The sequence below is a fragment of the Paraliobacillus sp. PM-2 genome, assembly GCF_001368815.1.
GTDB lineage: Bacteria > Bacillota > Bacilli > Bacillales > Amphibacillaceae > Paraliobacillus.
The window spans coordinates 1,787,688-1,896,334 of record NZ_CTEI01000001.1; the positions used below are offsets into that span (position 1 = coordinate 1,787,688).

At 35.7% G+C, this 108,647-nt stretch carries 99 protein-coding genes, 5 tRNA genes, 5 rRNA genes and 1 pseudogene (1 of these 110 only partly in view); 11 read left to right on the forward strand and 99 right to left on the reverse strand.

What is annotated here, in order from left to right; translation table 11 throughout:
• The 15 genes from BN1058_RS08270 to BN1058_RS08345 all read right to left on the reverse strand — a co-directional run.
• A protein-coding gene (locus BN1058_RS08270; RefSeq protein ID WP_090855531.1) for a triose-phosphate isomerase family protein crosses the window boundary here: on the reverse strand, nt 1-359 show its 5' end (the start). 478 nt of this gene lie to the left of the window's left edge; 359 of the gene's 837 nt are visible here — the first part of the coding sequence; it begins with the start codon at nt 357-359; its stop codon lies off the left edge, out of view.
• Between the two features lie 32 nt (nt 360-391).
• Nucleotides 392-1,558, reverse strand: a complete 1,167-nt coding sequence (locus BN1058_RS08275) for a diphosphate--fructose-6-phosphate 1-phosphotransferase (protein ID WP_090855534.1) — start codon at nt 1,556-1,558, stop codon at nt 392-394.
• 41 nt (nt 1,559-1,599) lie between these two features.
• Nucleotides 1,600-2,895 carry a glucose-6-phosphate isomerase gene (locus BN1058_RS08280; protein WP_090855537.1) on the reverse strand — a complete coding sequence of 432 codons (1,296 nt, stop codon included), beginning with the start codon at nt 2,893-2,895 and terminating at the stop codon, nt 1,600-1,602.
• 21 nt (nt 2,896-2,916) lie between these two features.
• Nucleotides 2,917-4,059, reverse strand: a complete 1,143-nt coding sequence (locus BN1058_RS08285; protein WP_090855540.1) for a class II fructose-bisphosphate aldolase — start codon at nt 4,057-4,059, stop codon at nt 2,917-2,919.
• A 28-nt stretch (nt 4,060-4,087) separates the two neighbouring features.
• The gene (nagA, locus tag BN1058_RS08290; protein WP_090855543.1) at nt 4,088-5,236 is read right to left on the reverse strand and encodes an N-acetylglucosamine-6-phosphate deacetylase; all 1,149 of its coding nucleotides are present in this window, start codon (nt 5,234-5,236) and stop codon (nt 4,088-4,090) included.
• Between the two features lie 23 nt (nt 5,237-5,259).
• Nucleotides 5,260-6,078: a sugar phosphate isomerase family gene (locus tag BN1058_RS08295; RefSeq protein ID WP_090855545.1), complete on the reverse strand. Its 819-nt coding sequence runs from the start codon at nt 6,076-6,078 to the stop codon at nt 5,260-5,262.
• A 25-nt stretch (nt 6,079-6,103) separates the two neighbouring features.
• A complete protein-coding gene (locus BN1058_RS08300) occupies nt 6,104-6,781 on the reverse strand; it encodes a response regulator transcription factor (protein ID WP_090855548.1) in 678 nt (225 codons plus the stop codon).
• A 21-nt stretch (nt 6,782-6,802) separates the two neighbouring features.
• Entirely contained in the window at nt 6,803-8,296 is a 1,494-nt protein-coding gene (locus BN1058_RS08305; RefSeq protein WP_090855551.1) for a sensor histidine kinase, read from the reverse strand.
• 92 nt (nt 8,297-8,388) lie between these two features.
• Nucleotides 8,389-9,462, reverse strand: a complete 1,074-nt coding sequence (locus BN1058_RS08310) for an ABC transporter substrate-binding protein (protein ID WP_255307024.1) — start codon at nt 9,460-9,462, stop codon at nt 8,389-8,391.
• A gap of 65 nt (nt 9,463-9,527) precedes the next feature.
• Nucleotides 9,528-10,316 (reverse strand): ABC transporter ATP-binding protein, encoded by a 789-nt coding sequence (locus tag BN1058_RS08315; protein ID WP_090855552.1) that lies wholly within the window; start codon nt 10,314-10,316, stop codon nt 9,528-9,530.
• Nucleotides 10,295-11,134 (reverse strand): ABC transporter permease, encoded by an 840-nt coding sequence (locus BN1058_RS08320; protein ID WP_090855554.1) that lies wholly within the window; start codon nt 11,132-11,134, stop codon nt 10,295-10,297. The genes BN1058_RS08315 and BN1058_RS08320 overlap by 22 nt, the downstream gene beginning before the upstream one ends.
• Before the next feature lie 239 nt (nt 11,135-11,373).
• Complete coding sequence (locus BN1058_RS08325) at nt 11,374-12,237, reverse strand: aldose epimerase family protein (RefSeq protein WP_090855557.1); 864 nt, start codon at nt 12,235-12,237, stop codon at nt 11,374-11,376.
• 232 nt (nt 12,238-12,469) lie between these two features.
• A complete protein-coding gene (locus tag BN1058_RS08330) occupies nt 12,470-14,401 on the reverse strand; it encodes a fructose-1,6-bisphosphatase (protein WP_090855560.1) in 1,932 nt (643 codons plus the stop codon).
• Between the two features lie 632 nt (nt 14,402-15,033).
• Nucleotides 15,034-15,792: a ThiF family adenylyltransferase gene (locus tag BN1058_RS08340; protein ID WP_090855565.1), complete on the reverse strand. Its 759-nt coding sequence runs from the start codon at nt 15,790-15,792 to the stop codon at nt 15,034-15,036.
• Nucleotides 15,789-16,388: an N-acyl amino acid synthase FeeM domain-containing protein gene (locus BN1058_RS08345; RefSeq protein WP_255307025.1), complete on the reverse strand. Its 600-nt coding sequence runs from the start codon at nt 16,386-16,388 to the stop codon at nt 15,789-15,791. Before BN1058_RS08345 ends, BN1058_RS08340 begins: the two co-directional genes overlap by 4 nt.
• Before the next feature lie 182 nt (nt 16,389-16,570).
• On the opposite strand from BN1058_RS08345, the gene BN1058_RS08350 reads away from it, so the two are divergent.
• Nucleotides 16,571-17,782 (forward strand): HD-GYP domain-containing protein, encoded by a 1,212-nt coding sequence (locus BN1058_RS08350; RefSeq protein ID WP_255307026.1) that lies wholly within the window; start codon nt 16,571-16,573, stop codon nt 17,780-17,782.
• A 102-nt stretch (nt 17,783-17,884) separates the two neighbouring features.
• Here the strand turns inward: BN1058_RS08350 and BN1058_RS08355 are convergent, their stop codons facing one another.
• From BN1058_RS08355 to BN1058_RS08365, 3 genes are all read right to left on the reverse strand, one after another.
• On the reverse strand, nt 17,885-18,403 hold the full coding sequence (locus tag BN1058_RS08355) for an RNA polymerase sigma factor (RefSeq protein WP_090855571.1): 519 nt from the start codon (nt 18,401-18,403) through the stop codon (nt 17,885-17,887).
• Nucleotides 18,404-18,491: 88 nt separating this feature from the next.
• Complete coding sequence (locus BN1058_RS08360) at nt 18,492-20,699, reverse strand: sensor histidine kinase (protein ID WP_090855574.1); 2,208 nt, start codon at nt 20,697-20,699, stop codon at nt 18,492-18,494.
• The gene (locus BN1058_RS08365) at nt 20,677-21,369 is read right to left on the reverse strand and encodes a response regulator transcription factor (RefSeq protein ID WP_090855577.1); all 693 of its coding nucleotides are present in this window, start codon (nt 21,367-21,369) and stop codon (nt 20,677-20,679) included. Before BN1058_RS08365 ends, BN1058_RS08360 begins: the two co-directional genes overlap by 23 nt.
• 260 nt (nt 21,370-21,629) lie before the next feature.
• Between BN1058_RS08365 and BN1058_RS08370 the strand changes: the two genes are divergently transcribed.
• The gene (locus BN1058_RS08370) at nt 21,630-22,619 is read left to right on the forward strand and encodes an arsenic resistance protein (RefSeq protein WP_369688246.1); all 990 of its coding nucleotides are present in this window, start codon (nt 21,630-21,632) and stop codon (nt 22,617-22,619) included.
• A gap of 17 nt (nt 22,620-22,636) precedes the next feature.
• Complete coding sequence (locus BN1058_RS08375) at nt 22,637-23,080, forward strand: OsmC family protein (RefSeq protein WP_090855580.1); 444 nt, start codon at nt 22,637-22,639, stop codon at nt 23,078-23,080.
• A 162-nt stretch (nt 23,081-23,242) separates the two neighbouring features.
• Here BN1058_RS08375 and BN1058_RS08380 read toward each other — a convergent pair whose 3' ends face one another.
• The 5 genes from BN1058_RS08380 to groES all read right to left on the reverse strand — a co-directional run bounded on the left by BN1058_RS08380 (nt 23,243) and on the right by groES (nt 30,336).
• Nucleotides 23,243-23,677 (reverse strand): nucleoside 2-deoxyribosyltransferase, encoded by a 435-nt coding sequence (locus tag BN1058_RS08380; RefSeq protein ID WP_090855583.1) that lies wholly within the window; start codon nt 23,675-23,677, stop codon nt 23,243-23,245.
• Nucleotides 23,678-24,101: 424 nt separating this feature from the next.
• On the reverse strand, nt 24,102-26,006 hold the full coding sequence (locus tag BN1058_RS08385; protein ID WP_090855586.1) for a Xaa-Pro dipeptidyl-peptidase: 1,905 nt from the start codon (nt 26,004-26,006) through the stop codon (nt 24,102-24,104).
• A 994-nt stretch (nt 26,007-27,000) separates the two neighbouring features.
• Nucleotides 27,001-28,035 carry an alpha/beta hydrolase gene (locus BN1058_RS08390; RefSeq protein ID WP_090855589.1) on the reverse strand — a complete coding sequence of 345 codons (1,035 nt, stop codon included), beginning with the start codon at nt 28,033-28,035 and terminating at the stop codon, nt 27,001-27,003.
• A 324-nt stretch (nt 28,036-28,359) separates the two neighbouring features.
• Nucleotides 28,360-30,000: a chaperonin GroEL gene (groL, locus tag BN1058_RS08395; protein ID WP_090855591.1), complete on the reverse strand. Its 1,641-nt coding sequence runs from the start codon at nt 29,998-30,000 to the stop codon at nt 28,360-28,362.
• A 51-nt stretch (nt 30,001-30,051) separates the two neighbouring features.
• Nucleotides 30,052-30,336, reverse strand: coding sequence for a co-chaperone GroES (groES, locus tag BN1058_RS08400; protein ID WP_090855594.1), 285 nt, complete (start codon nt 30,334-30,336; stop codon nt 30,052-30,054).
• 246 nt (nt 30,337-30,582) lie between these two features.
• On the opposite strand from groES, the gene BN1058_RS08405 reads away from it, so the two are divergent.
• Entirely contained in the window at nt 30,583-31,302 is a 720-nt protein-coding gene (locus BN1058_RS08405) for a CPBP family intramembrane glutamic endopeptidase (RefSeq protein WP_090855597.1), read from the forward strand.
• A 7-nt stretch (nt 31,303-31,309) separates the two neighbouring features.
• Nucleotides 31,310-31,510 carry a YdiK family protein gene (locus tag BN1058_RS08410; RefSeq protein ID WP_090855600.1) on the forward strand — a complete coding sequence of 67 codons (201 nt, stop codon included), beginning with the start codon at nt 31,310-31,312 and terminating at the stop codon, nt 31,508-31,510.
• 59 nt (nt 31,511-31,569) lie between these two features.
• On the opposite strand, the gene BN1058_RS08415 is transcribed toward BN1058_RS08410, so the two are convergent.
• Nucleotides 31,570-32,211, reverse strand: a complete 642-nt coding sequence (locus BN1058_RS08415) for a redox-sensing transcriptional repressor Rex (RefSeq protein WP_090855603.1) — start codon at nt 32,209-32,211, stop codon at nt 31,570-31,572.
• Nucleotides 32,212-32,446: 235 nt separating this feature from the next.
• Here BN1058_RS08415 and abc-f point away from each other — a divergent pair, with 235 nt between their 5' ends.
• Nucleotides 32,447-34,372: a ribosomal protection-like ABC-F family protein gene (gene abc-f, locus BN1058_RS08420; protein ID WP_090855606.1), complete on the forward strand. Its 1,926-nt coding sequence runs from the start codon at nt 32,447-32,449 to the stop codon at nt 34,370-34,372.
• A 280-nt stretch (nt 34,373-34,652) separates the two neighbouring features.
• Here abc-f and tsaD read toward each other — a convergent pair whose 3' ends face one another.
• The 26 genes from tsaD to spoIIE form a co-directional block, all read right to left on the reverse strand.
• Nucleotides 34,653-35,687, reverse strand: a complete 1,035-nt coding sequence (gene tsaD, locus BN1058_RS08425; protein ID WP_090855609.1) for a tRNA (adenosine(37)-N6)-threonylcarbamoyltransferase complex transferase subunit TsaD — start codon at nt 35,685-35,687, stop codon at nt 34,653-34,655.
• On the reverse strand, nt 35,684-36,133 hold the full coding sequence (gene rimI / locus BN1058_RS08430) for a ribosomal protein S18-alanine N-acetyltransferase (RefSeq protein ID WP_090855612.1): 450 nt from the start codon (nt 36,131-36,133) through the stop codon (nt 35,684-35,686). The genes tsaD and rimI overlap by 4 nt, the downstream gene beginning before the upstream one ends.
• A complete protein-coding gene (tsaB, locus tag BN1058_RS08435; RefSeq protein WP_090855616.1) occupies nt 36,126-36,839 on the reverse strand; it encodes a tRNA (adenosine(37)-N6)-threonylcarbamoyltransferase complex dimerization subunit type 1 TsaB in 714 nt (237 codons plus the stop codon). The genes rimI and tsaB overlap by 8 nt, the downstream gene beginning before the upstream one ends.
• Nucleotides 36,836-37,291, reverse strand: coding sequence for a tRNA (adenosine(37)-N6)-threonylcarbamoyltransferase complex ATPase subunit type 1 TsaE (tsaE, locus tag BN1058_RS08440; protein WP_090855619.1), 456 nt, complete (start codon nt 37,289-37,291; stop codon nt 36,836-36,838). The genes tsaB and tsaE overlap by 4 nt, the downstream gene beginning before the upstream one ends.
• A gap of 6 nt (nt 37,292-37,297) precedes the next feature.
• Nucleotides 37,298-38,272, reverse strand: coding sequence for a thiamine-phosphate kinase (gene thiL, locus BN1058_RS08445; protein WP_090855622.1), 975 nt, complete (start codon nt 38,270-38,272; stop codon nt 37,298-37,300).
• Nucleotides 38,273-38,552: 280 nt separating this feature from the next.
• A tRNA-Asp gene (locus BN1058_RS08450) sits at nt 38,553-38,629 on the reverse strand.
• 7 nt (nt 38,630-38,636) lie between these two features.
• A tRNA-Met gene (locus BN1058_RS08455) sits at nt 38,637-38,713 on the reverse strand.
• A 47-nt stretch (nt 38,714-38,760) separates the two neighbouring features.
• A 5S ribosomal RNA gene (gene rrf / locus BN1058_RS08460) occupies nt 38,761-38,876 on the reverse strand.
• Nucleotides 38,877-39,167: 291 nt separating this feature from the next.
• Nucleotides 39,168-42,082, reverse strand: a 23S ribosomal RNA gene (locus BN1058_RS08465).
• Nucleotides 42,083-42,222: 140 nt separating this feature from the next.
• Nucleotides 42,223-42,298: transfer RNA gene (locus BN1058_RS08470), tRNA-Ala, on the reverse strand.
• Between the two features lie 15 nt (nt 42,299-42,313).
• A tRNA-Ile gene (locus BN1058_RS08475) sits at nt 42,314-42,390 on the reverse strand.
• A gap of 97 nt (nt 42,391-42,487) precedes the next feature.
• Nucleotides 42,488-44,055: ribosomal RNA gene (locus BN1058_RS08480) — 16S ribosomal RNA — on the reverse strand.
• 363 nt (nt 44,056-44,418) lie between these two features.
• The gene (gene lysS / locus BN1058_RS08485) at nt 44,419-45,903 is read right to left on the reverse strand and encodes a lysine--tRNA ligase (RefSeq protein WP_090855624.1); all 1,485 of its coding nucleotides are present in this window, start codon (nt 45,901-45,903) and stop codon (nt 44,419-44,421) included.
• 150 nt (nt 45,904-46,053) lie between these two features.
• Nucleotides 46,054-46,575, reverse strand: coding sequence for a 2-amino-4-hydroxy-6-hydroxymethyldihydropteridine diphosphokinase (gene folK / locus BN1058_RS08490; protein ID WP_090855626.1), 522 nt, complete (start codon nt 46,573-46,575; stop codon nt 46,054-46,056).
• Nucleotides 46,572-46,937 carry a dihydroneopterin aldolase gene (folB, locus tag BN1058_RS08495; protein WP_090855629.1) on the reverse strand — a complete coding sequence of 122 codons (366 nt, stop codon included), beginning with the start codon at nt 46,935-46,937 and terminating at the stop codon, nt 46,572-46,574. The genes folK and folB overlap by 4 nt, the downstream gene beginning before the upstream one ends.
• Nucleotides 46,930-47,766: a dihydropteroate synthase gene (gene folP, locus BN1058_RS08500; RefSeq protein WP_090855632.1), complete on the reverse strand. Its 837-nt coding sequence runs from the start codon at nt 47,764-47,766 to the stop codon at nt 46,930-46,932. The genes folB and folP overlap by 8 nt, the downstream gene beginning before the upstream one ends.
• 120 nt (nt 47,767-47,886) lie before the next feature.
• Nucleotides 47,887-48,813, reverse strand: a complete 927-nt coding sequence (gene cysK / locus BN1058_RS08505; protein WP_090855635.1) for a cysteine synthase A — start codon at nt 48,811-48,813, stop codon at nt 47,887-47,889.
• 98 nt (nt 48,814-48,911) lie between these two features.
• Nucleotides 48,912-49,808 carry a peptidylprolyl isomerase gene (locus tag BN1058_RS08510; RefSeq protein WP_090855638.1) on the reverse strand — a complete coding sequence of 299 codons (897 nt, stop codon included), beginning with the start codon at nt 49,806-49,808 and terminating at the stop codon, nt 48,912-48,914.
• Nucleotides 49,809-49,819: 11 nt separating this feature from the next.
• Nucleotides 49,820-50,692: an Hsp33 family molecular chaperone HslO gene (hslO, locus tag BN1058_RS08515; protein ID WP_090855640.1), complete on the reverse strand. Its 873-nt coding sequence runs from the start codon at nt 50,690-50,692 to the stop codon at nt 49,820-49,822.
• A 1-nt stretch (nt 50,693) separates the two neighbouring features.
• Nucleotides 50,694-51,476 carry a type III pantothenate kinase gene (locus BN1058_RS08520; RefSeq protein ID WP_090855643.1) on the reverse strand — a complete coding sequence of 261 codons (783 nt, stop codon included), beginning with the start codon at nt 51,474-51,476 and terminating at the stop codon, nt 50,694-50,696.
• A 168-nt stretch (nt 51,477-51,644) separates the two neighbouring features.
• On the reverse strand, nt 51,645-53,633 hold the full coding sequence (ftsH, locus tag BN1058_RS08525; RefSeq protein WP_090855646.1) for an ATP-dependent zinc metalloprotease FtsH: 1,989 nt from the start codon (nt 53,631-53,633) through the stop codon (nt 51,645-51,647).
• A gap of 151 nt (nt 53,634-53,784) precedes the next feature.
• The gene (gene hpt / locus BN1058_RS08530; protein ID WP_090855649.1) at nt 53,785-54,327 is read right to left on the reverse strand and encodes a hypoxanthine phosphoribosyltransferase; all 543 of its coding nucleotides are present in this window, start codon (nt 54,325-54,327) and stop codon (nt 53,785-53,787) included.
• A 10-nt stretch (nt 54,328-54,337) separates the two neighbouring features.
• A complete protein-coding gene (tilS, locus tag BN1058_RS08535; protein WP_090855652.1) occupies nt 54,338-55,744 on the reverse strand; it encodes a tRNA lysidine(34) synthetase TilS in 1,407 nt (468 codons plus the stop codon).
• A gap of 119 nt (nt 55,745-55,863) precedes the next feature.
• Nucleotides 55,864-56,811, reverse strand: a complete 948-nt coding sequence (locus BN1058_RS08540) for a protein kinase domain-containing protein (protein WP_090855655.1) — start codon at nt 56,809-56,811, stop codon at nt 55,864-55,866.
• The gene (locus BN1058_RS08545; RefSeq protein WP_090855658.1) at nt 56,780-57,520 is read right to left on the reverse strand and encodes a VWA domain-containing protein; all 741 of its coding nucleotides are present in this window, start codon (nt 57,518-57,520) and stop codon (nt 56,780-56,782) included. The genes BN1058_RS08540 and BN1058_RS08545 overlap by 32 nt, the downstream gene beginning before the upstream one ends.
• A gap of 97 nt (nt 57,521-57,617) precedes the next feature.
• On the reverse strand, nt 57,618-60,068 hold the full coding sequence (gene spoIIE / locus BN1058_RS08550) for a stage II sporulation protein E (protein ID WP_090855661.1): 2,451 nt from the start codon (nt 60,066-60,068) through the stop codon (nt 57,618-57,620).
• Nucleotides 60,069-60,309: 241 nt separating this feature from the next.
• Between spoIIE and BN1058_RS08555 the strand changes: the two genes are divergently transcribed.
• A tRNA-Met gene (locus tag BN1058_RS08555) sits at nt 60,310-60,386 on the forward strand.
• Between the two features lie 81 nt (nt 60,387-60,467).
• On the opposite strand, the gene BN1058_RS08560 is transcribed toward BN1058_RS08555, so the two are convergent.
• The 5 genes from BN1058_RS08560 to BN1058_RS08580 form a co-directional block, all read right to left on the reverse strand.
• A complete protein-coding gene (locus tag BN1058_RS08560) occupies nt 60,468-61,283 on the reverse strand; it encodes an energy-coupling factor transporter transmembrane component T family protein (protein WP_090855665.1) in 816 nt (271 codons plus the stop codon).
• Nucleotides 61,280-62,140: an energy-coupling factor transporter ATPase gene (locus tag BN1058_RS08565; RefSeq protein ID WP_090855668.1), complete on the reverse strand. Its 861-nt coding sequence runs from the start codon at nt 62,138-62,140 to the stop codon at nt 61,280-61,282. The genes BN1058_RS08560 and BN1058_RS08565 overlap by 4 nt, the downstream gene beginning before the upstream one ends.
• Entirely contained in the window at nt 62,131-62,949 is an 819-nt protein-coding gene (locus BN1058_RS08570; RefSeq protein WP_090855671.1) for an energy-coupling factor transporter ATPase, read from the reverse strand. Before BN1058_RS08570 ends, BN1058_RS08565 begins: the two co-directional genes overlap by 10 nt.
• 82 nt (nt 62,950-63,031) lie before the next feature.
• Nucleotides 63,032-63,973, reverse strand: a complete 942-nt coding sequence (gene menA, locus BN1058_RS08575) for a 1,4-dihydroxy-2-naphthoate polyprenyltransferase (RefSeq protein ID WP_090855674.1) — start codon at nt 63,971-63,973, stop codon at nt 63,032-63,034.
• Between the two features lie 11 nt (nt 63,974-63,984).
• The gene (locus BN1058_RS08580; RefSeq protein ID WP_255307050.1) at nt 63,985-64,998 is read right to left on the reverse strand and encodes an FAD:protein FMN transferase; all 1,014 of its coding nucleotides are present in this window, start codon (nt 64,996-64,998) and stop codon (nt 63,985-63,987) included.
• Nucleotides 64,999-65,426: 428 nt separating this feature from the next.
• Here BN1058_RS08580 and BN1058_RS08585 point away from each other — a divergent pair, with 428 nt between their 5' ends.
• The 3 genes from BN1058_RS08585 to BN1058_RS08595 all read left to right on the forward strand — a co-directional run bounded on the left by BN1058_RS08585 (nt 65,427) and on the right by BN1058_RS08595 (nt 69,027).
• Nucleotides 65,427-67,298 carry an FAD-dependent oxidoreductase gene (locus tag BN1058_RS08585; RefSeq protein ID WP_090855679.1) on the forward strand — a complete coding sequence of 624 codons (1,872 nt, stop codon included), beginning with the start codon at nt 65,427-65,429 and terminating at the stop codon, nt 67,296-67,298.
• Nucleotides 67,299-67,474: 176 nt separating this feature from the next.
• On the forward strand, nt 67,475-68,011 hold the full coding sequence (locus tag BN1058_RS08590) for a Gx transporter family protein (RefSeq protein WP_090855682.1): 537 nt from the start codon (nt 67,475-67,477) through the stop codon (nt 68,009-68,011).
• 35 nt (nt 68,012-68,046) lie between these two features.
• Nucleotides 68,047-69,027: a polyprenyl synthetase family protein gene (locus tag BN1058_RS08595; RefSeq protein ID WP_090855685.1), complete on the forward strand. Its 981-nt coding sequence runs from the start codon at nt 68,047-68,049 to the stop codon at nt 69,025-69,027.
• A 36-nt stretch (nt 69,028-69,063) separates the two neighbouring features.
• On the opposite strand, the gene BN1058_RS08600 is transcribed toward BN1058_RS08595, so the two are convergent.
• From BN1058_RS08600 to metG, 29 genes are all read right to left on the reverse strand, one after another.
• Entirely contained in the window at nt 69,064-69,387 is a 324-nt protein-coding gene (locus tag BN1058_RS08600) for a HesB/YadR/YfhF family protein (protein ID WP_090855687.1), read from the reverse strand.
• A 125-nt stretch (nt 69,388-69,512) separates the two neighbouring features.
• Nucleotides 69,513-70,082, reverse strand: coding sequence for a hypothetical protein (locus tag BN1058_RS08605; RefSeq protein WP_090855689.1), 570 nt, complete (start codon nt 70,080-70,082; stop codon nt 69,513-69,515).
• Between the two features lie 349 nt (nt 70,083-70,431).
• On the reverse strand, nt 70,432-70,842 hold the full coding sequence (locus BN1058_RS08610; protein WP_090855691.1) for a S1 domain-containing RNA-binding protein: 411 nt from the start codon (nt 70,840-70,842) through the stop codon (nt 70,432-70,434).
• Nucleotides 70,843-70,917: 75 nt separating this feature from the next.
• Complete coding sequence (locus BN1058_RS08615) at nt 70,918-71,301, reverse strand: FtsB family cell division protein (RefSeq protein WP_255307027.1); 384 nt, start codon at nt 71,299-71,301, stop codon at nt 70,918-70,920.
• Complete coding sequence (gene yabQ / locus BN1058_RS08620; RefSeq protein ID WP_090855694.1) at nt 71,301-71,906, reverse strand: spore cortex biosynthesis protein YabQ; 606 nt, start codon at nt 71,904-71,906, stop codon at nt 71,301-71,303. The genes BN1058_RS08615 and yabQ overlap by 1 nt, the downstream gene beginning before the upstream one ends.
• The gene (yabP, locus tag BN1058_RS08625) at nt 71,903-72,205 is read right to left on the reverse strand and encodes a sporulation protein YabP (RefSeq protein ID WP_090855697.1); all 303 of its coding nucleotides are present in this window, start codon (nt 72,203-72,205) and stop codon (nt 71,903-71,905) included. Before yabP ends, yabQ begins: the two co-directional genes overlap by 4 nt.
• A 63-nt stretch (nt 72,206-72,268) precedes the next feature.
• Nucleotides 72,269-72,526, reverse strand: coding sequence for an RNA-binding S4 domain-containing protein (locus BN1058_RS08630; RefSeq protein WP_090855700.1), 258 nt, complete (start codon nt 72,524-72,526; stop codon nt 72,269-72,271).
• A gap of 19 nt (nt 72,527-72,545) precedes the next feature.
• Nucleotides 72,546-74,003, reverse strand: a complete 1,458-nt coding sequence (mazG, locus tag BN1058_RS08635; protein ID WP_090855704.1) for a bifunctional methyltransferase/pyrophosphohydrolase YabN — start codon at nt 74,001-74,003, stop codon at nt 72,546-72,548.
• Nucleotides 73,987-75,582, reverse strand: a complete 1,596-nt coding sequence (locus BN1058_RS08640; protein WP_090855707.1) for a putative polysaccharide biosynthesis protein — start codon at nt 75,580-75,582, stop codon at nt 73,987-73,989. Before BN1058_RS08640 ends, mazG begins: the two co-directional genes overlap by 17 nt.
• A 243-nt stretch (nt 75,583-75,825) precedes the next feature.
• Nucleotides 75,826-76,266 carry a DUF2383 domain-containing protein gene (locus BN1058_RS08645; RefSeq protein ID WP_090855709.1) on the reverse strand — a complete coding sequence of 147 codons (441 nt, stop codon included), beginning with the start codon at nt 76,264-76,266 and terminating at the stop codon, nt 75,826-75,828.
• A 141-nt stretch (nt 76,267-76,407) separates the two neighbouring features.
• Nucleotides 76,408-78,444, reverse strand: coding sequence for a glucose-specific PTS transporter subunit IIBC (gene ptsG, locus BN1058_RS08650; protein WP_090855712.1), 2,037 nt, complete (start codon nt 78,442-78,444; stop codon nt 76,408-76,410).
• Between the two features lie 215 nt (nt 78,445-78,659).
• Complete coding sequence (gene glcT / locus BN1058_RS08655; protein ID WP_090855715.1) at nt 78,660-79,499, reverse strand: glucose PTS transporter transcription antiterminator GlcT; 840 nt, start codon at nt 79,497-79,499, stop codon at nt 78,660-78,662.
• A 133-nt stretch (nt 79,500-79,632) separates the two neighbouring features.
• Nucleotides 79,633-80,166 (reverse strand): stage V sporulation protein T, encoded by a 534-nt coding sequence (gene spoVT, locus BN1058_RS08660; RefSeq protein ID WP_090855717.1) that lies wholly within the window; start codon nt 80,164-80,166, stop codon nt 79,633-79,635.
• Between the two features lie 121 nt (nt 80,167-80,287).
• Nucleotides 80,288-83,827 carry a transcription-repair coupling factor gene (gene mfd, locus BN1058_RS08665; protein ID WP_090855720.1) on the reverse strand — a complete coding sequence of 1,180 codons (3,540 nt, stop codon included), beginning with the start codon at nt 83,825-83,827 and terminating at the stop codon, nt 80,288-80,290.
• Nucleotides 83,828-83,955: 128 nt separating this feature from the next.
• Entirely contained in the window at nt 83,956-84,186 is a 231-nt protein-coding gene (locus BN1058_RS08670) for an anti-sigma-F factor Fin family protein (protein WP_090855723.1), read from the reverse strand.
• Between the two features lie 73 nt (nt 84,187-84,259).
• Entirely contained in the window at nt 84,260-84,820 is a 561-nt protein-coding gene (gene pth, locus BN1058_RS08675; RefSeq protein WP_090855726.1) for an aminoacyl-tRNA hydrolase, read from the reverse strand.
• 236 nt (nt 84,821-85,056) lie between these two features.
• Nucleotides 85,057-85,677, reverse strand: a complete 621-nt coding sequence (locus BN1058_RS08680) for a 50S ribosomal protein L25/general stress protein Ctc (RefSeq protein WP_090855729.1) — start codon at nt 85,675-85,677, stop codon at nt 85,057-85,059.
• A gap of 84 nt (nt 85,678-85,761) precedes the next feature.
• Nucleotides 85,762-86,715, reverse strand: a complete 954-nt coding sequence (locus BN1058_RS08685) for a ribose-phosphate diphosphokinase (RefSeq protein ID WP_090855732.1) — start codon at nt 86,713-86,715, stop codon at nt 85,762-85,764.
• A 22-nt stretch (nt 86,716-86,737) separates the two neighbouring features.
• Nucleotides 86,738-88,111: a bifunctional UDP-N-acetylglucosamine diphosphorylase/glucosamine-1-phosphate N-acetyltransferase GlmU gene (glmU, locus tag BN1058_RS08690; RefSeq protein WP_090855738.1), complete on the reverse strand. Its 1,374-nt coding sequence runs from the start codon at nt 88,109-88,111 to the stop codon at nt 86,738-86,740.
• A 329-nt stretch (nt 88,112-88,440) separates the two neighbouring features.
• Entirely contained in the window at nt 88,441-88,731 is a 291-nt protein-coding gene (gene spoVG / locus BN1058_RS08695; protein WP_090855741.1) for a septation regulator SpoVG, read from the reverse strand.
• 221 nt (nt 88,732-88,952) lie between these two features.
• Nucleotides 88,953-89,774, reverse strand: a complete 822-nt coding sequence (gene purR, locus BN1058_RS08700; protein WP_090855744.1) for a pur operon repressor — start codon at nt 89,772-89,774, stop codon at nt 88,953-88,955.
• Nucleotides 89,775-90,055: 281 nt separating this feature from the next.
• Nucleotides 90,056-90,238: a small, acid-soluble spore protein, alpha/beta type gene (locus BN1058_RS08705; RefSeq protein ID WP_090855747.1), complete on the reverse strand. Its 183-nt coding sequence runs from the start codon at nt 90,236-90,238 to the stop codon at nt 90,056-90,058.
• A 178-nt stretch (nt 90,239-90,416) separates the two neighbouring features.
• Nucleotides 90,417-90,683: a biofilm formation stimulator Veg gene (gene veg / locus BN1058_RS08710; protein WP_090855750.1), complete on the reverse strand. Its 267-nt coding sequence runs from the start codon at nt 90,681-90,683 to the stop codon at nt 90,417-90,419.
• Between the two features lie 180 nt (nt 90,684-90,863).
• A complete protein-coding gene (gene yabG / locus BN1058_RS08715) occupies nt 90,864-91,730 on the reverse strand; it encodes a sporulation peptidase YabG (RefSeq protein ID WP_090855753.1) in 867 nt (288 codons plus the stop codon).
• A 70-nt stretch (nt 91,731-91,800) separates the two neighbouring features.
• Nucleotides 91,801-92,673 (reverse strand): 16S rRNA (adenine(1518)-N(6)/adenine(1519)-N(6))-dimethyltransferase RsmA, encoded by an 873-nt coding sequence (gene rsmA, locus BN1058_RS08720; RefSeq protein ID WP_090855756.1) that lies wholly within the window; start codon nt 92,671-92,673, stop codon nt 91,801-91,803.
• Entirely contained in the window at nt 92,663-93,226 is a 564-nt protein-coding gene (gene rnmV, locus BN1058_RS08725) for a ribonuclease M5 (protein WP_090855759.1), read from the reverse strand. The genes rsmA and rnmV overlap by 11 nt, the downstream gene beginning before the upstream one ends.
• 221 nt (nt 93,227-93,447) lie before the next feature.
• The gene (locus BN1058_RS14565; RefSeq protein WP_090855762.1) at nt 93,448-94,647 is read right to left on the reverse strand and encodes a ubiquitin-like domain-containing protein; all 1,200 of its coding nucleotides are present in this window, start codon (nt 94,645-94,647) and stop codon (nt 93,448-93,450) included.
• A 214-nt stretch (nt 94,648-94,861) separates the two neighbouring features.
• A complete protein-coding gene (locus tag BN1058_RS08735) occupies nt 94,862-95,626 on the reverse strand; it encodes a TatD family hydrolase (protein WP_090855765.1) in 765 nt (254 codons plus the stop codon).
• Nucleotides 95,627-95,696: 70 nt separating this feature from the next.
• Nucleotides 95,697-97,724: a methionine--tRNA ligase gene (gene metG, locus BN1058_RS08740; protein WP_090855767.1), complete on the reverse strand. Its 2,028-nt coding sequence runs from the start codon at nt 97,722-97,724 to the stop codon at nt 95,697-95,699.
• A gap of 424 nt (nt 97,725-98,148) precedes the next feature.
• On the opposite strand from metG, the gene BN1058_RS08745 reads away from it, so the two are divergent.
• A complete protein-coding gene (locus tag BN1058_RS08745; RefSeq protein ID WP_090855770.1) occupies nt 98,149-98,427 on the forward strand; it encodes an AbrB/MazE/SpoVT family DNA-binding domain-containing protein in 279 nt (92 codons plus the stop codon).
• A gap of 72 nt (nt 98,428-98,499) precedes the next feature.
• Here BN1058_RS08745 and rsmI read toward each other — a convergent pair whose 3' ends face one another.
• The 15 genes and pseudogenes from rsmI to BN1058_RS08820 form a co-directional block, all read right to left on the reverse strand.
• Entirely contained in the window at nt 98,500-99,378 is an 879-nt protein-coding gene (gene rsmI / locus BN1058_RS08750) for a 16S rRNA (cytidine(1402)-2'-O)-methyltransferase (RefSeq protein WP_090855773.1), read from the reverse strand.
• Nucleotides 99,356-99,652 (reverse strand): GIY-YIG nuclease family protein, encoded by a 297-nt coding sequence (locus tag BN1058_RS08755; RefSeq protein ID WP_090855776.1) that lies wholly within the window; start codon nt 99,650-99,652, stop codon nt 99,356-99,358. Before BN1058_RS08755 ends, rsmI begins: the two co-directional genes overlap by 23 nt.
• The gene (locus tag BN1058_RS08760; protein ID WP_090855778.1) at nt 99,636-100,385 is read right to left on the reverse strand and encodes a tRNA1(Val) (adenine(37)-N6)-methyltransferase; all 750 of its coding nucleotides are present in this window, start codon (nt 100,383-100,385) and stop codon (nt 99,636-99,638) included. The genes BN1058_RS08755 and BN1058_RS08760 overlap by 17 nt, the downstream gene beginning before the upstream one ends.
• Before the next feature lie 92 nt (nt 100,386-100,477).
• Nucleotides 100,478-100,825: a DNA replication initiation control protein YabA gene (gene yabA, locus BN1058_RS08765; protein ID WP_090855781.1), complete on the reverse strand. Its 348-nt coding sequence runs from the start codon at nt 100,823-100,825 to the stop codon at nt 100,478-100,480.
• A gap of 15 nt (nt 100,826-100,840) precedes the next feature.
• On the reverse strand, nt 100,841-101,668 hold the full coding sequence (locus tag BN1058_RS08770; RefSeq protein ID WP_090855784.1) for a PSP1 domain-containing protein: 828 nt from the start codon (nt 101,666-101,668) through the stop codon (nt 100,841-100,843).
• A gap of 5 nt (nt 101,669-101,673) precedes the next feature.
• Entirely contained in the window at nt 101,674-102,660 is a 987-nt protein-coding gene (gene holB, locus BN1058_RS08775; protein ID WP_090855787.1) for a DNA polymerase III subunit delta', read from the reverse strand.
• A 153-nt stretch (nt 102,661-102,813) separates the two neighbouring features.
• Entirely contained in the window at nt 102,814-103,254 is a 441-nt protein-coding gene (locus BN1058_RS08780; protein ID WP_090855793.1) for a YaaR family protein, read from the reverse strand.
• Nucleotides 103,255-103,316: 62 nt separating this feature from the next.
• Nucleotides 103,317-103,646, reverse strand: a complete 330-nt coding sequence (locus BN1058_RS08785) for a cyclic-di-AMP receptor (protein WP_090855797.1) — start codon at nt 103,644-103,646, stop codon at nt 103,317-103,319.
• Nucleotides 103,647-103,662: 16 nt separating this feature from the next.
• Nucleotides 103,663-104,310: a dTMP kinase gene (tmk, locus tag BN1058_RS08790; RefSeq protein ID WP_090855800.1), complete on the reverse strand. Its 648-nt coding sequence runs from the start codon at nt 104,308-104,310 to the stop codon at nt 103,663-103,665.
• An 84-nt stretch (nt 104,311-104,394) separates the two neighbouring features.
• Nucleotides 104,395-105,822, reverse strand: a complete 1,428-nt coding sequence (locus BN1058_RS08795) for an aminotransferase class I/II-fold pyridoxal phosphate-dependent enzyme (RefSeq protein ID WP_090855803.1) — start codon at nt 105,820-105,822, stop codon at nt 104,395-104,397.
• 125 nt (nt 105,823-105,947) lie between these two features.
• Nucleotides 105,948-106,180 (reverse strand): annotated as a pseudogene (locus tag BN1058_RS08800) (transposase); the annotation flags it as partial.
• A gap of 121 nt (nt 106,181-106,301) precedes the next feature.
• The gene (locus BN1058_RS08805) at nt 106,302-106,493 is read right to left on the reverse strand and encodes a sigma factor G inhibitor Gin (RefSeq protein ID WP_255307028.1); all 192 of its coding nucleotides are present in this window, start codon (nt 106,491-106,493) and stop codon (nt 106,302-106,304) included.
• A gap of 253 nt (nt 106,494-106,746) precedes the next feature.
• Nucleotides 106,747-107,841: a PRK06851 family protein gene (locus BN1058_RS08810; protein ID WP_090855809.1), complete on the reverse strand. Its 1,095-nt coding sequence runs from the start codon at nt 107,839-107,841 to the stop codon at nt 106,747-106,749.
• A 293-nt stretch (nt 107,842-108,134) separates the two neighbouring features.
• Nucleotides 108,135-108,250, reverse strand: a 5S ribosomal RNA gene (gene rrf, locus BN1058_RS08815).
• A 273-nt stretch (nt 108,251-108,523) separates the two neighbouring features.
• Nucleotides 108,524-108,647 (reverse strand): 23S ribosomal RNA (locus BN1058_RS08820); the annotation flags it as partial.

Sequence of the window (108,647 nt, forward strand, 5' to 3'; positions counted from 1 at the left end):
TTTCGTTCCTCACAGTGACCAATAATTGTACTTGTTGTTCCCAAAGACTTCATCGCATTTGCTGTTCGATTGGTTGTAAATGCTCCAAAATTTCCGCCAACAGCTGTATCCTCACGATATACGCTTTGACTACCAATTTGTAAATTTGCATTGTCTTTTAATACACTTACAGCCGGTAATATGTGCGCCTCTGGCAGATACATAATGAACTCTACTTGATCATTCTTATATTTTTGTAGAGCGTCTTGCGTTTCCTTTACAATAAATTCCCCCCATTGTGCTGGGTTGGCAATACGATTCACACCTCCAAATGTGCTAGGAATATCAAACCGTTTTAGGTTTACATAAATTTTCTTCATCGTATAACCCTTTCCTTCTTATATTGTTAGAACTATATTTTTTCTTTGAAATTAATAAAGTCAGGAATGCTTTTTCCAATTAATGGACTGCACCAATCAATAAACGATTGTGTGACATGATTTCCCCGCTCATTGATAAAATGGCTAGGTAATTTCTTCTCATGCAGCATGACTTCACTAATTGGCACGAATGATGTCTCCATGCTGTACGGATCGTTGGATATTCTATGAATACCAACCATCACACCTGAATGACCAGCTAATGCCGCTTGAACTGCCTCTCTGCCAACCTGAATTGCCTCTTGTCGATCTACTTCTGATTGATGTGCCATCGATGTTCTTCCTATTAATCCTGGTTTTTCACTTCTTGCCTTGATTCCTAGTTTTTTAATTACTAGATTAGCCAAATGTGCACTGACATCTCCATAATAAACCGCTCGATCTGTTTTAAAGATTGGTGGAACAATGGAGACCCCATTCTTATCTTTTAACCCTTCACTTACGACCACAACAACGCCACCTAGTTGATCATAAAGTTTCTTCACATCTACTAAGAATTCCTCCTCATCAAATGGTCTTTCTGGTAAATAAACTAAATGAGGAGCATCTTGTTTCGTTTTCTTCGCCAAAGCAGATGCCGCTGTAATCCATCCTGCATTTCGCCCCATTGCCTCAATAATTGTGACATGGATTGGTAAAGCCTTAACATCACTACCGATTTCAGCTGTTGTATTTGCAATAAAAGTTGCCGCACTACCATAACCGGGCGCATGATCAATAATAGCTATATCATTGTCTATCGTTTTTGGTATTCCAACCGTATAGATGTCCTCTTTTTTACATACTTCATATACTTTTCCGCACGTGTCCATCGTGCCATTCCCGCCATTGAACAATACATATTTAATATTGTTTCGTTTAAAAATGTCTTTCATTTGCTCATAATGTATTTGTTCAACTGCAAATCGGGATGATCCAATGGCTGTACCAGGTGTTTGAAGCAAAAGCTTTAATTCCTCTTCAGGGGTCTCAGCTAAATCAAGAAAGTTTTCATTTAGGATTGCCTCTGTTCCCCCAATTGCTCCATACACTTTATCAATTTGATCACTTTTTTTTGCTTCCGTAATTACGCCATATAAAGATGCATTTAAAACAGCCGTCGGTCCGCCACCATGTACAATTAATAGATTACGCTTCAACGTGCTACACCTCCTGCTTCTTTAATAATCTAACAAATGACTTATGATGATGATTTCCCTAAATTGTCAAACATCTGTTTTTTGTAATCCTCCACGCCTGGTTGATTAAACGGATTTATATCTAAAATTTGCCCTGACAAATAACAAGAGAACATGAAAAAATAAAATAATTGTCCAAAGTAGTATGCATTTAGCTCAGGTAAAGTAATGATCAAACATGGAATTCCACCAGCTTGATGTGCATCCACAGTTGCGTTAAAAACACTTTGATTAATATCCCATAAATCCTTTCCATTTAAGTAATCAAATCGGTCCTTTACATGATCTGATTGCAATATATAACTACTATTCTGCTTTTCTACATGAAGGAAAGTTTCAAATATGAATTTCTTCCCGTCCTGAACATATTGACCAACAGAATGTAAATCCTCTGAATAACTTACCGAGACAGGAAAAATTCCTTTGTCCTGTTTTCCTTCACTTTCTGCAAATAGTTGAATCCACCACTTTGCAAAATAATCAAACTGTGGTTCAAAAGTTGCTAACATCTCTATGTCATAACCCTTTTGGAATAGAAAATTACGGCATGTTGCATACAATAAAGCTATATTCGATTCAGTTGTGTCTTTGATCAATAGTTGTTGCATATCTTTAGCGCCTTCAATAATTCGTTCTATTTCTATACCAGCAACAGCTATCGGAAATAACCCTACATTTGATAGAACTGAAAATCTTCCGCCAATATTCTCTGGAAATGCAAGAAACGTATAACCGTGTTGTTTACTTAATTGATGTAGCCACGTTCCCTCTGTACCAGTCACAATAATTCGTTTGTTGGCCTCTTGACCATAATTTTGATATAAAAAATCTCTTAAAATACGAAAACCAATACCCGGTTCTATCGTTTCAAAATTTTTTGCAATTACATTAACATACACAGACTTTCCCTTTAGCTTTTGTACCATTTTATTTACATAATGAGGTGACATATTATTGCCTAGATATAAAATTTGCGGTGACCCATCTTGTTGAAGTGATTTAATTACAGCTCGTGCTGCTTGATTCGATCCACCTACACCTATTAACACAAATACATCTGCATCGTCTCTAATCTCGGCAGATAATCTCTCCATATGTTGAATGGCACACTTTCCTGCCCATTCTTCAACAGATAGCCAACCCAGATTATCTTCATGATGTAAAAGAGATTGGTTATCTTTTTTTCTCTTCAAATTTTGAATCGCTTTATCTAAGTATATTTTGTTCTGGCATAACTTCTCTGCTAGTTCTTGTTTATCGATTAATGGATCCTTGTAATGAAAAGTAAAATTAGTCATTTTTAATAACTCAAATCCTTTTTAATAGAATCGTTTCATCCCTTCCAAAGTTACCTTCTCTACCAAAGGGGCTTTTCCAACAGAATTAAAATGAACAATTAACGTACCGACTATTTCTTTTACACCATTCTCTATAGCAGCTATAATGGCTTCTACATCATCATTTGGTATGTCACCCGTTGTAACGGTTTTCATAATTGGTGTGATAAATGCTCTTGGATCTACTTGTGAAGGATTCTCTTGCAATAATTTATAAATCGATCCAATTGTGTCACTGTTCTTCTTGTCTTCATGATTAGCAAAAAACTCTCGCAAGTTTCTCGTCACAGCTAAACGTATATCAGAATCAACATTAATTTTATTTATCCCAGCATGTATAGCTTGTTGAATTTGAGGAATAGAAATCCCTCCTGTATTACTCACACTTCCACCTAATTCATTAATCTCATCTACGATATATTTAGGGATAGACGATGATCCATGTGATACAATTCCACAAAAGATACGTTCATAATTTAGAATTTCACGAATGGCAGTTACAATCTCTTTTCTTAGCTTTACATCTTTCCCTTTATTCGGTCCATGCATTGTGCCATATGAGATTGCCAAACAATCTACTTCTGTTTTCCGAATAAAATCAATGGCTTGCAATGGATTTGTATATGTGGAAGTTTCCGAGAAGACATGGTCTTCTACTCCTGCTAAAACACCCAATTCTCCTTCAACCGTTACACCCTTAGGGTGTGCATACTTAACAACTTCTCTCGTTAATTCCACATTATCCTCATAAGGTAAATGCGAACCGTCAATCATGACCGAAGTAAAACCACCATCAATGGCTGCTTTTACAGAATCAAGATCTTTCCCATGATCCAAATGTAGGGCAATTGGGATTGGTGAGTTTTCTCCATACTTACGAACGGCATCACCAAGTCGTTTAGCACCTATTCGCTTATCTTCTAATGTAGAGTGCAAGAAATCTCCTCGCCCTCCCATAAAACCGTTAGCAAGATCTGCACCTTGCAATAATGCTGGTGAACGCAGCATTTCATGTACTTCAATGGCTGCTTTTACTTGGGCTACAGCATTCACGTTAAAGGCTCCTTGTGCATAGCCGTGTGTATGTGCTGCCTGTAATAATGGTCGTAATGGTACTACTGGCATTTAAATCCCTCCGTTTTTAATCACTTTCTTATTTATTCAATTGTTTTCCAGTTACAAACGTATCTATTACATCATAATCCTCATTTAATATGACAAAATCAGCAAGTTTGTTGACCTCAATTGATCCTTTATCTTCAAATATCCCAAGCATTTTGGCAGGGTTCTCTGTCCAAAGTCTAATGACCTCCTCCAATGGTCTACCGGTAAATTTCATAAGATTTTTTAATGATTGATTACTAGTTAATGTACTACCAGCACGGACATTCTGATCAGCAAGCCTTGCGTCACCATCTTCAACCACAATATCGTTCACACCTAGTTTGTATTTCCCATCTGGTAAACCTGTTGCCATAATAGAATCAGTAATAGCCACCACTTTATCTAAACCTTTTGCTTTTAGTAATAAACGAACAATTCCTGGATGCAAATGTCTGCCATCACAAATCGCTTCACAATAAGCATCTGATTCAAGCGCCGCACCTGCAATTGCAGGATAATGTTGATGTAATAGTTGCATGGCATTAAATGTATGTGTAATGGATGTCGCTCCATTTTCAATCGATTGCATAGATGTTTCATAATCAGCACCGGAATGTCCTAGTGATACAGTAATTCCTAACGCTTTCATCCTTGCAATATTATCTACAGCACCTTCTACTTCAGGAGCAATGGTAATGTACCTCACATCTCCATTAGCTGCCTTTTGATACTCTTCTAGTAAATCCATATTAACCGCTGTTAATAAGTGCTCTGGCATAGAGCCTTTGTAAGCAGGTGCTAAAAAAGGGCCTTCCAAATGGATCCCAATTAAATTTGTATGATGACCATGACGCGCTTTAAATAAATTATATTGTTCAATTGCCCATAATGTTTGTTCTCTCGTATCTGTTAGAATAGAACATAACCATGAAGTAGTTCCTTGACTAGCATGAAACGCACTTAATTTCTCTAAATCATCTACACTAGCAGCATTCACGTCTACATTCACCGCTCCATGTGTATGCACATCTATACATCCTGGTAGTACATAATTTCCCTTCGCATCATACACGGTTACCTCTTTAGGATCTAACGCTTCATTGGTAATCTGTGCTATTTTTCCGTTTTCCACTACTATATTTGCTGTTCTGAAAGCATGATCAACATAAACCTTTCCATTTCTAATATATAAATCCATCATTATATCTCCCATCTATAAAGTTATTTAAGTTTTGCTACAAACTTAGTTAATTTGATATTAATATCATGATGTTTTTGTAATAAACTTACAGGAAATGTTGTCGCTTTTTCTCCATATGCAGCTCGACGCACAACAGCTCGATGCCAATCTCGAAAACATCCTAAACGTATCTTTCTTGCATGAAAGATTTCATACATACCAACAGTCACACAAAACGTTGGCATTTCCTCTATTGCGCCATGCAAATCCCCAATTGAGTTAACCGCTCTCGTTTCCTGTGATATTTTTTGAATCCTTGTTTTTAGTTGTAAAAATTCATCCCCACTAAGCGCTGACTGGGGTTCATTAAAAGCTACATGCCCATTTATACCAATTCCTCCAAATGCAATATCAACACCACCTAATGATTCGATTAAATCAGGTATTCTCTCAATCGTTGAAGGATTGGGAAAAATTCGTTGTTCTTCTGGCATAATTAATTCGTGCTTTAACTTCGCATATACTTCTTGTTCCATAAATCGACGAAAACTTAGTCGATCTTCCGTATTAATCAGCTGCATGTCTTCTGTTAAATATTCATCCATATTAATAAACCAAACATTCTTCAAACTTACATTTCTTTGATTTACGATGTCTACAAAATATGGATATTGCCCAACTGGACCAACAGGAACAATAAAAACGGTATGATCATTTTGTTCGTTTTTTCTCTCAATTTCTTCTACCATTTCCTCTGCAATAGATTGAAATACTTCCTCGTTATCTTCCATTACAATCAATGGGATTTTCGGATTTGAAACAAGCTCATCTTCTGAATAGTTGTAAAAATCATTATTCATCCTTTATTCTCCCTCCACTGAATATCTAGAATAAATGAGTTAAATTTAACTCTTTAATTTGTTTTACAATTTCCTTTGTTCGAGAAACTTCAAATTTCTTTAATAATCTATTTATCTGTGATTTGATGGTAACAATTTCGACGCCTCTTTCTTTAGCAATTTCACGCACAGTCATTTTTTGGAGTAAGTAACTAATTAATTCTCGTTCCGTTCTTGTTAAATTAGGAATTCTATTCACAAAATATAAAAAGCTTTTTTCTGACTGTTGTAACCTTTTATATTCTTGCATGACTAACGCTTGAATTTTGGCTTCCATTAATGGTTTTCCTTCGTAGGCACTTCGTATATGTTTTAAAACCGTCTCGTTTGGACTACCCTTTACGATATAATCAATCGCACCAGTTCCCATTGCTGTCAAAATCATTTCCTTTGTTTCATGAACACTTAAAAAAATAATTTTTGCTTCTCTATTAAAAGCTCTTATCCGTTCTGTTGCTTGAATACCTGCTGTTGTATTTTCCATTTCAATATCCATCAAAATAAAATCAAAATCGATATGTTTTGCCAACTCGACGATCTCTTTTCCACTATTAGCCGTTGCGACAATTTCCATATCTGACTCATTGTTAATCACGTGCTCCATTTCTTCTACAAGTAATTGAAAATCATCAGCAATCATTAATTTTATTTGTTTACTACTCATAACCAATCACTCATATTCCTTTTATTTTGGGAGAAGGATATAAAATGTACTTCCCTTCCCTTTCTCACTTTCATAACGCAAGCTTCCAAAATGTTTTTTTGCAACCATCCGAACATACTGTAGTCCCATTCCCCAGTTATAATTGGAATTTTTATTTGAATAAAATGGTTCAGCTATTTTTTTTATTTCTGATTTGCTAATCCCAACTCCATTATCTTTTACTTCCACAATGGAATAAGAACTCACTTCATAGCAACTCACTTTCAATTCGCCCTGCTTATTCTCATCTAGCGTGTTTTCATTTATCGCCTCTTGTGCATTAATCAATAAATTATAGATTGCCTCACTCAGATGAGTTTTATCTGCAAACACGGTGATATCCTTTTTAATAGCTAGCTCTATCGTTTTATCAGGAAATTTATGATGAAATGCATCTAGTGACATATTTATCACATCTTTTATTTTTACTGGACTAAGACGAACGACATTCGTTTTAATAGAGTTATAAAGCGTGTCCATACGTTTCAATATATTCTCATTCTGTTTTGATAATGTGTCATGATATTCTTTTATTTGCTGCATATTCACTGACTCACTATCATATATTCGATTAATTCGATTCAGTATGACTTTATTAGCAAGTAATTGATTCTTTATCCCATGAACAAACATAGACGCCCCAGAACTAATTGCCTCAAACTTTCGTTGTATCGTTATCTCTTCCCGATTTGATTCTAAAATTTCAAAGGTATACCTCCCTAAACTTGTAAAACCTATAATCGCAAATACAATATTAAAAAGAACAATCGTAATATAAGCAGGAATAGACAATACTGCATTCATATAGTAAATCCCATTGCCCCATGTACGTTCTGCATAATAAAATTGATATACTTGAGCAGGATCTTGTCCGAAATACAAAAGGTATAATAGACTTAGCGAGCATACAAAAGCAATTACGGAAATAAACCTCTTCTGTAAGAATTTAATTTTGGTTGCTTTAAATTCTATGGCTAGCAGGATAAAGGAAATGATAATGTAAATAACAATCCACACCATCATACTTGTAACAAGAATTTGTTGCATAATAAGACTTTCACTAGTGATAAAACGAAATACTGCGGGGTAGTACAAAATGAGTGAAATGATAGGCATAATAAATAGTAACTTTTTTATGAATCGACTCTTCCGTATATATTTGATTCTGGAATAGTGTATCGCTAACAATAATAAAAACAGTGGAAATAAATAGCGTCCAATTGCAACAATCATTCCTAAATTATCTAATGTAATAAAGAAAAATTGTATATTTGTTTTTATTTCATGTGTAAAAAAGAAAAAATTTTGTAGATCTCTACTAATTCCGCCTTTTTTCGCAATATAAATAAGAATACCTGTTAACATCGTTGCAAGACTTACACATAAACCAAATAAATAAAATGTTTCTTTATTCCTCTTCATTATTAAGAGAGTAATAGAAGAAAAAATTAAAAATATCATTAAAATAATTAGCATAAAGAATCACCTTTTATCAGAGAATGGGCGGTCACAGAATTGTGACCAACCCATTTGTTATGCATACACGGAATTCTTATTTACCATAAAGGTTATTCAGTAGCAGCGTTTAACATGTTATCAAATAGCACATAATCTTCTACAGGTAATACTTGATCTTCTGTTAATCTGCCAGCTTCAACAAAGTTCTCTGCTTGCTTTTCATATAATGCTTTCATTTCACCACTTTCAACCATTTCAATTAATTCATCCTCTGTAAGCCAGATACCATCACTAGTTTGTGCTAATACAGAATCGGCACTAACAGCAATTTCTTCTGCTACCCATTCAGCTACCTGATCTAAGTTATCCACTCGATAATCAGATGCTTTGTATAGTCCGCTCGTATAACGCTCCAGAAGATCAGATTTTTCTTCAGCAAAGCTAGCATCCACTATCCAAGAAGCGATAGATGGAAATTCATCTTTAAATCGCTCGTTATTTGCAAGCATAATAGCGTCGTCACCTAACTCTTGTTTGATGGTATTGGTATTTGGTGACCAAGTAGCAACTGCATCAACACTTCCAGAAATCATAGCTGTAACAATTGCAGATGCATCCATATCCATAAGGGTTACATCATCTTTAGTTAATCCAGCTTCTTGTAAAGTTAAATCAAGGATCGCCTCGCTCGATGTACCAGTTGCTACACCAATTGTTTTCCCTTCTAGATCTTCAATTTCGTTTACACCTTTTTCTTTACTACCAATTACTTCATCCGCATTACCCAATTGAGACCATGCAAAAATAACTGATTTACCTTGGATTGGTAGTACATGTGCGCCTGGTCCAATATAACCAATATCAATACTTCCAGATTCTAAAGCAGCAATAATTGTTGGACCATCAGCAAATTCAACTAATTCTACCTCAATACCTTCCTCTTCAAAAGCACCCGTGCGCATACCTGCTACCACCGTGTTAACGCTTGCAAAATTAGGCATATAACCTACTTTTACTTCTGTTAACTCTTGCTCTTCTTCATCCGCACCTTCATCTGAGCTAGTGTCATTATTTTCTGTGTTTGTGTCTTCACCTGAAGAGCTAGTAGTATCATCCCCTGAACAACCAACGACTAAAAATGCAGCAAACAGTAAAACAAACAACATGAGAAGCTTCTTCTTCATTTGTTTTCCCCCTTAATAGGTTTATTCATTTTAAACAATGTATAATTTTACATTGATTTAAAAACTTATTTTTTCACTGCTAAGTACTCTTTATAAACCTGACTCCAAATGTAATTTTTTACATCCAAAAATTCGGTAGTCATTTTGGTTTCCTGATTTCGTGGATACGGAATGTTGATATCTACAATTTCTTTAATACGACCTGGTCTAGCACTCATAATAACTACTTTTTGTCCTAAAATAATTGCTTCATCTACATCATGGGTAATAAAGAAACATGTTTTTTGTTCCTTTTCCCATGTTTGCAACAGCTCTTCTTGCAATTGTGTCCTTGTTTGAGCATCTAAAGCTCCAAATGGTTCATCCATTAATAAAACAGATGGATTAGCTGCATATGCACGCGCGATAGCTACTCGTTGTTTCATCCCACCAGATAATTCCTTTGGATAAGAATCTACAAAGTCTTCTAACTCAACCATTTTTATATATTTCATTGCAATTTCGTACGCTTTCTCTTTTTTTACACCTTGCATATTTAAACCAAACTCTACATTGCCCCTTACGGTTAACCAAGGAAAAAGCGCATACTGTTGAAACACAACGCCTCGTTCTGTACCAACACCAGTCACTTCTTCACCGTCACAGTAAACAGCCCCGGAGGTAGGTTCTGTTAAACCACCAATAATATTAAGGAGTGTTGATTTTCCACATCCAGATGGACCAACAACTGATACAAATTCGTTTTCCATAATATCCATACTTACACCATTTAGGGCAACAACCTCGCCTTTACGTGATTGAAAGGTCTTTTCGACATGATCTATCTTCAGCTTTACTCTACCTTGTCCTGCCATCCGGTAAGTCTCCTTTCTAACACCTTAGCTAATTTTTCAAAAATCAGGCCAATAATACCGATGATAATAATATATAAAAGCATTGGTGATGATTCGAATGTATTACTTAATGCCCGTATTCGCATTCCTAAACCAGCTGATGCCCCAGTTGATTCTGCAGCAATCAAAGAAGTTAACGCTACTGCAGTCCCAAGACGAATTGCTGTCATAATAAAAGGTAAAGAAGCAGGTGCAATGACTCGTAGAAAAATATCTTTATCTTTTGCTCCTAATACTCTTGCGGCCTTAATTAACGTTTGATCAATGTTTCTTACCCCTTGATAGATCGTAATTGTCATTGTTAAGAATGTAGCAATTGTAATAACAATGATTTGTGGTGTACGTCCAACGCCCGCCGAAATAACTACTAATGGAACATATGCTAATGGTGGGATATTACGAATAAACTGAATCCATGGTTCAATAATAAATCGGACAGGTCTGTACCAAGCCATTAAAATTGCAATTGGTAAAGATAAAACAAAGCCAAGTCCAAAACCAGATAAAATAGATATTAAACTACTTGCAAAGTCTTTGGTGAACACGCCACGTTCAATCATTGTTCCAATAGATTCTGCAACAAGAAATACATTTGGAAAACTTCTAGAAGTAGAAGGTAAGACCGATAATATTGTCCAAAACATAATTGCTACAAGCAATGATATACCTAACCATGCTTTATTAGGTATTCGATCAATAAAATTCCTATTACTCCTTCGTTTTGGTTTGTCTATCTTGTTCCCAATCTGTACTTCTTCCCCTTTAGTAACCGTTTTCATTTTTAGCATCACCTTCTTTTTCTTGGTTATTAAAATAGTATCACGTATAAATAGAGCCCATAAGTTTGAACTTTTTTCATACCAGTAAAAAATGGTTGAGTACAAACTATTTATACGTATACAAAGCTTAATTATTCATAACACGTTCGTTCAATTATTAAATAATTAATTTTCTAACCAATAGAAAGCAAGGTTTTTATAACACATATCGGTCATGTATAATATGCGACTGATTGTTATTACTTAAGCATGAATGAAGTAAAGGTATCTAAACTACTATTTGATTCTATCCATACCAAATCTTTTTTATCATTTAATGCATTAGGGAGTGCCATCCACGGCTCCATACACACATGATTTTTGCCTTCCTCTGTCCAAAAAACGGTATATTGAAACTCCGGACCATATTCCATGATCAATTGTTGTTGTCCTGGTGTACGAATAGAAAGGCTTCCGTCTTTCCTGTTTGTGAAAATAATAGAAGGCTCTAAGTCTTGCTTTTTAATAGAACCATTAAATTCCTTTTCTTGATTATCTTTTAAATCTAGATAAGTAGAGGAATCTGTCTGTATATAAATCATTTCATCTTTTGTTAGAAAATAGGGATGAAAACCTGCATACATTGGCATGGATTCATTTGTATTATTTTGATAAGACTGCTTGATTGACAGCCCTTCATTAGACAACGTATAGGTGAATAACAATTTAAAATGGAAAGGGAATATTTTGAGCATCTCTTCTGTACTCTCTAAGCTCAAGGTAATGGAGGCTTGTTTATTTTCTAGATTGGTAGCGTCGATCTCCCATGGATAATCACGAGCAAAACCATGTATTGGCATATGATATTCTTTTTCATTGTATATGTATGTTTCATTTTCTGTTTTACCAGCTACCGGAAATAAAATAGGGATACCCCCTCGAATCGGACGTTGTTCGTCAAACAATGTTGCTTTATTTAAATAAAGCAATTCCTCTCCATTTACACCTAACTCTGTCACCATCCCTCCTCGTGTTAAACAAAGGCTTAACCAACAAGTCGCATTGTCATTTTTAATTGTGACAAATTCACAGTTTTGCTCTATGTAATTATCTACTATGAACATAATAAAACTCCTTCACTAAATTATTTTTAAAATCTTATAATCGGTATGTTTGTGTTAGAAACTTATTTACTCATGATTTATTCGACTAAAATATATAGATATCCTTCTCACTTTTTCACTTCACTAATATGTCACATAGAAAAGAGCAGTGCCCTAACCAAAATTTTTGGTTGGACACCACTCTTTTTTGTCACAAATCATCTTAAACATATAGATCCGTCTGAATTCTAAGTTATTTCGAAAACCGGTGCTCTAGTAACATGGTTAGAAGGGAGACTTGTTGTAATAATTCCTCCCCAACATTCGTTTCTGATACTTTCTTTCGTTCCAACTCTTTATCTACAAGTCTTTTTACATATAAGACATCTGTTCCATCACGAAGCACTTCTTCTTTTGAATTAAAATGTTCATGTGCTACAAGCTGCATACCATATGAATTATATAATAACGTGTAACCAGCAATTCCTGTTGTCGATTGGTAAGCTTTAGAAAATCCCCCATCAATAACAATCATCTTTCCATTTGCTTTAATTGGATTTTCTCCTTCAACCTCTTTCACTGGTGTATGACCATTGATAATGTGGCCTTTATCAGGATTTAGACCAAATTCTGCTAGTATGTTACGGCAAACTTGTTCATTTTCACGTAAATAGTAATAAGGGTTTTTTCTCTCTTTGTGTGTTTTTTTATCCTTAATGAAGTACCTCTCAAATGTCGTCATTTCTCTTTTTCCAAAAAGAGAAGAATATTCTCCAGTCCATAAATACCATACCATATCTGTTGCAAAATCATCTGTCATTTCAGGCTGTGAAAAGGATTGGCGTAAATATGTTTCAAAAATATCGAGTAAATCACGACCTCCATAGGTCTTACCCTCAATAGCCATTTTTTCCATATTCCCTTTTTCATCTAAAGGGATACAACCATGGATTAATAAGTTCCCATTATATTTCAAATAGAGGCTACCTTTTTTCATAAGAAAATTCATATGCCTTGCCAACTTTTCTGAATGCTGAACAGAAAATAACAGACGATCCATTACTTCCGCTTCCTCTTCCAACAGTTGATCCGGTTGTTCGGGGTTAACCGTAGCAAAACAAGTATTTTGTAAAGGGTATTTTTCTCCATGCATCGTCACTTTATTATTCTCATAATCTACTTTCTCAAGTAAAAGTCGTTCCGACATATTAAAGTATGGCCGTCTTTTAATAATTGGCATTTCAAGTTTAAATTGAATCATTGCAATCGCTTGATGTATTTTGGTAATTTGTAACTGTTCTGATTCAGAAGTTTTTTTACTGGAATGTATCTTTGGTCGAAAAGCTGGATTATCATGATAGTATTTCTCCGCAAGGTTTAGTAATGGACGAAGATTTATACCATAGGCATCTTCAATAATTTCTAAATTGTCATATCTTGCACAGATACGAATAATATTAGCAAGACAAACCTTTGAACCAGCATAAGCACCTAACCAAAGCACATCATGGTTACCCCATTGAATATCTACAGAATGATAATTAATTAACGTGTCCATAATTTTATCAGGTTCAGGCCCACGATCATATATGTCTCCAACCACATGAAGATGATCAACAACCAATCGTTGAACCGAATAAGCAAGACCAATAATGAGCTGATCAGCTTGATTAAGTTTGATAATTTGCTGAAAAATTTGATTGTAGTATTGCTTCTTATTAGTTGAATCGTCGGTTTTATAGAGTAGTTCTTCCGTAATATAAACAAATTGTTCTGGCAATGCTTTACGTAATTTTGATCGTGTATACTTAGAAGAAGCGTAAGAAAGGAGCTTTATCAACCGTTCAATTACTTCTGTGTACCAATGATTAAGCTCTTTTTTGTTATCAAATCTATTCTTTATTAAGCGTAACTTTTCTTCAGGATAATATACTAACGTAGCAAATTCACTGATATTTTCTTCAGTTAATTGATCTTCAAAGAGCTCAGTTAGCTTTTCTTTCACCCTTCCAGATCCATTTCTCAATACATGTTGAAAGGCTTGGTACTCGCCATGTAAATCACTGACAAAGTGCTCTGTTCCTTTTGGTAGATTGAGAATGGCTTCAAGGTTAATAATCTCAGTAACTATTTTTTCCTCACTATCAAATTGTTGAGCTATTAAGTCTAATAATTTTTTATTCAAGAATAATGCAACCCTTTCAATTAAAATAAAGTTTTATACTATTCTTATAGAGATTTTCGTTAAGAGAATCATATAACCAATCATTTAAAAAAATTAAAGCAAAACCACCCGATCATACGGATGGTTTATGATAAGACTAAAAACTTTAGATATAACTGACTGATCATTGAAGTCATTTCATGCTTGAGATATATGTATAACTTATCTAAAAGTTATTATTATAGTTCCATTTTTTCATAATCAATTCACTAACACTCAAACTTATAATAACTATTATACCAAACATTACCTTTTCCATGACATCATTTAAATCAGGTAAAAGGAAACTAGTTATCATTGTCAGTATAAGATAAATCGAAATAAAAATAAGTAATTTCACAAAAAATTTTTTCAAAGCATCCACCTCCTTATTATGTTGAGAAGCTTACTGAGATCATTCACGAAATGAAAAATTTATAAGAATACAATAATTATAACAAAAGCCTATATGTTTGAATATATACAGATCAATTCAGTATACACAGTTTTTTTATAATTCTGTTTATTAAGTGGTAAGTAGGCGAAATGTTCTAAAAAGACAGAATCTAACACCTACTTACCTTTACTATTAATTGTGCAAAGAATAAGCTTACTTATTCAAATTGTAATTGAAACCGTTCTGGAACAATTGGTGGATTTTTTCGATCTAGCAAATGGAGCACAAGTTGAGAAACAAGGGCACCCGGTCCTAATGCTTGACCAACACTAATCGTTGGTATCGTTTGATTTTCAATCCATGCAGTTATTTTTTCCTCTGTAGCATAACTAGGCAGGCTTTGACTATAACCATTTGGAGGAAATGTTTGACCTTGCAAGTCAGCTATTGATGTTTCTTCTGAAATCCCAACATATTCTTCCAGATTCATCCCAAGTGGAGAAAAAGTTAAAACAGAAGTACCAAATCCCAAAGCTACAGCAGTCGTCACAAATAAGTCTTTCTTTCGAGCAGCTCGATGGAGAACGACTGATTCAGGAAACGCAAAATAATCGATTGCATCTATTACATAATCTGCGCCCTCTACAAAAGAATGTACATTTGATTCATTAACCCCTTTTGAATAACATTGAACTTCAAGTTCGGGATTAATAGAAAGTAAATGGTTTTTTAGTGCTTCTACTTTTTGTTGTCCAATCGTTTCATGTGTTGCTGCACATTGTCTATTTATATTTGAAACATCGAACACATCAGGGTCTGCTAAAATTAATGTACCGATTCCCATTCGAGTAAGTAATTCAGCTGAAAAACCGCCAATGCAACCACAGCCTGCGATAGCAATTGTTGTACGATGAAGCTTTTCTACTTCTTTTTCTGTCATAATTCCTATATTTCTAACAAATTGTTCTTTAATCATTTTACTACCCCCACTACATTATCTTCGTTTTCTACGAAATAATCATATAACACTCGACGTTTTTCTTTTAATATGGCTAAGCATTCTGCTAAATTCAGTAAACACGGAATGGTCTTTGATCCTAAATAAACATTAGGTTCTCCGATAACTTCAAAAGGAAACTTAAACATACGATGCATATAATTATATACTCTTTCATCAATACAGCATACCCAATGTGTAATATCTTTGTTGAATGAATACTTCAATACTGTTTTTATTAAACCTAATCCCACATCATGTTTTGGCATCTTAGTAAATGCACTAATCTCAGCATATTTATTATCATCCATGCGAGATAACTTTAACATTTCAATATCAAAAATATCGAAATGTTTTATTGTTGGAAGTTCATTTACGTTTAAGAATACAAGTCTAGTCACACCAACAATCTGTTTTAAATCGGTGGTTTGAGCTACAAAATAAGTTGAACACCCTTCATAAGGGTCTTGCTCATTTCTTTTAAAAAACCCCACTTCTTGGTAACGTTGATGATGCAAGGCAATCGCATCTTTACGCAGCACTCCTTCTGCACTTCCAAAGCAATAATCTTTCATTTGAAACACTCCTTTTGAACTGTAAAAATTTTTCTTACATCTCTATTAACGGGAAATTTTAAAAGGATTGCAAGCGATGCATACAACATTTTATAAAACTCTAGTTATATCGACATAAAAATGATAAAATTTTGTATAAGTTTAGTTGTTTACTAATATAAAAAATATAGGATGATAGCAACATGAATAAGATTACACAGGAAAAGGAACAGTTATTAAAACAAACCTTTAAAAAACACAACCAAAAATTAAATCATCAAATTTTTAAAATATCTTTTATTTACATTATGCTTAGTATTATCTGGAATACTATTTTCGGATGGTTAAATCTACCATTCTCACGAGCAAGCGTTACCATATTATTGGTTTGTATTTCTGTATGGCTAATTTTATTCTTTCTCTTTCGCTTCATGACATTTTCTCCGCACATAATCAAACATATCGTTTTATTGTTTGTGATGTTTGTAATTGTTTGTTTGTATTTTGGTTCGGGCTATACAGAGTCATGGAGTTATTTTCTCCTTGTACCCATTATTAATAGTTTATACAGTGATCGCACCCTTTCTATTATCTACTCCGTATTTGGAATGCTTTGTTTAGCTGCTGTTAGCATTTATTTTCCAATAAATTCATTTTATATAGATTCTATTGACATTTCAAATCGTATATTACTATATATTATTGTGGCTACATTTAGTTATTTGCTATTAACCAAACTGTACACACTACACAATAAACAAGTTAATACAATTATTCATTCAATGGAGATGACTATTGAACAGGTTGTTCAAAGTTTTATTGTAGCTGTTGAAGCAAAAGATCAATACACATTCGGGCATAGTGAAAGAGTTAGTCAATATGCTGTTGCACTTGCTAAACAACTACCTGCATTCCAAGAAGAACAAAAGCTCAAATATATACGCTTAAGTGGACTTATTCATGATATTGGTAAAATTAACATTCCTGAACAAATTCTAACAAAACCTACAAGATTAACTGATAAGGAATATGAAATTATTAAAACTCATACAACGTTTGGAGCACAAATGGTTGAAAAAGTAGAAGGATTAGAAGAATTAAAAAGTAGTGTATTGTATCATCATGAAAAATGGGATGGAACAGGATATCCTACAGGGGCTAAGGGAAAAGAAACGCCAATCGTCGCCCGAATATTAGCTGTTGCTGATGCTTTTGATGCAATGACATCCACAAGAGCATATCGAGATGAACTTCCTATTGAAGAAGCATTTGAAAGGTTAGAAGCTGGGATAGGAACACAATTTGATCCTAATCTGGCTAAAGCAATTGAACATGCTAAACCGGCATTTAGGGAGATATATTATGATTCTCATGACCCATTAGACGAATTCGAAGAGTTAACAGATTTATTGTAATTCGGTAGATTAGATGGAGGTAATACGTAACTTCAACCACCATGTTAGGAAACATAAAAAAAGATAGTAGAATAAGTTTTCTACTATCTTTTTTTCTTTTAATTAACTACTTAATCGATCTGATAGTGTGATTTTTAGTTTTTTGCGTGCTCGATGCATTCTGTTTTTCACTGTACTCGCATTGACATCAAGAACAGCGGCAATTTCTTTTTCTTTTAATCCTTGATCCACTTTTAGCATTATCACATGTTGATAATCACTTTTAAGTGTTCCAAATGCTTGTTTTATGTCTCTTCGTAACATTTGAAACGCTACTTCATCTTCTACATTTGGCTGCACCTCATCTGCGATAAGAGCTAATATTTCCTGTTCTGTGGCAACGCCATTTTTATTTCTTTCTTTACGCATAACGTCAATTGCTGTTCTTGTTGTAATTACTGCTAACCAAGCACCTAACTTATTTTCTTCATTTAATTGCTCCAGGTTGTTCCATACTTTTATAAATACCTCTTGAACAACATCTTCAGCTAAATAATAATCTTTCGTTATAGAATGGGCTATGTGCTTTAGCCGTATACAATGACTTTGATATACTGCATTAAAATCCAGTATTAGGTTCATCTCTATCCTACTTTCCCCATATATAATCGTTCACTGGTCAACGGAAGTCCTTATCATAGTTCTGCTTTAGTATTCTATAAAATGGATACTATGCTTGCTGCAAAACTATTGATACCTTAAATAAATCACCGTCCGTATTAATATCTAAACGACCATCATGAAGATCAATAATAGATTTTGCGATTGCAAGTCCTAAACCAGATCCTTCTGTATGTCTGGAAGCATCCGCTCGTTTAAATCGTTCAAACAGCTCATCACTGCTATCATTAAGCTCGAATTTTGATATATTCTTAAAGGTAATCACTGCTTTTTCATCAACCGTTGATATGTCAATATATACACGAGTGCTATCCATTCCATATTTAAGAATATTACTAATCAAATTCTCAAACACACGCCATAATTTTTGACCATCTACATATGCATAGATTGGTTTCTCCTCGTTCGTTATTCTAAACTGTAAGCTAGATGCATCAATCATTTCGTTATATTCACCCAGTGATTGTTTTAATAACTGAACAAGATCTACTTTTTCTTTTGTGATTTCCATATTCCCACTTGCCATTTTCGAAACTTCAAATAAATCATCTATTAACAGTTTTAACCGTTTTGACTTACGATCAATGACTTCTACGTATGCACGTTTTTCATCACCTGATACATCGTCTGATTTCAACAATTCGGTATAAGTAATAATCGATGTGAGTGGTGTGCGTAAATCATGACTAACATTCGTGATTAATTCAGTCTTTAATCGTTCACTTTTTGCCTGTTCGTTTTGTGATGTTTTTACACCGTGCTTTAACACATTGATATTTTTCGCAAGCTGTGCCATTGGTGACTTACCTTTTACCTTTAGATCACTACCTAACTTACCTGAAGCGATTTCGTCTGTTTTATTTACAATCCTGTTAAAGTATCCAATTTTTTTAATTAAATTAAGAAAAACAGGGAGACCAATAACAATTAGAAAGATGAGATATGCAACAGATAATCCAGGAGCCCTGAAAGTAAAAACGGCACCTAGACCAGAACCGAATACAACTGCTAAGAGTAAAAAGAACTGTGTACCTGTTTTTAAATGAATAAACACATCCTGCACACTTCGAATTATTTTTCGAACATAAGCATTTTTCCATTCTGCTTTGACATACTCCACATTTTTCATATCCTCTATCAGATACTTACACTGAATGATTGTTATCAAAAAAAGGGTTGATGTGATAAGTATCCAGCTTACAACATCCATTACATATGCAGTAAAATAATCAAAAACATAAAAAATTTGCTGGTTGATCATATTGATTGCAAAGAAACTAAATAATATCGAGAGAAGAACTAATGCTATTCGAATATCAAGTGGTATCTTTCGGTAATAAGGCTTCCATTTATCAAGTTCCACTGTTATATGCTTTGATTTTTTATAATAGATAGCACAAAAGACGAGTGAAGCCAACGCGGTAATTACATATATCCAAAACAGTAATTGTTTTTGCTGATAATTGTCGTAAGCAATTTTTATTGGATTATCTGCTGATAAATCTGATGGAATTCCTATTTTACCTTTAAAGTTATTATTCGGTTCAAATTCAATCATAGAAGTAATAGCTGCAAATGGGTAATGCGAATTCCAGTAGTAATCACCCTCGATTTGATAATCAGTTACATATAATAAATCCTTTTCCTTTAATAAACTAGCTTGCGATTCAATTTTTGTTTCATTTACATTTGTTTTTATTTTTCCTGTTTCTCTGTTCTTTAAATAATATACAAATGCGTCCGTATAGGTTTGGTATTCCGAACGATAATGAGCTAGCTCTTGGTAATAGCCTTCTAATTGTTGTTCCTTTTCTTTCATTATTTTCTTTTCGACATGCGTATCATCTTTAAAATTCTTTACAATATCATTAATTAATGCATCTCTCTCCGCTCGAAATACATCAGCAGCTTCTTGATTATCCGCATCTAGCGCACCCTGAATGCTACTCTTATATTGTTGTTTTATATTTTCAACTTGGTCTGTTAAAGCACCGTAGCGGGTTCGATGCTCTTCAATCTCTGTCTGTGTGACATGGATTGATTTTTTTGCTTCTTCTAAGGAAATCTTATTCAATTCAAAAAAGTTTAAATAACCTGCAAATTCATCCAACTTACTCTGAAATGCCGGTGTATGAAAGTAATCCTTGTGTATATAGTTTCCACTGAAGTTAACTAACGACACAACACCACTAACACCTATCGTTAACAAAACAATCAACCCAAATATCATTATTTTATTTTTCCATTTTGTATCCAATGCCCCACACCACCTTTAAATACCTAGGATTTTTAGGATCAATTTCTATTTTTTCGCGAATTTTTCTTATATGTACAGCAACCGTGTTTTCAGCGTTATAATTAGGCTCATTCCAAACTCGTTCATAAATCTCATCAATGGAAAACACACGACCAGCATTGGTCATAAGCAATTCGACAATTTTATATTCTATTGGCGTAAGCTTTACGATCTCACCATGAACCGTCACTTGTTTTGCATCTTGATCAATAACCAACCCATTCAAATCGATGACTTTTTTCCCACCGTTAAACGTACCAAAGGTGACATACCTTCTTAATTGAGATTTCACACGTGCAACAAGCTCCATCGGATTAAATGGCTTTGTGATATAATCATCCGCACCAACTTGAAGTCCTAGTATCTTATCTGTATCTTCACTTTTGGCACTTAACATAATGATAGGAATATTTTTCTTTTCCCTAATTTTATAGGTTGCGGCTATTCCGTCTAACCTTGGCATCATTATATCTAAAAGAATCAAATGAATTTCATTCTCATGAACGATCTCTAATGCTTCGATTCCATCTTTCGCTTTTAATACTGTCACGCCTTCACTTTTTAAATATATCTCAATGGCTTCAAGAATCTCCTTTTCATCATCAACAACTAATACATTATAATTCTGCAACTTTCACCCCTTCTTTCTACCTGCCATTATTTCATTATCACTATCTTACAAATAAAATCTTAATATTTCATCATAAAAATTCTTAAGAATTTCTTAAGATGTGATGGAAAAGATAATAATTCCATTCACCTTTCTTGGATAGTGTTACCCACCACTAAAAAATATTTGTAGAACAGATTGACAAAATTAATTATACCCTATATAGTATACATTATACCTCACGGGGTATAATTATAAAATTGGGAAAGAGGAATAATGGAATGATAAAAAAGATTTATGTTTTTCCTCAGAAGCATTTATTACTAAGTATTCCAACTATACTACTACTCGGATTTATCACTGGGGCATTTGTGGATACAAGTGTATTAAAATCTACTATTTTATTTGCAACCGTACTTATGATTTATTCTACGATGGTCGGCTTTAAACTGAAAGAACTAACTTCCTTAAGTGAAACAAAAGTGCTATTTGTTGCACTTGCTATCAATTTTATTGCAATCCCTTTGATTGCATACGTTTTAGGAATAACTGTGCTAAAAGAATACCCTCTTATGTTTGCCGGGTTAGCATTAGCAGCCGTTTTACCAACAAGCGGGATGACCATTTCTTGGACAGCAATTTATAAAGGAAATATGTCCGCAGCGATTAAGCTAACAGTATTTGGCCTTATCATCGGCTCATTAGTAGCTCCGTGGTATTTATTATTAATGGTTGGTGAATACGTTGAAGTAAATGTTTGGGGAACATTTAAAACAATTGCACTTGTTGTATTTCTTCCGTTAATTTTAGGAAAAATAACGCATATGTTGTTGCTAAAAAAATATACACCTCAAGCGTTTCAAAACAAGGTGAAGCCAAATTTTCCACCGCTAAGTATCTGGGCAATGCTTTACGTTGTTTTTGTAAGTATTAGCATGAAGGCGGAAATGATTTTAGCAAACTTACAATTAATTGTAATTGCAGTTGTAGTATTAGTACTTTTTTACGCTGTAAGCTTCTTATTGAGTACCATTTTAGCGAGATTATTTTTTAATAGAGAAGATGGAATTGCATTAGTAAACGGAACGGTATTAAGAAACCTTTCAATAGCAATCGGGTTAGCTGCGACATCATTTGGCGGTGAGGCTGCATTATTGGTTACCATAGGTTTTGTTATTCAACAGCAGAGTATTGTTTTATATGGAAAGTTAGCTAAAAATAGATGGTTTAAAGAGAAAAATACAATAGAAAAAACTACTACTTTAAAATAAAAAGGAGATGTATTAACATGACAAACAAAATTAACTTTTTAGTAAACGCAGAAGGCAATGGTATAAAAACAGAAGCTAAAACAGGAAAGCACACTATCATTATGGATGAAGCAGCACAAATGGGTGGAACAGACGCAGGTCCAAACCCGTTACAATCACTTCTTGCAGCATTAACAGGCTGTGAAAATGTAACGGCACAAATGGCAGCTAAACAAATGGGCTTCGACTTACAAGGTATTTCTTTTCGAGTTAAAGGCATATTGGACCCGCGAGGATTCATGGGCGACCCAAGTGTAACAACTTATTTCGAAAAAGTATCGGTAAAAGCAGAAGTCAAAACGACCGAGACAGAAGAAAGAATAAAGGAGCTACAAGAAGTAGTAGAATCTCGTTGTCCAGTATATAACACATTAAAAGCAGCAGGAATCGAATTGGAAGATACTTGGGTGAAAAGTAAATAAATTTATATAAAACTTCTCACAAAAAGGGCATTGGTCAGAAGCACCAATGCCCTTTTGATATTCAAATACACCTACGTATTCCTTGCGTTGCGTCTTAATTCAATAATTTATCAACACGTTTGATATATTATAAACAATTATTATACAAAAATATGCAGCCCTCTACTCTACTTTTCCTTCATAGGGAATATGTTTACACATAGCCCAATTGTACGCTAAAACGTCTTGAAATGTTTTAAAGTATGCCTGTAAGGAATCACTAATCATAAGATTAACAATTGAGTCCGTTTCATGGTAGACAAAAATAGGCTTATTTGTAGCATATGCATAACCAATTTCGAACATTGTTCCTGCGTCCTCCTCGTCATAAATAGCAAAAACCATGTCCGCCCAATCTATGTGCTTAATATCGTTAGTAAAAGTTAATTCTCTCCATTCCTTAGAACCAAATGCTAAGTGTTCATTTTGTTGTTTTCTAGGTGAAAACACGTTGAAACCTAGTTTAGACAACACAAATTCCGCTTCTTCAATTCTGCGTAGTTGGTCATCGTTAAACCAACCGCCCGCTAAATATACATTACTATTTTCTAGATTCATTTTAAATCCTCCTGTTGATTAAAGCCCCAATGCTATTGGTTTATCGCATATAGCTGTGTAGTATGATCAGAGTAGTCGCCCGATATATTATAGTATTCTTCTATAGTACTGTCTACCGCTTTTGACCGAATGTTAGAGGATGAATCTAAACAACATTTTTTTCTAACTATCCCATATATAATTCTTGGTGCAGTGTCAGATAAAACATCTGATCATGGAAGCTACTTTTGAACTTCTTTAAAATCTGTAGATCTGCATTCGGATGTTTCTCTGAAACACGAAAGGTAAATAACCTTAGCCTAATGCCTACTTAAAAACTTTTTGACAAACTTTCTTTTAAAATCTCAATTGTATTTGCAAAAAAATTACTCCCGAAAAGATTTTCACTCTAATTTTCGGGAGTACATTATAAATTATTTATTTTTTATTTCCCTTTTTTCCTTTTGCTTATAAAAAAGAGGATAATACCTGCCACAACAATACCTATGGTAATTAAAATTAATATGGGGGTTGTTGTGCTGCTTTGTTCTTGTGCTGTTTCTTCTTTTTTTGATTCGCTTTGGGTATCAGTATTGCCTTCCTTTTTTTCCTCTGAAAGTTGCCCAACTAAAGGCAACGTTGCACTACTCTTTTCTGGTAGTATAGTAATTTTTGTACCTGGCTCGGGTCTTTTAGTATACTCATGGTCACTAGAAATAATGACAAGTCCTATTTGATGCCCTTCAGAGAATTGGTAATCATATGGTTCCATATCCCACTCAAAATTGTATTCTTTATTAGGAATCAGTTTTTCTGATGTAGAAATAGAGTTTACATTTTGTGGGTCCATCCATCCCCGTGTTACAATTGTAGCTTTTTCCGGCCCATAATCAACCAGTAAGGCTGATAAATTTGCTGCTGTGGCATCTATACTTGCAGTAACTGATAAATGCGGTGTTCCGCTTAAACGAATTGGTTCCGTTAATTCAGAGCTTATATAAGCTAAACGATTCTCAGATTGGGATGAAGGATTCTTTATTAATTCTTTTGCGGTCTTAGAAGCATCATCTATAAAGCTGCTTTTTGTACCACCCTCCATCCTTTTTAGACTTAGTTCTCCTGATCCGTTTAAATACAATTTTTTATCTTCTGCTTTTTTTCGTGGCCATTCTTCTAATTGTTCCCATGAAAGATCCCTATTCTGAATTTCAACGCCTGGCTCTTTCATGATTCCATTATTAATTCCATATAACCAGTGACCGAACCATTTATTTAATGTCGTTAACCATTCGTCACCTTTTTTCTTTTTAGGATCAATGTGTTCACCTTGGTGCAACAATAATTTCCTTGGAACATCATTCTTTTTTAATTCTGCCCACCATTGGTCAAACTGTTTTGCCTTTACATTTATATCATTTAAGCCATGCACAATAAACACACTAGCTTGAACTTTATTTGCATCATTTAAATAATTCCGTTCATCCCAGAACGCATTATAATCACCGGTTTCGCGATCTTGGTCTTTTTCGATTTTTTCCATCTGAGCAGCACATTCTTTGGGATTCTCACGAGTTAGCACACCTTTTGCTAACAAATCAGCACCATCTCCTTGGTAGCCGCCTGGTGCGATAACAGCTCCATTTGCTCGATAGTAATCATACCAGCTACTAATACCGCTTATTGGAACAATGGTTTTCAAGCCTTCAACTCCTGTGGTTGCTAATCCATTCGCTATAGAGCCATCATAGGATTTCCCTATCAGACCAACGTTACCGGTTGTCCAATCAGCAACCATCTCTTCTTCATTCTCGTTATATCCTTTGGTACGATTATTCAACCAATCAACAATCGATTTTGCTCCAAGAATCTCGTATTTACCTCCCGCTGATGGACAACCATTTGATCCTGCTGATCCAATACTATCGGCAATCACAACTGCATATCCGCGTGACACAAAATACTCCTCATAGTAATCTGGTAGATGGAGTGGAATCCCTTTATATAATTCTTTATCGACATTATGATAATCCGGATAATCTAAACCATCGTTATAAGGGCTTATGTTATATATAACTGGAACTTTTGATCCTTTTTTAGTCTCTGCAGGACGAATAATCTTTGCATGAACACGGTCTTTTTTTCCGTCTTTATCACTGTCAAAGCTTGTTTCAACATAAACATCTTCAATTATTGCATCTTTATATGCATACACTTTTTCTGTCATTCCATTTTTAACAGATACTTTTTCTTCAGTTTCCGTACTAGCAGCTTCTGCATTCATCTGAAATGCAGACATCATACCAATCAATACCATGCCTATAAAAATAATCGCTTTGTTTATTGTTTTCATTATATTCTCCTTGCAAATTATATTGAATTTTCTAACAATAAAAATAATAAAAATTAATCAAATAAAAGTCATTATTTTATTATTGAAGTCTATTATAGAAATCAATCCTTCTTAGAACCTCTTTAACCCCCAATCTAATCAATATTCTCAAAATCATCCCGTCGATATATTGGTGTAGCAAAATGTCAGGTGCCACATGTCAAAACAGTTCGCATATCTTTTAAATATTTTTGATGTTGTATAGATTTTCTCCCTTAGATACCTAGTTAACTTACTAGACTCCATTTTACATAACTATGGAAAAGCTAAGACATAGGGACATTGCATCTTCACTTGCTCATTTGCCAAACCAAAAACACTGAATGTATTGAGTTGTTTCAACGTTATACAAACATATTCATAAAATGAACACGTTCATCTTTTAAAAACGTTAACATTTAGGATTTAATTAGTCAAATTACTAAACTAATACTAAAGAGAGAAATTAATGCAAAATTCCCAATTTTCTAGTTATTTGTATAAGAATTAAAATATTTTGTATGAATCATATGAAAAGAGCATGAAACATGTGTTGGAAGAAAGTCAAAAATATTAGCACAAGTTATTATACAGTTAATTTGTAGTAGTGCAAAAGACTACCGTACTAAAAGGGTTAAATAAATCACTAGAAGCGGCAGATACCACGAGGAGACACAAACAGTTGAAGTTTTACAATTCTTTTTATTGATGATAATCGATCAATGAAAAATCTAAAAAACACCTCATTTTAACTAAATGGAACTGTACGAATGAATATTTTTAAAATGTGAACCAAAAAAATAAAAAAGGACACTTCGGCAAAAGTCAGTACTTTATACGAAATCGTCCTTTTGTAAAATGTATTGCACAAGATTCATTTTTGAGATCTAAAATGCTATCACACTTGCGTTTATAAACGGTAATTCACATCACTAGCAGATCCTGTTTAATAATTGATTAAATTCATTCAAAAACATTATTTATGCTTTCCATCTAAATTTTTAAGCCATTTGGAAATCGATTTTTGTGCAGCATTTTTTGTTACAACACCAAAATGGGAAATGTCTTTCAAAATGTTCACTTTTGTTTTCGATGAATTTTTATTAAACAATGATTTGAATGCCTCAGCCTTGAATACGTTATCATCGGACCCAATCATAAGGTAAGATGGTTTATCCAAACTTGCAATGTCTTTTCCGTAATCATTTCTTGGATGCATGGAAGTTTGTAACGCATAGGTATACCGCAATGTTTCCGTCCCATCTCTTACAGATTCGGGCATATTGAATGAAATCACATCATGGTGATTTAATACTGAGATGCCAAATGTGTTTAAAATACTCAAACCGATCATTCGTGGCAAATTGACGTTAGTCCATTCACTATCTGAACGATAAGTCGGTGCTGTGTGATGAATAAAAGGGGAGAGTAACAGATAACCATCGACTGGTGCATTATCACCACCAGCATAACGTATAACTGTCCCTCCACCACTTGAATGACCCCCTAATAATATTTCGCCTTTCTGTTGTTTACGAACATACTTTACGAAGTCACTAATATCGTCTTCAATCTGACCGATATACTTCACGTCACCTCTGTTCTTCGTTTGAGATCCGTGCCCGCGTAAATCAGGTGTATAAACATTAACAACATTGTGTTCGGATAAGTAACTGGCTAGTGGTTGAAGATAGCTGCTATGATATGCGGATCCGTGCAAGAGAATTAACGTTTTACTGGCGTTACCATTGTAGTAGCGGTAGGAAAGCTCCTGTCCGTCTCGCGCCGTGTATTGCTGCATAGATGTCAGTTTCGCCTCATCTGTCTCAAGTCTATTAAAACTTAGATTTTCTTTGTTTCCATTCGGAACATCTGTCTTGCTAAATAAAACCATGAAAACCACCACACTAAAAAAAACGACTACCGAAATACCAAATGAAAAAACAATTCGTTTAAAAATCGTTTTTTTACGTTGTTTCTGTGACTCTTTTGTTACAAGTTGTGAATTCACTAGCATTCTCCTTGTTTTTATTCTTCTTTTTAAACGCTTTTAATGATATTTCATTGACAACTTGATTCAAATAATTAATTTAACAAAATGGCTTATTAGTAATATTAGTATATTTACAATAAAATGCCCCCTTTTGGCTATCATATCCAAAAGGGGGCTTTCTCTGCAAATTATATTTTATTTAGATGGTTTATCTGCTAGCAAAATGTTAGCATTTCACTTTTGCCTTACTTTAAAACACATTATCTCAAGTTTTCAAGTGGATCTCGGACTAAAACCGCGACGTCCTGTCGCAACGTCCGAGTGACCAACATCTTGTTGGCCCTACATCATGCCGCCCATTCCCGGCATTCCGCCGCCCATGCCACTCATGTCAGGGGCATTGCCGCCGTTTTCTTCTGGTAGGTCAGCGACTACTGCTTCTGTAGTTAAGAACATAGCTGCTACAGATGCTGCATTTTGAAGTGCTGAGCGAGTTACTTTTGTTGGATCAACGATACCAGCGTCAATCATATTTACCCACTCACCAGTTGCTGCGTTGTATCCGACACCAACTGCTTCGCCTTTTAGTTTTTCAACAATAACGGAACCTTCAAGGCCAGCATTTTCAACGATTTGGCGAACTGGCTCTTCTAGTGCACGTAGCACAATGCTTGCACCAGTTGCTTCATCACCTTCAAGTGCTAGTGCTTGCACTTGTTTGTATACGTTTAGTAGTGCTGTTCCACCACCAGATACAATACCTTCTTCTACTGCTGCGCGAGTAGAGTTTAGCGCATCTTCAATACGTAGTTTACGCTCTTTCAATTCTGTTTCTGTAGCTGCACCAACTTTTACTACTGCTACACCACCAGAAAGTTTTGCAAGACGTTCTTGTAATTTTTCTTTATCAAATTCAGAAGTTGTTTCTTCTGCTTGTGCACGGATTTGTGCGACACGAGAAGAAATTTGCTCTGGATCACCCGAACCTTCAACGACTGTTGTGTTTTCTTTCGTTACAACAACTTTAGAGGCACGGCCTAATTGTTCAATTGTAGTGTTTTTCAATTCTAAGCCTAAATCTTCTGTAATAACTTCTGCACCAGTTAATGTTGCGATATCTTCAAGCATTGCTTTACGACGATCACCAAAACCAGGTGCTTTTACTGCTACTGCGTTAAATGTTCCACGAAGTTTGTTCACTACTAATGTAGCTAATGCTTCGCCTTCTACATCATCAGCAATTAATAGAAGTGGTTTACCTTGTTGTACAACTTGCTCTAGTACCGGTAGTACTTCTTGGATATTGTTAATTTTCTTATCTGTAATTAAGATATATGGATCTTCAAGCTCCGCTTCCATTTTATCTTGATCAGTAACCATGTATGGAGAAGCATAACCGCGATCAAATTGCATACCTTCTACCACTTCTAGCTCTGTGTTAAATCCTTTAGATTCTTCAATCGTAATAACACCGTCATTACCAACACGTTCCATTGCTTCAGCGATTAATTGACCTACTTCTTCATCCGCTGATGAAATTGCAGCAACTTGTGCAATTGAATCTCTTCCTTCAATTGGTTTAGAGATTTTACGCAATTCTTCTGTTGCTATTTCAACCGCTTTTTCAATTCCGCGACGAACGCCTACAGGATTTGCACCTGATGCAACGTTTTTCAATCCTTCTTGAATCATTGCTTGTGCTAAAACAGTTGCAGTTGTAGTACCATCACCAGCTACATCATTTGTTTGTGATGCTACTTCAGATACTAGTTGTGCACCCATGTTTTCGAATTCATCTTCTAATTCAATTTCTTTGGCGATTGTTACCCCATCATTTGTAATTAGAGGTGAACCATATTTTTTACCTAAAACAACGTTACGTCCTTTTGGTCCTAATGTTACTTTTACTGCATTTGCTAATGTATCCACACCACGTAGCATTGCGCGACGAGCGTCTTCACTAAACTTAATTTCTTTAGCCATTTAAAAAGCCCTCCTTGTATCTTAATTAAGTATATCGTTTATATTCTTTATTTAGCCGATAACAGCTAAGATATCATTTTCACGAAGAATTAAGTATTCATTTCCATCATATTTCACTTCTGTTCCTGCAAATTTAGAGAAAATTATTTTATCTCCTTCAGCTACTTCTGGAGCGATTTTTTCCCCGTTATCTGTAATACGACCAGAACCTACTGCAACAACTTTTCCTTCTTGTGGTTTTTCTTTCGCAGAATCTGGTAGTACAATTCCACTTGCAGTTTTTTCTTCTTGTTCCACGAGTTCAATAATGACACGATCACCTAATGGCTTTAGCATCAAAAAACCCTCCTTCATTTATTTCAATATGTTTTCTTCTATTTTAGCACTCGCCAATGAAGAGTGCTAACACAATTATTATAATAATGAATTGCTTTTCATTTTGCAAGTAATGTGATGGATTTTTTTAAATTTTTTTCGAACTTTTTCTATTAGATAATCATAAACGTACTAATTCAATTCTATTCATATAATATGTTAAAATACATTTGTTGGACAAATTCATAGAAGAGGAGTCGTTTACCTTTGGGAAAAAGATATTTGTATATATTATTAACATACATATTAATGCAGCTATCATCTTTACCAGTTGCTGTCATTATAAAGGCATCTAATATTAATGAAGATTATTATTCGATTATTGGAACAAGTTGGACGATATTTAGCTTTATTGCTGCTCTAGTGATTATGCTATTTTTACTGAGACCAGAAAGGCACCTTCGCAAGGATCGTAATGCTGCAAGTCCTGGGATGGTTATTGTTTGGTCAATTATAGGGGTTCTGATGGCAATGTTAGGGCAAGGAATCATGAATGTGATTCAAACGCTTTTATTAGGTATTGAACCAGGATCAGAAAATACACAAAACATTATGGCAGTAGCACGAGCTATTCCAATCTTTATTATTGTGGTTGCAATTATTGGACCAATCTTAGAAGAGATCGTGTTTCGTAAAATTATTTTTGGCGAAATATATAAACGAACAAACTTTTTTATTGGTGCTTTTGCATCAGGATTAATATTTGCTGTCGTCCATAATGACTTTCAAAATACATTAATTTATTTAACGATCGGATTCGTCTTTGCATTTGTATATGTGCAATCAAAACGGATTATTGTACCAATCATTGCACATGCAACAATGAATACCGCGGTTGTCATTGCCCAACTAAGTATTAGTCCTGAAGAATTGAATCGAATGTTGGAACAGTATGAAAAACTGCAAATGATACTTATTGGAGGATAACCTTTACATGAGAAACTCACCTTTGTCTTTAGCCATGATGTACTTTATTATTGGTGCATTATTTACTTTGTTCGGTATTGAGTCAGCACAGGATACCTTGTGGAATTTTTTCACCGTTTTACTTGCGATCTTTGCTACGTTTAACTTTGCTGTAACAATTCGGCTAATAAGCTTACACATACGCGTTAAAAACACCCAAAAAAAATAATAACTAGATACGAATAGAACAAAAGGTAGTGGTTTAAAAAAATACCACTACCTTTTGTTCTATTCTTCAGCTTCTGGAGAGTAATGTTTCATAAAATAAATTAACGATTGAAGCTCTACTGCTAAATCAATGTGATGAACACGTACTTCTTCTGGCACAGTAATCCGAGCTGGGGTGAAATTCAATATCCCACTTATACCAGCTTCAATTAACCGCTCAGTAATAGGCTGTGCTTCTAAACCAGGGACAGTTAAAATAGCAGCCTGTACATTACCTAGGTATTTCTCTAGATCATCAATGTGATGAACGGGTACACCACCTATTTCTTGATTGACTTTAGCTGGATCTGCATCAAAAGCCATTTCTATTTTTGTATTGTTGTTTTTTGTAAAGTTATAATGTAAAAAAGCTGTTCCTAAATTACCAACACCAATAAGTGCAACATTTGTTGTTTCATCTTGATCTAAGGTTTTTCTAAAGAAACCAAGTAAGTATTCTACATTATACCCATAGCCTTTCTTTCCTAAAGCCCCAAAGTAAGAAAAATCCCTACGAATAGTCGCTGAATCGACTTTTACTGCTTCACTCAGCTCCTTTGAGGATACACGAGATTTACCTTGATGGTGTAAATTATTTAAAAATCGATAATATAGCGGCAATCGTTTTGCCGTAGCTTGTGGTATTTTACTTTGTTCTGACATGTTCCATTCCCCTTCTATTCATATTAACCCCTATTGCTTAACTAACCAGTTGATTTGTTTAGATAAAACTTATCTTTGTATCTTATATCTATATATTAACAAAAAATCATACTTATGTCGTGAAGAGTTACACTTACTAATTATAGTATAGACATTTTTCATTAATATAACTAACCATTTGCTTGCTAGTTCATTCAAAATTACGATAAACTAAATAATAATGAGGTGAATAATGATGATATTAATGCAAATAAATCAGTTAACGAAACGTTATGGTGCAGAACTGATTTTATCAAATATAAAATTAGAAATTAAAACCAATGACAGAATTGCAATTGTTGGACGTAATGGTGCTGGAAAATCTACTCTATTAAAAATAATGGCTGGTATTCTTCCTTATGATGAAGGTGAAATACACAAACCGAAAGAAGTTACCCTAGGGTATTTAGCACAAAATACTGGATTGGAAACCGAAGAAACAATCTGGAATGAAATGTTATCCGTATTTGCTGAGCTAATTGAAACTGAAAAGAAACTGAGAGTGATGGAACAGCAAATGGGTGATCCGGCATTAACCGAAAATCAAACACGTTACGAACAATTATTGCATAATTACGACCAACTACAAGAAAATTTCAAAAAGAGTGGTGGTTATCAATATGAAGCAGACATTAAAGCAGTTTTGAATGGCCTCAACTTTAATGAATTTGATTTAGACACTTCAATTAGTGAACTTAGTGGCGGCCAAAAAACGCGTTTGGCTTTAGGAAAACTATTATTATCTAAGCCGGATATTTTGATTTTGGACGAGCCAACAAACCATTTAGATATCGAAACATTAACTTGGTTAGAAGGTTATTTGAATAATTACCACGGCGCTGTTGTTATCGTTTCTCACGATCGATATTTTCTTGATAAAACGGTACATACCGTTTATGAAATTTCACGTCATCAATCTAAAAAATATTATGGAAATTACACAAAATACTTAGATCAAAAAGCTGCTGACTATGAACGAGAGATGAAAGAATTCGAAAAACAACAAACAGAAATAAAACGTATGGAAGATTTTATTCAAAAGAATTTGGTTCGTGCTTCTACAACGAAACGCGCACAAAGTAGAAGAAAACAATTAGAAAAGATGGAACGAATAGATAAACCAAAAGGCGACGAATCTTCAGCCTCTTTTACCTTTACTATTAACCAACGAAGTGGAAATGATGTATTCATGGCCAAAGAATTAGCTTTTCATTATGATGATACAGAAGAAGCAATCTTTTCTGACCTCTCTTTCCAAGTATCACGTGGAGAACGTGTTGCTTTAGTTGGACCAAATGGTGTTGGAAAAACAACATTACTAAAAACAATAACTGGTGATCTTATTCCATCTAATGGTTATCTTCAAACAGGTTCTAAAGTAGAAATAGGCTACTATGACCAAGAACAAAACAAACTGCATTCGTCAAAATCTGTGCTAATGGAATTATGGGACGATTATCCAATGATAGACGAGAAAGATATCCGTACGACACTTGGAAATTTTTTATTTTCTGGAGATGATGTGCTTAAAACGGTAGCTTCACTAAGCGGCGGCGAAAAGGCAAGACTTGCACTAGCTAAATTAATGATGCAAAAATCAAATTTACTCATTCTTGATGAACCAACAAACCATTTAGATTTAGATAGTAAAGAAGTGTTAGAAGCTGCTTTGATAGATTTCCCTGGTACCATCATTTTTGTTTCACATGATCGATATTTTATTAATGAAATTGCATCAAAAGTATTAGAAATGCAGCCTGATGGAGCAACTATTTTCCTTGGTAACTATGATTACTACTTAGAAAAAAAACAAGAAGCATTCGAATTAGCGGAATTAAAAGCACAAGAGCAGCCAACAGAAGAAAAACAAGCTGTTAAGTCCAGTTTTCATGAAGATAAAGCACGAAAACAAGAACTACGCAAAAAAGAGCGACGGATACAAGAGATTGAAAGCAAAATTGAAGAATTAGAAGCAGTTATTGAACATAACGAACAATTACTTTGTAAACCAGATATATTCCAAGATCATGAAAAAGCACTAGCATTAACGTCTGAAAATGAACAAGTTAATGAACAAATGGAACAACTAATGATGGAATGGGAAGCATTACAAGAGGATTAAGAGAATAAAAACAACAAGTGTGCAAAAAGCATTGTATCTTATACAATGCTTTTTTAGTTATGCACAGACAAAAGGCTTTATTCACAGTTTTTTTAACACTTATCCACTGTATCCACAGGAAAATCCTCACTTATTCACAGTTTTTGTACACAACACTATTGCTTCTATATAAGTGAATTTTAAAAAGTTTCCACATTTATAAACACCTCTTGTGGATACTTTCTATCATATTTTTTTTAAAAAAATCGCCAGTTTCTAATAGGAACTGGCGATTTCTTCTTTATAATTGCTTTCTACTACCATATCGTTCTAAATCAAGACTCGGATTTGCATTTAAATCCCATCCTGCACGATGCCCTTGTTCATAAGCAATCGCTCCTGCCGCACCAATCATAGCAGCATTATCCGTACATAAGTTTAATGGTGGTATAGATAAAGGAATGGATGCCTCGTTAAATTTCTTTGTTAGTTCCTGACGCAATCCCTTATTTGCTGCTACTCCTCCAGCTAATACAACTTGTTTCACATCATACCTTTTTGCAGCCTGAAATGTTTTTTCTGTTAACACTTCAACTACACTAGCTTGAAAACTTGCAGCAACATCCTCTTTTTTCAGTACTTCTCCACGTTGTTTGCTATTATGTAAGCTATTAATGACTGCTGATTTTAAACCACTAAAACTAAAATCAAACGAACCCTCTTCTAGCCATGCACGAGGGAAATCAATTGTCTCCTCTCCAACCTGAGCTAATCTATCTATTTCCGGTCCACCAGGATACGGTAAGTCTAACGTTCTAGCTACTTTATCATAGGCCTCTCCAGCTGCATCATCTCTTGTCTCACCAATAATTTCAAATGAACCATGTTCACGCATTAAAACAAGTTCAGTATGTCCACCAGATACAACCAACGCTAACAATGGAAACGTAAATTCTTGTTCTATTCGATTAGCATAAATATGACCGGCAATATGGTGAACGCCAATTAATGGTTTTTGATTTGCATATGCCAATGCCTTTGCAGCGTTAACACCTACAAGTAAGGCTCCAACAAGTCCTGGACCTTCTGTAACCGCAATTGCATCCATATCACCTATATCCATATTTGCTTGTCTTAGTGTTTCCTCTACCACAATGGTTATTTGTTCTACATGGTGACGAGATGCAATCTCTGGTACAACTCCACCAAAACGTTTGTGACTTTGAATTTGAGAAGCAACAACATTAGCCATTATTTCTTGTCCATTTTTTATGATTGCTGCTGCTGTTTCATCACAACTTGTTTCTATTGCTAAAATAAATTGATCTTTATTCATCCTAAATTCACCCACATTACCATTGCATCTTCATTATTATCGGTATAATAATTTTTTCTGATTCCAGCAGGTTTTAAACCAAACTTCCGATATAATTTCTGTGCAACTAAATTTGACAACCTTACTTCTAAAGATAAACGAACAGATCCAGCTAGAATTGCTTGATTAATGATGTATTGAAATAAGCTACTACCATACCCCAATCCTCGGTACCTAGGAGAAATTGCAATATTTGTTATTTGTGCCTCATCAATAACAATCCATAAACCACAAAATCCAATGATTTGTTTGTCTTTCTCTATAACATAATAATTTGCATAGGAATTCTGTGTTAATTCCTTTTGATAAATGTCCTCTGTCCAAGGAATAGAAAAACTTTCTTTTTCAATTTTTCTAACTTGATCAATATCGTTAATGGTCATTTTACGTATAGATATTTCACTCATTATCCTGTTCCTTTTGCTTTGCTAACCATTTTGCTTCTGCTTCTACAAGGCGCAAATAATTTGGCGTTAATTGATGGATACTTTCTCCCTGACGATTTTTTCCAGAAATTGCTAATAAAGAAGGGCTAGGGATATGGAATTTTTCTATCGGAATAATAGCTTTCTCCTTCAGCATTTCTCTAATCGTTTCCTTATGTAAATCTACATCTGGACTTAAAAAAATAATCGTTTGATCTTCTTTTTTAAGTTGATTAAGCCAATCGGAAAAAAGAATATTCTGTTCCTCTTTTACTAACCTTATCTGACCTAATTCGTCTGATTCATACAATCCTGTATAAACTAAACCTCTACGCGCATCAAAAAATGGACATATTTTATAAGATTGATTTGCTCCGTTTAATGCTAATACTTCAAGGCTAGACACGCCAATTACTGGAATATTCAACGTCCACCCCATCATTTTAGCTGTTGATAGTCCAATTCTTACACCAGTATAAGATCCTGGACCTTTCGCTACTACAATTTTGGTTAAATCTTTTGGATATAATGACGCATCCTTCATGACTTGATCAATAACAGGCATCAATCGTTTGGAATGCTTTGTTTTACTGTTCTCGGTGTATTCGATTTTTGTTTTTTGTATATGATCATCATAAATAGAAACACCTAACGTTTCATTAGAAGTATCAATAGCAAGTATACTCATCGGATTAACTCCTCACAAATCTGTTCAAAATAATGGCCTTTTGGATATAGAGTAATCTTCCGTTCTTCATTTTTTATTATCGTTAATTGTATGTCTAAACGCACATTAGGTAAAAACGGTTTAATAAATTGTGGCCACTCAACAACACTAATTCCATCCCCATTAAAGTATTCATCAAAGCCAATGTCCTCTTCACTTTCTTCTAATCGATACACATCCATATGATACAAAGGTAATTCGCCCATATATTCTTTCACTATGGTAAATGTAGGGCTATTAATCGTTCGTTTCACACCTAATCCAATACCCAATCCTTTTGTAAATGTCGTTTTACCAGCACCGAGTCCACCTTGTAATGTAATAACATCACCAGGACGAAGAAGCACAGCTAACTTTTCAGCAATTCTCATTGTTTCCTCTGTTGTATGTGTTTTTATTTCATATTGTTTCATATCATATTAACTCCTATGCGTATAGCCATCTTTGTTTAAACGAATTACTTCTTCGTTTTCTATTAAAAATACTGAACCGTTTGTAGCTTCATTTGAAGTGACATAGCCTATTTTTGTTATATTTGTATTTGTTAATTTTGCCGCTTCTTTTACCGTTTCCCAATCCTTTGGGGCAACTGAACCAATTAATTCAAAATCTTCTCCACCAGATAACATAAAATATTTTATCTGTTCAGGTTTAAATTGATGTAATGCTTCATGCATTGGTAATTGATCATAATGAATATAAACAGTTAACTGAGAAGCTTCCGCTAATTCATTTGCCTCATTTGATATGCCGTCACTAACATCATTTAATGCAACACGTTTTAGTGATTGTAATTTACGAGCAAATGCTATCCTGGGTGTCGGCTTTTGATGTCTTTCAATCAAATTACTCACTTTTAAATCCAAGTGTTTGTTTTGATTTAATAATAAATGTAATCCAGCACTCGCATCACCCAATGTACCTGTAACAAACAGAACGTCATCTTCTTGCATTGCACTACGATACCTTACTTTATTTTGTTCAACAAAACCTATTATAGTTACGGAAAGAACTAATTCTTTACCAGAAACAGTATCGCCACCAATAAGATCCATTTTATATACGGAGGCAATCTCCTGCATTCCATCATATATGTTTCGTAAATCTTCTTCTGACCAATGATTTGGAACAACAATGGAAATCATGTAATAGGCAGGTAATGCCCCCATTGCAGCCATATCACTTATATTTGCTGCTAGTAAACGATAGCCCACATGATAGGGTGTCATGGTTTGTCTTGAAAAATGAATATTTTCAACAAAGGTATCAACAGCAGTTACTGTATCAAGATATGGTTGACGAAATACAGCAGCATCATCGCCAATTCCTTTAACAATAGTGGGATGTTGATAATTCTTTTGTTTTATTAAATCAATAAATTTAAATTCATCCATTATAATAACCCTCATTCATTCGTTCTAATTCTATCATAGCAAAAATAATTAAATTTCTAAATCTTAAAGTCAAATACTATTACAATTCATAAGCTTTTTATAAAAAATCAAATTCTTTAATTCAAGTAATTAACTGTTTTATTCGGTTCTCTGTCAAATCATTACTTTCAGACATGACCCTAACCCTTATATAGTATAGAGACATTAAAAAGAAATATAACATTAAATAAAGCCTTAGGAATATCCTAAGACTTTTATGTAAAGTATATTTTATTTAAAGTGGCGGTCCGGACGGGACTCGAACCCGCGACCTCCTGCGTGACAGGCAGGCATTCTAACCAACTGAACTACCGGACCAAATTTTTGGTTGCGGGGGTAGGATTTGAACCTACGACCTTCGGGTTATGAGCCCGACGAGCTACCAGACTGCTCCACCCCGCGATAATGTAGATAATAGATTACCTACAATAAATAGTATTAAATTTAATGCCTAGCGACGTCCTACTCTCACAGGGGCAAGGCCCCAACTACCATCGGCGCTGAAGAGCTTAACTACTGTGTTCGGCATGGGAACAGGTGTGACCTCTTCGCTATTGTCACCAGATCTTTTGCTTTTATTCAAGTGCGATATAATAATTTTAATGACACAGAATATTATACCTGTTTTTTTAAAAAAAGCAAGAGGTAAATTAAAATTTATACCTTCAAAACTAGATAAGACAGACAAGTATTCATATCATATATAATCTAGCTACAACTCCCAGCAACTAGCATAACTTCCTTCGCCTTCGTACGATAAGTTAACATCAATTCGCTATGCTCATTGTGTTTCCTTTATCTCCTACGGTTCAGTCCAGTTTGTACGTTGCTAAACGGTCGTTTTCGCTTTTTAAATATAGTTAAGTCCTCGATCGATTAGTATTCGTCAGCTGCACGTGTCACCACGCTTCCACCTCGAACCTATCTACCTCATCGTCTCTGAGGGATCTTACTCTAAAAGATGGGAAGTCTCATCTTGAGGGGGGCTTCATGCTTAGATGCTTTCAGCACTTATCCCTACCACACGTAGCTACCCAGCGATGCTCCTGGCGGAACAACTGGTGCACCAGCGGTGTGTCCATCCCGGTCCTCTCGTACTAAGGACAGCTCCTCTCAAACTTCCAACGCCCACGACGGATAGGGACCGAACTGTCTCACGACGTTCTGAACCCAGCTCGCGTACCGCTTTAATGGGCGAACAGCCCAACCCTTGGGACCGACTACAGCCCCAGGATGCGATGAGCCGACATCGAGGTGCCAAACCTCCCCGTCGATGTGGACTCTTGGGGGAGATAAGCCTGTTATCCCCGGGGTAGCTTTTATCCGTTGAGCGACGGCCCTTCCATTCGGTACCGCCGGATCACTAAGCCCGACTTTCGTCCCTGCTCGACTTGTAGGTCTCGCAGTCAAGCTCCCTTCTGCCTTTACACTCTTCGAATGATTTCCAACCATTCTGAGGGAACCTTTGGGCGCCTCCGTTACTCTTTAGGAGGCGACCGCCCCAGTCAAACTGCCCGCCTGACACTGTCTCCGGACCGGATCACGGTCCTGGGTTAGAAGGTCAACACAGCCAGGGTGGTATCCCACCGGCGCCTCCACGTAAGCTAGCGCTCACGCTTCTACGGCTCCCACCTATCCTGTACAAGCTGTGCCAACATTCAATATCAGGCTACAGTAAAGCTCCACGGGGTCTTTCCGTCCTGTCGCGGGTAATGCGCATCTTCACGCATCGTATAATTTCACCGGGTCTCTCGTTGAGACAGTGCCCAAGTCGTTGCACCTTTCGTGCGGGTCGGAACTTACCCGACAAGGAATTTCGCTACCTTAGGACCGTTATAGTTACGGCCGCCGTTTACTGGGGCTTCGGTTCAATGCTTCGCTCTAAAAGAGCTAACATGTCCCCTTAACCTTCCAGCACCGGGCAGGTGTCAGCCCCTATACGTCGCCTTTCGGCTTTGCAGAGACCTGTGTTTTTGCTAAACAGTCGCTTGGGCCTATTCACTGCGGCTTCTCATGCAAGAAGCACCCCTTCTCCCAAAGTTACGGGGTCATTTTGCCGAGTTCCTTAACGAGAGTTCTCCCGCTCACCTTAGAATTCTCTTCTCGCCTACCTGTGTCGGTTTGCGGTACGGGCACCTGTGACCTCACTAGAGGCTTTTCTTGGCAGTGTGAAATCTGGAACTTCGGTACTAAATTTCCCTCCCCATCACAGCTTGTGCTTATCAGACGGATTTGCCTATCTGACACACTCACTGCTTGGACGTGCCTAACCAGCAGCACGCTTTCCATATCCTTCTGCGTCCCCCCGTTGTTCAAACGGTCACGAGGTGGTACAGGAATATCAACCTGTTGTCCATCGCCTACGCCTTTCGGCCTCGGCTTAGGTCCCGACTAACCCTGAGCGGACGAGCCTTCCTCAGGAAACCTTAGGCTTTCGGTGTAGAAGATTCTCACTTCTATTTCGCTACTCATACCGGCATTCTCACTTCAACGCGCTCCACCAGTCCTCACGGTCTGACTTCACGGCACGTTGAACGCTCTCCTACCATTGTTCGAAGAACAATCCGTAGCTTCGGTGATACGTTTAGCCCCGGTACATTTTCGGCGCAGCGTCACTCGACCAGTGAGCTATTACGCACTCTTTAAATGATGGCTGCTTCTAAGCCAACATCCTGGTTGTCTGTGCAACGCCACATCCTTTTCCACTTAACGTATACTTTGGGACCTTAGCTGACGGTCTGGGCTGTTTCCCTTTCGACTATGAACCTTATCACCCATAGTCTGACTCCCAAGGCTATATGATTGGCATTCGGAGTTTGACTGAATTCGGTAACCCGATGAGGGCCCCTAGTCCAATCAGTGCTCTACCTCCAACATACGCTCCTTGAGGCTAGCCCTAAAGCTATTTCGGAGAGAACCAGCTATCTCCGTGTTCGATTGGCATTTCACCCCTACCCACACCTCATCCCCGCATTTTTCAACATACGTGGGTTCGGGCCTCCAGTCAGTGTTACCTGACCTTCACCCTGGACATGGGTAGATCACACGGTTTCGGGTCTACGACCCTTTACTCTATCGCCCTATTCAGACTCGCTTTCGCTGCGGCTCCACCTATGCGGTTTAACCTTGCAAAGAATCGTAACTCGCCGGTCCATTCTACAAAAGGTACGCCGTCACCCATTAACGGGCTTCGACTACTTGTAGGCACACGGTTTCAGGATCTCTTTCACTCCCCTTCCGGGGTGCTTTTCACCTTTCCCTCACGGTACTGGTTCACTATCGGTCACTAGGGAGTATTTAGCCTTGGGAGATGGTCCTCCCGGATTCCGACGGAATTTCACGTGTTCCGCCGTACTCAGGATCCACTCCGGAGGAAACATACTTTTCATTACAGGGCTGTTACCTTCTTCGGCTGATCTTTCCAGATCGATTCATGTAATATGTTTCTTTGTAACTCCAATGGAGTGTCCTACAACCCCAAAAAGCAAGCTTTTTGGTTTGGGCTAATTCCGTTTCGCTCGCCGCTACTCAGGAAATCGCGTTTGCTTTCTCTTCCTCCGGGTACTGAGATGTTTCAGTTCCCCGGGTCTGCCTCAACATACCTATGTATTTAGTATGCTGTCCTACTCCATTACGAGCAGGGGGTTCCCCCATTCGGAAATTCCCGGATCGTTGCCTACGTACGGCTCCCCGAGACATATCGGTGTTTGTCCCGTCCTTCTTCGGCTCCTAGTGCCAAGGCATCCACCGTGCGCCCTTATTTACTTAACTATTTCTTACAGTAAAAAGACGTTTGGTTCTTACGTTTGATATGATGTCTTGTCATACTCAATCCAGTTCAGACTCCTAATATTGATCAGTCGTCTTCACCTTTTTGATTTCTTATCTAGTTTTCAAGGTACATAATTGAATGGTGGAGCCTAGCGGGATCGAACCGCTGACCTCCTGCGTGCAAAGCAGGCGCTCTCCCAGCTGAGCTAAGGCCCCAAATTAAGAATAGAATGGTGGGCCTGAGTGGACTCGAACCACCGACCTCACGCTTATCAGGCGTGCGCTCTAACCAGCTGAGCTACAGGCCCATCCTATGAATATGCGAGGGTGAAATTAATCTCTCAAAACTGAACCAAACAACCAACATGCTTATACAGCTGAAAAGCTGTTTCCTATTATCCTTAGAAAGGAGGTGATCCAGCCGCACCTTCCGATACGGCTACCTTGTTACGACTTCACCCCAATCATTGGCCCCACCTTCGGCGGCTGGCTCCAAAAAGGTTACCTCACCGACTTCGGGTGTTGCCAACTCTCGTGGTGTGACGGGCGGTGTGTACAAGACCCGGGAACGTATTCACCGCGGCATGCTGATCCGCGATTACTAGCGATTCCGGCTTCATGTAGGCGAGTTGCAGCCTACAATCCGAACTGAGAATGGTTTTATGGGATTTGCTAATGCGTCACCGCTTCGCTGCCCTTTGTACCATCCATTGTAGCACGTGTGTAGCCCAGGTCATAAGGGGCATGATGATTTGACGTCATCCCCACCTTCCTCCGGTTTGTCACCGGCAGTCACCTTAGAGTGCCCAACTTAATGCTGGCAACTAAGATTAAGGGTTGCGCTCGTTGCGGGACTTAACCCAACATCTCACGACACGAGCTGACGACAACCATGCACCACCTGTCACGCTGTCCCCGAAGGGAACGCCCTATCTCTAGGGTTTGCAGCGGATGTCAAGACCTGGTAAGGTTCTTCGCGTTGCTTCGAATTAAACCACATGCTCCACCGCTTGTGCGGGTCCCCGTCAATTCTTTTGAGTTTCAGCCTTGCGGCCGTACTCCCCAGGCGGAGTGCTTAATGCGTTAACTGCAGCACTAAGGGGCGGAAACCCCCTAACACCTAGCACTCATCGTTTACGGCGTGGACTACCAGGGTATCTAATCCTGTTCGCTACCCACGCTTTCGCGCCTCAGCGTCAGTTACAGACCAGAGAGTCGCCTTCGCCACTGGTGTTCCTCCACATATCTACGCATTTCACCGCTACACGTGGAATTCCACTCTCCTCTTCTGCACTCAAGTTCTCCAGTTTCCAATGACCGCTTGTGGTTGAGCCACAAGATTTCACATCAGACTTAAAAAACCGCCTGCGCGCGCTTTACGCCCAATAATTCCGGACAACGCTTGCCCCCTACGTATTACCGCGGCTGCTGGCACGTAGTTAGCCGGGGCTTCCTCGTTAGGTACCGTCAAGGTACCGCCCTATTTGAACGGTACGTGTTCTTCCCTAACAACAGAACTTTACGATCCGAAAACCTTCTTCGTTCACGCGGCGTTGCTCCGTCAGACTTTCGTCCATTGCGGAAGATTCCCTACTGCTGCCTCCCGTAGGAGTCTGGGCCGTGTCTCAGTCCCAGTGTGGCCGATCACCCTCTCAGGTCGGCTACGCATCGTTGCCTTGGTGAGCCATTACCTCACCAACTAGCTAATGCGCCGCGGGCCCATCTGTAAGTGACAGCTAAAAGCCGCCTTTCATCATTGGTTTATGCAAACCAATGTTTTATCCGGTATTAGCCCCGGTTTCCCGGAGTTATCCCAGTCTTACAGGTAGGTTGCCCACGTGTTACTCACCCGTCCGCCGCTCATTCCACAAGCGCACACCCCGAAGGGTGATTGCTTGCTTCCTGCGCTCGACTTGCATGTATTAGGCACGCCGCCAGCGTTCGTCCTGAGCCAAGATCAAACTCTCCATAAAATTGCTTGCACACGGATGTGCTGACATCAACGTTGCAACACGGATGTTGCGAACTTAGTCGACAATCATTGAGTTTGCTTACTCATTACTTGACTAGCATGTTACTTCTTAACATATTGGTTGTTTTGTTCAGTTTTCAAAGATCAAATGTTCACCATCTGTTTGCGACAGCTTTTATATTATATAAAAAACAACTATATTTGTCAACAGGTTTTTTATATTTTTTTGTCGGCTTTTGTCGGTTAATTACTACAAAAATCAGCGACTTAAATAATATATCACCCTTAACAAACAAAGTCAACAACAAATTTTAAAATTAAAGCTCTCGTAAGCATATTAATTACAAGAGCTTTAAAACTAGCTTTAATCACGATTTCGCATTTGCGGAAATAACAATACATCTCTAATGGAAGGAGCGTTAGCTAACAACATTACCAAACGATCAATCCCTATCCCTAAACCACCAGTAGGTGGCAGGCCATATTCTAAAGCTTCCAAGAAATCTTCATCCATTTCATGAGCCTCATCATTACCAAGTTCTTTTTCTTTTACTTGCGCTTCAAAACGTTCTCGTTGATCTACGGGATCATTTAATTCTGAGAAAGCATTCGCATGCTCTCTTCCTACTATAAATAATTCAAACCGATCAGTAAATCTACCATCCTGTTTATTCTTCTTGGCTAACGGAGAAATTGCAACAGGGTGTCCATAAACAAAAGTTGGTTGAATTAACTTTTCCTCTACGCATTGTTCAAAAAACTCATTTACAACATGTCCAAATGTCATAGTTTCTTGAACTTCAATACGATGCTCTTTTGCTAATTTTCTCGCTTCTTCATCGGTCATTTCTTTCCAAAAGTCTACACCTGTATATTCTTTTACCGCATCTACCATATGCACTCTTTTCCATTGCGGGTCCAAATTGACTTCTACTTCTCCGTAAGTAATAGTTGTCGTACCAATTACTTCTTTAGCAATATGCGCAACCATATTTTCTACTAAAGTCATAATATCATGGTAATCTGCATAAGCTTCATATAATTCAAGCATAGTAAATTCAGGATTATGACGAGTAGAAACCCCTTCATTACGGAATACTCGCCCTATTTCATATACTTTTTCCATTCCACCAACAATTAAACGCTTAAGATGTAGTTCAATCGCAATACGCATATATAATGGAATATCCAATGCATTATGATGCGTAATGAAAGGACGAGCTGTGGCACCACCAGCAATCCCATGCATCATTGGTGTTTCCACTTCTAAAAAGCCAGCACCGTCTAAATACCTTCTCATGGACTGAATAATTTTGCTTCGTGTAATGAATGTATCCTTACTCTCTGGATTCGTAATTAAATCAAGATAACGTTGACGATAACGCTGCTCAACATCTTTTAAACCATGAAATTTTTCTGGTAATGGTCGAAGAGACTTTGTTAATACTTGAAAAGTCGTTACTTTAACAGACAATTCACCAACCTTGGTTTTAAAAACTGTACCTGTTACACCAACAATATCTCCAAGATCAGCAGCTTTAAATAATTCGTAAGCTTCTTCTCCAATCATATCTTTTCTTACATATAACTGAATTTGACCACTTAAATCTTGTATATGTGAAAATCCCGCTTTTCCTTTTCCACGCTTTGTCATAATTCGGCCAGCTATTGTTACTTCTACTGCCTTTTCTTCTAATTCTTCTTTTGAAAACGTCTCATACGTTTCTTTTAGATCAGAAGATAAATGGGTACGTTCAAATTTATCGCCGAATGGATCGACACCTTTTTGACGAAGCACCTCTAATTTATCGCGCCGCACACGCATATGTTCATTTAGTTCCTCTGACATCTTTTTCACTCCCATGATCTAATTTTTATGCAACAATATATTAATTTTTCTTACCTTAAGTAGAAATGTTAATAACAAAACTTATTTTATACTAACATACCACTAAATAAGTTTTCTTACAAAGGACGAAATAATCTGGTTTTTAGCTTATTAATCTCTTCTCTCATCCCCATTAATCGGAAACTTCCATTTAACTACACCTTTCTTTTCTCCCATTGGTATGTTGGATAATGCGTTCGAAACTTTCTTTTGTAGAGATGGAATGTAAGCACTAGGAGCTATTTCATACAATGGAACTAAAACAAATGCTCTCTCATGCATTCTTGGATGTGGAATAACTAGATACTCTGTCTTCATATTTTCTTGATTATACAATAAAATGTCAAGATCTATTGTACGAGGACCCCACCTTTTTATTCTTTTTCGCCCTAATTTCTGTTCTATTTTTTGACAAGCTTTTAATAAATCAGTTGGAGAAAACTTTGTTTCTATTTCTATAACCATGTTTAAAAAGTTTGACTGATCCGTATATCCAACTGGGATTGTCTCATAAATAGATGATACAGATCTTATACAAATAGCTTCTTCTTGCCTAAGTGCTTCGATTGCCTGGTTTAAATAATAATCACGCGGTGGAATATTAGAACCAAGCGCTATATAGCAACTATTCATTTTTCTCGACTCCTGTATATTTCAACTGCAACTGCTTGATAATGACCTGGGATAGGGGGATCTGGCTTATCGACCTTGATACGACAGGTATGTAATTTGGGGAAATCGTTTAATAATTTAGTTGCTATAGCTTCTGCCACTGCTTCTAACAATTTAAACGGTCTTCCTTCAACAATTTCTTTTGTTGCCTGATAAACAGCACCATAATTAATAGTATCCTCCATATTATCCGAAAGACCAGCTGAATGTAAATCTAGTTCTAATTCTAAATCTACATAAAAACGTTGTCCTAGTTTGTTTTCTTCTGGAAATAAACCATGATAACCATAAAACGCACACTTATGTAAATATATCTTATCCATTCTCTGCTTCCCCTTTCTTAACCATTACATCCATCATTTTTGCCATTCGTGCATTCATACTTACATGATGGACTCGAACAAAATCTACTCCTTTAGTTATCCCAAAACAAGTCGTAGCTCCTGTTGCCTCATCTCGTTGGTCTACTGGTAAATCTGTTACTTTTGCTATCACTGATTTTCGAGACGTACCTAATAAAACTGGATAACCTAAAGCAACGATTTGATCCAGAGATCGTATTGCTAATAAATTTTGATCCAACGTCTTTGCAAAGCCAATACCTGGGTCTAATATAATTTTCTCAGATGACACCCCAAATTGATGAGCAATTGCTATACTTTCTCTTAAGTCAGCTTTCATATCTTCAAGGAAATGATTATAGTTACGATCTAAACGATTATGCATTAATATAATTGGTGTATCATATTCAGCAGCGATTCCCGCAATACGCTGGTCGTACTTTGCTCCCCATACATCATTTATGATATCGGCACCAGCTTCTATTGCCCGCTTTGCTGTTTCTGCTTTGAAAGTATCAATAGAAATTGGTACAGATACAGCGTCTCTAACTGCTTTTATGACTGGCACTACTCTTGTAATTTCCTCTTCAACCGAAACTGGTGTATGACCTGGACGAGTTGATTCACCGCCAATATCAATAATATCTGCACCATCCTGTACCATTTTCACCGCCTGCTTAACCGCCTTATCTAAGCTATTATATTCTCCCCCGTCCGAAAACGAATCAGGCGTCACATTTAAAATCCCCATAATCATTGTTTTTTGATTTAAATCAAGTGTTCCATGTTTTGTTTTAATTAATCGATTCATCAATTTTTCACCTGTTTTTCTATTTGATTCTATCATCTACTTAACTAATTAAACATCTTATTTATTTTATAACAAAAAAGCAACCCCCTTTTACGGAAGTTGCTATATAGTAATCAGAGCTTATACATCGTCAAATTGATATAATGGTGTTGATAGATAACGTTCTCCGTTACTTGGTATAATTGCTAACACCTTCTTACCTTTTCCGAGTTTCTTTGCAACCTGTTTTGCTGCATAAATCGCTGCACCGGAAGAAACACCACCTAACAATCCCTCTTTTTTAGCCGCTTCACGTGCCAATGCATATGCATTATCATTGCTAACTGTAATAACTTGATCATAGATAGCTGTATTTAGCACTTCTGGAATAAACCCTGCACCAATTCCTTGAATTTTATGCGGACCTGGTTCACCGCCAGATAAAATCGCAGATCCCTCAGGCTCAACTGCATAGATCATAATGTCTTTATACGTTTGTTTTAGTACTTTTCCAGCACCCGTAATCGTACCACCTGTACCAATACCAGCAACAAATGCATCCAGTTGATCTCCCATTTGTTCTACAATCTCCACGCCTGTTGTTTGTTCATGAACAGAAGGATTTGCCTCATTCTGAAACTGTTGTGGCATAAAATAACCATGTGCATCTTGCAATTCCTCTGCCTTTTTTATTGCCCCTTTCATACCTTCTGCTCCCGGCGTTAAAACTAGCTCCGCACCGTATGCACGAAGGAGATTGCGTCGCTCTAAACTCATGGTATCTGGCATAACTAAAATAGCTCGGTATCCTTTAATCGCAGCTACCATCGCCAGCCCTATCCCTGTGTTTCCACTCGTAGGCTCAATAATCGTATCTCCAGCATTCAGACTACCACTTTCTTCTGCGGCTTCAATCATTGCTAAGGCAATACGATCTTTAACTGAGCTACCCGGATTCATAAATTCTAACTTTACATAAATGTCTGCTTCATCATCAGCTGTTATCCGATTCAACTTTACAATAGGGGTGTTACCAATCAACTCCGCAATAGATTGCGCTATTTTCATTTTTACCACTCCTAATTCCGAGTAATCTTATTAGTTTAGTATTACTGTATGCAATATCTATAGAATTGTCAACTATTTTCAATTAATAAACAGAACTATTATTCATATATCCAATCTATTTCTAACTTATTCCACAGCTGCGAAGCATCAGGATACGTGCTAACTTTTTCTAAAGCAAGCTCTCTTCTTAAATGAGCTTGAAGTTGTTCGTAACTAAGATTGACTTCCGGTAAAAAACGGTGCAAATAAATGATCGCTATTCCCTCTGTTGTTTGAAAAGGTTTACTATACATGTATTCTTCTAATTGTTGTGATTGTTCATAATACTCTATTGGTAAAAAGCTACTGTTCTTTGTATAAAAACCTAAGTAACCCCCGCCACTTTTTGTTGCTTCATCCATTGTATATTCTCGAGCTAAAGACGAAAAAGAAGCACCAGCATCAAGCTCATTCGTAATTTTTTCTGCTGTATCCTTATCTTCAACTACGATATGCGAAAGCTGGATAGTTGGAGAAAAACGATACTGATCACTATATTGTTGATAGTAAGATCTAATTTCTTGTTCAGAAACTTGTACATCTTTTGTAACAAGTTCTTCTAAATATAACCGTTCAGTAATTTCTTTAGTCCATTCCGCTTCTTTCTCCTGAATGGCTTTTTTCGTTAAAACACCTTCCATAGTAGAGAGCGCTGATAACTCTAAATCCAATACCCCTTCATTGATCGAGAGGTTCTCTTGAGCTGCTAGCTGTTCAATGACATGTGTATTTATCATCTGTTGTAATGCTTTTTTTCCATATTGTTTTTCTAAGTAAGCTAACCATTCTTGGTATGTTATTTTCTCATCGTTCACATCAGCTACTGCTTTACGTGGATCTAACTCTACAGAAAAATCTATCATCTCACTTCTTTTATTCCACAGCCACATGCCTAAGGTAATTACATTCGTAAATAAAAGCATAAATATAATACCCAATACTAGCTTACGCCTCATAAACTCTCCCCTTATGATTGTTTTAATTCGTTTAACTCATCCTCTGTTAGTGTATAGACTTCATTACAAAAATGACAGGTCGCTTCTGCACCATGATCTTCTTCTATCATCTTATTTATTTCTTCATTCCCTAAACCTCTAATAGCATTTTTAATACGATCGATGGAACAGGAACATGAAAAAGCGACCGGAAGTGTTTCATGAATCTGTACATTAGCTTCACCGAATACCAGTGTTAAAATCTGTTGTGGTGTATTTCCTTCTCTTATTAAGGTAGAAATAGGAGGTATAGTCGCAATCCGTTTTTCAATTTGTGCAATCGTTTCATCTGTTGCACCAGGCATAACCTGAAGGATAAAACCACCTGCGGCAAGTATGGTATGATCTGGATTAACTAATACACCAGCACCGACTGCAGAAGGAACTTGTTCTGAGTTTGCAAAATAATAAGTAAAATCTTCACCTATTTCTCCAGAAACAATAGGCACTTGACCTGTAAAATGTTCCTTAAGTCCTAAATCTTTTACAACACTTAAACTTCCTGATGTACCTACTGCACGAGCAACATCTAATTTACCATTACTATTTAGCTCGAAATCAACATGTGGGTTGGTAATATAACCTCGCACTTCTCCTTTGGCATTAGCATCAGCTACAATAGGTCCAGTTGGTCCAGTTCCTTCTACTTTTACGGTCAATTTATCATTTCCCTTAAGCATAGCCCCCATCATCGTTGTGACAGTGATTGTTCTACCAAGTGCCGCAGAAGCTGTAGCCCATGTATCGTGTCTTCTCCTCGCTTCTTCTACGGTTTCAGTCGATTCTATTGCATAAGCTCTAATTGTCCCGCTAAAAGCTGTTGCTTTAATTAAATAATCTTTCATTTTATAGATGCTCCTTTTGTTTTATTTTTTTATATATTGTATATAATCCTTTTAAAGTAAGTGCTGGATCTACCACTTCAATCGTACTAGATTCGTCTGACATTAAAGTAGCTAATCCGCCAGTGGCAATTACGGTAGGTTTCTTTGGACTGACCTTTTTAAATCTACGAACAATTTCGTCGACTTGACCTACGTAACCAAAATAAATCCCTGACTGCATTGCCTCTACTGTTGAGAGGCCAATAATTTGATTTGGATGCGTTATTTCAACCTTTGGTAATTTAGCAGCGTTTGTATACAATGCTTCTAAAGATATATTAATACCTGGCGCAATTGCTCCACCCATATATTCACCTTGTTCATTAACATAACAATAAGTGGTTGCTGTTCCAAAATCAATAATAATCAAGGGTGCTCCATATTCCTCAATTGCCCCTATAGCATTAACTATTCTGTCAGCTCCTAATTCCTTTGGATTAGGATATTTTATTTTTAACAAAGATGCCATCGACTGTTCACCAACAATGATTGGCTTTTGTTTAAAATATTTTTCAGACATACTATCTAGCGCATACATAATTGGTGGAACAACAGAAGAAATAATTACACCCTGGATATCAGCAAAAGATAATGCCTCATGTTGAAAGAACGACTTAATTAACATCGCAAATTCATCTTCTGTTTTATCTCTGTCCGTCTTGATTCGCCATTGATACTTTAATGCATTGTCCTTAAAGATACCTAAAACGGTATTGGTATTACCAACATCTAATACAAATATCATCTCAATCACCAACTCTATATTGATTTAAAATCGCCTTGTCATCAAGGTCTTATTTTTGACTAATTTTACTGTTTCTTATCGAATAATTCAAACTTGATTTACTTATATCTCTGCTTTTATACCATAAGAAAAAAGGAAGGTGACGCGAACACCTTCCTTTTGAACTTATTATTCTTTTTTGTCTGAATCAGTTTCTTCTTGGTTCAGTTCGCTATCTGATTCAGTAGTTGTTTCATCAGATGTTTTTGATTGAATGTTTACTTTTACATCTTGATTACTTGATGTATCAGTTTCTACTGATGGCTCTTTACCATCTTGTTCAGAAACGACCGGATCAGGTAATACACCATCTTCAAATAAAGACTTAATTTGTGAAGCATCTAAAGTTTCTATCTCCAACAATGTTTGAGCAACTATTTCTAACTTATCTTTATTTTCTGTAAGAATATCTTTGGCCCTTGTATAACATTGATTAATAAAGTTTTGAATTTCTTGATCAATTTCATATGCAATCGCATCACTATAATTGGATTCATTTTGCATGTCTCGACCAAGGAATACTTGACCACCTGAGCTACCAAATTGAAGCGGTCCAATTTTATCACTCATCCCATATTCAGTAACCATTTTACGAGCTATATTTGTTGCTCTTTCAAAGTCATTATGAGCACCAGTACTTACTTCACCAAAAATGACTTCCTCAGCGACACGGCCACCAAGTAATCCGGTAATCTTATCTAAGAGTTCTGGTTTTGTCATAAAGTAACGATCTTCTTTAGGCAACATAACAGCATAGCCACCAGCTTGCCCACGAGGTACAATCGTAACCTTATGTACCATATCAGCATCATCTAGTACCATACCGATAATTGTATGTCCACTTTCATGATATGCAACAATATTTTTTTCTTTTTCAGAAATAACACGGCTTTTTTTAGCTGGACCAGCGATTACGCGATCAATAGCCTCATCCACATCGACCATTTCGATCTTCTCTTTATCGCCTCTAGCCGCAACTAAAGCAGCTTCATTTAACAGATTTTCTAAATCGGCACCCGAAAAACCAGGGGTACGCATCGCAATTGTTTTCAATGAAACATCTTCAGCAAGTGGTTTATCACGTGCATGCACTTTCAATACATCTTCACGCCCGCGTAAATCTGGACGATCAACAGTAATTTGACGGTCAAAACGACCAGGTCTTAACAATGCAGGGTCTAAAATATCTGGACGGTTCGTTGCAGCAATAATAATAATTCCTTCATTCTCACCAAAGCCATCCATTTCAACTAACAATTGATTTAGTGTTTGTTCACGTTCATCATGTCCGCCACCTACACCAGCTCCACGTTGACGTCCAACAGCATCAATTTCATCAATAAAAATAATACATGGCGCGTTTTTCTTCGCATTTTCAAACAAGTCACGTACACGCGAAGCACCAACACCAACAAACATTTCAACGAAATCAGAACCACTTATAGAGAAGAATGGCACACCAGCTTCACCAGCAACCGCTCGTGCCAGCAATGTTTTACCTGTTCCTGGTGGTCCAACTAACAACACACCTTTAGGAATCTTTGCACCAATTGCTGAGAATTTTCGTGGATCTTTTAAGAAATCAACGACCTCTACAAGTTCTTGTTTCTCTTCATCAGCACCGGCAACATCTTTAAATCTTACTTTTTTCTTATCTTCACTATACATTTTCGCCTTACTCTTACCAAAGTTCATCACACGACTTCCGCCGCCTTGTGCTTGGTTAAGCAAGAAGAAAAATAAAATAAATATAATCACAAACGGAATTAATGAAGTTAATATCGTTAACCACGCATTCGGTTGTTCTTCTTCATCCCAAGTTAAAATCCCTTGTTCTTCACCCTGCTTTGTAATTTCAGCAACAATTTCAGGGTTATCTGGTAGATTAGTAACAAATGACGTATCCTCTTCATCTGCTAATTCCCCAGTAATTCGCATGACACCATTAGAAGGCCTCATTTTCATTTCAGCAATATTACCTTTATCAAACTGTTCCATAAATTCACTTACATTATACTCTTTTTGTTGATTATTTTGCCCAGTAAATACTCCCATAACGGAGATCACCACGATAAATATAACAAAATAAAAAATCACATTACGTACGATTCGATTCATTGCCTACCTCCTCCCAAGCGAGAAAACTATAGTAAATAGTATCATATCAAAAAGGGAGATTACAACTAATTGCATTTACCTTTTGATATGTTATTTTATCTTACTTATTTTTTAAAAAAGATGATACATTAACTAAATTATTTTTGATTTATTATTCTCCACCGTAAACATGCGGCTTTAACACACCTATATATGGAAGGTTTCGATATTTTTCCTGATAATCTAATCCATATCCAACCACGAATTCATTTGGTACTTCAAATCCAACAATATCCGCTTTAATATCTACGGTTCGGCCTTCTGGTTTATCAAGTAATGTAACAATTTTTATCGATTTTGCCTTACGATATTTAAATAAATCGACTAAGTAACTCAATGTTAGTCCACTATCAATAATATCTTCAATAATTAGCAAGTCTCTTCCTTCAACTTTTGTATTTAAATCTTTTTCAATTTTAACTTCTCCTGATGAACGCATCTCACCGCCATAACTAGACACATCCATGAAATCCATTTCTAAATACGTATCCATACAACGAAGGATATCAGACATGAATGGTAAAGCCCCTTTTAGTACCCCAATCGCTAATGGAAAACGATCTTGATATTCCTCAGCTAATTGTTGGCCTAAATCTTTACATTTTTCCTCGATTTCTTGTTGCGAAACCAATACTTTTTCGATATCGTTATGCATTCCGATCCTCCTAGAAATATTCTGTCGCTTTATATTCCAATTGAATATGTTGCTTCACTTGTTTTTGGTTTGGAATCATCCCTTTAGTTAAACCTATTATCCATAATACGTGCCCTTCTTGGTCAACGACTAGTGGCCACTGATCCCTTTCTTGTAGGGGGATCTTTTTATCAATAAAGATATCTTTTACCTTTTTACTCCCGCCTAATCCCTTCACATAAATTCGATCGCCTGATTTTCGATAACGAACGATTAATGGGAGGTGATTCTCTACATTACCTGCTGCTAACATTAATGTATTCTTCCCTTGAACATCAGAAATATTATTTTGTTTGATCTTTGCTTGTAATTTCTCGCCTGAGGGTAAAATTATTTGTCCTGGAACAGGTAATGAAGCGGAAAAAAACGGTATATCACCTTGATTAAACTGAAATGAAATCATTTCATAAGATTTATGTAGTTTTAAACCATTTGGTAAATCCACCGTAGCATTTGCTCGATCACTATGTAAAAGGTTAAAAAATTGTTGCTCATGTTCGTAAAATAACCCAGAAGGAATAGTATTGTATAGATAATTTAATATTAGATGAAACATTCGTCTTTGTAAAGCAAACGGATACTTTTTCAACAGATTTATTGAAATACATACAAACGATTGATTCATTGGTAAATCTAGTACACTCTCTAAAGCCTCTTTTGCTTGTTCTTCTAGGTATTCATTATCTGCATGAACCGATTCACTTAGTTTTTGTATCGATTGATGAAGGCTAGGGTTCTGGTCCTTCAGTAATGGTAATAAATGTTTACGAAAATAATTTCGCGTATACACATCTTGGTCGTTAGATGGATCTCTCCTTGGAGTAATATGGTTAGCTAAACAATAAGACTCGATTATCTCTTTATTAATCGCTAAAAATGGTCGCACTAAATAGCCTGTAGCAAATGTACGTTTGACCGGAATACCTTTTAATGCGCTTGGATTCGCACTTCGCGTCATCCGCATAAACATCGTCTCAATTTGATCGTCTCCATGATGGCCTAGCACTAAATAGTCTGCTTGATATTGTTTCATTTTTTCTTCAAAAAAAGTATACCTTAACTTTCTTGCTGCTTCTTGTGTACCTAAACGTTTTTCTTTTTTTAATTTTGGTACATCAACTTTAGCCCCTTCAAATGTAATATGATAAGTAGAGCAAAAATTACCTACATATTGTACATCATTTTCTGCTTCTTCTCCTCGCAAACAATGATTAATAGATATAGCGATAATTGTCCAACTCCAACGCTCCTTCTGTTCATTCAAATAATGAAGTAAAGCCATTGAATCTGGTCCGCCAGACACGCCAACCATTAATGTAGCGCCTTTATGAAATAATTGATGCTGTTTTACAAATTGATTTACTTTCTGTTCTAACATTTGAAACTCATCTTCTTTCAAAGCTTAATAAACAAGTATATCCTATCATGTTTCTTACAACTTGAACACCACTATCATCCATTGATATAAATATAAACAAAGTATCTTTGAGTGGATGATTACATAAAAAAATGATAAATAATAAAAAATAAAGTAGACACAAATCCAATTGCTGATGTTTCTATCAATGGGAAGGTTGTTTCTGTATGAGTCAATTTATTTTTTGTTATAGCTTGTGTCCTTTGCGTTGGTACCCGCTTTTTTGTCAATAATTGATTTAATTCGTTTAACATTTGAGAGCTAGAACGATAGTAACCCTTCATCGCCCGCTCCAAACAAACCTGATAAGGCTGAAGTACATGCGCTTGTTTTATTTTATTTCTTAATGTTTGCTCTGGATTAGTTCCTCGTTCAAATTGCTTCGGATAAGCATAATGCAAAGCCAACATAACTACAGCAAATAAATCATAACTTGGCTCAGCCCTTCTCGTACCAAGTTGCCAGTACCCTCGATCATAAAACTCCGTATATTCTTTAATGGAACGACCAATTTGTGTCGTACCACCTACATCAATCCACCGTATTCTTGGCGGAGTATCTGTTACTAGAATATTATCTAACTTTAGATCACCAAACACCCACCCATGCTGATGTAGCCGTTCTAAATCTGATAACAACTGTAATAAGAATACCCCAAACCAATCCTTACCTCTTTTCTTCAAAAATTCGGGAACCGGTTTTCCTTCCACATACTCCATTACATAGAATGACAGACGCATGCCACTTGATGGCAAGAAGTCATCAACATCAAATAAAGAAGGTCCAAGTAATTTACCTTGGACCTTGGACAGTTGTTTTAACACATTTACTTCAGTGGTAATGGAAGCACTTTTTTCGCTTATTTTTAGCGCAACTTTTTTGCCATCACTTCGCTTACATAAATAAACAGATCCAATCGCCCCTTTCCCTAATAGAGACACGACCGTGTATGGTTGTTTATGCCAATGCCCCCGTATTACTGAACCAGGAAAAAAGCTAGTTGCCTGCTTGCTCAATCGTTGATTCATCTTCTCTTTTCATACTCCTTATTAATTTTGATTTTCCGAACTGATACATCACCTCTTTTAAAGCCGGACCTGTTGGTGTTATACCACCACTTGTAAGCTTTGGGAAAACAGAAGATATCGTATCTAATTTGTCTGACCAGTCAATGACTTTCTGGACAACCTTTCTTTTACCAGGAAACGTATAAATAGAAAACCGATTCTTGCCAATACGTGCATTCATACTAACAGATAAATCAATTAAAGCTTCTTTTACTGTTGGAATTTTGTTTTGCATACTTGCACTTGTATCCACTAAAACAAGTACTTCAACGTTGCACGTTTCACCAAGATCTTCAACAACCTCCATTACCTCACCGCGTTGTTCTGGCGGTAGAGATTCCACGGTCTGATTCGGGCCTAAAATCTGCTTTAACTCTTGATTCACTACTCCTTGTAAAGTTTGTGTCATCGCTTGTTTTGTTACTGTTTGAACGGTTTGTGATAAGGCCTTTTGATAGACAATTTGACTTACGCCTTCACCGGCTTGGGCTATTTCCTCTACTTCCTCTAGCCCTGGAGGATTTTCGTGTTGATCATCTTCCAGTACCCCAATCACATTGACAGTAATCCCTTGTTGCGCCACCAAGCTTGCAATCATCGCTGGATCTTCTCCTTGATTTGAACAACCATCGGTTATTAATAATATTTGTTTCAGTGTTCCTTTTCTCATTTTCTTTTACTCCTCCTAAGCCTTTGTCAATAACGCCATTTCTTACCAACATTCTCGACAAAACCATAGAAGTTTATACTGTTCAACGTATAAAAGATTAGTTTGCGTGACTCTGATAGAACGGTATCGTAGCCCACTTTGGTTGGAATTTTGAAACCTTTGAGACAACTATTGTCATGTCATCTACAATTGCACCTTCCGTTGCCCTAATCACTTCCTCTAGTAAAATATCAGCAATATCCTGTGGGTTATCTGTTTCTAATTCTTTTAATTTTCGCTTAAACCACACATCCATGTTTTCAATATGTTTTGGACCATCAAAAATACCATCACTTGCCATAATCAAAATATCTCCATCTTTTAATTGATCATGTACAACTTCTACATCTACATCTTGAATAATCCCTATTGGTAAATTACTTGCCTGAACCTTACGAATTTGACTACCTTGCTTTACAAAACTTGGAGTAGAGCCAATTTTCAAGAATTGCACACCTGCATGATGTAAATCAATCACCGCTAAATCCAATGTTGAAAAAATCTCATCGTTTGTACGAAGTGAAAGAATAGAGTTAATGGATTTAATAGCCACATGTTCATCAATACCTGATTGCAAAATTTGTTGTAATAATCGCAATGTTTCTGTGCTCTCTTCATGAGCACGTGTACCATTTCCCATCCCATCGCTTATTGCAAGGGCATACTTGCCAGAGCTTAGTTCCATTGTCGAATAACTATCTCCAGAAATAAAACCACCACCCATTGCAGCATGCGCTACTCCTACATTAACGACGTATCTTTTAGCAGAAGTAAAATAAAGGTGACAATATCCATTTGGTAACGGAGAAACTTCCTCTGTTTTTACAACGATCGTTTCTTGTAAAATATCAGAGAGAAGTGGTGCAATGATCTTTTGTCCTTCGCCATGATATTGAAAAACAGATAAGTCCATTTCAATATCGATGTTTCCCTTTTTCAGGCTATAAATATCCAGTTTTAAGATTTCAAAACCCATTTGCTTTAAAGCGGCAATGATCTCCATTTCTTGCTTTTCATGATTTTCTCTTTCTTTGACTATCTCTTTTGCAAAATCACCCATCACTTCCGATACACCTAATAACTGATCGGCAACAAAGCGGCGACTTTCACCAACTTGTTTTTTTAACTTTTGATTTGCCTCATAATAGGATAATTCTTCTTTCATCACTTCATAAATTTTCTTTGATTTCACGCAATGATTGGAAAACTTAGTATGTAATAATTTATTAGGAGCTTGATTACATTCTAAGTCTTCCTTTACTTCATTCATTAGGTCATATGTTTTATCAAAATGCTGTGCCCAACACCACTCTTTTTTAAAACAATTTTGACAAGTACGTTCTGTGACATTACTTAAAAAATAATCGAGTTCTTTCTCCTCTTGTACACGTGTCTCTTGTTCCTGCGTTTTCTGTATTTCAAAACTTTTAGACAAAGCTTGAAAGACGTCAGAGAATTGTTCCATTCGATTTGCCGTAGCATCCCTTACTTTCTGAACATAAAGCTGTTGTTCCTTTGCATGTTCACTAGTCCCTGGTATGTAGCGTGACATCACGCGGATCCAACGTACGGGTGTTAACAAGAATAAGCCAACAGCAAAACTGGTTTCTAAAAGGGACGATGTTAGAACAATCGATCCTCCTCCATAAATTCCGAGCAAAACCGTACCAATAAAAAGACCCAAGCTAACCCCTATCTTCTCCCATTCCTTTAACAATCCACCTAAAAGCCCCCCAAAAGCAAGTAGACTCATCTGATAAACGCTTCCAACACTTGCTAAACTTAAAATTAAGCCTGCTACTACTCCAACAGTAGAGCCAATTGCTGCACCACCAATAAAAGAAAGCCAAAGCACAAGGTATCTTGAAGCAATCTGTTCCACATCAGCTCCTAGTATTTCCCACCCGATCATTCCAGTTAATAAAGACCCTAGGAGAATAATTAAAGAAATAACCTCTTCATGTTTTAAAGCTGGATTATATCTTTTTGGTGATAATAGTGGAACACTTTGCATAAATATTAATACAAGAACCGCACTCAGCGTTGCTTCTGTTGCCGCCAAGACCCATTGGAATACGTTTAATTCCTCAAACAACGCATAAGATGTCAACCTTGGTAATAAACTTGAAAAGAAAACAATAATAGGGACGATCTTATGTTGACCTTTAAATGATTTAAAAATTGCTGCAAAGAGGATAAATGTTAGTGTCGCCGTTGCAATATAGAAACTATGTTGTCCAGTAATTGTCAAACTACTGGCTACCATGATCAGCATGATTGGTCGTACTTTCTCTCTACGCAAAAGCCAAATTGAAGCAAGAAAAGCAAGTACAAATGGTGATAATAATTGCAAAACAACTGCTCGTCCTAATAAAAAGGCGATAACATATAAAAAACCCCCTTGTTCTACCATGAGTTTTCGTATATTATCCTTCCATTGTTCTTTTCGCTTTTTTGTTTTTTCCCCATAACCACCCATCACTTTTGGTCCTGATAACGTTTCCAACATACCTTCACTCCCTGTATAGTATGTTGACTATTAAACCACAGATGAATGAATTTTTTTGTCAAAACATCCCACCAATCGTATCAAAATATTCGACGATTTTCTGCTACATTATTTTATTTTCAGCAGGAAGTCATAGAAATTGTTTATTTCCTTATAATTTAATTAACTACTTTTCATTTAACTATTGACAGTAGATTTATGCTGTTGTAATATATCACTTGTGACTTTTAAAACTACTTTTGGCGGTGTAGCTCAGCTGGCGAGAGCGTACGGTTCATACCCGTAAGGTCGGGGGTTCGATCCCCTCCGCCGCTACCATTTTACAAACCTTTTTATTATAAATATATTTTTAATTAGTTTAACTATACTGTTTTATATACATAGTTATTTACACTTTTCTTAGTACATATAATAAGTTCCAAATTGACGTAATAATACAAGCGTTGTTGTTAAGGCAAGCATTGTGACAATCGCCAATGTATCTTTTCTTTTCCAAGCTAATTTACGAAAACTTGATCTTGGCTTTGATGATTGATAGCCTCTTACTTCCATTACATCTGCCATATCCTCTGCTCGCTTCAATGAACTAACAAAAAGGGGCATAATAATTGGTACTAATTTTTTCATTTGTTCAACTAATGAACCTTCACCAAATGTTGTACCTCGCGCTCTTTGTGCATCCATTACTTTTTGAGTTTCATCTAATAAATTGGGGATAAACCTCAATGCAATAGTAAGCATCAGTGAAATATCATCTACCGGCACCTTAAATAGTCGCAATGGTGAAAGTAATGCATTAATCCCATCTGTAAGATCAATCGGCTTTGTGGTTAGAGTAACTACTGTTGAAATGAAAATAATCATAACAAATCGACAAAATATAAATACACCATTTATCAAACCATATTGTGATATAGTGATGGGTCCCCAATCAACGTAAACAGTTCCACCTGCGGTGAATAATATTTGTAGAGATACGGTAAATAAGATTAACCATATTAATGGCCTTACACCTCGAATATACATTTTCAATGAAATACCAGATAATCGCATAACAAACAAAGTAAATAATATAAGTAATAAATACCCTTGCCAGTTAATTGCAACAAAAAGAATCGCAATAAAGCCAATAGCAGCTACTAATTTTGCTCTTGGATCTAGCTTGTGTAGCCAAGAGTCTCCAGGGAAATATCTCCCCAAAATTAATTTATTCATGCTAGTCCCACCTCAATCAAAGCAGCTACTAAATCATCTATTGTAAGACAAACCTTTGGTAGTTTTACATTAGCTTCCTCTTCTAATCGTAACTGAAGTCGTCGTGCTTCAGGTAAATCAAGAGACCATGCATGTAGCTGTACCACATCATTAAAAAACGTATGGACTGGCTTGTATGTAACCACTTTACCTTTTTCCATTACGACGACATCATCAGCATAGCGAGCAACATCATCCATATCATGTGTTACTAAAATCGTCGTAATACCTTTTGATTCATGAAGATATTTTATTAAAGTTAATATTTCCTCTTTGCCTTGCGGGTCCAAACCAGCGCCAGGTTCATCTAGAACTAGTACATCAGGATTCATCACTAATACACCAGCAATAGCAACACGTCTTTGTTGACCACCAGATAAAGAAAAGGGAGAAGCAGATAAAACAGCCTCTTCCAACCCCACATTTAAGATAGCATCCTTTGCTGATTTTTTCGCTTCCTCTTTAGACACACCAAAGTTCATCGGACCAAAACATATATCTTGTTCTACTGTCTCAGCAAACAACTGTGACTCTGGAAATTGAAACACCATTCCCACAGACTGTCTTACATGTTTTAAAACTACTTTTGACTGTAACTCCGGTGTAATTGTTTGATCCCCTACTTGAATTTTCCCTTCTTTAGGAAGCAGCAAGCCATTTACTGTTTTTAACAAACTTGACTTGCCTGCACCTGTATGCCCGACAATTGCTGTAAAAGACTTACTTGGCAAACATAAATTTACATGATGTAAAATGTTTCTACTTCGAATAGGACCAATTTGATAATCTGCTGTTACCCCTTTAAAGTTCACTTGCATAACCATCTCACCATTTCATCTTCTGTCATGTATGTTTGTGGCACATTACTTCCGCTCTCCGCTAATTTCCGTCGTAACTGTTCAGGAAATGGAGCAGCTAACTGTTGATTTGTCTTAAATACCGCTTCAGGTGTACTATCTTGAATGATCGTACCATCATCCATAACTAGTATACGATCTGCAATTGCCGCTTCATTCATATCATGTGTAACAGAAATAATCGTAATATTTCTCTTTTCTCTTAGTTGTTTTAATGTAGATAACAATTGGTTACGACTTTTCGGATCAAGCATAACGAAAGCTTCATCAAGGATGATTACATTAGGCTTGAATGCAAGAATTCCAGCTATCGCAACCCTTTGCTTCTGACCACCAGATAAGCGCGATGGATCTTGATCCCAATACATATCCATTTCAACTAACTGTAATGCCTCTTCAACAATTTGTTTCATCTCATTATAAGGTGTATTATTGTTTTCTAATCCAAACGCTACGTCATCTTGCACAGTTGTACCAATAAATTGATTTTCTGGATTTTGAAAAACCAATCCTATTTTTTTACGTATATCCCACTTTGTTTCTTCATTTAATTGTATTCCATCAATGGTGATAGTCCCATTCTCTGGTTCTAACAAACCAACAAGTAAACGGGCTAATGTTGATTTACCAGAACCATTATCTCCTACAACAGCTATCCATTCCCCTTGCTTTACAGAAAAGGAGATAGCAGACAATATTTGTTTCTTCTTACGCAAATCATAACGAAACGTAAGATTATCAACTTCTATAATTGTCTTATCAGCTACCAATGGCTCTCCATCTCCTTTATAATTAGCCTTCCTCTGTCATGCTTAGTTATTAGCAAAGTGAAAGAAAGCATTAAATTTTATTTTAGTAAAACCATACAGTTAACGCCAGCATCGCAGCAAGTGATCCATTGACTAATACTAAGTTTTTAACCGCTACACTAAACGTCTCAGATTTTACTTGTTTCTTATTAAATTTACGTACATGCTTGTATACAGGATAACTTACCAATAACACAATCAATAACATAGGTGGTAACAATTGTAGTAGAACAGCTGTAATAATAGCAATAAATGAGAAAGCGTATAACCCATTAAATAACCAAATCGCATATTTTTTCCCTATATAATAAGGTAAGGTAAAACGTTTGTTTCGAATATCCTCTTCAAGATCACAAATATTATTAGCAAGCATCAAATTAGCAATGGTAAACACACAAGGTATACTTATTAAAACAATTTCAAACATTAACAATATATCAGCTTCTAAACGAATCATTCTACCTTGCCATAGTAACTGAACAATCCCCTGATCGAATGCATTCACATAAATAGCCAGAAACAGTATGCCAAAACCCATTGTTACTCCAGAAAAAATCTCCCCTAAAGGCATTCTAGAGAAGGGAATGGGACCAAAAGTATAAAATATTCCTATTCCAAAACAAACCATACCAACTAATAATACAAATAAATCCGTACGAAAAACTAACCAGATTCCAAGCACTGTAGCAAAAGTTAATAAGCCAAGTATGGTACTAATAACAGTTAATTCGGAAATGTTTTTTTGACCAATAATATTACTGTTTTTTCGGTACGATTCCGTCGATGCTTTTCGATAGTCCATATAATTATTGATTGCAGTCGTAGTTAAATCAAAACTTAACATAGAAAGAAAAAAGATAGCCGTATTCAGTGGGTGAAATGTATCATAACGATAATACACAAACAAACACCCAATTAAAAACGGAAATACACTTGCAATTTTTGTTTGTATTTCAACTAACTTTAGGAATGTAGAAATAGACATTGTATCCCCCCTTACTGAATATCCTCTCGATTTCCTAATTTAAATGCTTCATTTGTTAATTCAAATTCATTATCTAATCCAGAAGTAATAAAAATTTGTCGATCTTTATCAACAAATATTGCTTCTACTCCTTCTTGTTTTTCAATATAAGACAAACCTTCTTTTAAACCTTTTGAAAAAATCAGCGTTGATAAGGCGTCCCCATCCATCGATTTTTCACTAATAATCGTAACACCTGCAATTTTGTTCTTATAGGGATAGCCATCAATTGGGTTTAAAATGTGATGATACCTCTCTCCATCCACCTCTAAATATCGCTCATAAATACCAGATGTAACAATAGACTGATTACTAGCATGTAATTTACCAACTATTTTCCCACGCTCAGTAAACGGATCTTGGATACCAACTGTCCATTCGCTTCCTTTGGGGTTGTTACCTTTAACATAGATATTTCCACCTAAATCAATAATTGCAGTCGTAACATTATTGTCATCTAATAGTTCTGTTACTTGATCAGCAATAAACCCTTTTGCTATCGCACCTAAATCTATCTGCATTCCTTTCTCTTTTAAAAATACCGTTTGTTCCGCTTCATTTAAAACCACTTTTTGATAATTAATCAATGGCAGTACAGTATCAATCTCTTCTTGTGTAGGTTTTTTTGCATCTTCATAACCGATATGCCACAAAGAGGTTAATGGACCAATCGTAATATCAAAAGAACCCTCAGCTTGTTCACTGTAGTTTTTTCCTGCTTGAATCAATGAGAAAATGGCGTCTGAAACTTCTACAGGTGAATCACCAGCAGCATCATTTATTTGGTCAATTTGAGAATGAGTTTCTTCCACTCCAATCTGGCGAGCTAGTTTTTCCATCTCACTAAAAGCAGCATCTACTACATCTTCTTTTCCTTCATCATAAATTTTTAATGTTACGATAGTACCCATCATAAATTCGGTTCTTTTATAAGGGGAATCCATCACATTTGGCTCTTTAGCATTACAACCTGTTACAATTAACATAAATACCGCAATAATCAACAAATATTTCTTTTTCAACGTTGTCAAAACCTTTCTAACATGAAATAATAATAGATATACTTATTTAAACCTTGGAACTTCGACCCTCAATGTGAACTCGTTCACATTTTTCCGACTTAAGTATAGCACTTCCCTAATTATAGTGTCTATATATCAAAACTTACACCAACTCTACCATAGCATGGCTGAAAGTTTATTGTATAGGTATTTTATACAATATGTGAAAACTTATTGAACTTTTTAGTTTAAAATTTTTATTAATAAGTTGTGAACTTTTTAGAGTTATTTATATATAATCTTTAAAAACTCTAGACATAAGGGGAAACTAGCGGTACAATTATAGTCGGTTGTTCAAAGTTTCACAACGATGGAATTATTGATTTTTATTTTATAAGGAGTGAATAGATATTATGGCAAACAAGAACATTGTCATTATCGGTGCTGGATATGCCGGTGTACATGCTGCGAAAAAGCTAGCAAAAAAGTACAAAAAAGATGACTCGGTTACGATTACATTGATTGATCGCCATTCCTATCACACGATGATGACTGAATTGCATGAAGTTGCAGCTCATCGAGTAGAGCCGGAAGCAATTCAATTTGATTTACGTCGTTTATTTAATCGTACGAAAGTAAATTTAGTAACTGACAACGTTACACATGTTGATCATGACACGAAAAAGGTTACAACAGAACATGGTGAATATGCCTATGATTACCTTATCCTAGGTATGGGTGGAGAACCAAATGACTTTGGTACACCTGGTGTAGGTGAACATGCATTTACACTATGGTCTTGGGAAGATGCAGTCAAGCTTCGCGAACACATCGAAAAAACAGTAGCAAAAGCTGCAACTATTCATGATGAAGCAACACGTCGTGCGATGTTAACATTTACTGTTTGTGGTTCTGGTTTCACAGGAATCGAAATGGTGGGTGAATTAATTGAATGGAAAGAACGCTTAGCGAAAGATAACAAATTGGATGCAGATGAAATATCACTTTATGTTGTAGAAGCTGCACCAACCATCTTAAATATGTTAGAAAGAAAAGATGCTGACAAAGCAGAAGCATATTTAAACAAAAAAGGTGTTAAAATACTAAAAGATTCACCGATTGTAGAAGTAAAAGCCGAAGAAATTGTATTGAAATCCGGTGAAACACTACCTACTTACACATTAATTTGGACAGCTGGTGTAAAGGCAAATTCTGATACCAAAGACTATGGTATGGAAACAGCAAGAGCAGGACGCCTTAAAGTAAACCAATATATGGAATCCGAGCAATATGATAACGTATATGTTATTGGCGACCTAGCTTATTATGAAGAGGAACCTGGTAAACCAACACCACAAATTGTTGAAGCGGCTGAACAAACAGGTACTACCGCTGCTAAAAACATCATTTCTGAAATTAGTGGTGGAGAAAAAACAACTTATGAAGGTAAATATCACGGAACAATGGTATCAATTGGTGCTAGATATGGTGTAGCTAACCTAATGGGAGTTTCCTTAAGCGGTTGGTTTGCTAACTTTATGAAGCACATGGTTAACCTTTACTATTTCATGGGTATTGCAAGTGGCTATTATATGGTTCAATATATTCGTCATGAATTTTTCGAAACAAAGGATAAACGTAACATCTTCCGTGATTTCTTAACTCGTTATGGTAATGTATTGTGGAGTTTACCATTGCGTATTTTTGTAGCTGGTTTCTGGTTATTAGAAGCAGGGACGAAGATTTGGGGTAAAGAAACCTTTGAAAATGCTATTTCTAGTTGGTCTACTGTTCCTAATCTTTTTAAAGGCTTAGGAGAAGGATCTTGGTTAGTTGGAGATACCGTACGTCTACCATTTGAATGGTTGCAAACTACGACTAGTGGAGCAAGTGAATCTGCAGCTTCAACAGAATGGGCAACGCCAATTTTAAGTAAAATGCCAGGTATTTTTGAATGGTTTATGAAAATTGTCCTTCCAACACCTGAAATGGCAATCTTCATGCAAAAATTCATGGTATTCGTTGAATTAGCTATTGGATTAGCTATTTTAGCTGGTCTATTCACTTGGTTAGCAAACGCAGCAAGTGCAGGCTTCCTTGTTATGTTTACTTTATCTGCTATGCTTGGTTGGGATAAAGTTTGGGCGTTACCAGCATCTATTGCATTAATGAATGGATCTGGACGTACATTTGGCCTTGATTATTGGGTTATTCCTTTCTTACAACAAAAACTTGGCCACTGGTGGTATGGAAAAGAACGTTCGATTTATCAAGATAAAAAATAACTAGCTGTAAAGAAGGCGATTGGCTCATATTTACTTGAGCCATTCGCTATCTTCTTTATTATGTGTATTTGATAAACATTAAAGGGGAATAAGAAAATTAGCTAGTAATATAATGATAATTTTTCTTCTTGCCCTTTGCTGTTTTTTAAACCGACACAATTGGAGTGGTCTCATCTATGACAAAAAATCAACGACTTGTTTATATTGCCTTGTTAGCGGCACAAGCCGTTATTATTAGTTTATTAGAGCGTGCCATTCCTTTCCCTTTTGCTGTTGCCCCTGGTGCGAAACTTGGTTTAGCAAATATGATTACATGTATGGCATTATATACACTTCCCGTAAAAGACGCCTTTAAAGTGGTGAGTATTCGATTAGTATTAGCCACGCTTTTAGGTGGAACCATATCTACCTTTATGTATAGTGCTGCCGGTGCGTTACTTAGTTTTTTCGGTATGTTGTTTGTTAAACATATTGGAAAGAAACATGTTAGTCTTATAGGTGTAAGTACAACTGGTGCTGTATTGCATAATGTTGGTCAACTTATTGTAGCAAGCTGGATCGCACAAACATGGACAGTCATGCTATATTTACCGGTATTATCGTTTATTGGAATCTTATCTGGTATTGCTATTGGTATTGCTGCCAACTATTTATTAACTCATGTAGAGAAATTGCATTACTACATGGATTTACGTGATTTAAGACAGCAATGACAACATAACAACTTTTGAAGAAAGAGGTTATCATAATGCGTGTACATCCAATGTGGGATAGCTACCCAGAATTAAAAACAGATTTAGAGAATGTATTAAAGTTAATTAATAAGAATATTCGTATTCGTGATAAAAACGTCAATACGATCATTAAAGATATGATTTTTGCAGGTGGCAAACTGCTGCGTCCAACCTATTCGCTTCTATGCTCACATATTGGTTCAGAACAAGATAAGGAACGAGCCGTGGCCGTAGCAGCAGCATTGGAGACACTGCATATGGCGACACTCGTGCATGATGACGTGATTGATGAAGCATCAACTAGGCATGGACGACAAACACTGCAATCAACACATGGCAATCAATTCGCTATTTATGCTGGTGACTACTTATTCTCTGTATGTTTTACCATTTTATCTCGTCATGCAACATCACTAGCACATTTGGAGTTTAACTCCCGAAGTATGGAAAAAGTGTTGAGTGGTGAATTAGATCAATTAAATGCCCGATTTCATCCGCCTAATAGTGTAAAGGGCTATTTATCTAGAATATCCGGAAAAACAGCTCAATTATTTGCAGTTAGTTGTTATTCAGGAGCGATAGAGAGCAAAGCAACAAGGAGACAAACGATGAATGCCTGGAATATGGGGCATTATATTGGAATGGCATTTCAAATTATGGATGATATACTCGATTATCAAGGAGAGGCAAGCGAAGTCGGTAAACCTGTTATGGCTGATGTAAAGCAAGGAATTTATACCTTACCACTAATTTATGCCATGCAAAAAAAATCCGACGAGCTTAACCCTATTTTAAAGAAAAAAGAAGCATTAGATATGGAAGACATGCAATACATCTCAACAATCATACAACAGGAACAAGGAATAGAAAAAGCAAAAATGTTAGCAGAGCGATACACAAATAAAGCAATAAAAGAATTAAATAAATTACCTAATGGCAATTATAAAAATCATCTATATACAATAACAATGAACTTATTAAATAGGAACAAGTAAAAAATCGGGCAATAGCCCGATTTTTCTATTTATATCTTATGAATTACTTGGGGAGCTATCATCGCTTTGCTTGATTGGTGTAAACTCAAAACTTGGTTCTTCGTTACCCATATCTACTTTTAAATTAAATTCATTAATAAACCATTGATCTTGTTTAGTAAAATAAAACGTGATTTCATCCACTGTCTTAAAAGGACCCATTTCACCATCTTTACCGACAGATACACCTAAAAAATAACTAGGATGTGCAGTAGGTATACCGCCATATAATTTAACAAAAAAATGAACATAGTCACCTGAAGATAGACCCATTTCATCTATATACCATTGTGCCGCTTCTTCTGTAACAGTAAATGCCATGTTTATTCACCTCCGGATATGCAAGCATAGTATCTATCACCATTTTCCACTTTCTAGACAATTATTGCAACAAAGGTTAAGAAAAAAAAATAAGCTATCTTCATAAGATAGCTTATTTTTACTATTTATTCTTCTACAGTTGTATCGCCAGTTACTTCACCAACAATATTAGCAGTATCTTGGTATTCTTGACTTGCGAAAATAAGATTTCCATCAATTTTTGCATTTTCTCCAAGTTGGAAACCATTTGTTTCTACATATACATCACCTGCTAAAATACCAGCAGCAAAGTTTAAGTTTTCACTTTGAACAGTCATTTTTGGTGTAGTAATAGTAAAGGAATCTGTGATGTTACGGTCTTCATCTTGTGTATAAGGTGCTATTTTACGATAAATATCTTTTTCTTCATTACCTTTATCATGGAATTCACCAGCTACAACTAATTCGTCTTCAAGTGTAATGTCATTAAGTGTAGCAATAATCCAAGTACCATCTTCTGATACTGCTTCAACAAAGGCATCTGCCTCACTAACAATCGATGCTGTTGTTACTGCATCTGTTTCCTCTTCATCTGCACCATCTGTTTCCTCTGTTGTTGTATCATCATTTGTTGCATCATCTGCATTATCATCTGTTCCACATGCTGCAAGTAATGATACAGAAAGGATCATTGCTAAAAATAATTTAAACTTCATGGTTTTTGCCCCCTATAGATTAATCACTTTTGTTTTATATGTTCATTTTAACATACTTAGTAGACTTTTATAACACTTATGTGTGTATGTTTTGTGAAAATATATACAATTTTTGAATTTCCACATTTTTAAAATTCCCTAACACCCAGACATTATTCAATCATTCTTAGTTTATTTTCTCCATATTTGTCAATTTTAAAATACAGAAAAAAGCCACTATTTATATAGTGGCTCACTGTATATGGTTTATTAAATAATTTATAATTACAAAAGCCTTCTCGTTTTTTCATCATAAAATATGACGTATTCCCTCTAGCATCTCACTTATTTGGTTTCATTAGACAGCAAGTTAGCCTTTTTTAGCACCTCGACCTCCACGCTTAGATTCGGTATGCTTACGCAATGTTGCTAACCGATCTTCAGAATCCTTTAAGAAACGATTCATTTTCGATTCAAATGACTCCGTGCGTTCACGATTATTTTTAGGACTGTTGTTCTTACGGCGTCCTTGACCATGATTTGGCTTATCTTTTGCTTTCTTAATAGATAATCCGATCTTACCATCTTTCTCAACATTAATTACCTTAACAGTTACTTCATCACCAACAGTTAAATGTTCATTAATGTCTTTTACATAATTATCAGCAACCTCACTAATGTGTACAAGCCCTGTTGTACCTTCTTTTAATTCAACAAATGCACCAAAATTAGTGATTCCGGTTACCTTTCCTTGTAACTTGCTGCCTACTTCGATTGACATAAAAAAAATGCTCCTCCTTAAGAATTAAAAAAAGATATACTACAATTACATTATATATAAGCAATGAAAACTATGTCAATAAGATGGGGCCTCTTCGGGCAGTTTAAACACAATTTCACCCTCTTTGGTAAAAAAGTAGTTCGTTTTTGCTATTTGTAGCACATATTCTTCATCTTTTAATAGCTTCACTTTTTCAGTAAGATCTTTCTCCTCTTGTTGAAGTACTTTATACTCTTCTTGTAAAGTTTGATACTCCTCATTTTTCTTAGCATATAGTGAACGCTGATTCATATGATACGTAATAATACTACCAAATGTAATACAAACGACGATAGCAAAAAGTGTGAGACGACGGTGTAACCTTTTTTTCTTTTTTCGTTGTCTTTCTACATGTGCATCATACTTCTTCATATAAGAAGAATTTATTCGTGATACATTTTGTTGCTTTTGTCTCCTCACTACCCACTACCTCCTTTATGCCATATAGCTTTCCATCTTTTAGTTATATTATTCTCCATTTTACTATAAAATCCTGCCAAATAAACTAAGTATTTTTGCGCATTTTCAGGCATAAGTCGGTATATAAGTTTTCCTATTATTCGAATTGGAAAAAAAATAAATTTAACCAATATTTTCATGGATGTAAAAGCTATTCCAACCATAAATAAACCAACAGCTAGTAGTAAGTGAATCACAACTACAATGGGGCGGATAATAACCAGTCTGATTATTCCCAACGTTATTTGAAAGCATCTCTTTATTATAGTAATGATATACTCTAATAAACGCTGATACACGGAAGCAAATAAACTCTTATATGCTGCAATACCACAAAAAACAGATAAAAAAATATATAATCGAATCTCCCCTTGGTTAACTAAAAACAAAAGGTAAAATAAAACCAATGTTTGTAATAACCAAAAACAGATTTCCATACTATAAGAAAGTATGCGATGGTGTTTCCAATAGGAGTCAAATCGTCGAAATGTATCAAGGGCGCAACCTAAATAAACCCCACCTGCAATCATAACCATTATCGTACTAAACTGTGTCGTTAAACTCATTTAAACAGCTTACTAAAGAGACCTTTAGTTTTATCCCCTTGCTGTTCATCCATATATGATAGTTCATATACTTTCCCTTTAATCGCTACGTTACCCTGTTCAACATCTAAATTTTTAATTTGTAAATTCTCTCCTCGAATCATCATGTACCCCATCACTGTTTGTAACAGAAATTCTTCATTATCAAAGCTATCTACTTCCTTCACACCGCTGATTTCGATAACACGACGATTATTCACACGAACAAAGTGTTCCATTTGTACATTGGATGATGAATAGTTCCTTTGACCTTGTACCATTAGAAATCCCTCCCTTATCATTTAAACTATATGATTGGAGGGACAAGTTTAGAACAATAGAAACTATTGTACATGTTCTTCTTTTACAATTGTATACAATGACGTTGCTTCCTCTTTCTTTACTCCCTCTTTAAGTGTTTCTACCAAGATTGTAAGTCTCTTCTGGCCGAACTGTATGGTTAATTCATCACCTACAGATACGTTAGTAGATGCCTTTGCTTGATTGCCATTAATAATAATTCTGCCTTGATCAGCTACTTCTTTAGCTAATGTACGTCTCTTTATTAGTCGGGAAATTTTTAAAAATTTATCCAAGCGCATGATAGATATGTTCTCCTTTTTATAAATTTTTTGTTTTCGCCTCATTCCATAACTTATCTAATTCTTCAAGCGAATAATCTTCTATTAATCGTTCATTTCTCGCCACTTTCTCCTCTATAAATTGAAAGCGCCGAATGAATTTTTGGTTTGTTTGTTCCAATGCAAGGTTAGCATTAACATTATAATATCTTGCTATATTAACAATAGCAAATAGAATATCTCCAAATTCTTTTTCTATTTCGATATTATTTGATTTTTTAATTGCTTCTTTACATTCATTTATCTCTTCAAAAATTTTTTTCCATATTGGTTCAGGGGTTGACCAATCAAAACCAACAGTTGCAGCTTCTTTTTGTAATGCTTCCGCCTTTACTAACGGAGATGCCGATTTAGGGACACGATTAAGCAAAGATGTACATGTACTTTCCATTTTTTCACTTACTTTTATTTCTTGCCAATTCTGCAATACATCTGCTTCCCCTGCCACCTTCACGTTACCAAACACATGCGGATGTCTCCGAATCATTTTATGGGTAATGCTTTCTATTACATCATCAATCGTGAAATAGCCCATGTCTTCCCCAATCTGACTATGTAACATAACTTGTAATAATACATCACCAAGTTCCTCGATAATTGCATCATCATTTTCTTCATTTATGGCGTCTATTAATTCATATGCTTCTTCTATTAAGTAGTTGCGTAACGATTGATTCGTTTGTTTGTTATCCCAAGGACATCCAGAAGGGCTTCTAAGTGTAGCAATAACATCACGAAGTCTAAAAAATTGATGATTCAAAATTTCTGCTTTAGCTGGAGTAATATAAACACTTGTTAAATTACTAAGCTTCACCCCTTGATCTAATTCAACTAACTCAATTGTTTGAATCTTTTCCTGTTTACTCCCAACTGCTTCAATAACAGTCACAGGATGCTGTGGTGGAAGATCTTCTAACAATACTAGTTTAACCTCCGAAGCAATAAAACTATCATACACTTGACAGAAGATCGTATGATTTCGATAATCAATTTGACTGCGTGAAAAATCGGTTGCGTCCAAAAATTGAAACCCGTCAATTGGATCAATTTGAAGTGCTGTAAATAAAGGATCTAGATAGCTTTGTCCACCAGTGATGCTTACTTCTACTTCTGAACTTTCTATTAGTAATTGAACTGTTTTTTCTGCTAGCATTGGATGGCCGGGTACTGCGTATATAAAAGATCCTAGAATTCTTGCTTTTTCCGTTAGTGTATTCGCAATCGTTTGATATACTTGTTCAAACGTATCATGTTGCTCATAGGTATCATCAAATGAATGGAATGAAACACCTTCCTCCTGTAAAGTTCGGATGACTGGGTGGTCGAATGTACGAACATAAATTGGTTGCTTAGAATTCTTTAACTTCCGATAAACACCCAATGATAATTGCTCTATATCACCTGCTCCTAATCCAATTATCTCAATATTCCCTTTCATATTTATCCTCCTTCATTAGGTATCCTACTATATTTTGAAATGGTAATACTTCTAATTCACCCTTTGTAAATGCGCGCAGTCTAATAAGTAAGAAAAAGTAAATGCCAGCTCCTACTAAAACAACTAATAATAGATATACTGCATAAACAACTCTAGATTGTATCAACATAATGGGAAAAACAAACTTATTTAGTAACAATAAGACAAGTGTCATGCCACCCAATGAACAAAGGAAACGAAACCAGGGTAATCGAATAATCTGTTTGTTTAAGATGACTTTTAGTTGGTAGAGATTACACAATAAAACGATACAGGCACTAATCGTCGTTGCTAAAGCAGCTCCGGTAATTCCAAACCGCGGAACAAATAATACATTTAGTATACATTTACATCCAATCCCAAGTAATACGAATCCTGCAGTTCGGTACATATAACCGAGACCTTGCAAAATAGAAGCAGTAGTAATACTAAGCGCTGCAAAAATAATCGTAAGGGATAAAAGTTGTAAGCTTTTTGTACCATTATTGGATAAAAACAATAATTGATTAACATGTGGAAAAAGTGTAATTAATCCTATTGTGGCGCCTGCTGATAAATAAAGACTAAACTTCCATGCACTTCTTATATACGAAAGAAATAGCTTCTTTCGTTTATTTAATCTATTTGTTGTGATGGTAGGAATAAATGCAAGTGCTAAAGATGAACCAACCACAATACCTAGTTGGACTAAAGGCTGACCACGATCAAAAATACCTTTCCATATTTTTGCATCGGATAAAGTAAAACCGTTATGTATTAATCCAGATACTAAAGTGAAAGCATCAACAAATTGTAATAAAAGCAATAACATATGATTGATTGTAATCACTAATCCAAAGCCTAAAACCGAGCGTACAGCTTCATTCCATGTCACACTTGCTTGCTCACTCGCATGAAAAAATACCTGCTTTTTTTTTAAAAAAACATATAAAACAATACTAGCACCTAATGTGCCAACAGTGGATGCGATAGCACCACCTATTCCAATGTAATATAAAGATTGATTCTGATAAACCACATACAAGGAAACGCCAATGATTATACATACTCGTAATAGTTGTTCTGTGATTTGTGAAAACGCCGTTGGTTTCATATTATTTAATCCCTGAAACAAACCACGATAGCTAGAAACAAAAGGGATAGTCAAAAAAACCAATGCTACCATACGCACCGATGGAATCAGAGCAGGATCCCCCATCATAGCTGCAATGTACGGAGCAAATCCAACAATAAGCAATACAAAGGTTACAGAAAAAAAAGTGGTGATCGAAAAAATACGATAAAAGTCAGAAGAGAATAAGCCGTTATCCTTCTTTTCTGCAATTATTTTTGAAATCGCTGTCGGAAAACCATATAGTGCAAGCATCATTGCCATACCTAAGAAAGGATAGATTTGCTGATAGATATAAAAACCAGTATCACCCGTAATGTTTTGTAAAGGGATCCGATATCCTGCACTTAATACTTTACTAATAATACCTGCCAGTGTTAATACGAACGCTCCTTGAAAAAATTGTTTATTGGACTTTTCTTGTGTCATACCATGCGCCTTTCTACGTTAACATCAATAGATTTCATTATATCATAGGCTATTAAGCTTTAGACACTACTTAACTTTAGCAGGTAAAACAAATACATATAACCTAACAGCAAAGAAATTTGAGGATAAAAAGAGCATGTATTATGCTCTCATTAGTGTTGGGATATCAGATCAGGAAGATTAGACAGGATGAAGACAACTGCGCATGTTAACCTAAGTATGAAGAACATTTTTTAACATAAACTAATTAGTATGCAATTCAGATTTAAAATAATCTACATGCTCTCTTTGCTTATTTAAAATTTCATGTACAAGGTCTAAACTTTTTTCATCCAGTTTATCTCGAACTAACTTTTCTGTCATCTTGACACCATAAAGATTCTCTCCTTTTATAGCATGTTTCAAAATTTCCTTTTCATCAGCTGAATGATCAGCCATTTCGCTAATAGAAAGCTGTATCTTACCAATTACTCCTTCACTAGTTTCTGGCGTCCCATGTAGTTGTTGTATACGCTCTGAAAGTAAATCGGCGTGCTGTTTTAAGTCCTTTTGGATTGTAATAAATCTAGTACGAAGGGCTGAATTATCATCTAATTTTTTAATAAAGTTTTCAAAAGCATGTATACCCATATATTGACCTTGAAGTAGTTTGTTTAGAGTTTTTATAACCTGTTCATTGTTCATTTTATATCCGTCCTTTCAGATTAAATTTTCCCCCATGATAAATGGTATTATTCTAAAAGAGATTAAAAAGTTATAAGTAAAGTTATTATAAATAAACAAAAACCTTTCTGCTTAAAACAGAAAGGTTTTTTAACATGATACTTATTTAATTTCTATAAAATCACCTTGATTTTCACTTATTTTCCCTGTTTTCACTTCAATGGATTGACCTTCTTGAAGATTTGTGAAAATAACTGGTGTAACAGTAGATTGTGCATTATTTGCAATATAATCTAAATCTACTTCCATTAATAAATCGCCTTGTTTTATTTCTTGTCCCTCTTCTACCTTTTGAGTAAATCCTTCACCTTTTAATTGAACTGTATCGATACCAATATGAATCAGTAATTCTAATCCATTCTCAGCTTGAATACCAATGGCATGTTTTGTAGGGAAGATATTAAGCACCTTACCCGTTACTGGTGCAACTACTTTTCCTGATGATGGATTTACAGCAAATCCATCTCCCATCATTTTCTGTGAGAATACTTGATCGGGAACATCAGAAATAGATAATATTTCACCATCCATCGGACTAGTTACATCCACTTTACCCGTTACTGACGGAAGATCACATGCTTGTTCTGTTACTTCATCTTTTGTAGCTTCTTTTTTACGTGGGGTTTTCCCATCAATAATGTCTTGCATTTGGCCGCGAATCGTATCGGATACAGGACCAAAAATTGCTTGAATATTGTTACCAACTTCCATTACCCCGGAAGCACCTAATTTCTTCAAACGTTTCTTATCTACTTTGTTTTTATCATCTACACTGACACGAAGTCGTGTAATACAAGCATCTAGATGAGTAATGTTTTCTTGACCACCCATAGCAGATAAGATCTCATATGGTCGGTCATCTACTTCACCATCACTATCTAAATCTCCTTCTGCTTCATCTTCACGCCCAGGAGTGGCTAAGTTAAATTTAAGAATAGCCCAACGGAAACCGAAGTAATAGATTACTGCAAATACCAGACCGACAACGATGACCCACCACCAGTCGGTACGGTTTGGCATAATACCAAACAAGATATAGTCAATTAAACCTCCAGAAAAAGTCATACCAATTTTCACATCGAGTAAATACATCGTCATAAATGACAACCCGGCGAAAACTGCATGAATACCAAACAATACTGGAGCTACAAATAAGAATGAAAATTCAAGTGGTTCTGTAATACCAGTTAAGAATGTAGTTAGTGCTGCGGATGCCATTAAACCACCAACCACTTTTTTACGTTCTGGTTTTGCCGTATGGTAAATCGCAAGTGCAGCTGCTGGAAGACCAAACATCATAAATGGGAATTTACCAGTCATGAAGTTACCAGCAGTAAATGGTACACCATCTTTCAATTGTTCAAAGAAGATCGTTTGGTCACCACGGATAATCTCACCAGCGGCATTTGTATAGTTACCAAATTCAAACCAGAAAGGCGAATAAAAAATATGATGAAGCCCAAACGGAATTAATGAACGCTCAATTACACCAAATACAAAAGTAGAAATTGTACGATTTGTTTCTAACATAAAGTGAGATAATGTATTTAAGCCTTCTTGTACAAATGGCCACAAGAAATACATAAGAATCCCTAAAAGTAAAGATGAAAATGCAGTAATAATAGGAACAAAACGTTTCCCCGCAAAGAATCCTAAAAACTGTGGTAATTCAATATTAAAGAATTTTTTATACAGATAGGATGCAAGAACACCAACAATTATACCACCAAACACACCCGTTTGAAGTGTATTTATTCCTAAAACGGATGCATAAGCCGGGTCATTTGCAGCCATATCGGCAGTGACATTTCCAAAAACACCCATTGTCACATTCATAATTAAGTACCCTATAATAGCCGCTAAACCAGCAACACCATCTCCACCAGCTAGACCAATTGCAACACCTACAGCAAATAAAAGAGGTAGGTTATCAAAAACAATTCCTCCAGCTTCAGACATTACTTCTAGTACTTTTAAGACTGCTGGATTCCCAAACCAAGGGAATTTATCAATCCATGAATCTTGAGCAAAGCTTGTACCAAATGCAAGTAAAATACCTGCAGCAGGTAATAAGGCAACAGGAAGCATTAATGCTTTCCCTATTTTTTGTAATGTGCCAAAAATATTTGATCTAGACATTACGTTCTCCTCCTTTTTATTCGTTATACAGAAATTAGTTTGTGTTAAAATTGAAAAATAATGAATGACAATAGCGTTTTCATAATTTAAATAAACTTATAAATAAAAATAAAAAAGGCATGAGTAGAAAGATCCCCAATACCAGAAAAGGATATAAATATCCTCTGGTATTGAAAACACTTTTACTCATGCCTGATCGAATCAGTAACACGCAACTAAATTTTATTAGTCAGACGTTGGAGATGAATGGTTAAATATAGTACCTCCGTTTCATCTACAGGTCTATTTAATTGTTTCTGCATAACTTTAATCAACTTCCAAGCAAGATTATAGCACAGTGGGTAAGTCATTTTCAACATTTCTGCCAAAGTTTTTTGTTCACCTAACTGTTCTCCCTGATACACGCGTTCTATTGCGCGATGGAGATGTTGAATTAATCGGTTATAATTGATATCACCTTTGGACAATCGAATATCTAAATTCTCCTCTATCACCTTAACCATTCTGGTAATAAGCTTATGATGTTTGTTTAAGTCTCTTAGGGATTTGTCAGTTACAGCGCTATGAATGTGCAATGCGACAAATCCGATCTCACCTTCCGGAAATTGAATATTTAATTCATTTTTTACTTTTTGCACCACTTCAGAAGCTACTTGAAATTCTTTTGGATACAAGGACTCAATTTCTAACAAAAATGGATTATTAAAAGGAATCTTTTTGTGAACACGATTAATTGCAAACGCTAAGTGATCTGTTAATGCAACATGAATATGCTCGTTCAATGACCTTCCCATTCTCTCTTCAATATAGAACATCACATCATTCATAAAGCTAAAAATATCTTTATCCACGTGCCTCAACAAGTGCATATACTGTTCTTTTTCCTGTTCATCCTTTAATAAGAATGTCTTATCTGCTTGATCAAAAGGAACTTTGTCCCCTTTTTGTTTATTAAATCCCAAGCCTTTCCCAATTAAAACCACTTCTTTATAAAGTGGATGTGTTGCAATAATAACATTATTGTTTAACGCTTTCTCCACAATTAATTCTTGCATAACGGCAATCCTCCAAAGCTATGCCATTCAATCATATTCCATGGTATATGCAAACGCTATAATGTGCAAGTATTTTATGTTACTTAAAAAGTGATAGGCCTTTTTATTAGCCTATCACTCATCTAAAAAGCAACTATTCCATCTGTCTAGCTAAAAACCCAGCAGCTGTTTCTGCCGCCTTTTGTTCTACTGTTGAGACACTACCTTCTTTAGAGAAAATAATTACACAGCCAATGGGATCTCCATTTGCAATAATTGGGTGCATGACATAAGACACATTCAATACACCTTGATCAGCAATTAGTTCCAATGCTACTTTTTCCGGCTTCATTACACTATTTCGCTCTTCCATTACTTTTTCAATTGGTTGTGCAATGCTCTTACCTAAGTAATCTTTTTTTGGTTCTCCTGCAACAGCAATATATGCATCACGATCACATATTAAAATTCCATTTCCAACTGAGTCAAATAGTGCTTCTGCATATTCTTTTGCAAAGGTACTTAATTCACGTATTGGAGAATATTTCTTTAAGATCACTTCCCCTTCTCGATCAACAAAAATCTCCAAAGGATCACCTTCACGAATACGTAATGTCCTTCTAATTTCTTTAGGTATAACTACTCTTCCCAAATCATCAATACGACGTACAATTCCTGTAGCTTTCATTTCAAGCAGCCTCTCTTTCTTTGATGATCATCTATCTGGTATCATTTCCACTTTTAAAAAGTAAAAACATAAATAACCAGTTGTGGTTTTAGTATGGTTGTATAAAAATGAACTATACATTTTATTTTGTATCGTCACGCTTTAAATTTTCCATGTCCTTCATAAAGCAAATGATTTCCTGATAACGATTTGGATATGTTTTCCTATCCCAACGAAAGCTAATTTTTAAATTCTGATTATCTGTACCAAGTTGCATCATACGCCCATATTGATTTGCATAATAAAATAATTTTTCACCATCAATAACTTGGCTGGCACTTGATTCGATAAGTAATTCCGTTGCTTGTTTTTTTTCTCTTATTGATTCAACTCGTTGTTTCTTTGCTTCAATTCGTATTTCTGTTACATCAAATAAGTTAGCAACTTCACTTGGATAATCACCGAATCGGTCAATTAATTCCTCACGAAGTTCTTCTACTTCACTTTCGGATGCAACTGTCTGGAATCGTTTATACATATCGATTTTTTGCTTTCCATCTGGAATGTAGGTATCTGGTAAATACGCATCAATTGAAATACTAATTTCAGGATTAAATGGTTTAATTTCTTCCTCCATCTTTCCTTCTTTTCGTTTATCAACAGCATCTTTTAGCATTTGAGAATACATATCAAATCCTACTGAATCAATAAAGCCATGTTGTTGTGCACCTAAAATATTCCCCGCACCACGAATGGATAAATCACGCATAGCTATTTTAAATCCAGATCCAAGTTCAGTAAATTCTTTTATTGCCTGCAAGCGTTTTTCGGCTACTTCTGTCAACACTTTATCTTTTTGATAAGTGAAATAAGCATAAGCAATACGATTACTTCTTCCAACACGCCCACGAAGTTGATAAAGTTGGCTTAGCCCCATACGATCTGCATCATATACAATAAGTGTATTGACATTTGGTATGTCAACACCCGTTTCAATAATAGTTGTACTTACTAATACATCATATTCTCCTTCTAAAAAGCCAAACATCACATTTTCAAGCTCTGTTTCATTCATCTGGCCATGTGCAACACCTACACGGACATCATCAACAAGCATACTAATTTCCTGTGCTTTACGTTCTATATTTTCTACACGGTTATAAAGGAAAAAGACTTGTCCACCCCTTGCCATTTCCCGCTCAATAGCTTCACGTAAAAACATCGGATTATACTCTAGTACATATGTTTGAATTGGAAATCTATTTGCAGGTGGCGTTTCAATAACGGATAAATCTCTTACACCTAGCATTGACATATGTAATGTTCTTGGAATTGGTGTGGCTGTTAATGTTAATACATCAACATTTGTTTTTAATTGTTTGATTTTTTCTTTATGCTTTACACCAAAACGTTGCTCTTCATCAACAATCAATAAACCTAGTTCCTGATAAACAACATCCTTTGATAACAATCGGTGCGTACCTATTACTAAATCAACTAATCCCTTTTTTAAACCTTCTAATGTCTCTTTCTGCTGTTTTCTTGTCCTGAAACGACTTAACAACCCTATATTTACTGGATAGTCTTGAAAACGTTCCATTACCGTCTCATAATGTTGTTGTGCTAAAATTGTAGTGGGAACTAAGATTGCTACTTGCTTTCCTTCTGCTATTGCTTTGAAAGCAGCTCGAATAGCCACTTCCGTCTTACCATATCCAACATCTCCACAAAGCAAGCGATCCATTGGTCGAACCCGTTGCATATCTTCCTTAATTTCCTCTATACAGCGTAGTTGATCCTCTGTTTCTTCATAAGGAAAAGCATCTTCAAATTCACGTTGCATAATGGTATCTTCTGAGAATGCATAACCTTTAGATGCCTCTCGCTCCGCATAAAGCTTAATTAAATCATCTGCTATGTCCTCGACAGTGGATTGAACTTTTCTTTTTACTTTTTTCCATTCACTTCCACCCAGTTTATACAACTTTGGTTCTTTTCCTTCTGACCCTACATATTTCTGAACTAAATCAATTTGATCAATAGGAACAAATAACTTGTCGTCCCCAGAATACTTTAACAACATAAAATCTTTGTGTGCACCATTTACAGCTAGATTTTCTATACCTATGAAACGTCCAATTCCATGGTGCACATGAACAACGTAGTCACCGACCTTTAACTCCTGGTAAGACTTAATACGCTCGGCATTAGAAATTTTTTGTTTTCTTTTAGACGTCTTTTTGGCTGTTTTCTTAAATAATTCTTTTTCCGTAATAATGGCTAGCTTATGAAGTGGAAGTTCAAAACCACCAGTAAGTTCACTAATCATAATTGTTATGTTTTGCACAGGGAGTGCTGTATCATTATCCATAATTTGTGATTCCATTTTATAATCTTGTAAAATAGATTGAACCTTTTCTGCACGTTCAGCATTAGGGGTCATTACAATAATAGAATAGTCACTTTTTTTCCAACGACCTATTTCATTCTGTAAAACATGCATTTGTCCATGAAACTGTTGCATTGCGCGGCAAGATAAATTCACAATATTTTGTGGTGTAGTATTTGGAATATGACGTAAAAATACAGATAAATAAATCTTTGGATACTTCATCCTATCCCATACGTCATGCCAATCAAAGGCGCTGGAAGCTTCACGGACCATTTTATGATCTTCTAATAACGTCTGGTGCCACTCTGCATCTGATTGGTCAAGATGTAGCGCTGCCTCTTGAATACGACTCATCTCATCCAAGATGATACATCCATTATTAGGTAAATAATCTAGTAAACTAGACTTTCGCTCATAGAAAAATCCAATATATTTTACTAACTCCTGAAATCGTTCTTGTTCTTTCATTCGTTCAATATCATGAGTAATAACCTGTGATAGCTTCTCCTTAGCACTTGGATCATGTAATTTTTTTAAATCATCAGCTAAAGCATTTTCTAATCGTTGTGCTCCTGCTAATAGGTCTTGATCTGTTAATAGTATTTCAGTAACTGGCTGAATCGTGATGTATTCTTGTTTTTCTAATGAGCGCTGTGATTCGGCATCAAAAAAACGAATAGAGTCTACTTCTTCATCGAACAATTCCACTCGGACAGGATTAGATTCTGTAATTGGATACATATCTAAAATCCCACCACGCATACTATATTCACCCGGGCTAGATACCATATCCACTCGATTATATCCCATATGATTTAAAGTATTTATATAAGTAGTAATAGAAATATCTCTTCCTATTTCAAATCTAAGCTGATATTTGCTCCAATAATTTTTTGGAGGAAGCATTCTTTTTAAAGCAGCAACAGGTGCTACTAGAATACCTTTTTCACTTTGTGACCATTCAGTAAGAGCTTGAATCCGTTGGCTTCGTAATTCTGGACTAGCCACCGCCATCTCTGTTGTAATTAATTCATTAACTGGGTATAAATAAATATAATTATTGCTATTTGACATTTTAACTAAATCATCATAAAGCTGTTGTGCCTGTGTTAAATGATGCGTTATAAGCAAAATGGGACGATCAATGGATTCTTTTAAAATAGATACTAATAAACTGCGCGCAGATCCTGTTAATCCACTGACAAGCTGTTCATTTAAACCAGATGATAAACCATTGATTATCGAGTAAATATCATCATGATGGTACAAGTAATCCTTTATTCCTTTCATTTTCTTCCCCCCTATATTTCACACATTTTTCTGATCATTCTTTACGTGCAAAAATGCTTTGGTTTACTAACCAAAGCTATAAAACATTGCGATCTATTTTATCTATTATGTTTTTATCCTATATTCTCTTATTGAAGAAAAGAATCTAATGCATGATAGTGCGGATTATGTTCTAATGTTTCTTGACAGTCCTCACATATGACATACATCTCTATCTCACCATTTGCTCCATACTGTATCATTTCTTTTCGATCTTCATTAGATAGCGTCTGCCATCCCAACGACCTTGTATCAACTATATCTTGCTTAATCGTACCCAATAACTGCTTACAATGGCGACACTTGTATAAAATTGCCATAAACATACCTCCAATGGAAAAGATGCTTTGCTATTTATCATTTCCATTGATTCTTGTTTTATACACTATATGATTATTGGTTAAAATCATTCATTACTTCTTGAAAAGGTTTGTGCATCCACGCATTACAAGCCTGAACTGCATGTTTAATACCTTCCTGCACTTCTAAATGTTGAGATTTATCAAAATCGCCTAAAACATGATCAATAACACTTGCATGACCCGAAGGACGATCAATACCTATACGAAGTCGATTGAAATTTTTAGTTCCAAGATGGTCAATAATTGACCGTATACCATTATGACCACCATGTCCTCCTTTTTGTCTGAGCCTGATCTTCCCTGTTGGTAAATCAAGGTCATCATAAACAACGAGAATATCGCTCACTTCGAGTTTATAAAAATCCATCAATGGACGAATGGAATCACCAGATAAGTTCATATATGTTTGTGGTTTTAGTAAAATGATTTTTGTCTGTTCCATCTTTTCCATTGTATATAGACCATTAAATTTTGATTTATTAATTTTCCAGTTATTATACGTTGCAAGTTCATCTAATACCATAAAGCCAATATTATGGCGTGTGTCTTCATATTTTTTACCAGGATTCCCTAACCCAACAATACACTTCATTTTCTCACGTCTTTCTTTAGACAGTTTACATACGCTTTATATTCTACTGATTTCCATGGCAAAAATAAAGCGATAACTTATTATATTATTTGTGTTGTTTAAATTCTCATTAGCTTCTCACTAATGATAGCAGATCTCCCCTATGTAATACAAAAATGAATCTTTGTAATAACAGAATCAATTATCACCATTTTATTATAAAAAAGCTTGGACAATTGTCCAAGCTTTTATTTATATTATTCTTCATCATCTGTTTTTTCATTAATTACTTCTGGTTCTGCTTCTTCTTCTTCTGTTACTTCTTCTGCACTATCAGGAGCAGTTACCGTTACGATCGTTGTATTTTCATCTTCAAGGATCTCATAGTTTTTCCCTTCTTTTAAATCGGAAACCATAATACTATCTCCTATTTCTAATGAAGAGACATCAATCGTTATTTCTTCAGGAATATCTGCGGGCTTTGCTCGAATTGCTAATTCATACAACGGTTGTTGTAGCACGCCACCTTCTTTGGCTCCTTGTGCGTCCCCTTCTAATCGGATAACAACCGACACATCCATTTCTTGAGACATATTAACAACATAAAAGTCCGCATGAACAAGCTCATCTCTTAATGGTTCAATTTGATAGTCATGCAACATTACATCTACTGTTTCGCCTTCAACATCTAATGAGATAATTGCATTTTTTCCTTCGTCTCGGACTGTTTTTAATAATTCTACACTATCAACTGAGACAGTATTTGATTTTTTGTCATTACCATACACCACTGCTGGTATGCGTCCCGATTGTCTAATTAGTTTCGTATTTGATTTTTTTAAATCTTCTCTTTTACTTGCTTTAAGTTTTACTGCCAAGTTCATCAACCTCCAATAAATTTAAAAACTAAATCTATTTAAGGTTATTCCCTGTTACTTGCAAGATTAAACATTTAAATTTAATTAATCAAATAACACACTAACAGATTGCTGTTCATGGACACGAATAATTGCCTCACTGATTAGTGGAGCTACCGATAAAGTTCTAACTTTTTCTGTTTGCTTTTCCTCAGGTAATGGAATAGTATTTGTAATTACTAGCTCTTTAATTGGCGAGTTACCGATTCTATCCATAGCTGGTCCGGATAGCACTGGATGCGTACAGCAAGCATATACTTCTTTTGCACCATTTTTAATTAGCGCATTAGCACCTAATGTAATGGTTCCTGCTGTATCAATAATATCGTCAATTAAAATAGCTGTTTTTCCTTCTATATTCCCAACAATATTCATTACTTCAGCTACATTCGGGCGTGGACGGCGTTTATCAATAATTGCTATAGGTGCTTTTAGACGATCTGCCAACTGACGCGCTCTAGTTACGCCACCATGATCTGGTGAAACAACCACAACATCTTCCAAGCCTTTTTTATTCCAATAATCAGATAAAATTGGAACACCTACTAATTGGTCAACAGGGATATTAAAGAAACCTTGTATTTGTGGAGCATGTAAGTCTAACGAAATAACACGTGAAGCTCCAGCTACTTGTAATAAATCTGCTACTAATTTTGCAGTAATTGGTTCACGTGCGCGTGCTTTTCGATCTTGACGCGCATAACCATAGTAAGGCATAACAATATTAATGGTTTTAGCTGATGCTCGTTTTAGTGCATCAATCATAATTAATACTTCCATAATATGTTGATTTACTGGTACACAAGTAGATTGAACAACATACACATCACAACCGCGTACACTTTCTTCGATATTAATTTGAATTTCTCCATCGCTAAAGGTCGTAACTGAACATTCTCCTAATGGAACACCTATCTGTTCTGCTATTTCCTCTGCTAAATGTGGATTAGAATTTAAAGTGAATACTTTCAAAGATGAATCTTGATATCCCGCTGACATTTCGTCAAACCTCCATTTTAATCTATTTAAATTTATTTAATCGTTTTACATATGCCTCTTTATTTACTTGTTTCGAACGAGCAATCGACAAAGCATCTGCAGGAACATCTTTATTAATAGTAGAGCCTGCAGCTACAAGCGCACCTTCCCCAATCGTTACTGGTGCAATTAAATTGGCATTACACCCAATAAAAGCATTATCTTCTATTTTAGTTAGATATTTGTTTTTTCCATCATAATTAACAGTGATTGTTCCACAACCAACATTAACATCCTTACCTATTTCTGCATCACCAATGTAACTTAAATGGGAAACTTTACTCTTGTCATCAATTTGTGCTTTTTTAACTTCTACAAAATTACCAATTTTTACTTCATCACCAATTGCTGTTTGCGGACGAATATGTGCAAAAGGGCCGATATTTACATGATTACCAATTTCGCTATCTGTTGCAACACTTTGTTTTATAATTGTATTTTCACCAATTAAACAATTATTAACCTCTGAATGTGCACCTATTACAGTACCAGTACGAATAGATGTTTCTCCTTTAATAACACAACCAGGCTCAATCACCACATCCGGGTCAATGACAACCTGTGGTTCGATATAAGTATAATCAGGATCAACAATCGAAACACCATTTTTCATATGCTTCATATTAATACGATTTTTCATGATTTTTTCTGCTTTTGATAGTGCTACTCGATCATTAACACCTATGGTTTCATCCGGATCTTTTGTCTTGTGCGCTGCTATTTTTTCATCTGCCTGTTTCAAAATCTCGATTACATCCGGAAGGTAATATTCTCCCTGTGCATTATCATTGGACACTTTCTTTAAAGAATCAAATAGTAATTCATTATCAAAGCAATATGTACCTGTATTAATTTCATTTACTAAAAGCTGATCTTCTGTAGCATCTTTGTGCTCGACAATTTTTGCAACATTCCCATCACTATCTCGAATTACTCGTCCATATCCACTAGGGTCAGTAATGGTTGTAGTTAAAACGGTTGCTTTTGCTTCTGATTGTACATGATGATCAAATAAAGCATTTAATGTTTCTGCCGTTAATAAAGGGGTATCACCACAAACCACCAACGTTACGCCTTGTTCATTCTCAATGAATGGTGCTGCTTGTTCTACCGCATGTGCTGTTCCTAATTGTTCTTCTTGAAGAATAAATTCAGATAAATCATCTAACTGTTCTTTAACATGCTCTGCACCGTACCCTACGATTGTCATGACTCTAGTTAAATTTAAGGGTTGTAGTTGATCCATTACATGCTGAACCATAGGTCGACCCATCACGGGGTGTAAAACTTTATAAATCTTTGACTTCATTCTTGTCCCTTGCCCTGCTGCGAGGACAATTGCGTATCGATTTTCCATCAAGCTAGCCTCCATCTTCTTTTTTGTTAAGTGGATCTTCAGCTCGTGCTGTTCCTTCAGCACAAAGAACGCTTCGGCAGCGATACATGACACGTAGAAAATGATCCTTTATTTTCAGATATCTACGTATTAAGAATTACTTATTCATTTTTTAGAAACTACATTGCTTATTATAAACCGAAACTATACTATTTTATATACATTAACGAATATATCCTAATTACCTGTCTATTTCAACAACAAAATACACGAAGATAAAGTACAGAAAATTCGCCAAAAAGAAAAAAGTCTAATCTGGTTGATTAGACTAAGATAGTAATTTATTAATCTTAAGAAGCTCCTGCTCCTTCATATTGCACTTCTACCTCTCCGACACGATGATATTCCTCTAATACTGCTTCTTGGATTTTAGTTCTTGTATTAGAGTTAATAGGATGTGCTATATCTCGAAACTCTCCATCTGGCGTTCGTTTTGAAGGCATCGCAACAAACAACCCACTGTTTCCATCAATCACACGAATATCATGCACAACAAATTCTTGATCTAATGTAATAGAAGCAATTGCTCGCATTCTCCCTTCGGTATTCACGCGGCGTAATCTCACGTCTGTTACTTCCATTATGTTCACCACCTTTTCCCATAGAACTTATTACCATAATTCTACATAAGTATAGGATTTCCTGCTTATTATGAAAAAAAATATAAATTAATTTTTCTATATTATTTTTATTCATAATAAACAAAAGGGGGAACACCATTAGGGTGCTAGAAGTCACGCATAAGACAAGCTATTACCTGTTGGTAATCGTGCCATTTAAGCAACTTAAGACAAGATACTATTTAATCAAGTTCATTAAAAAAATTACCTTTACGCACTTCAATTTGTTGATTACGAACATCAACATTTGATATTTTTACTAGCGAAGTATAATCCTCTACTACTCGCTCATCTTCTTCATCTTCAGCTTCGGCCAATACACCTATTCCAGCCACCTGAGCATCAAATTCTTTTAATAGACTTTTCATTCCGTCAATTGTACCGCCTGCTTTCATGAAATCATCAACGATACACACCTTAGCTCCTTGCTTGAGGCTTCTCTTTGTTAAGACCATGGTTTGTATTTTTCGAGAGGAGCCAGACACGTAATTAATACTCACTGTTGATCCTTCCGTTATTTTAGGATCACGTCTGACGATAACAACTGGAACATTTAAAAAGGAAGCCACCGCATAGGCTAATGGTATCCCTTTTGTTGCAACAGTTACAACTGCTTCAATATCAAGTGGTGCAAATTTAGTAGCAAACAAACGACCAATTAATCGAATCGTTTCAGGCTCTCCTAAAATATCACTCATAAATAAATAGCCACCTGGTAACAATCGATTCGGATCTTCCAATCGATGACATAAAGTATTAATAAATGATTCACTGTTTTCCTTGCCATAATGCGGAATATAACGCACACCACCAGCAGCTCCAGAAACAGACTCTAGATAACCAATACCCTCTTGTTGTAACATGTTATTCATTATCGTTAAATCTTCACTAACGGAAGACTTAGCTGCTTGATACTTTTCTGCAAAGAATGGCAAAGATATTAATTGTAGGGGATGTTCTAATACATAGTGTGTCATCCCAATTAAACGATCACTTCTTTTCATATACACACCTCAAAAGCCGAATATTTTAAAACGAATATACCATTTTATACGGTTTCGATCAAGTTTTGGGAATAACTAATCACTCTAACTCGCATACTTTATCACATAAGCATCATTTAAAACGGGTAGAGTCAATTCCACTCATCAAAACGGCATATATTTTTAAATAAATCGCCTTTACTTTTTATTTCAGGGACATATATTCCCAACCTATATTACACTTCATCTTTTATCTATTCCTAATCATACCATAGCATAGAGAAAAAAAGGAGACAAACCCTTTATTCGGATTTGTCTCTTACTAATTGTTGTTCAGCCATTTCCACAGCGCGCTTTACCATATTTCCAGCATCTCGTGCCTTAATACCGCCCCAACCTTCTTTTTGAACGGTGTCGTAAAAACCTAATTCTTTTGCAATCTCTTCTTTCAATCGTTCGGACATAATGCCACGACGTCTACTCATATGAGAGACCGCTCCTTTCTTTAATCAATAGGCCGACAAAGCTAGTATGCGTAAAAAGCTCAATTATATAACTTATATCATTTAGTAAGTATAGTAATACGATCATTATTTTCACAACGCTTGGGCTTTATTCCAAGACATCACCTTAAAAGACAAAACAAAAAGCAGCAAACTTTGTTTACTGCTCCCCAACCGCTACTACACTTCTGTCTTCGATGAAGTTTAACTCTACTGTTTCTGTCAAAATATCAGCATAACTGTACGAAACACGCTCAAACGCATTCTCTTCTTGATCAAGTGCCACAATAAACACCGCTGGATACGTCTCAGCCAACGTTCCATACCGTTCCACTGTCTTCCTTCTTCCACCATTGGCAGTTAATTTCAAACGTTTTCCAATTTGGCAATCCAGACCTCGTTTAATTTCGACTAATGTTTTGGCCAATATACTCCACCTCACTGAATTAAGTATAACACAAGCTTGTATTACAGTCAATAAAATATTACATTATAACAAGTTATTGTTTTACTTGTCAACTAAATATTTTGTGACTTTTCCATTACTTATTAGGGTTTCACAAAAATGTAAAATTATGTACAAAAAAAGAAGGTAACTATTTACCTTCTAATTTAACTCTTCTTCGACATATGGCATTCCCGTACGGAGCAGCCCTTTTGTTTCAATACCACCTAAACCTTTTTCTCCTGTTAATGTATTTCTCAGCGCATCATATACACTAACCTTTTCCATAAACGAGGTATACGCAACTTTTGCAGCAATATAAACAGGATCTAAGGCATGAATGTTAATCCTAGACGGTGAGCTTGCAAAATTAGCACCTGCTCTAATTAACGATTCAAAATGAGATTGACAAGCTCCAGCAAAAATCACTAATTGATCAACATTAGGTACAATACTTCTTGCTTCTCTCACCGTATCAACAAAATACTTGGAATGACGATATGCCCGCAAATCAGTCTTTTCCCCTTTGTTACGCAAAAATGCATCATGGCCAGTAATTACAATTATATCTGGCTGAATTTTTGTAACTAATCGACCGATTTCCTCTGGCATTTCTTTTTCATCACAATAAAGGCCATGTACTTGCAAGCCAACTCGTTGATATAGCTCAATACATTTTTTCAAATATAAGCGATCTCCATCCAAGTGCAGTACGCGTGCTGGTACCTGAAAATAATTTGCATCTTGATGATACCCAGCAGTTGACTCATAATGTCGCTTTTCCTTCATTAATTGGTAGTCCTGGCGAAACAGCCGAAAAGAGTAATCTTCTTTTTCCTTCTCTTGTTTTTTCCAATCTTGTATTTCTCGTTTATGAACTTTTCTTAAATCAGTTATATCAGCATCTGCTTCTAAACGGATATCTTCCCCATGAAGGATAGCCACATTATTGTTTATCGTATTAATTCGAAAAAGAATATCATTTTTATATGAATCCCTAGTAACTACATCACCAGTAACAAAAGACATGGTTCAACCACCTCATATTCACGATAGACGTTTTACCATAGATTATGGTCAATTAGGTGAATATGTGCGTTTATCGTTTATAAAATACATTGGCTAAATCAGCAAACTCTTGAATAGATAAGGATTCGCCACGGCGCGTCCCATCAATTCCTGCACGTTTCAACCTGACTTCTATTTCTGCTTTTGTAAAATTCTCAGCAAAATACCTAGACAAATTATTTCGCAATGTTTTTCTTCTTTGTGCAAAAGCGGCCTGCACCAAATCAAAGAAAAAGGCCTCATCTGCCACTTCGACTAATGGTGTCTCCCTTTGACTTAAATGTAATACTGCAGAATCAACATTTGGTTGAGGCATAAATACAGTTTTGGGAACATAAAGTGCAACGGTCGCTTCTGTAAAATACTGTACCGCAATCGATAATGAGCCATAACTTTTCGTATTTGGTTTTGCGGCCATACGATCAGCTACTTCCTTTTGAATCATTACTGTAATACTGGAAATAGGTAAACGCTCCATCAGTAGCTTCATTAAAATAGGGGTTGTAACGTAATATGGTAAATTAGCTACTACCTTTATATCATGTTGATTCGAAAAATACGTTCTCACTATTTGCTCAACATCTGCTTTTAGCACATCTTGATATACAATCGATAAATTCGCATAATCCTTTAATGTATCTTCTAAGATAGGGGTTAGCCTTTGATCAATCTCAAATGCAATCACCTGCTTACTATGCCTTGCCAATTGTTCAGTTAATGCACCTATTCCTGGTCCTATCTCTATTACAGCTGTATCTTTGCTAACACCAGCTGCTTCAATGATATTTTTTAAAATATTAACGTCTATTATGAAATTTTGTCCTAAACTTTTTTTAAATGAGAATCCATATTTATTTAATATCTCTTTTGTTTTAGTTGGTGTTGCAATTGCTTTAAAAGTCATCGTTTTCCTCCTGAAGAATCACAGACATTTCTTCTGCCAAGCGCTCTTGTGATATTTGAAACATATGTAATCTCTTTAATAATTGTTTTCCGTTTGCATAACCAATCCGTAATCGTTTCGTTAATTTTTCTCTTCGATCTTTAGCATTAGGTCCTCCTACTAAACCAAACCCAATTAGATCCTCTTTTTTAATATCAACAGGCTGTAATTCAGTTAATTGGTACACTTCTGACAATGCCTCTTGAATCGTCTTAATGGAGGCATGCTCAATACCAATTCCTTTATCTTGTTTTGCTCGTGCTTCATGCTTTGTCAAAAAAGCATGTTTACATCCTGGTACTGCTTGAGAGACAATATGTCGTATACGTTGACCTGGATAATCAGGATCAGTAAAGATTATAATCCCTCTTTTTTCTTGTGCATGTTTTATTTGTTCAATGATCTGTTTATTAATTGCTGATCCATTTGTTTCTATTGTATCGGCGTTAACCGCTTGTTTTATTTTAGACGTATCGTCTTTACCTTCTACTACAATTATCTCTTGTATTTGCACGTGATATTCTCCCATTCATTAATCTTTCTACATTATAGAATTCGACATACAACTTAAGCAAGTACCCTTGGATGAAAACGTGAAATTATTATTTAAGCCATAGAACGTGAGGCATAAGGGGATCTACGACACCACCTTTTAACTCGCATGCATAGTTATTATTATAAAAGGGATTGTCACAATGACAATCCCTTCTAGAGCCTTTTTAAGTTATACCATAACTACTCAAGTATTTCTACTTTTACTCTTTTCCACCCATAACGCATGGCTGCAGCTAATGATGGCAGATGAACATCAATTCGATTCCCTTTGATATTACCCCCTGTATCTCTGGCTACTGCATAGCCATAGCCTTCTACATACACTTTTGTTCCTAACGGAATAACATTAGGATCAACAGCAATCACTCCATTTGGGTTTTCCTTCAAGTTGTAGCCGGTTGCCGTTCTACCAGATCCGCTACAAGTTCTGCAATCCCAATTATATGCCGTTGCATGCATATATAATGTTTTTTTCGTTTTGCTATCTCCACGAGATACTGTGTTTGTTGCAGTATTTTGAATCACTTTTGTTCCAACTGCAACTACTCGATCTTTACTTTCCTTTTTTACATTTTCAGAAATTAACTCTCTATCAACTTCTTCTCCGTTTTCAAGCGTAACTTCATATTCTTTTTCAATTAAACCTTTTTCACCAGACTTAACTACTTGTTCTGTCCCTTTTTTTAATGATTGATCATTTTTCTTCACCGTAGCATAATCCGTCTTTTCTTCTACTACTTCGGTTACTTTCTCTACACGGGTAATTGTTACAGTCATTTCGTCTGTAACGCGTTCTGTTTCTTTTGGTTCTATTCGATCAAGTTCATTTAATGTAATGGATTGACTAGAGAGTAGGTCTTCAACAGTGGCTGTTGTAGTCCAAACTTCTTTTTCCTCTCCACCATCATTAAGCGTAACCTTACTCGCTTTTTCTAACGTAATATCCAACCCATCTTCAATGGTTTTAGAAGCGTCAACAGATAACTCATCATGCTTCTCAACCGTAATGTTCTCATCTTTTAAGAAAGTTGCTACTGTATCTTCTGTTGTATAATATGTGGTTGCATCTCCATCAACAGTTAACACAATTTCCTTTGCTTTTTCATATACTATTTCCATATCATTTGTTATAAGTTCTGTTGTTTTATGTGAAAGTGCATCATGTTCTCCGACGTTTATTTCAAGTTCTTGCATTAAATCTGCAACTGTTTCAGCATGTGTATTCACTGTTTGTTTCTCACCATTTGCAGTCACTTCGACTGCTGATTCAGTAGCCTCAAATGTAACATAAGCTACGAACGCAAATAACATCATAACTGAAACAACAGGTATCACCAACTTTTTATTCAGTGTTGGCAATAGCTTGGAAAGATTCTTCATCCTCTTTTGCCTCCTTTATACCCGCCGTTGTATTATATATACAATACAACGGTGTGTCAAACAGGTAAAAGGAGCATTGTAATAGTATAAAAGGCTTATACACCAAGGCTTATATGATGAAAACTTCTAATTATTTCATCTTTATTAAAAAAAGATTACATCAAGTTTAATTCGTAACATTTCCGTAAAATAAGCATATGGTTCTGATATTTTATCATAATCGAAATAAACGATCGGCATTTTTCTTTGTGGCCTGTTCTACTTCTTCCACAGAAATACCACGTAATGTAGCAATTTGTTGTGCAACCAAAGCAACATAAGCTGGTTCATTCCTCTTCCCTCGATTAGGATGAGGAGCCAGAAACGGACAATCTGTTTCAATTAATAGCCTATCTATCGGAACCATCTTTGCGACTTCTTTCGGAAGTTTCGCATTTTTAAACGTCACTGGTCCACCTAGCGAAATATAGAAGTTCATATCAAGACAGGTTGGCACATATGTAGGATCATCATTGTAACAATGCATAATTCCGCCCACTTCATTTGCTTTTTCTTGTTGTAAAATTGTAATAATATCCTCCGTTGCTTCGCGATTATGGATGATAATCGGCATATTGACTTTACGGGCTAAGCGTATCTGCTTTCGAAACACTTCTTTTTGAACGTCATGAGGAGATTTATCCCAATGATAATCTAAACCCATTTCTCCTAAAGCTACCACTTTGGGATGCTCGACTAACTCTTCCAACCATTGTAGTTCTTTATCTGTGAAATCAATAGCGTCTACCGGGTGCCATCCTACTGCAGCATAAAAGTGTTCATAGGTTTCAGCCAGTTCAATTGCCTTTGGAATCGTCTCGTGATCAAATCCAACAATCACCATATTGCTTACACCTGCTTCTTTCGCCCGTTGTATGACTTCCTCTCGATCTTGATCAAATTGCTCCACATTTAAATGCACATGTGTATCAAATAACATGATTATCCTCCTACTAATTGTTAAAAGGAAAACGCCCATCAATTCACATCGATAAGCGCCCCTCTCCTCATTATTTTACAATAGAACCATTTGGTAGTTGATCCGAAACTGTTACCAGAGAAAGGTTTCCTTCCGCATCTTCACCAGAAAGAATCATACCCTGGCTAATCAGTCCACGCATTTTTCGTGGTTTTAGATTAGCAACAATTACAACTTTTTTTCCAACTAATGCTTCTGTATCTTTATAGAATTCTGCTATCCCAGATAAAATTTGACGATGACCATTTTTATCCCCAGCATCTAAACGGAATTGAAGCAATTTATCAGCACCTTCTACTTTTGCGCAGGATATAACTTCAGCTACCTTTAGTTCTACTTTATCAAAGTCATCATACTTGATCTCTTGGTCTTTAGTAGATGAAAGTTTTGTTTTTTCTGGCTCCCATTCTTCTTCCTCTGGGGTATTTGTCCCAGCCATTGCTTGCTGCATCGCTTCGACTTCTTCGTCTTTATCTAATCTAGGGAAAATCGGTTCACCTTTAGCTACTACCTTCTTCCCAGCTGGGAAGTTTCCAAACACTAATTTTTCCCATGTATGGTCTTCTTCATCTAACCCTAGCTGTTGATAGATTTTCTCGGATGTATCAATAAAAACAGGTTGAAGTAATGTAGCTACAATACGTAAACTTTCAGCCAAATGAACCATTACACTACTTAGTTCATCACGATTGTCGTCTTCTTTAGCTAACAGCCAAGGTTGCGTCTCATCAATGTATTTATTTGTTCGAGAAACAAATCGCCACACTGCTGTTAATGCTTGACTGAACTGCATCGTATCCATTTCTGTTTCATACACTTTTACCGTTTCTTCTGCTAGTTGACGTAAGCCTTTATCATACGGAGTCACGTCTCCATGATATGTTGGTACTTCTCCGTTAAAATACTTATTTATCATGGCAATGGTTCGATTTAACAAGTTTCCTAAGTCATTTGCTAAATCAAAATTCATACGAGAAACAAAATCTTCCGGCGTAAAAATACCATCATTACCAAATGGTACTTCTCGCATTAAGTAATATCGCATTGGATCCACACCATAGCGATTAACTAAAAATTCAGGGTAAATAACATTTCCTTTGGATTTAGACATTTTTCCATCTTTCATTAATAACCAACCATGTCCAAATACCTTCTTAGGCAATGGTAAATCTAATGCCATTAACATAATTGGCCAATAGATCGTATGGAAACGAACAATTTCTTTCCCAACCATATGCACGTCCGCTGGCCAAAATTTCTTAAATAATTCTGGTTGATCATCAAAACCACCTAATTCGGGATCATATCCTAATGCGGTTATGTAATTAGTCAAAGCGTCAATCCACACATAAATAACATGTTTAGGATCAGAATTAATAGGTACACCCCAATCAAATGTTGTACGCGAAACGGCTAAGTCTTCTAGTCCGGGTTTGATGAAGTTGTTAATCATTTCCTTCTTACGTGATTCTGGTTGAATAAAATGTGGGTGTTTTTCATAATATTCAAGTAATCTATCAGCGTATTTACTCATACGAAAGAAATACGATTCTTCTTTTACCCATTCTACCTCATGTCCACTAGGAGCAACACCACCAATGACATTGCCTTCTTCATCACGGTACACTTCTGCAAGTTGGGTCTCTGTAAAAAATTCTTCATCTGAAACGGAATACCAACCAGCATAATGACTCAAATAGATATCACCTTGCTGCTTCAATTTATCAAAGATCTTTGCTACCACTTCTTTGTGATAATCATCTGTTGTTCGAATGAATTTATCATTTGAAATTTTTAACAATTTCCAAAGCTCTTTAATACTTTCAGCCATACCATCGACATAATCCTGCGGTGATTGACCTAACTCTTTTGCTTTCTTTTCAATTTTTTGTCCATGCTCATCTGTTCCTGTTAAATAAAATGTATCAAACCCTTTTAATCGTTTGTAACGAGTAGCCACGTCACAAGCAATCGTTGTATAAGCATTTCCTATATGCAATTTCCCACTTGGATAATAAATTGGTGTCGTAATATAAAATGTTTTCTTTTCCTGAGCCATGAAATTTTCCCTCCTACATCGATAGCTTTTTCTACATTATTGCTTATCATGCGCATATTTACACATCATTCTACATTATTCATTTCTTTCTATTGTAGCGGTTTTATAGTGATTTTTCCATTACTAACGGCTTAAACTAATAAATTTATCTTTCCTAAGGCTAATAAAACGCTCATTTTGATTTTCCATTTCTGGTGTGAACATCAATAGATACAAAAACAAATGCACACTAATTATTTTTTCTTTAAAAGAGAAAATCAGTTATAAATGATAAAATAAACATTGATGTGAATTATTTTTTTTCCTAAAACATTGGTTTTTTTCAAAAAAAGTAATTGACACATATAGAAATTACTGGTATATTCGTTATAGAACTTGTCGAATAATGGCGGAATTATTTTTATCTTTGGGAGGAGAAATGAATATGAAATCTACAGGTATTGTTCGTAAAGTTGATGAACTAGGACGCGTGGTTATTCCTATCGAGCTTCGTCGTACTTTGGGAATCAATGAAAAAGATGCTTTAGAAATTTACGTTGATGATGAAAGAATTGTACTACAAAAATATAAACCTAGTATGACTTGTCAAGTTACTGGTGATATTTCTGATGATAACTTATCATTAGCTGATGGTAAGCTTGTATTAAGCCCAGAAGGTGCAAAAGCATTGGTTGATGAAATCAACTCACGTATAAACAAATAGTAGTTAACTAAAAAAGATGAAGTATCTTTTATTTAAGAGATACTTCATCTTTTTTTATATGTAGAATTAATCCTACTTGTTATTTATATGGTAAGCTTGGTAGACTTCACGCTTTTGTATATTCCGTTCTACCGACACTTTCTTAATTGCATCCTTACTGGATAGTTGTTCTTGTTGAACATAATGATTCACATGTGCTTCAATAGATAGGTCTTTCCACCAATTATTTTCCATCACACTTTCATTGTCTATCCCCTCAATCACAAGACAGAACTCACCTTTAACCGTACCTGTATCTGTCCATGCTATTATTTCTTCTAATGTCCCCCGAACATATTCTTCAAATCTTTTCGTTAATTCTCGTCCAATCACAACTGATCGATTACCAAAGTATTCATACAGTTCAGCAACAGTTTCTTTCACACGATACGGCGATTCATAGAGTAATATTGTATCTGTTAATTGACTTAATCGTTGTAGTGTTGCTTTTTTATCTTTACTTTTTCTTGGTAGAAAACCGTAAAAGTAGAAATGATTCGTATCAAGTCCTGAAGCAACTAAGGCACATAATCCAGCGTTTGCACCTGGTAATACAACGACAGGAATCGACTGTTTAATAGCAGCTTCAATTACTGGATTACCTGGATCAGACACAGCAGGCATACCTGCATCACTTACTAATGCTACATTCTTTCCATTTTGCATTGCTTCTATCAACATCTGTTCACGTTGCTGATTACTATGTTCATGATAACTAACAAGCGATTGGTTGATTTCAAAATAGTTTAAAAGCTTTTTTGTGTTCCTAGTATCTTCTGCTGCAATAAAATCAACTTCCCGCAATGTATTTAATGCACGAATTGTAATATCTTCTAAATTACCAATGGGCGTCGGAACAACAAAAAGGGTTCCAACTGTTCTATTTGATTCAAAGCTTTTTTGTATTTGCACATCGATCCTCCTCCTTTTGAAACGCACGGATTCGATTGATCTTTTCACTTCTTTTTAATTGTTTTATATAATATTCTTGTTTCATCGCTTCTTCCTTGGTCTGGAATGCTTCGTAATATTTAAGCAGAAAAGGTCCCCTTCCTCTTGTATATTTTGCTCCCTTACCTGACTCATGCATAGCTAAGCGACGAAATAAATTATTCGTATAACCTGTATATAATGTTCCATCTTTACATTCTAAAATGTATACAACATGCTCATATTCCGTTTCCATGAATAATTTGATCTAGCTCCTTTGTGTAATTTCCTTTTTGATCAAATACATATAAAGGGGGGAGGATACGCAAATCTGGATTACCATCACGTATTGCTTCTATTAATAAAATATTTGCCTCTTTCCCCTCTTTAGGATACACCAATTGTAACCGTTTTGGCTCTAGTTTATATGTCTTGAATAATGTTAAAATTTCTACTAATCGATTCGGTCGATGAACCATCGCTACTTTTCCACCTGATTTGGCTAACTTGCTACAAACACTTACAACGTCTTCTAATGTACAAAGCACTTCATGCCTTGCAATAGTTAAGTAATCATTCTTGTTTTGGTGCGCTTTTTTTTCTGTTTGAAAATATGGTGGATTTACTGTTACTATATCAAACTTATTATTCCCAAATCGTGCTGGCATATCTTTTAAATCACCGTGGATCAGTTTTACTTGATCTGCTTTTTGATTTCGTATTACACTTCTTCTTGCCATATCATATAAGCGCGCTTGAATTTCTACCCCAGTAATAGTTGCTTGCGATTTTTTGCTTAATAATAAAGGAATAACACCATTACCTGTGCACAAATCTAGAATCTTCCCCTTTTTTATAGGAACCCGCGCAAAGTTGGACAGAAGCACAGCATCAATTGAAAAGGAGAATACAGTTGCACTTTGGATAATTTGCATTGACTCATCTGCCAATAAATAGTCTAATCGTTCATCTTCTTTTAGCTCCATCATGATTGTGTCTCCTTTTAAAATACATGCATTCAATAAAAGGGCTGATAATTAAAGGTGTAAATACCTAAAATAATCAGCCCTTGATACCTTCATTATTTTGTTTTGTTTAAAAACAATAAACAAAACAAGCAATCTTCATCTTGTCTTGGACTTCCAAAATGCACATTACAAATATGAAATCCCTCTTCATACAAACGTGCTAAATTGTCATACCCTTCTCCAATAGAAACATCACGATTCTCCGCCCCATTATCTGCTCCAGTATCGTTTGTTGTCTCATTCTCTAGACGATTCCGTAAGTGATGATTTTCCATAGATAAGCGATGATTTTCTTCCAACAGTTCACTAATGTGATTTTTTAAATCTCCGAGCTGTTGATATAGTTGGCCAATTTGCTCTTCCATATAAGATACTTGTTCAAATACCTCTTTTTTATTCACGCTACCTCCACCCCATTATTCCGTGGCTTGCGTATGAATAACTCCCTCATCGATTAGCTCATCTAACGTATACTCAATGACTCTCTCTTTATCGGGAATTTCTATTTGAATCATACGCTCTAGAATATTCAAGCCTACTACTTTACCATTTCCATAAGGTGTTTTAATTGATTCACCCAAATCTGGAAGTTCCTTTTTCGCTGTTTCATAATCATCGTTTTCGTATTTCAAACAACACATTAGACGCCCACATAAACCAGATATCTTCGCAGGATTTAATGATAAATTTTGATCTTTTGCCATTTTTATCGATACAGGCTCAAAGTCACCTAAGAAAGTTGAACAACAAAGCATTCTACCACATGGGCCAATTCCACCTAATAATTTTGCTTCATCTCTCACACCAATTTGACGTAATTCAATTCGCGTCTTAAATATAGATGCAAGATCTTTTACTAAATTACGAAAATCTACTCTTCCATCAGCTGTAAAATAAAAAATTGCTTTATTACGATCGAAAGTATATTCTACGTCAACCAAATTCATATCCAAACTATGTTCTATGATTTTCGCTTCACATACTTCATAGGCTTCTGTAGCATTTTCTTGATTTTCTGCTACTATTCGTTTATCCTTTGGCGTTGCTATACGAATAACCTTTTTCAAAGGAAGTACAACATCTTCCTCATCAACATGTTTATTTGAAATAACTACTTTACCAAATTCAACCCCTCTGACCGTTTCCACAATGACATAGTCATCCTTGGTAATGGTCATTTCGTCAGGATCAAAATAATATATCTTACCCGCTTTTTTAAAGCGAATTCCTATTACCTCTACCATGTTTTTCACCTCTGCATTCGCAGTGTTAATTGCTCCATTAACAGTGTAGGATGAACATTTTGTTCTATGCGTTTCTTTGCTTCCATCATAGCATAAAGTATGTGCGTTGTATCACCTTTTGACCAATACATTGCACTTTTTTCTATTTTATCTATATATGATTTAAATATGATATTATCCTCTCTTCCAACAAGAAGATACATGATATCTTTATACCATAATACAAGCAAATCTAAGCCCAATTGTAACTGCTCTCTATTAGAGAAATGAGGCATCCATTGCTTATGTATAAACAATAATACTTCCTCATTTTTATATTGAAGCATTTCAACCAATTGTACCACTAAATTTCGTGCTTGCGCAAACCACTCATCTTGGTCAAACACCTTCGCATCGTCTACATTATTTGTTAAAGCTGAAAATAAACGGGCATTTTCCTGTGTAATACCTGCATCTTGTAACACGACTTGCATTTTCTTTTCATTTAGGGGTTGTAATGCAATTACTTGACACCTAGAACGAATCGTATGAATAATTCCATTTACATTCTTCGTTAATAAAATAGCCGTTGTTTTCTTACTCGGTTCTTCTAAGAATTTTAATAATCGATTAGCTGCATTTACCGTCATTTTATCTGCATCTTGAATAATATATACTTTTCTATTTGATTCTAAACCAGTATATGTGAATTCTTTTTGCAAATGTAAAATTTGGTCCTTTTTTATGGAGCTACCTTCAGGGATGACTTTGTGAACATCCGGATGATTCCCAGATGAAATACGAATACAATTCTTACAGGTATGACAAGGCTCACCATCTACCTGATCGATACAGAAAATACTTTTTGCTAGCAATGTAGCTATATTATTTTTACCTATTCCTTTTTGGCCGTGAAACAAATAAGCATGGGAAATTCGATCGCGCTTAATCATATTCAGTACCATCTTTGTTGCAATAGGTTGAATTGTTTCTAGTTGACTCCAATTATCCATGTCCATACGCCCTTTTAATATTGGATCTTTCTATCATTTGCATGATCGCCAATTACTTCTGGCGAAAGATAAAAAAGAGTGAAATTCAATGAATTTCAGCTCTTACATTTATCTTATTTATTTTATCATTTTTTTTGACAAGCATATAGTCAGTTATGAATATAAATTAATTAAAAGGCCCTTTATTTCCCCTATTACATCAAGTATACCAATGGAACGTTTTTCTTGTTCTATTATTACTTCTGTCAAACGTAATAGCCTTTCATCAATTTCTTTTACAATTGTAAGTTTTCGATTATTTCCCTGGAAATTAAAACTATGTGAATGATTTAAATCCATACCGTATTGTGCTGCCTCTTTAACAAAGTCTTTTACCAACCTTTTATACTTTGCTAAATCTTTAATAGAGCGATAACGCGCTAATCGTTCTCCTTGTAGTGTTATATTTTTTACTAATTCCGTTAATTGTTCGTGTTGCAACTTTTGGGTTTGCGAGGCAACTAATGCATCAAATTTCCTTTCACCTTTTTGATTGTTCATTGCCTGTGTTTTTGTTGCTTCTAGCTGTGCTCGCATCTCTTGTTTAATCTTCATTTATATAATCTCCCTTAAAGCTGCTTTATAGCTTAAATAGAATAAGAGAAAAATGCAATAGATTAGAACTGATAAAAGGAGTCAATTGGTAATACAAATACTGTAGACCCTCCAACCTCTACATTTATTGGTCTTGGTATATAAGAATCGGCATTTCCCCCCATTGGTGAAATTGGGGCAACCATTTGTTCACGTTGGCTGGAGTTATCTCTTATAATCTCTAATGCTTCATCTACTGCATCATCATTACACCCAATCATCAAAGTAGTGTTACCTTCTTTTAAAAAACCACCCGTAGTCGATAGCTTCGTTGTTTTAAAATCCTTCTCACCTAGGGCGTCTGTTAAACGATTACTATCTTTGTCTTGTAAAACGGCTATAATTAATTTCAATTTGTTCACCTCCCAGTCATTTTTGACCAAAAGCATTTTTATCTATGCATTGCAAGATAACATCTAAGCTATGTTCTACAACAATTTCTAACTTTGGACTAGCATCAATAGATACGATACGATCTCTAAATCGCTCAAGTAATAACATATATGCGTCATAGACAGATTGATGAAAAGATAATTGCTCTAGGTCTAATCTGTTTTTTTCACGCTTATTATTTAAAGATATTCGTTTTAATCCTTCCTCTGGTGCGATATCAAAAAACAATGTTAGATCCGGCATTTTGTTACCAATAGCAAATTGGTTCATTTGATAAACCTCATCTATTCCTAAACCACGTGCATAACCTTGATAGGCTAAGCTACTATCAATAAAACGATCACATAATACCACCTGATCATCATCCAATGCAGGGACGACTCGTTCTACTAAATGTTGTCTCCGGGCCGCTGCATATAATAATGCTTCTGTCCTTGCATCCATATCGGTATATACTGGATTTAAAATGATATTCCTTATTTTTTCAGCTATTTCAATTCCACCAGGTTCTCTAGTAGTAATCACTTGGTATCCGAGTTTTTCTAATTGATCTGCTACTGCTTTTAAAACAGTGGTTTTACCTGCACCTTCTCCACCCTCAAATGTTATAAATTGACCTGACACATGCATTCTCCTTTTAGAAAACAAGACTTAACAATAAAGTCTTTGTTTTACTTATACTACATCCCAACAAAAGATACTTTTTTGTTAATTAAAAACAAATATACCTGTTTGTATATTATCTTGTTGAAAATTAATGTTATTATCTAATAGATATTTAATATGGTTAATATGTTCTGTTTCAATTACCTCACCTTTAACTAAGATTGGAATGCCTGGTGGATATGGAACAACCTGTTCTGCTGCAACTTTTCCCTCAGCCTGTTTCCATTCTGTAAACACCCGATCTAACCAATCCATTTCTTGATGAGTAAAAGCTAAACATCCTAATTTCTTTGGAAAAAAGTTTATGTTTTTTTCTATTGTAGCATGTTTTTTAGATATTTTTAATTCTGTTAAGATTTTTTCCAAAGCATTTTCTAGCCGCTCCCATTGATGGAATGGTTCTAAACCATGAATAAATAAAATTTGCTCCTCTGTAACTAACTCTGGGAAAATAGAGCATGCTTCAAAAGATTGGGCTACTTTTTTTGCACTAACACCAGCTTTCATATGCAAAATTATCTTTAGTGGATCATCTATTTTAGCTTGTAAGGGAATAAGATCCCATTTATCACTTTTCATTGTGTTTCTCATTCGTAAAACACTTTTTAAAAGTAGATCTATATCACTTTTAGTTTTTGTAGCTAAATAATTACGAGCAATATCCAAACTCACTAATAATGGATAGGAAGGACTACTTGATTGTAGCATCTTCAAACAGTATGCCACTTTGTCTTTATCTATGATTGAGGAGCGAATATGTAAATAAGCAGTCATCGTCATTGCTGGCGCCATTTTATGTGCAGATTGAACAACAGCATCAGCACCCAGTGTTAATGCACTAGCAGGGAAATGGGAATGGTTAATCGAGAAATGTACCCCATGTGCTTCATCAATTAAAACAGCTATCTGATTATCATGTGCCATTTCTATTATTGATCGCAAATCGTATGTACGACCAAAGTAATCAGGATAAGTTAAAATAATGGCTTTAGCCTCTGGATACTGCTTGATTACCTGTTCAATTTGATCTTGACTCGGGGTAGTATATCTATGAACTTGTTCATCAAAGGCAGGGGCGACCATAATTGGCATTGCTCCACTTAATTCAATACCATTCCAAATAGATTTGTGGCAATTCCTCTGAATAATAACTTTATCTCCTCTACAACACGATGCAAGAATCATCGCAAGATTACCAACCGTACTTCCACCGATCAGAAAAAAAGTATGATCTGTCTGGAACCATGCACTGGCTAAGCTTTGCGCTTCAGCAATAACATCTTGCGGTGCATGTAAATCATCTAAACCAGACAGCTCTGTCATATCAATAGACATAATTTCTTTGTATATTTTTTGCCCCTGGAGCGGTATAATAGCACCATTTTTATGTCCTGGTACATGAAATGATATCGGATCTTTTTCAATAAATTGATTTAATCTATCTAATAGAGGTATTCTTTTTTGATTCATCAATGTATATTCATCCCTTTGTACTTTTCTATATATTTATGTTGAACCCTCTCACCACTTAACGACTTTATGGTCTGTTTGAAGTGGGAGATTCCTAAGAACACTAACCTAACAGTCAGTTTTAATTAGGCTATCCCCGTCGGACCTACGGTTAGAAGTCTTATTGCTTCATCTTTAATTTTTTTACTTGCGTTAAGATCCCTGTCGTGATGTGTACCACAAGATACAAATCCTCTATACCAACTATGTCGTGGTTTTTGACAATACGGTATGAGATTTTATGCAAGTAATCTTTTCTTATATTGATTATTTTTTCATGAATACGTGCAACCTTGATTCGTTGTTTGTGCCAAATGGAGTCTTCTCGCTTCTAATGATAAAGTGCATTTCTCTACTAATATAGTTTAACAAAATTAGTGTCGCAAGTTATAATACAAAAATAAAAACTCGTATTTTATAAGTAATACGAGTCCGTTAAATTATGAATATTGCTTTCGTTTATTTATTTGTTTTAGTTTATTAACAAAATAAGTATAGGATGCATCTTCTGGATTAGTTTCTATCATTTTTCTTTCACAAGACTGACAAATAAAAAGATGATAGAGATGAATGCCATCTTTTTCTTTTCTATGACAGACACCACATTCTTCAAATTTAATTCGTTCTTCCACCATCTCCACCTCCATTTGTTAATAGTCTAACCATTTAATATAATTCTATACATTACTAAGTTAAGAATCTGTTATTTTTTTGCGCTGTCATAAAAATCAAATGGTAGATTAAACAAAGAGAGGGTGATAAATCATAAATCTCCTCATAAATAAACTGCCTTTTCCCTTTATTCATTCGAAAAGACAGTTATACTTTTTACTTACTTTCATTATTACTGAAATACTCATATTTAAGATAAAACTACTGTGGTTGTTAATACTCGCGTTTTTCAATAGACTCATTAATATCTTCGTAAATTGCATCAACAACTGAAAAGTCAGTAGCATCAACATAGATCTTTCTCAATTGATCATGTATACTTTTTGCTTCTTGTAAATATTCAATTCCTTCTTTCATTCGTTGTTTATAACGCTTGTTGAGGTCGTTAATTTCATATTCATTCGCTTCATCGGTTCCGGGAGTAATTGTTTTTTCATATAAATCAATGATTTCATCTCCATGTTTATTTGGAAAATATTCATGAGGATCTGTGCTATCAAATATACAAACGCCTAGTTCTCTAATAATAACCATATCAATACTGTCTGGATCAAATCCACAATGATATACTTCGACATCGAAATCCCGCTCTGTAGCTGTTTCTGCAATTTTTTTCAAGAGTGTTGATTTCCCAGTTCCAGCCCGTCCCTTGATAAAATATCGTTTCTTTAGTCCTTCTGTAATATTTGAAATAAAGTCTACAACACCACTTGGAGTAGAGGCACCAAAAAAACGATGTCGTGTTATAGGCTTTGCACAATTACCTTGTTTACTAATGAATATCTTATCAATTAATTCTTTTGTTACTTTATCTGCTTTTTCAAAATCAATATTACTAATGTATATAGATTCTAATTCATCATGAATTAGCAATCCTCTTTCAAATGATTTATACGCCAATTCAAACGTTTCGCTTTTCTGCTTCTGGTAATTTAATATAGCTTGACGATTTGTGCTCAGTAATGCAGTATCCCATGCAACACCTAAATTAACATATTGTTCAATTGCTCCCGGAGCTTTTGGCTTTAATACGTGTGGTTGTGTTGTATCAATTATTGCGCATTTTAAATCTGGAATGATTAAACCAACTAACTTATCATTTTCAAATGAAGATTGTATTTGTTCAATATCATATCCTTTATCGCTCCATTTACTTGCAAGTCTTTTAATTAAGCTGGATTTACCATTACTTGGTCCACCAATTAATGTATAAATTATTTCTAGTCCTTGTAAATTGGACTCAAGTAGGTTGTAAAATCCTTTTGCCGTATTACCTCCTACAAAATAATTCACTATTTTTCCTGACATCCATACTCCTCCTTTTAGACTTTGGAAGGTCATCTAACCTAACCTATGTAAATAGGAGCGATTTCATTACAAAAAATTTATTTTCATTAAAATTTTTCTTATCTTTATATATTTTTTTATATGCTAAGAAATTCTAGGGAAATAAAAGAGAGGGGAATGCGTGTATTTTTTTGCTTCTATGGAAGCCTTGATAGATCAACGGGCACCACCATATTTAGTATAGAGCCCAATAGAGCCTGTTTTCAAATCAAAAAACCCCTTTTGAAATAAATTCAAAAGGGGTTTTTTAGGTTGCCTAGCGACGTCCTACTCTCACAGGGGCAAGGCCCCAACTACCATCGGCGCTGAAGAGCTTAACTACTGTGTTCGGCATGGGAACAGGTGTGACCTCTTCGCTATTGTCACCAGGCCTTTAGGATGAAGGTCATGCAGACGTTGCCACAAGATGTGGCAAAATTAGTCTGTATTCCTTTAAATTGAAATATACACCTTCAAAACTAGATAAGACAGACAAGTATTCATATTATATATAATCTAGCTCCATCAACCAACAACTGGGTGTCTTCGCCAATCACCCTACGATAAGTCATCATCAATTTCTTGTCAGAAATTGTGATTCCTTTATCTCAGTTCATTGTCTCCAGCCACTGCGTTGTTAAACGGTTGATTCCGCTTTTTTAATATAGTTAAGTCCTCGATCGATTAGTATTCGTCAGCTGCACGTGTCACCACGCTTCCACCTCGAACCTATCTACCTCATCGTCTCTGAGGGATCTTACTCTAAAAGATGGGAAGTCTCATCTTGA

What these genes read in the sequence shown, in the direction of transcription:
- BN1058_RS08280 (WP_090855537.1), bottom strand. Translation starts at nt 2,895, where the DNA reads ATGACTAATTTTACTTTTCATTACAAGGATCCATTAATCGATAAACAA.
- BN1058_RS08285 (WP_090855540.1), bottom strand. Translation starts at nt 4,059, where the DNA reads ATGCCAGTAGTACCATTACGACCATTATTACAGGCAGCACATACACAC.
- nagA (WP_090855543.1), bottom strand. Translation starts at nt 5,236, where the DNA reads ATGGATTTATATATTAGAAATGGAAAGGTTTATGTTGATCATGCTTTC.
- BN1058_RS08295 (WP_090855545.1), bottom strand. Translation starts at nt 6,078, where the DNA reads ATGAATAATGATTTTTACAACTATTCAGAAGATGAGCTTGTTTCAAAT.
- BN1058_RS08300 (WP_090855548.1), bottom strand. Translation starts at nt 6,781, where the DNA reads ATGAGTAGTAAACAAATAAAATTAATGATTGCTGATGATTTTCAATTA.
- BN1058_RS08305 (WP_090855551.1), bottom strand. Translation starts at nt 8,296, where the DNA reads ATGCTAATTATTTTAATGATATTTTTAATTTTTTCTTCTATTACTCTC.
- BN1058_RS08310 (WP_255307024.1), bottom strand. Translation starts at nt 9,462, where the DNA reads ATGAAGAAGAAGCTTCTCATGTTGTTTGTTTTACTGTTTGCTGCATTT.
- BN1058_RS08315 (WP_090855552.1), bottom strand. Translation starts at nt 10,316, where the DNA reads ATGGCAGGACAAGGTAGAGTAAAGCTGAAGATAGATCATGTCGAAAAG.
- BN1058_RS08320 (WP_090855554.1), bottom strand. Translation starts at nt 11,134, where the DNA reads ATGAAAACGGTTACTAAAGGGGAAGAAGTACAGATTGGGAACAAGATA.
- BN1058_RS08325 (WP_090855557.1), bottom strand. Translation starts at nt 12,237, where the DNA reads ATGTTCATAGTAGATAATTACATAGAGCAAAACTGTGAATTTGTCACA.
- BN1058_RS08340 (WP_090855565.1), bottom strand. Translation starts at nt 15,792, where the DNA reads ATGATTAAAGAACAATTTGTTAGAAATATAGGAATTATGACAGAAAAA.
- BN1058_RS08345 (WP_255307025.1), bottom strand. Translation starts at nt 16,388, where the DNA reads ATGAAAGATTATTGCTTTGGAAGTGCAGAAGGAGTGCTGCGTAAAGAT.
- BN1058_RS08350 (WP_255307026.1), top strand. Translation starts at nt 16,571, where the DNA reads ATGAATAAGATTACACAGGAAAAGGAACAGTTATTAAAACAAACCTTT.
- BN1058_RS08355 (WP_090855571.1), bottom strand. Translation starts at nt 18,403, where the DNA reads ATGAACCTAATACTGGATTTTAATGCAGTATATCAAAGTCATTGTATA.
- BN1058_RS08370 (WP_369688246.1), top strand. Translation starts at nt 21,630, where the DNA reads ATGATAAAAAAGATTTATGTTTTTCCTCAGAAGCATTTATTACTAAGT.
- BN1058_RS08375 (WP_090855580.1), top strand. Translation starts at nt 22,637, where the DNA reads ATGACAAACAAAATTAACTTTTTAGTAAACGCAGAAGGCAATGGTATA.
- BN1058_RS08380 (WP_090855583.1), bottom strand. Translation starts at nt 23,677, where the DNA reads ATGAATCTAGAAAATAGTAATGTATATTTAGCGGGCGGTTGGTTTAAC.
- BN1058_RS08385 (WP_090855586.1), bottom strand. Translation starts at nt 26,006, where the DNA reads ATGAAAACAATAAACAAAGCGATTATTTTTATAGGCATGGTATTGATT.
- groL (WP_090855591.1), bottom strand. Translation starts at nt 30,000, where the DNA reads ATGGCTAAAGAAATTAAGTTTAGTGAAGACGCTCGTCGCGCAATGCTA.
- groES (WP_090855594.1), bottom strand. Translation starts at nt 30,336, where the DNA reads ATGCTAAAGCCATTAGGTGATCGTGTCATTATTGAACTCGTGGAACAA.
- BN1058_RS08410 (WP_090855600.1), top strand. Translation starts at nt 31,310, where the DNA reads ATGAGAAACTCACCTTTGTCTTTAGCCATGATGTACTTTATTATTGGT.
- BN1058_RS08415 (WP_090855603.1), bottom strand. Translation starts at nt 32,211, where the DNA reads ATGTCAGAACAAAGTAAAATACCACAAGCTACGGCAAAACGATTGCCG.
- abc-f (WP_090855606.1), top strand. Translation starts at nt 32,447, where the DNA reads ATGATATTAATGCAAATAAATCAGTTAACGAAACGTTATGGTGCAGAA.
- tsaD (WP_090855609.1), bottom strand. Translation starts at nt 35,687, where the DNA reads ATGAATAAAGATCAATTTATTTTAGCAATAGAAACAAGTTGTGATGAA.
- rimI (WP_090855612.1), bottom strand. Translation starts at nt 36,133, where the DNA reads ATGAGTGAAATATCTATACGTAAAATGACCATTAACGATATTGATCAA.
- tsaB (WP_090855616.1), bottom strand. Translation starts at nt 36,839, where the DNA reads ATGAGTATACTTGCTATTGATACTTCTAATGAAACGTTAGGTGTTTCT.
- tsaE (WP_090855619.1), bottom strand. Translation starts at nt 37,291, where the DNA reads ATGAAACAATATGAAATAAAAACACATACAACAGAGGAAACAATGAGA.
- thiL (WP_090855622.1), bottom strand. Translation starts at nt 38,272, where the DNA reads ATGGATGAATTTAAATTTATTGATTTAATAAAACAAAAGAATTATCAA.
- lysS (WP_090855624.1), bottom strand. Translation starts at nt 45,903, where the DNA reads ATGTCAGAGGAACTAAATGAACATATGCGTGTGCGGCGCGATAAATTA.
- folK (WP_090855626.1), bottom strand. Translation starts at nt 46,575, where the DNA reads ATGAATAGTTGCTATATAGCGCTTGGTTCTAATATTCCACCGCGTGAT.
- folB (WP_090855629.1), bottom strand. Translation starts at nt 46,937, where the DNA reads ATGGATAAGATATATTTACATAAGTGTGCGTTTTATGGTTATCATGGT.
- folP (WP_090855632.1), bottom strand. Translation starts at nt 47,766, where the DNA reads ATGAATCGATTAATTAAAACAAAACATGGAACACTTGATTTAAATCAA.
- cysK (WP_090855635.1), bottom strand. Translation starts at nt 48,813, where the DNA reads ATGAAAATAGCGCAATCTATTGCGGAGTTGATTGGTAACACCCCTATT.
- BN1058_RS08510 (WP_090855638.1), bottom strand. Translation starts at nt 49,808, where the DNA reads ATGAGGCGTAAGCTAGTATTGGGTATTATATTTATGCTTTTATTTACG.
- hslO (WP_090855640.1), bottom strand. Translation starts at nt 50,692, where the DNA reads ATGAAAGATTATTTAATTAAAGCAACAGCTTTTAGCGGGACAATTAGA.
- BN1058_RS08520 (WP_090855643.1), bottom strand. Translation starts at nt 51,476, where the DNA reads ATGATATTTGTATTAGATGTTGGTAATACCAATACCGTTTTAGGTATC.
- ftsH (WP_090855646.1), bottom strand. Translation starts at nt 53,633, where the DNA reads ATGAATCGAATCGTACGTAATGTGATTTTTTATTTTGTTATATTTATC.
- hpt (WP_090855649.1), bottom strand. Translation starts at nt 54,327, where the DNA reads ATGCATAACGATATCGAAAAAGTATTGGTTTCGCAACAAGAAATCGAG.
- tilS (WP_090855652.1), bottom strand. Translation starts at nt 55,744, where the DNA reads ATGTTAGAACAGAAAGTAAATCAATTTGTAAAACAGCATCAATTATTT.
- BN1058_RS08540 (WP_090855655.1), bottom strand. Translation starts at nt 56,811, where the DNA reads ATGAATCAACGATTGAGCAAGCAGGCAACTAGCTTTTTTCCTGGTTCA.
- BN1058_RS08545 (WP_090855658.1), bottom strand. Translation starts at nt 57,520, where the DNA reads ATGAGAAAAGGAACACTGAAACAAATATTATTAATAACCGATGGTTGT.
- spoIIE (WP_090855661.1), bottom strand. Translation starts at nt 60,068, where the DNA reads ATGTTGGAAACGTTATCAGGACCAAAAGTGATGGGTGGTTATGGGGAA.
- BN1058_RS08560 (WP_090855665.1), bottom strand. Translation starts at nt 61,283, where the DNA reads ATGAATAAATTAATTTTGGGGAGATATTTCCCTGGAGACTCTTGGCTA.
- BN1058_RS08565 (WP_090855668.1), bottom strand. Translation starts at nt 62,140, where the DNA reads ATGCAAGTGAACTTTAAAGGGGTAACAGCAGATTATCAAATTGGTCCT.
- menA (WP_090855674.1), bottom strand. Translation starts at nt 63,973, where the DNA reads ATGTCTATTTCTACATTCCTAAAGTTAGTTGAAATACAAACAAAAATT.
- BN1058_RS08580 (WP_255307050.1), bottom strand. Translation starts at nt 64,998, where the DNA reads ATGTTAATTGTAACAGGTTGTAATGCTAAAGAGCCAAATGTGATGGAT.
- BN1058_RS08585 (WP_090855679.1), top strand. Translation starts at nt 65,427, where the DNA reads ATGGCAAACAAGAACATTGTCATTATCGGTGCTGGATATGCCGGTGTA.
- BN1058_RS08590 (WP_090855682.1), top strand. Translation starts at nt 67,475, where the DNA reads ATGACAAAAAATCAACGACTTGTTTATATTGCCTTGTTAGCGGCACAA.
- BN1058_RS08595 (WP_090855685.1), top strand. Translation starts at nt 68,047, where the DNA reads ATGCGTGTACATCCAATGTGGGATAGCTACCCAGAATTAAAAACAGAT.
- BN1058_RS08600 (WP_090855687.1), bottom strand. Translation starts at nt 69,387, where the DNA reads ATGGCATTTACTGTTACAGAAGAAGCGGCACAATGGTATATAGATGAA.
- BN1058_RS08605 (WP_090855689.1), bottom strand. Translation starts at nt 70,082, where the DNA reads ATGAAGTTTAAATTATTTTTAGCAATGATCCTTTCTGTATCATTACTT.
- BN1058_RS08610 (WP_090855691.1), bottom strand. Translation starts at nt 70,842, where the DNA reads ATGTCAATCGAAGTAGGCAGCAAGTTACAAGGAAAGGTAACCGGAATC.
- yabQ (WP_090855694.1), bottom strand. Translation starts at nt 71,906, where the DNA reads ATGAGTTTAACGACACAGTTTAGTACGATAATGGTTATGATTGCAGGT.
- yabP (WP_090855697.1), bottom strand. Translation starts at nt 72,205, where the DNA reads ATGGTACAAGGTCAAAGGAACTATTCATCATCCAATGTACAAATGGAA.
- BN1058_RS08630 (WP_090855700.1), bottom strand. Translation starts at nt 72,526, where the DNA reads ATGCGCTTGGATAAATTTTTAAAAATTTCCCGACTAATAAAGAGACGT.
- mazG (WP_090855704.1), bottom strand. Translation starts at nt 74,003, where the DNA reads ATGAAAGGGAATATTGAGATAATTGGATTAGGAGCAGGTGATATAGAG.
- BN1058_RS08640 (WP_090855707.1), bottom strand. Translation starts at nt 75,582, where the DNA reads ATGACACAAGAAAAGTCCAATAAACAATTTTTTCAAGGAGCGTTCGTA.
- BN1058_RS08645 (WP_090855709.1), bottom strand. Translation starts at nt 76,266, where the DNA reads ATGAACAATGAACAGGTTATAAAAACTCTAAACAAACTACTTCAAGGT.
- ptsG (WP_090855712.1), bottom strand. Translation starts at nt 78,444, where the DNA reads ATGTCTAGATCAAATATTTTTGGCACATTACAAAAAATAGGGAAAGCA.
- glcT (WP_090855715.1), bottom strand. Translation starts at nt 79,499, where the DNA reads ATGCAAGAATTAATTGTGGAGAAAGCGTTAAACAATAATGTTATTATT.
- spoVT (WP_090855717.1), bottom strand. Translation starts at nt 80,166, where the DNA reads ATGAAAGCTACAGGAATTGTACGTCGTATTGATGATTTGGGAAGAGTA.
- mfd (WP_090855720.1), bottom strand. Translation starts at nt 83,827, where the DNA reads ATGAAAGGAATAAAGGATTACTTGTACCATCATGATGATATTTACTCG.
- BN1058_RS08670 (WP_090855723.1), bottom strand. Translation starts at nt 84,186, where the DNA reads ATGGCAATTTTATACAAGTGTCGCCATTGTAAGCAGTTATTGGGTACG.
- pth (WP_090855726.1), bottom strand. Translation starts at nt 84,820, where the DNA reads ATGAAGTGTATTGTTGGGTTAGGGAATCCTGGTAAAAAATATGAAGAC.
- BN1058_RS08685 (WP_090855732.1), bottom strand. Translation starts at nt 86,715, where the DNA reads ATGTCAGCGGGATATCAAGATTCATCTTTGAAAGTATTCACTTTAAAT.
- glmU (WP_090855738.1), bottom strand. Translation starts at nt 88,111, where the DNA reads ATGGAAAATCGATACGCAATTGTCCTCGCAGCAGGGCAAGGGACAAGA.
- spoVG (WP_090855741.1), bottom strand. Translation starts at nt 88,731, where the DNA reads ATGGAAGTAACAGACGTGAGATTACGCCGCGTGAATACCGAAGGGAGA.
- purR (WP_090855744.1), bottom strand. Translation starts at nt 89,774, where the DNA reads ATGAAAAGAAGTGATCGTTTAATTGGGATGACACACTATGTATTAGAA.
- BN1058_RS08705 (WP_090855747.1), bottom strand. Translation starts at nt 90,238, where the DNA reads ATGAGTAGACGTCGTGGCATTATGTCCGAACGATTGAAAGAAGAGATT.
- yabG (WP_090855753.1), bottom strand. Translation starts at nt 91,730, where the DNA reads ATGTCTTTTGTTACTGGTGATGTAGTTACTAGGGATTCATATAAAAAT.
- rsmA (WP_090855756.1), bottom strand. Translation starts at nt 92,673, where the DNA reads ATGACTTTTAAAGCAATTGCAACACCAACTAAAACAAAAGAGATATTA.
- BN1058_RS14565 (WP_090855762.1), bottom strand. Translation starts at nt 94,647, where the DNA reads ATGAAGAATCTTTCCAAGCTATTGCCAACACTGAATAAAAAGTTGGTG.
- BN1058_RS08735 (WP_090855765.1), bottom strand. Translation starts at nt 95,626, where the DNA reads ATGTTATTTGATACACATGTGCATTTAAATGTGGAGCAATTTGATCAA.
- metG (WP_090855767.1), bottom strand. Translation starts at nt 97,724, where the DNA reads ATGGCTCAGGAAAAGAAAACATTTTATATTACGACACCAATTTATTAT.
- BN1058_RS08745 (WP_090855770.1), top strand. Translation starts at nt 98,149, where the DNA reads ATGAAATCTACAGGTATTGTTCGTAAAGTTGATGAACTAGGACGCGTG.
- BN1058_RS08755 (WP_090855776.1), bottom strand. Translation starts at nt 99,652, where the DNA reads ATGGAAACGGAATATGAGCATGTTGTATACATTTTAGAATGTAAAGAT.
- BN1058_RS08760 (WP_090855778.1), bottom strand. Translation starts at nt 100,385, where the DNA reads ATGATGGAGCTAAAAGAAGATGAACGATTAGACTATTTATTGGCAGAT.
- BN1058_RS08770 (WP_090855784.1), bottom strand. Translation starts at nt 101,668, where the DNA reads ATGGTAGAGGTAATAGGAATTCGCTTTAAAAAAGCGGGTAAGATATAT.
- holB (WP_090855787.1), bottom strand. Translation starts at nt 102,660, where the DNA reads ATGGATAATTGGAGTCAACTAGAAACAATTCAACCTATTGCAACAAAG.
- BN1058_RS08780 (WP_090855793.1), bottom strand. Translation starts at nt 103,254, where the DNA reads ATGAAGATTAAACAAGAGATGCGAGCACAGCTAGAAGCAACAAAAACA.
- BN1058_RS08795 (WP_090855803.1), bottom strand. Translation starts at nt 105,822, where the DNA reads ATGAATCAAAAAAGAATACCTCTATTAGATAGATTAAATCAATTTATT.
- BN1058_RS08810 (WP_090855809.1), bottom strand. Translation starts at nt 107,841, where the DNA reads ATGTCAGGAAAAATAGTGAATTATTTTGTAGGAGGTAATACGGCAAAA.